The sequence below is a fragment of the Paenibacillus sp. y28 genome (genome assembly GCF_037137075.1).
Classification (GTDB): domain Bacteria; phylum Bacillota; class Bacilli; order Paenibacillales; family NBRC-103111; genus JBBBNV01.
Genome location: NZ_JBBBNV010000004.1, coordinates 61085 through 176427 on the forward strand (window position 1 = coordinate 61085; position 115343 = coordinate 176427).

A 115343-nucleotide genomic window follows, 5' to 3' on the forward strand; every position below is an offset into this window, starting at 1 on the left:
CAGCTTCATCCCGGGCTTCGAGGATCAAGTTGTGGGCATGAGCATTGCTGAAGAAAAAGAAATTCAAGTCACGTTCCCGGAAGATTACCAAGCCGAGAACCTCAAAGGCAAAGAAGTAACCTTCAAAGTAAAAGTAAACAGCATCAAAGCCAAAAACCTGCCTGAGCTTGACGATGAGTTTGCTAAAGACGCAAGCGAATTCGATACGCTCGACGAATTCAAGCAAGATATCACAAGCAAGCTGAAAAATCGCAAAGAGCAGGAAGCTAAAGGCGCAAAAGAAGCTGCTGTCGTTGACAAAGCCGTTGCTAACGCAAAGGTTGACGTCCCGCAAGCGATGATTGAAACCGAAATCGGCTACATGGTGCGCGACTTCTCCAACCGTCTGAGAATGCAAGGTATGACGCTGGAAATGTACTACCAATTCACCGGCCAATCCGAAGCGCAGCTTCGTGATCAAATGAAAGGCGACGCTGAAGTTCGCGTTCGCAACAACCTGGTTCTGGAAGCAATCGCCAAAGCTGAAGGCATTACAGCCTCCGATGAGGATCTTACTGCTGAGCTGGAGAAGCTGGCTGCCCAATACCAACGTTCTGCTGAAGAGCTGCGCTCCATTTTTACAGCAAACGGAAACATTGAAGACCTCCGCCAAGAGCTGACTGTCCGTAAAACAGTTGACTACCTGGTTGAGCAAAGCAAAGTAGTCAGCGCTGCTTAAGGCTGCGTTTATTTGCCCCTGTCGCCGTCCTGAATCATTCAGGGCGGCGAAGCTTTTATCACAGGCGCAGGGAGCAGTTCAAAATAATTGAAATACATAACGCTTTCTCAGGAACAATTTTGTTCATTTCGGGGAAAATAGTCATGCAGGCTGTCCCGGCTGAACATCGTTTTTAGCATCCGCACATACAATGGGTATAAAAATGACATCCGGATGTAAACATGTTAAAATACAAGATGAAGTGCTCTGTAACTTTTTGATGGAAATGAGGGTGGACGGATGAATCTGATTCCTATGGTAGTCGAACAGGAAAGTCGAGGCGAACGCTCCTATGACATATACTCGCGGCTGCTCAAAGACCGTATTATCTTTTTGGGCAGTGCCATCGACGACGATGTAGCAAACCTGGTCATTGCGCAGCTTCTTTTTCTAGCCGCACAGGACCCTGAGAAAGACATTCACCTCTATATCAACTCCCCGGGTGGCTCTGTAACGGCGGGCATGGGAATTTACGACACGATGCAGTTCATCAAGCCTGATGTGTCCACCATATGTGTAGGGCTTGCCGCCAGCATGGGCTCCTTGCTCCTGACGGCCGGCGCCAAGGGGAAGCGGTTTGCATTGCCGAACAGCGAGGTCATGATTCACCAGCCGCTTGGCGGTGTGCGCGGTCAGGCGACGGATATCAAAATCCACGCCGACTGGATTATTAAAACAAAGAAAAAGCTCAATGATATTTATGTGGACCGCACCGGTCAACCGTACGAGAAAATCGAACGCGATACGGATCGCGACTACTTCATGAGTGCCGAAGAGGCCAAAGAATACGGATTAATCGATCAGGTCATCACTCGAATTGACCAAAAGTAAGGAGTGATCCAATGTTCAAGTTCAACGATGAAAAAGGGCAATTGAAATGCTCTTTCTGCGGTAAATCCCAGGAGCAGGTCCGTAAGCTTGTGGCCGGTCCAGGCGTATATATTTGTGACGAATGCATCGAGCTGTGTACCGAGATTGTAGAAGAGGAGCTCGGACATGAGGAAGAGCTTGATCTTAAGGATGTACCGAAGCCGAAGGATATCCGAGGCATTCTTGACCAATATGTCATCGGACAAGAACAAGCGAAGAAATCGCTTGCGGTAGCTGTCTACAATCATTACAAACGTATTAACTCTCAAACGAAGCTGGAAGACGTGGAGCTCCAAAAGAGCAACATCATCCTGGTCGGACCTACGGGAAGCGGGAAGACGCTGCTGGCCCAGACGCTGGCCAAAATCCTCAACGTGCCGTTCGCCATCGCAGATGCGACTTCTTTGACAGAGGCCGGTTATGTAGGCGAAGACGTCGAGAACATTCTGCTGAAGCTGATTCAAGCGGCGGATTATGATGTGGAGAAAGCGGAGCGCGGTATTATCTATATCGACGAAATCGATAAAGTCGCCCGCAAATCCGAGAATCCTTCCATCACTCGCGATGTGTCGGGTGAAGGCGTGCAGCAGGCGCTGCTCAAAATCTTGGAAGGCACGGTAGCATCTGTTCCACCACAAGGCGGGCGCAAGCATCCGCACCAGGAATTCATTCAAATCGACACCACGAACATTTTGTTTATTTGCGGCGGGGCATTTGACGGCCTGGAGCAGATTATTAAACGCCGTATCGGTAAAAAAGTCATCGGCTTCAGCGCGGATGGCATGAAGGCGGATTTGAAGCCGGGCGAATATTTGTCCATGGTGCTTCCGGAGGATTTGCTGAAATTCGGTTTGATTCCGGAGTTTGTCGGACGTCTGCCGGTCATCTCATCCCTGGAGCCGCTGGATGAAGCGGCGCTGGTGCGTATCTTGACTGAGCCCAAAAACGCGCTCGTCAAGCAGTACCAAAAAATGCTCGAGATGGATAACGTGAAGCTGGAGTTCGATGCCGAGGCGCTGGAAGCCATCGCCAAGGAAGCGATTAAACGCAACACGGGAGCACGCGGCCTGCGCGCGATTATTGAGGGGATTATGCTTGAGATTATGTACGAAGCCCCTTCGCGTGATGATGTGCAAACCTGCCTCATTACGAAGGAAGTCGTTCAAGATAAGGTCGTTCCGGAGCTAAAGGCGAAGGAAGGCAAGTCAAGCAAGAAAAAAGAAGAGAGCGCCTGATTTCAGGCGGTTCATGAAATAAAACAAAACCCAGACAGCCTCCGTTCGTGTTGTTCCATTCCGGACCTCCTTTCGGAGGATGTTTTGGGTTCATGGGAGAGACAAGCATGTTCCATAGAACGGAGACGAGACCGGTACGCGTAGGGGACGTCACCATCGGTGGCAGCAATGAAGTTATCATGCAAAGTATGTGTACAACCAAGACAGCCGATGTGAAGGCGACTGTAGCGGAGATTCTTCGTTTAGAGGAAGCCGGCTGTCAAATTGTCCGCGTGACGGTAAACAACAAAGAAGCGGCGGAAGCGATTAAGGAGATTAAGAAGCAAATCCATATCCCGCTCGTAGCCGATATTCATTTTGACTACCGTTTGGCGCTGGCAGCTATTGAGAACGGTATTGACAAGGTACGCATTAATCCGGGCAACATCGGCCGCCGTGAGCGGGTCGAAGCGGTTGTCAAGGCCTGCAAGGAACGCGGCATTCCAATCCGGATTGGTGTCAATGCCGGATCTCTGGAGAATCATCTGCTGGAGAAATACGGCTATCCGACCCCGGAGGCCATGGTGGAAAGCGCGCTGTTCCATATCGGGGTGCTGGAGGAGCTGGATTTCCATGACATTATTGTCTCGCTGAAAGCCTCCGACGTTCCGATGGCGATAGCAGCGTATACGAAGGCGGCGGAGAAGTTTAACTACCCGCTTCACCTTGGAATCACAGAGGCCGGGACATTGTTTACTGGCGCAGTCAAAAGCGCTGCAGGCATGGGCGCCCTGCTGTCCATGGGTCTTGGTTCGACGATGCGTATTTCGCTTAGCGCTGACCCGGTAGAAGAAATTAAGGTGGCCCGCGAGCTGCTCAAAACCTTCGGTTTGATCACGAACGCGGCGACGCTTGTATCCTGCCCGACCTGCGGCCGTCTGGATATTGACTTGTTCTCGGTGGCCAATGAGGTTGAGGAGTACATCTCCAAGCTGAAGGTGCCGATTAAGGTTTCCGTTCTCGGCTGCGCGGTGAATGGACCAGGTGAAGCACGCGAGGCAGATATCGGCATTGCCGGTGCGCGAGGCGAAGGCTTGCTGTTCCGCTATGGCGAAATGATTCGTAAAGTGCCCGAAGCGGATCTGCTGAACGAACTGAAAAAAGAAATTGATGCAATTGTAGTGGAATACGACCGGACAGGAGTAATTCCGGGGCGTAAGCACTAAACAGCAGGCAGCTTCTCCAGCGCGCAAGTGTGGATGAAGCTGCTGTTTCTATATGAAGGCAGGGGAGGATACTAACAATGAAATACAGAGCACTAGGCACAACCGGCATGAATGTGAGCGAGATCAGCTTCGGCACATGGGCGATCGGTGGATCCTGGGGACAGGTGAATGATGAGGAATCGCTTGCGGGTTTGGCGCGGGCCATAGAGGCTGGAGTCAATTTTTTTGACACCGCCGATGTATACGGCAGCGGGCATAGCGAAGAGCTGCTTGCCAGAGCGACGAAGGGATGCGAGGACGACATCCACATTGCCACGAAGTTTTGCCGCCAAGGGGATATTCATGATCCTGCGACCTATAGCGAAGCTGCGGTCAGAGCTTATTGTGAAGCAAGCCTCAAGCGTCTGAAGCGGGAACGGATTGATTTGTATCAAATTCATTGTCCTCCGCTTGCCATTTTGGAGGCTGGTCATGTTTTCGAGGTGCTGGATAAGCTGCAGGCCGAGGGTAAAATAAGGAGCTACGGCGTCAGTGTGGAAACTGTAGAGGAAGGGCTTGTATGCCTGCGTAACCCGAACGTGAAGGCGCTGCAGGTTATTTTTAATCTTCTTCGTCAAAAGCCCTTGGATGAGCTGCTTCCTGCCGCGCACGCCCAAGGAGCAGGCATCCTTGTACGCTTGCCGCTTGCCAGTGGGCTGCTTACCGGCAAATTCAAGGAAACCGATACCTTTGCGGCCAGCGATCACCGCAATTATAACCGTAACGGAGACAGCTTTAATGTGGGGGAAACCTTTGGCGGCCTTCCTTTTGAGAAGGGCGTACAGCTCAGCAGGGAGCTGGCCTGGATTGCCGAGGGGCGGGGCAGCATGGCGCGTGCGGCACTGCGCTGGATTTTGGATCAGGAGCAAATTACATGTGTTATTCCGGGCTTTAAAAACACGGCTCAAATCGAAGACAATCTGAGTGCGATGAACGTGCCGAGCTTTACGGCGGCGGAGCAGGACCGGCTGCGCTTGTTTTACAAGCAGCAGGTGCATGATTATATTCGTGGCGGTTATTAAAGACCGACCGCCGTCATGCAGCGAAACACCGCGCGCTGGGAGCTGCGCGCGTGCGATCTCACGGCTGCTGCCAATGGGGCGAGCGCTGCTTCGTTCGCAGCGTGCGCTTATGAAAGCATGGATAAAAACCGAAGCATTTGGAAACAGCAGGCTGTTTCCGAATGCTTCGGTTTTTTTATGCCCAGCATGTCATTTTCGGGGATATTTCGGTGAAATAGACGGATACTACTTCCAGTGCGATGTTTACATGCAGACGAAGGAGAGTGTTGTAGATGCGGACACGCAGGCTGCTGCTGTGCGCTGTGTTGCTGGCATTTTTGTGGAGTGGAAGCGGTTTGGTGGCTCAGCCGGTGCAGGCTGTGCAAGCCCCGGAGGAGAATCAGGAGCAGCAATCGCTTCCTGCCAAGCGGCTGGCGATTGTAATTGATGATTTCGGCAACGATATGCAGGGTACCAAGGAGATGATGGAGCTGCCCGTGCCGCTGACAGTAGCGGTTATGCCTTTTCTTCCTACAAGCCGCCGGGATGCGGAGTGGGCGCACCGGGTCGGCCATGAGGTGATTGTACATTTGCCGATGGAGCCGATGAAGGGCAAACGCAGCTGGCTTGGGCCGCAGGCCATTACAACGGATTTAAGCGATGACGAAATTCGCCGCCGTGTGCTTGGAGCCATTGAAGAAGTGCCTTATGCGGTAGGGATGAACAACCACATGGGCTCCAAGGCTACAGCCGACCCGAGAGTGATGCGCCTTGTTCTGGAAGTGTGCAAGGAAAAGGGGCTTTTTTATTTGGACAGCCGAACAACGGAAAAAAGTGTCGTCGCCTCCGTTTCCCGCGAGCTTGGGGTCCCGTATATTGAAAACGAGCTGTTTTTCGATTCCCAGTATACGACGGCCCATGTGCAAAAGCAGATGCGCAAGCTGAAGCAGTTTATTACCGATCACGATCGCGCTGTCATCATCGGTCACGTCGGACCGCCCGGAAAAATTACGTCCGCGGCCATCCTGCAGGAAGCCGAAGCGTTAAGCAAGCTGGCCAAGCTCGGACATGTATCGGAGCTCATCAAGACCGCGGCGAGTCAAAAAGAAGCAAATACCCGTTAATTCCGTCGGCCAGGACCTCGGCTAGAGCGTCCTGGCCGTGGGCTGTCGTCAGGAAGTTCCGGTCTCTGGCATTGCTAATAAATCCAAGCTCAACAATAACGGCCGGAATCCGGGTCCGGTTTAACAAATAATAAGGCTTGCCATATTGCACGGTCTCGTTCGTTTTATACAGCGTGTTCAAGCGCTGCTGTAGCAGAAGCGAAAGCATGTAGCTGGGCTGCGTATACTGATACAGTACGACCGGCCCGTTCGCGCTTTTTCGCTTCGACCAGTTGACATGAAGGCTGACCAGCATCCGGGGCTGAAGCGAGTCCGCCGCCAGCTTCCGCTGGGCTAAATCCCGGTTGTGGCGCGAAGCCTTGGCCCAGTGATTCTCCTCGCTCAAGGCGTAATCTCCGGTTCTGTTCAGCACGGGGTTCCAGCCTTGGGCGCGGAGATGGGCATACAGCTTTTGTGCGACTGCCAGATTGATGTCCTTCTCCAGAATGTCACTGAAGGTGCATCCGCCGTCCACACCTCCGTGACCGGCGTCGATCAGCACATCGGCGGTTGGATACAGAAGTCCGGCAGGCGCGGCGGAGGCCGTGTTTACCGGTGCTGCTGCGATGAACAGCAGCGCGAATAGTCCCAAATACATCAGCAGACGAGCCCTAACGAATGGTTTCAATACAGGTCAACTCCTGTGGCGCTTATTGGCGGTTGCCGCCTCCCTATTCAACACACTGTATAGAATGAACCAAAACCCGCCCGTTCATCACGCTTTGGGCTTCCACTACCTGCCTGAATGAATCCGCCTTGAAAAGTTGGGATGAACGGGTTAATGCCGGAAGGAAAGGGGAATAATGGCATGTATGATTGATTCGAGGAGGAGTGTAGGATGAGCCTGAATGTGGTACTGATGATCATCCAGGTGTTTTTTGCTGTAGTAATCGGCCTTTACTTTTTGAATTTGCTGCGCAACCAGCAGACGAACCGGACGGCGGTGGACCGGGAATCGAAGAAGGAGATGGATAAGCTCCGGAAGCTTCGTTCCATTTCGCTGACCAAGCCGTTATCCGAACGGACACGGCCTTCAACCATGCAGGATATCGTCGGCCAGAAGGAAGGGCTCAAAGCGCTGAAGGCCGCACTTTGCGGACCTAATCCGCAGCATGTGCTTATTTATGGCCCGCCCGGAGTCGGCAAGACCGCAGCGGCCCGCGTAGTTTTGGAGGAGGCCAAGCGCAACCCCGCTTCCCCGTTTAAGGGAGATGCCAAATTTACCGAGATTGATGCGACAACGGCCCGTTTTGACGAGCGGGGAATTGCCGATCCTTTAATTGGATCTGTGCATGATCCGATTTATCAAGGGGCGGGAGCGATGGGGGTAGCAGGTATTCCTCAGCCCAAACCCGGCGCTGTCACCAAGGCGCATGGGGGAATGCTGTTTATTGACGAAATCGGTGAATTGCATCCGGTCCAAATGAATAAATTATTGAAGGTGCTGGAGGACCGCAAGGTGTTTTTGGAGAGCGCCTACTATAATTCCGAGGATGGCAATATTCCCGGCTACATCCACGATATTTTTCAAAACGGGCTTCCGGCCGACTTCCGTCTTGTAGGTGCGACGACACGCACGCCGCAGGAAATTCCGCCTGCAATCCGATCCCGGTGCATGGAAATCTTTTTCCGTCCGCTGCTTCCGGGCGAGATTGGCCAAATTGCAGAAAATGCAGTGTACAAAATCGGCTTCCGCCCGAACCGGGCCGCGATTGATGTCGTAAAGAAATATGCGACGAATGGGCGGGAAGCGGTAAACATCATTCAGCTTTCGGCCGGGCTTGCCATCTCCGAGCATCGTGAAGAGCTGACCGCCGCCGATGTCGAATGGGTCGTCAATAGCAGTCAACTGGCTCCAAGACCGGAGAAGAAGATTCCGTCCGCGCCGCAAATCGGGCTGGTAAACGGACTGGCTGTCTATGGGCCGAACATGGGAACCTTGCTGGAAATCGAGGTGACTGCGACAAGGTCAGCTCCTGGAGAAGGAAAATACACCATAACAGGTGTAGTTGATGAAGAGGAGCTGGGGGGCGGGTCCAAAACCCTGCGCCGCAAAAGTATGGCCCGGGGCTCCATCGAAAATGTATTTACTGTTTTACGCCGGCTGCATATGGACCCTCAAAACTATGATTTGCACATCAACTTTCCCGGGGGGATTCCGATTGATGGTCCGTCGGCCGGTATTTCCATGGCGACCGCCATTACTTCCGCCATGCGAGGCATTCCGGTGGACAACAAAATCGCTATGACCGGTGAAATCAGCATTCATGGCAAGGTAAAGCCGGTCGGAGGCGTTGTTGCGAAGGTTGAGGCGGCTCTGCAGGCCGGAGCGACTCGTGTTATTATCCCGCGTGAGAATTGGCAGGAGATATTCAGCGGCATTCACGGAGTGGATGTCATCCCGGTTGATTCCGTAGAGGAAGCGCTATATCATGCTTTAGGCATTGAGCCTACGCAGCAGGATGTAAGCTCGGGTGTGAGCCCTGAGCTGCAGCTGCCTGCGACAGCCTCCGCCGTACCGCTTCAGATGGCCAAGCCGGAATAGATTCCGCGGGCGGCGGAGGGGTCCATTGGTTTTTATGGTCAACATTTGATACAATGGAAACACCGCAAGAAGAGTCGTTGGAGGTGCTGGACATGGGACCAAACAGAAATAGGGCACGGAAACTGCCTCTGCTGCCGCTTCGCGGGCTGCTTGTCTATCCGAGTATGGTACTCCATCTGGATGTCGGCCGGGAGAAATCGGTCAAGGCGCTGGAGAGGGCGATGGTGGAGGACAGCTTGATACTCCTCTGCTCCCAATCTGAAATTAATATTGAGGAGCCCACCCGGGAAGACATTTATCGAGTCGGGACCATTTCCAAAATCAGGCAAATGCTGAAGCTGCCGAATGGAACCATCCGTGTTCTCGTGGAAGGCATCACAAGAGCCGAAATCGTGGAATTTGCCGCGAATGACGAATATTATGAGGTCATGGTCAAGGAGCTGCATGAGGAAGAAACAGCGGCCCCCGAAATTCATGCGCTGATGCGCAGTGTGCTTAGCCAGTTCGAGCAGTATATCAATTTGTCCAAAAAAGTAACGCCGGAAACGATGGCTGCCGTCATGGACATTGATCAGCCGGGCAGGCTGGCTGATGTGATCTGCAGCCATCTTCCTTTAAAAATCAAAGATAAGCAGGAAATCCTGGAAACCTTCGGCGTTCGGGAACGTCTGGAGAAGCTTCTGGCCATGCTGAACAATGAGCGCGAGGTGCTGGAGCTGGAACGCAAAATCAGCCAGCGCGTCAAAAAGCAAATGGAGAAAACCCAGAAGGAGTACTATCTCCGCGAGCAGATGAAGGCGATTCAGAAGGAGCTTGGCGACAAGGAAGGCCGCGCCGGTGAGGTTGAGGAGCTGCGATCGCAGCTTGAAGAGGCTCAGATGCCGGACAAAGTGCGGGAAAAGGTCGAAAAGGAGATTGACCGTCTTGAGAAAATGCCGGCGACGTCGGCTGAAGGCGGGGTTATCCGCAATTATATCGACTGGCTGCTTGCGCTGCCGTGGACAAACAAAACCTTCGACGACCTGGATATCCACAATGCCGAAGTCATTCTGAATGAGGATCACTACGGTCTGGAGAAGCCGAAGGAGCGCGTGCTGGAGTACTTGGCGGTTCAGCAGCTCGTTAAGAAGCTAAAAGGGCCTATACTTTGCCTTGTCGGGCCGCCGGGAGTCGGTAAAACATCCATCGCCCGTTCTATTGCCCGCTCGCTTAACCGCAAGTTTATCCGGATTTCTCTGGGCGGGGTGCGGGATGAGGCCGAGATTCGCGGTCACCGCAGAACGTATGTCGGCGCGATGCCCGGACGCGTAATTCAAGGGATGAAGAGCGCCGGGACGAATAATCCGGTCTTTCTCCTTGACGAAATTGACAAAATGGCGATGGATTTCCGGGGAGATCCAGCGGCCGCGCTGCTGGAGGTTCTGGACCCGGAGCAAAACAGCACTTTTAGCGATCATTTTATTGAGCTGCCGTTTGATTTGTCCAATGTCATGTTCGTGACTACAGCCAATGCCGTCCACAATATCCCCCGGCCGCTGCTTGATCGGATGGAAGTGCTTTATATCCCGGGGTATACCGAGATTGAGAAGCTGCAGATTGCTTCCAACTATTTGATCAAGAAGCAGAAGGAAGATCATGGCTTGAAGGAAGAACAGCTGCAGGTGACGGAGGCCGCTCTTCAGCGTGTAATTCGTGAATATACGCGTGAAGCGGGTGTGCGGAATCTGGAGCAGCAGGTTGCTTCCCTCTGCCGGAAGTCGGCGCGTCAAATCGTGACGGAGCCGGGCAATCACATCGTGATTGATGCAGAGCAGGTGCCCGATTATCTCGGGCCAAGCAAATTCCGGTACGGCATGGCGGAGCTGGAGGACCAAATCGGCGCCGTAACGGGTCTGGCGTGGACAGAGGTTGGCGGCGATACGCTCGTTATCGAGGTCACCGTCTTGCCTGGCGCCGGCAAGCTGATGCTGACCGGCAAGCTTGGCGATGTGATGAAGGAATCGGCGCAGGCCGCTTTCAGCTATACACGAAGCCGGGCGGCGCAGCTCAAAATCCCCGAGGACTTCCATGAGAAGAACGATATCCATATCCATATTCCGGAGGGAGCGATTCCGAAGGATGGACCGTCAGCCGGGATTACGATTGCAACAGCGCTGATTTCTTCACTCACCGGGATGCCGGTGTCCAAGGAAGTGGCCATGACCGGAGAAATTACGCTGCGCGGCCGCGTGCTGCCTATCGGCGGCTTGAAGGAGAAATCCTTGGCCGCGCACCGGGCCGGAATCAAGAAGGTGCTGCTGCCGAAGGAGAATGAAAAGGATTTGCAAGATATTCCGGACAGTGTGCGAAACGAAATGACTTTTATTCCGGTCAGCCACATGGATCAGGTACTGGAGCATGCGCTGGTCGGAGAAATCGATTTCCTCACAACACCGATACAAGAAAGTGTGAACGAAGATGAAAGTGGATCAAGCCGAGTTTGTCATTAGTGCGGTCGGCCCGAGCCAATATCCTGAGGATGCCTTGCCGGAGATTGCTCTGGCAGGGCGTTCTAATGTTGGCAAGTCGTCGCTTATTAACCGTATGATTCAGCGCAAGGCGCTGGCGCGGACGAGCTCCAAGCCGGGCAAAACGCAAACCCTGAACTTTTACCGCATTAATTCCTCTTTATATTTTACCGATTTGCCGGGGTATGGCTATGCCAACGTATCTAAGGCGCAGCGCGAGAAGTGGGGTAAATTCATCGAGGAATACTTAATGACGCGCGAGCACCTGAAGCTGGTGCTGCTGCTCGTCGATTTGCGCCATCCCCCGTCCAAAGACGACCAGATGATGTACGACTGGCTGTGCCATTTCGATTTGCCGATTTGTGTTGTCGCTACCAAGGCCGATAAGCTGCCCAAAAACAGCTGGCCAAAGCAGCTCAAGCAGGTTAAGCAGACACTGCTGGTCCGCGCTGACCACCCTGTAGTGCTGTTCTCCTCCGAGCTTGGATTAGGTAAGGACGAGCTGTGGGGACAAATTTTCAAGCATGTGAAGCTGGCTGAAGAAGAAACGGAATAGTTCGCCGCTAGGCGGGGCTGTGTCCTCTTATAAGCCGTTTTTACGCTTTGAGCACGCCGCCGGCAAGTTGAACTGCGGAACCGTTCAGCGGAAGCAGGGGGGCCTGCACGGGGGTTTTAGAATCATGACGATGCTAATACACAGAAGCTTCCACCGCCATTAGAATGGGGTCTGGAAGCTTTTTTGCTATAATCATTTCTTTGAATCACGTGAAGGCTGATTCATTCAATAAAACGTGATGCGATTTCTATGATTTTCTCTTGACGCACTCCAAAACGAGGAGTACCATGAAAGAAATTTGTCTCTTGCTGCAGAGGCTTTGAGGAAAACCGGAGGGATTTATGGTATTAAAATCGCTTATTATCAGTTTGTATTTGCTTGGCGCGTATTGGGCTTCACTTCAATTTCCGGCACTGCACATGATTTTTTTTCCGACGCTCGGCGCGTTCTGCTATTTGTTCCTGACCCGCAAATATGATATGAAGGAAGTGTCGCGCATATCTGTAGGCGCGGTTGTTTCTTCCACATTCGGCAGCATCATGTACATGCTGGACTGGGGGCTGCCTGCTTTTTTTGTGACGTGCTTGATGACGATCTGGATGATTCGGCGTTGGCACTGGAATGCCCCGCCCATTGTGGCAGTGGCGCTTATTCCATTCTTTTCGCATCCCGCCCCGGTCTGGGGCTTCCCGCTTAGCGTATTGCTTGCATTGGCTGGGCTTCACGTGACCATTTGGCTGCTCCAGGCGGCCGATCACCCTCATCTTCCCCAATGGATGAAGCTGCTGGTGCACGGCAAAATTCCGGTTCCGGAGCAATCTTCCGGCGGTGCGAATCTGTAAAGCAGGGGAGAATGCCGAAAAAGTAAGCATCGAGCCCTGCGAATCCCCGAAGTTGCTGCGGGAAAGCGAGGATTTACTGTAATTTCCCGTGGTGTTCGCGGATAAATCCGATTTTTTTGAAATTTTGCTGATTTTCAAGGAAAATAAAACAGGAATGTCAAGGCTTCTTATAGTATAATAAGAGTGGGTGAAAAATAAGAATCGAGGGATTTTTATGGCTCAGCGGTTAGGGACCGAATACGTCAAAACCTGCTTGAACTTATCAGAAGCCGATTTAGGTCGTTTATTCAAGCTGTTCTCCGAAGAGAATGTGCAGCAAAGAGTTAAAGTTTTTGAAAATGGGAGTCAGGAAGTTGTTCTGCACGATGATGCCGGAGAAGAAATTGTGCTGGCCTTCGAGCGCAGGCATGGACGTTATGTATGCGAAGGCGCATGCAGGATGAAGAGCACGAAGCTGGTGAATGCCATGCGTAAAGCGGTAGCCGCTTTTAAAGGGGATGCTGTGGTCAGAAGGCATTATACAGGCTATCATATGGATTACGTCTATGCCGCAGGCAGTGTTGTCCGTATCACAGAGGTCAAGCAGGACGCCATTAAGCTGGTGTACGAGTACAAAGATACGCTTGGCCAACTGGAGCGCCTGTTTAACAAACGGGCTGCCGAACAGGAGATTACACTTGTGCAGCAGGATATTGATTTTTTGCTGGATCAGCGTAATTTGGTTACCGAGCCGGAGCGTATGCAGGAAATCGATGCAGAATTAACCCGGCTGACACACCGCTTGTTTGTGCTGGAAGCTTAACGGATTGTTAAATTTTTATTAAAATACGCGGGTCCTTTGCCGAGGCAAGGGGCTCTTTTTTGCATAAATACAAGCACCATCGGCCTTGAACGCGAATACAGTGAGTAGCGGAGCAACGGCCCGGCTTAGTTTTTGGGCGTGTCCCAAAAAAAACTATTGCAATTCTGCCCGATAGATGTTATTTTTATTTTCGTTGAAAACAATATAGGAACCAGGATTCACTCAGGACATGTGGATGTTGCGAGAGAGCGCGATTCCCTCGAGAAGTGAATGACGTAGGTCCTAGCGGATGAAATCCAACAATTTTATTCCTAGGAAGGGGGGCCGAAAGATGGAATATTCAACTTTCGGAAGACACGTTGCTGTAGATACTTGGGGTGTGAACTTTGAGTTTTTGAACAACGCAGAGTTCTTGCAAGCACATATGGTAGAGGCCGCTGAAGCTTGCGGTGCCACAGTGCTGTCGGTGCAAGCCAAACAATTCGAGCCTCAAGGGGCAACGGTACTTGTAATGCTGTCAGAAAGCCATATCTCGATTCACACGTATCCTGAGAGAGGATTCGCAGCTATTGATTGCTATACCTGCGGGGAGACAGTAGATCCTCAACTGGCGATCGATTACTTGGTTTCTGTATTGAAGCCGGAGAAAACGTATGCCAAAAAACTGATTCGCGGCTTGGGTGAAATGTCGGTTGTTGAACCGGAAATCAAACAGGCGGTATTGGTAAAATAAATAAACAAAACGGCCATGGACATATGTCCATGGCCATTTTGTTTATAATCAGGTCGGATTTATAAGTATATTTGCGTCGAATTATAAGAAAAATAGAAGATAGATAGCTCCCGGAAACAGAGAGACCGTGCTATAATAAAAAACAAACATTTGCACGGGTCGGCAGTGTATGAAGACGAAGCAGGCAAGGGTTGCTTTCATAAATTATACAAATTTACGTCCATGCGGATTTGTCGAACTGTGCTATAATGGACGAGACTAAAGGAAAGGCAGGTGATCCTATATGCATATTCTAGCTGTTGGGCTGAACTACAAGACTGCGCCAGTGGAAATTCGGGAGCAATTCGCGATTGCCGAGAATGAATTGCCGCTCGCACTGCAGCAGCTTAAGAATACTCCAAGCGTGTTGGAATGCGCGATCGTGGGCACCTGTAATCGGACAGAACTGTATGCCGTAGTTGACCGTCTTCCGCTTTGCGGCCAATCGTTACGCAGCTTCATGGAGAAGTGGTTCGGTGTTCCGAAGCAGGAAATGACACCGCATTTATACATTTATGAAGGTGATCAGGCGATTCGCCATTTGTTCCGTGTGGCAAGCGGGCTGGATTCGCTGGTTATCGGGGAGACTCAGATTCTAGGCCAGGTCAAGCATTCGCTTATGCTGGCACAGCAGGAGCGGACGACGGGCACGATTTTTAATACGTTGTTTAAGCAGGCGGTAACGATGGCCAAACGGGCCCATTCGGAAACCTCGATCGGCGAAAATCCGGTTTCCGTCAGCTACGCCGCCGTGGAGCTCGGGAAACGGATTTTCGGTGATTTTGCCCAAAAGACAGTGCTGATTATCGGCGCCGGCAAAATGAGCGAGCTAACGGCAAAGCACCTGTATGCGAACGGAGCTCAGAAGGTTATTGTCGCTAACCGGACGCTGCAGCGGGCCGAAGACCTTGCCGGCAAGTTTGACGGCCGCGCCTGTGGCTGGGAGGAGCTGCCGGCTGCTCTGGCGGAAGCCGACATTGTCATTAGTTCAACAGGCTCACGCCAGCAGGTTTTAACCTGTACCGAGGTCAAGGCTGCTATGCAGAGACGCAAATCGCGTCCGCTCTTCATGATTGACATCGCTGTACCACGCGACCTTGACCCGGCTATTGGTGATTTGCCGAATGTGTTCTTGTATGATATCGACGATTTGCAGATGATTGTGGAAAGCAATCTGAAGGAACGGCGCAAGGAGGCAATCAAAATCGACAAGATGATTGCAACGGAGATGGAGCAGTTTGACGCTTGGTATCGCACACTCGCCGTCACCCCGGTCATCCAGGCGCTGCAAAAGAAGGCGGGCGACATTCATCAGGAAACGATGGAGAGCCTGCTGCGTAAGCTTCCTGACCTGGATGAGCGCGAGATAACTGTTATTCGCAAGCTGACCAAAAGCATGGTAAACCAAATACTGCGTGATCCAATCGTGGGGATAAAGGAAATGGCTGAGAAGCGCAACGGCGCGCAAACCGTGGAAACCGTTACGAAGCTGTTCGCTCTTGAAGACGAGCTTGCCGGGCAGAAGAGGCAGCAGTCGAAGCCGGTAATGTATAATGCAATCGGCGAAGAGAAAGCAAAAGCAGCGGATTTGACATCTGCGGGCGAGCCGCAGCGGGCTGCTTATTCCGGAGCGGGTTTACAGCCGGTAAACGCTCAAGCCTAGGTGATACTATGACCAAAATGTGGCTGTATGACGCCATCATTTATATATATGCCCTGAGCCTGCTGTTTTATTTCTCTGATTACGTTCGGCCGAATCAGAGTGCAAAGCGGATGGGAACAGGGCTGCTTTTTATCGTTTGGCTGCTTCAGACTGTGTTCTTTGCAGTGAGAATCATTAAATTGTCCTATATGCCGGTCTTTACGCTATTCGAAACAGCGTTCTTCTTCTCGTGGCTGCTGGTAACGATTGCGCTTGCCTTGAACTGGTTCATGCGAATCGATTTATTAATGTTTTTTGTGAATGTAATCGGGTTCGGGGTATCCGTGTTCAACCTGTTCAGCAATAGTGACCTTGTGCCTACCCTGGCTCAGTGGGAGACTCGGGATGAGCTGCTGTTTATTCATATTACATTTGCCATTGCAAGCTATGTGGCGTTTTCCGTCTCGGCTGTTTTTTCTGCAATGTATTTGATATTGTTCCGCAGCTTGAAGGAGAAGCAGTGGTCCATGACGACCAAGCGTCTGCCGAGTCTGGAGAAGGTGGAGGGCTACACCTTCCGGGCTGCTGTTACCGGTCTGCCGCTGCTTATTGTCGCTTTGGCATTAGGCATCGTCGAGCTGCTGCTGCGAGAGGACATTTATTTGCTGCTTGATGCCAAAGTGTTTTATTCCATGCTGATTATTGGGGCGTACTCATTCTATTTGATTCAAAGAAAAACTCAAGAAGCGTCCGGGGCTAAGCTTTCCGGCTGGAATTTGGCGGCGTTTGTATTGGTGGCGACGAATATGCTGATTTCGGGCTTGTCGCGATTTCACTAAAAAAAGAAATGGCTTCATCGGCGTGAAGTCCGGGAGCAGGCTGCTTTCCGGCGGTTCGCTTATGAGATATATACGGCTGCATGCAGCCTTTTTTTATGACTAAGAAAGCGCTGCTTCGCATCCAGGCTGAATTCTTGTTCAGCCACACAACGGGAAAGGCCAAGGGTGCGAGGAGGCTCCGGAAGGGTGCGAGTGGGTTGGCGTATTATCCGATTATGATGGAGCTCGGCGGACAGCAGTGCGTCGTAGTCGGCGGCGGGACGGTAGCGGAGCGCAGGACGGCCGGCTTGCTGGAGGCCGGGGCAAGGGTGCGTGTTGTGAGCCCGGCCTTGACGGACACTTTATCTCGTTGGGCGGCTGTAGGCCAAATCGAATATTGGGGCAAGCGCTACGAAACGCAGGATGCTGCGGATGCGGTGCTCATTATTGCGGCTACGGACTGCCCGGAGACCAACCGGCAGGTAGGAGAGGATGCCCGGGTCCGCAGGCAGCTTGTTTGCCGGGCAGACCGGCCTGAAGCCGGGACATTCATCGTTCCGGGCTCTGTGCGCAGAGGAAGGCTCTTGCTGTCCGTCACCACAGGCGGGGCAAGCCCAGGGCTGACGGCGGCGATTCGTGATGAGCTGGCCGGGCACTACGGCGAAGATTATGAGAAGCTGACTGATTTACTGGCTGAGTATCGTATGAAGGTGCGTGAATATGTCAAAGATGCTGGTGAGCGGCAGAAGCTGCTTCGCTGCGCCGCGCCTGCCGATTGGCGGACCATGCTGGAACAGAAGGGCTTGAGGGAATACAGCGCGAAGCTGCAAACGCTCATTAATGGGCTGGAGAAGCACTAGAATGTCAAGCCAAAGAGAAAATTGACCGTGGAACACAGGCTCCGATAACTGACGCGGAGCTTTTCCAAGCGGATTACTTGCGGAGGTACATACATATGCGCACTATTGTTGTAGCGACAAGACAAAGCCAGTTGGCGCTGACACAGACCGGCCATGTAGTTGAGCGGCTGAAACAAATTTGCCGGGAGGCAGGTTGGGACTATACATTTGAGCTGAAAAAAATCGTCACGAAGGGCGATCGCATTTTGGATGTGACCTTATCCAAGGTAGGCGGCAAGGGATTGTTTGTCAAAGAAATCGAGCAGGCCCTTATTGACAGGGAAGCGGATATGGCCGTGCACAGTATGAAGGATATGCCGAGCGAGCGTCATGAAGGACTGATTATTGGCGCTGTACCGGAGCGCGAAGATGCGAGGGATTGTATCATTACCCGGCACGGCGGCGGCGTGGACGGGCTGCCTCAGGGCGCAAGAGTAGGGACAAGCAGCCTGAGGCGAATGGCGCAGCTGAAGCTGCTTCGGCCGGATCTGGATTTGGCGTCTGTTCGCGGAAATATCGATTCCCGAATCCGCAAGCTGGAAGCGGGGGAGTACGATGCGATTTTACTTGCTGCGGCCGGATTACATCGGATGGGCTGGCAGGATCGCATTGATGCCTATTTGTCGCCGGAGCAGTGTTTACCTGCAGTCGGACAAGGCGCGCTGGGGATTGAGTGCCGGGAGAACGACAGCATCATGAGGGAGCTGCTGGAACGCCTCCATCATGCACGGACCGCCTTGACAACGACGGCTGAACGGACATTTCTGGCAAGGCTCAATGGGGGCTGCCAGGTTCCGATCGGGGCACATGCCGTTTTGGAATCCAATGGCGCTGTACGGTTAACCGGACTTGTTGCTGCTCCTGACGGGTCTTCTATGCTTAAGGAAATGGTCACGGGGACAGACCCGGTACAGCTTGGCAACGATTTGGCCGAGGCGTTAATTGCCCGTGGGGCGGATCGACTGCTTGCAGAAGTGGAAATTGGGGGGTAACCAGGGTGGCGGAGAATCAGGAAGCGGAATCAAACAGCAATCTGGCACAAGGGACAGATCACGGCATTCCTAAAGGAAAGGTGTACCTTGTCGGGGCAGGACCGGGCGATCCGAAGCTGATTACGGTGCGGGGCCTTGAAGCGATCCAAAAAGCGGACGTAGTCGTTTATGACCGTCTGGCCAGTCCTCGTCTGCTTCGTCATCTAAAGGCCGGCGCCGAGAAGATTTATGTAGGCAAGCTGCCGGATCGGCATACGCTGCGGCAGGAAGTCATCAATCAGATGCTCGTCGATCTTGCTCTGCAGGGTAAAACGGTTACTCGTCTGAAGGGCGGCGACCCGAGTATATTCGGACGTGTAGGGGAAGAAGCGGAGCTGCTTGCCGACCACGATATCCGGTTCGAGATTATACCCGGAATTACTTCCGCGATCGCAGTGCCGACGTATGCGGGTATCCCTGTAACCCACCGGGACTTCACATCGTCTCTGGCTATTGTTACAGGCCATGAATGCCCTCAGAAGCAGGACAGCAGCATCAATTGGGAGAAGCTGTCGACCGCGACAGGCACCCTTGTTTTTTTAATGGGCGTCAGTAATTTGCAACTGATTTGTAATGTTCTTATGGAGCAGGGGCGCGATCCTGAAACCCCGGTGGCGATTATCAGGTGGGGCACTACCATGGAGCAAAAAACAGTCGTGGGTACGCTGCAAACGATTGTGGAGTTGGCTCAGCATGCGGGTATGCACTCCCCCGCCATTATTATTGTCGGTGAAGTCGTGCGTCTCCGGGACAAGCTTTCCTGGTTTGAGACGAGGCCGTTGTTCGGCAAGCGTGTTCTTGTCACTCGGGCTCGCAGCCAGGCTAGTGAATTGGTGGAGCGGATTGATGATCTCGGCGGGGAGTCCATTGAATTCCCGGTCATTGAAACCCGAGTACCCCAGGACGAAGCGAAGCTCCGGAGCCTGGATGAGGCGCTGCATTCGCTGTCCAGGTTTGATTGGGTTATGTTTACGAGTGTAAACGGTGTGGATTACTTTTTCCGCCGTCTGCGGGAGCTGAACGTCGACATCCGTACGATGCACAAGGCCAAGGTTGCCGCGGTAGGTCCCAAGACGGCAGAGTCGCTTCTGGATCGGGGAATTGTCGCGGAAGTGCTGCCGGCGAAATTTCAGGCGGAAGACTTGCTTGATGCGGTGAAGCCGCAGCTGCAGCCCGGCCAGCAGGTCCTGCTTCCTAGAGCGGATATTGCGCGCAAGATGCTGCCGATCGAGCTTCGCGAGCTGGGGCTGCATGTTACGGAAATCGATGCTTATGAGACCGTCGTCGTTCAGGACTATGCAGCAGAGGCAGTGGAGCTTTTGCAATCAGGCCAAATCGATATCGTTACGTTTACAAGCTCTTCTACTGTAACGAATTTATTGCAGGTGCTTGAGGCAGCGGGTGTGGAAGCGCCTGTCCAGCTGCTTGCCGGTATTCGGACGGTCTGTATCGGTCCGGTAACGGCGCAAACGGCGCGGGATGCCGGTTTACAGGTTCATCAGGTCGCGGCGGAAGCCACCATTGACTCCATGATTCAGGCACTCGTTTCCGAATAGTAAGTAGGCTATAGACGACTTTTGCCCTTTTCCATTTTCTTATATTTTCTACATTGCTGATAGGGAGGAATCATCATGAGTTTTCCAAATATACGTCACCGCCGTCTGCGGACGAGCGCAGCGCTGCGTAACTTAGTCCGGGAAACTACACTCCACGTTCACGATTTGATATACCCCCTTTTTGTAACCGAAGGGACGGGAATTAAAGAGGAAATCTCCTCCATGCCGGGCGTATATCATTTTTCGCTGGACAATATGGCCGCAGAGCTGGAAGAGGCTGCTGCACTGGGCATTCAGGGGATTTTGCTGTTTGGCGTGCCGAGCCATAAGGATGCGGTCGGAACCTCCGCTTTGGAGGAAGACGGAATTGTACAGCGCGCTACCCGGGAGATTAAACGTCTGCATCCGGATATGCTGGTGATCGCGGACACATGCTTATGCCAATTCACGGATCATGGGCATTGCGGCATTATTCATCATAATGAGCACACCGGCTGTACTGAAATTGACAATGATGCCTCGCTGGAGCAGCTGGTCAAAACTGCTGTTTCCCAAGCGAAGGCGGGCGCGGATATTATTGCCCCATCGAATATGATGGACGGCTTTGTCAGCGCTATCCGCGCCGGACTGGATGCAGCAGGGTTTGAGAATGTGCCGATTATGAGCTATTCTGTCAAATACGCTTCATCGTTCTACGGTCCGTTCCGGGAAGCCGCGCATTCCGCTCCGCAGTTCGGCGACCGCAAAACGTACCAAATGGACCCGGCCAATGCCCGTGAGGCGTTGCGCGAGGCCCAATCGGATGTCGAAGAGGGAGCAGACATGCTGATGGTGAAGCCGGCTTTGGCTTATATGGATGTCATTCGTACCCTCCGCGATCAGTTTGATTTGCCGATAGTGGCTTACAATGTAAGCGGGGAGTATTCCCTGGTGAAGGCTGCAGCCGCTAACGGCTGGATTGATGAAAAAGCGGTGGTGCTTGAGATGCTGACGGGCCTGAAGCGTGCCGGCGCTGACATCATTCTTACGTATTTCGCCAAGGATGCGGCGCGCTGGCTGCAAGGGAAATAAACATAGAACAACAACGGGGAACTGCTGGGATTCCGGTAGTCCCCGTTTGGATTTTTTCCGATTGCCCGTTTCCTACAGCTGTCTATACTTGTGTTTGCCGAATAATGGAGGGTGACAATAAATGAATCTAGACAATATTCGTAAGGATGATCGTTCGAAGGCGGCTTTTGCTGAGGCGAAAAAAGTGATTCCCGGCGGTGTGAACAGTCCGGTTCGTGCCTTCAAATCCGTCGGCCTGACACCGATGTTTATCGAAAAAGCCCAAGGGTCCAGACTGTACGATATCGACGGAAATGTATTTATTGATTACATCGGCTCCTGGGGGCCTCTCATTATGGGACATGCCCACCCGGAGGTAGTCGCTGCGATTCAGCGGACGGCGGCGCTAGGCACCAGCTTCGGCGCACCGACAGAACTGGAAACCGAAATGGCTAAGCTCGTCTGTGAGCGGGTCCCGTCGGTTGAAGTGGTTCGTATGGTCAACTCCGGCACGGAGGCGACGATGAGCGCATTGCGCCTGGCACGGGGGTATACCAAACGTTCCAAAATTCTGAAGTTTGAAGGCTGTTACCACGGGCATGCCGATTCCTTGCTTATAAAAGCAGGATCAGGCGTGGCAACCTTAGGATTGCCTGATAGCCCGGGTGTACCTGAAGGCGTGGCGTCCAACACGATTACAGTCCCGTACAACGATTTGGAATCGGTTCAAGTTGCGTTCCAAACGTACGGGGAGGATATTGCAGCTGTAATTGTAGAGCCCATTGCAGGCAACATGGGTGTGGTTCCGCCGCTGCCCGGTTTTCTGCAGGGTCTCCGCGACATCACAACAAAATACGGAAGCCTGCTCATTTTCGATGAAGTCATGACCGGCTTCCGGGTCGGCTATTACTGCGGACAGGGGCTTTTCGGCATTACACCGGATTTGACCTGCCTTGGCAAGGTCATCGGCGGGGGGCTGCCTGTCGGCGCCTATGGCGGCAAACGGGAGATTATGGAACAAATCGCGCCTGCAGGTCCGATTTATCAGGCCGGCACTTTATCGGGCAATCCGCTGGCCATGATTGCCGGATACACCACGCTGAAGCTGTTGACTCCGGAGGTATATGCCGATTTGGAACGCAAGGGAGCACGGCTGGAGGAAGGCTTCCGCAAAAATAGCGCCGAGCTTGGCGTGGCCAGCACGATTAATCGTATCGGTTCCATGGTGTGTCCATTCTTTACGGAGCATGAGGTAATCAACTATGAAACCGCCAAATTGTCTAATTTGCAGCAGTTCAATAACTATTTTGCCGCACTGCTGGATCTTGGCATCAGCGTAGCCCCATCCCAATTTGAGGGCATGTTCATCTCGGCTGTACATAGTGACGATGATATTGAACAAACCATTGCAGCCCATTATGAGGCGTTGAAGCGCTTGTAATCCCGGCAGGTTCGAGAATTAAGCTGCTCGTATTACCAACTAGCTGCGGGCGTGACAAGCTCATAAGGCGACAGCTGTATGCATTCGCTGTGAGCATTTGAGCCATTGCGGAAGCAGCTTGAAGGCTGTCTTCCCAGCAGCTTTAAACTGCGGGGGAGACAGCCCTTTGTGTAAATCTTTGTGTGGTGTGAGTCTTTTCGCAAACATGGCATGATTTCTAAAAAAAGAATCTGGTTCCATCCCCTAAGGGTGAAACCAGATTCTTTGTATTTATTGTGTTTTGGAGGCCGAAGCTCCAGTTGTGGCAGTTGGTGTTGGCGCCGGCGTCGGTGCTGGGCTTGGAGTCACTGTGGGTGCAGGCTTAGAAGTACCTGTGCTGCTCCCTGCTTCCGGTGTCGGCTTGACGGCGCTATCGGTAGTAGCAGGCGAACTGCCTCCATTTTGCGCCTCACCCGCGGTTCCGCCGGGCTTCGAAGCGCCGGTCTGGGTTTCCTTTTCCGAGTTTCCGGCTGAAGCTGCAGGCTCCGGTGCTTTGGCGGGAGCTTCGGTCGAAGTCCCGGTACCATTTCCGCTGCCTGTACTTGCTCCGGTAGCCGGCGTTGTTGTTTTGGACGGGCTGGTTGCTTTGGCATCATCCGTTTTCGGTGAAGAGGAAGCCGCTGGAGCTGGCGTTGCCTTCGGCTTGTTGGCCTGCTGCGCCTTCAACTGGGCTTGTTCCCGTAAGAAGTCCGGATGATCATAAGCGCCGCCAGCATCAATTTTCGTTAATCCTTCCCACACACTTTCCACGACTACAGAGTCCGGATCATCATACACGAGGAATCCGGATGGCAGCCTGCGTTCGCCATAACGGCTGGAGGGCTTTGTAATGAGCTGATTGTTCCACACAAGCTCCGAAGACGCGCCGCCGTCCAGAAGCCCGGCATTAACTGCGCCTTCCTCCATGAGCACATCTTGTACTTCCTTCAGAGTTGCGCCCACGCTGGAGGTTTGCCGGCCGTCGATAACCACAAACAGCACGGTTCCGTCTGCTTTTTGACCGACTGCTGTTCTTGGGGCACGGCCCCAGCCTCCGTCACCGGTCGTAATTTGAGGCTTTCCGTTGGCAATGAGCCGTGGCGCGAGGAAAGAGACAGCTTCCTTCACATGCAGCCCGCGCATTTCGTTCAAGCTGTATTTGCCGACCACCAGCGTGCCTTCATTTGTAAAGCCGACAATATTTTGAGCGGTATCCGCATCAGCGTCCGTATAGAGCGGCTTGAAGTTGGACATGATAATGCCGATAGGGGCAAAACCATTCCCTAGACCATCCGGGTCGATAAAGCCGCCCCCGTTAATGCCGGCAACCGCCCCGGTGCGTTCAGCCATGGAACTGATGCGTTCCCCTTCCCCTTGCTTGTTGGGAACGACAACCCTTACCGATAACGGGTCGTATACATACATCAGCTTTCCTTTCCAGAACGTACCCGAGATGTCCTTGACAGACACAAGCTCATCAAGCGCCCGCGGGGTCCGGTTATGGTGAATCAAGCCAAAGTTTTGTTTTTCTTTCGTTGTATCGTCCGCGCTGCTGTGGATTTGACTAACCATCCAGTCGCGCTTTTCTTTGCCGACCACGATCCAGGCCCAATCCCTGTGCTGCGTCGTAATAACCGTATCCGCCATAAATTCGCGAATGATTTGTCCGGGCGGAGTTAAATATAAGAAGCTGGAGGTCATGAAAATAAGCACCCAGAAAACCATAAGTCCTTTTTTGGGAATACTCCACCCTCTAAACTGCCTCCAGGCGGTTCCCCACCACTGTACTGCTGCGTTCAAGCCAATTTCTCCTCCTCACGAAGAAATCTCATCAAATTTCACAACCTATATCATAGCATATTTTGTTTTGAAATGCTGTGGTATTTTACAACATGCAATCTTTTTAGATACAATGAATCCATAGGGAATCTGGAAGATTACATGAAGCTGGCGGTGAACGGATTGAAGCGTTATTATTTTTTTGATTTTCCTTTTGATTTATGGCTTGTCATCGGTGCGGCCACGATGGCTTATTTGCTAATCATGCTGGTCGTTTATCGTAACACTTCGTTAAAGTCAAAGGGGAAGCGAAATTAAGTGAAGGCATCGGTTAAAGGGGAATGGCTGGAGCTGCTTCATTGGAGAAATTCCAAGGAACCGCTCCCGTCCGGGCTTGAGCCTGCCGCAGAGCTTGCGAAGCGGATGAATTGGCCTGAGAACTATTTGGTAAAATTGCTGCGGCAGGGGGAGCTTCGGTTCAAAGGACCGCGGGCTCTGCTTCATGTGCTTCAGCCTGAGGAGCCGGGCTTTGCGCCGGATTGGACGCTGCCGGAAGTGCTGTATGAGGATGAATGGTGCATGGTTGTTTACAAGCCTGCGGGCATCTCGGTTCATCCTGCTGAACCCGGCCAGGACGGAACGCTTGCCAACCGCGTCGCCGGTTATTTGCTCCATACGGGGCAGCCTCGGGCTGTCCGGCACATTCACCGGTTGGATAAAGAAACGAGCGGTCCGGTCTTGTATGCCAAGCATGCGCTTGCCCATGCGGTTCTGGATGAGGCGATGCGGGAGAAGCGAATCGTCCGCGAGTACGCCGCCTTGGTTCAAGGCACGCCCTCCCCGCGAAAGGGAACAATCCGCGCCGGTATCGCCAAGGACCGCCACGTAAGCGGCAAACGGCGTGTTTCACCCGCAGGGGATGCGGCGGTTACCCATTATGAGGTCGGTCAAACGTTTGACCGTACCAAATCTAGTCTTGTCCGGCTGCGGCTCGAAACGGGGCGGACGCACCAAATTCGGGTCCATCTTAGCTCCATGGGGCACCCGCTTCTCGGCGACAAGCTCTACGGGGGGAGCACGGACTATATCAGGAGACAGGCTTTGCATGGCGAGCGGATTATTTTCGCACACCCCCTGACAGGGGAACAAATCGAAATCGAAGCCCCATTTCCGGCGGAGCTTCAGCAGCTTCTCTTAAAATTATAGTCATGGCGCGGCCTCTCCTCCCATATACATGGTAGAGACATGAACAGGTAACTTGTAGACAACCGGTACAGTCAAACCTGGTTTGAGGGGAGGAGAATGGGTTGACCGACAAGCAATCCGGATTGCGATTTGATATTTATGAACGCGTACACTTGCCGGAAGCGGCAAGCAGCATTGCCGAATTGGAAGAGGTGGAGCTTGTTCCGCATATTCAGGCGTCGGTAGAAGGGGACCAAGCTGTATTACGGGGGTATTTGCTGCTTGCCGGTACATACACAGCAGGAGGGGAGACCAGACCTGATTCCAGGGAGGTGCTGGAGCACACCATCCCCGTGGAAATTACACTTCCGCAAAGCCGTGTGCACAGCTTGGACAACATTTCTGTCAATATTGAGCAGTTTGATGTGGATATTCTCTCCAGCCGCAGCTTGAATGTTACCGGAGTGCTGTCACTGAGCGGCATCTCGGTGGCTCCGGCACGGACGGACCCGTGGCAGGAGGAAATTGTGTTCGTGCATGAGCCCGAACAGGAGCCGCTCCATGGGGCGTACCGCGTAGACCAATTCCCGGATGAAGCGCCGTCTTTCCAAGCTGAGGAAATCATTGAGGAAACGGCCGAACGGGTTGAACCGGTCCCGAAGCCGCAGCCAAAACCCCAGGTTATGCCTGAGCCTGAGCCGGTGAAGCCGCCTGAGATTGCGGTTCCAATCCCGGAATTCAAGCCAGAACCAAAGCCAGAACCAAAGCCAGAACCAAAGCCGGAGCCGATCCTGAAGGCAGAGCCAGAGCATAAACCGGAACACAAACCGGAGATGAAGTCTGCGTTCAAGCCGGAGCATAAGCCTCACGAAAAGCCGGAAGCCGCCGAAGAGAAGCTGAACGTGCAACAATACAATGCTCCTGATATTGTTCAGCCGGTGTCTGAGGAAGCGCCTGTGGAAAAGAAGGAGCCGAAGGTCGAATTTGGCAAAAAAGGCGCAGAGCCTGTCAAAGAGAAGAAATTTGATTTCAAATCGTTATTTCAACGGGCCGGAGGAGCGACCGTACTGGAGGCTCCGAGCAGCGAGGAGGCCGCACATGCGGAGGCAATTGCAGCGGGAAGCCGGGAGTCTGTAGCGTGGAAAAAGCTGTTTCTTGGCTCGCAGCAGGATGTGCAGCAATTTCGCAAGGTGAAGATGTGTATTGTGCAAAAGGAAGAAACGTTGGAAACGATCGCGGAGCGTTATTCGCTTAAAGCGCAGGAAATCCAGCTTTATAACCGTTTGTCCAGTCAGGAAATCAATGAAGGCCAGGTCTTATATATTCCCACATAATGAGCGGCAGCGGCCCCTTTTTCTTCGGTATGAAGAAAAGGGGCCGCTGCCTTTGTGGCAGGATTTGACGGATGCGCTAATGTTCGCTATCATATAGAGAACATGTGAAAAAAGCGTTGAACGGGAAGAGTAGACAGTGAACCCTACAGAGAGTGGAGCCCTTGGGTGGAAGGCCCCGCAGGATGTAACTGGCCGAACGTCGCCCAGGAGCTGTCCGCAGTCTGCGGGCCGGTTGCAGCCGTTATCTGTTTGAGTGTCGTTTATGTCCGAAGCAGGAGCCATAGGCGAAATAAAGGTGGTACCACGGAAGCGATCCTTTCGTCCTTTGCGGCGGAAGGTTTTTTTTGCATTTTTGCTGAAATAGGAGACTGATTTGGGAATGATTCGCAGCGGAGGCTGCGGGTAAAGAGTCCTTGGCGGCAGCACTCTGCGGCGGGACGGCTTTATTTTTGGGGATTATTTTAGGAGGGGTAACGAAAGATGTCAGAACAAGAACAGAAGCAGCCGCAAACGGCAATGCCAACAACGTATGATCCGAAGACGGCCGAGGCGAAATGGTATGAATACTGGCTGAAAAGCAACGTGTTTGAAGCAGGAAAGCGTCCGGATGCCGAGACGTATACCATCGTCATTCCGCCGCCGAATGTAACGGGGATGCTGCACATCGGGCATGCGCTCGATTTTACGCTCCAGGATATTTTGATTCGTACAAAGCGGATGCAGGGCTTTGATGCGCTCTGGCTGCCGGGGTCGGACCACGCCGGAATCGCAACCCAAACCAAGGTGGAGCAAAAGCTGCGCGAGGAAGGCGTTTCCCGCTATGATTTAGGCCGGGAGAAGTTTTTGGATAAGGTTTGGGAATGGAAGGAATTGTATGCCAATACGATTCGCGAGCAATGGGCCAAAATGGGCTTTTCGCTCGACTATTCCCGCGAGCGGTTTACTCTTGATGAAGGGCTTTCCAAGGCTGTGCGCGAAGTATTTGTCCGGCTTTATGAGAAGGGCCTGATTTACCGGGGCAAGTATATTATTAACTGGGACCCTGCCGCACGTACGGCGCTGTCGGATATTGAGGTCGAATACAAGGAAGTTCAGGGCGCGCTCTATCACTTGAATTATCCGCTTAAGGACGGCAGCGGCTTCATTACGGTTGCTACCACCCGTCCGGAGACGATGCTTGGGGATACAGCGGTTGCAGTACATCCGGAGGATGAGCGTTATAAGCATCTGATCGGCAAAATGCTGGTGCTTCCGATTATCGGCCGCGAAATTCCGGTTGTCGGCGACGAGTATGTCGATAAGGAATTCGGCAGCGGTGCGGTGAAGATTACGCCTGCGCATGACCCGAATGACTTCGAGGTCGGCCGCCGCCATGATCTGCCGCAGGTGCTCGTTATGGACGAATCGGGCAAAATGAACGAAAACGCCGGCAAATATCAGGGCCTGGACCGCTTTGACTGCCGCAAGCAGATTGTCAAGGACATGCAGGAGCTGGGTGTGCTTGCCCGCATTGAGGAGCATGTGCATCAGGTAGGACACAGCGAGCGAAGCGGAGCCGTAGTCGAGCCGTATTTGTCCACACAATGGTTCGTAAAAATGAAGCCGCTGGCCGATGCCGCAATTGAAGCGCAAAAATCGGGCAAAGGCGTTCATTTTGTGCCGGACCGTTTCGAGAAAATTTATTTGCACTGGATTGAAAATGTCCGCGATTGGTGTATTTCCCGTCAGCTGTGGTGGGGGCACCGGGTTCCGGCGTGGTACTGCGAATGCGGCGAGCTGATTGTTTCGTGTGAGGAGCCGGCGGCATGCCCGAAATGCGGAGGCACCCACTTGCGCCAGGATGAAGACGTTCTGGATACATGGTTCAGCTCGGGGCTGTGGCCGTTCTCCACGCTCGGCTGGCCGGAAGACAGCGAGGATCTGAAACGCTTCTATCCGACCGATGTGCTCGTGACAGGCTACGATATTATTTACTTCTGGGTGGCCCGGATGATCTTCACCGCGCTGGAATTTACGGATCAAATTCCGTTCAAGGACGTGCTCATCCACGGTCTGGTCCGCGATTCGGAAGGCCGCAAGATGTCCAAGTCGCTCGGCAACGGTGTTGACCCGCTGGAAGTGATTGAGAAGTATGGCGCCGATGCAATGCGGTACATGATTTCTACCAGCAGCACCCCTGGACAGGATTTGCGCTTCCGCTGGGAGCGGGTTGAGCAGGCGCGTAATTTTGCCAACAAGATTTGGAACGCTTCGCGCTTTGCGCTGATGAATATGGAAGGCTTCACTGCGGCTGACATCGACCTCAGCGGCGATCTGTCCGCGGCAGACCGCTGGATTCTGCACCGTCTGAACGAGACGGTCCGTGATGTGACGCGCTTGATTGATACGTATGAATTTGGGGAAACCGGGCGTCTCTTGTACAATTTTATTTGGGATGACCTGTGTGACTGGTACATTGAGCTGGCGAAGCTGCCGCTTTACGCCGGCGATGCTGCGGCCAAGAAGACGACGCAATCGGTGCTTGCCTATGTGCTGGATAACACCATGCGCTTGATTCATCCGTTCATGCCGTTTATCAGTGAGGAAATTTGGCAGCACCTGCCGCATCAGGGCGACACAATCGTGCTGGCGGCATGGCCTGCAGCCGAGGCTCGTTTCGAGGCGCCTGACGCGGTGCGCGAAATGTCGCTTCTGATGGACACGATTCGTTCCGTGCGCAATATCCGGGCAGAAGTGAATGTGCCGATGAGCAAAAAAATCGAGCTGTTGATTAAAGCCGACAGCGCGGAGACACTGGCTGCACTCCAGCGCAGTGAAGTGGCGCTGACCCGGATGTGCGGAACGTCGAAGCTTGAAATCGGGACCGGTATTGCCGCGCCTGACAAGGCGATGTCCGCGGTTGTCAGCGGAGCAGAGCTGTTCTTCCCGCTGGCAGGGCTTATCGATATCTCGCAGGAGATCGCGCGCCTGGAAAAAGAGCTGGCCACACTGAATGCCGAGGTGGAGCGGGTCGAGAAGAAGCTGGCGAATGCCGGTTTTGTCGCTAAAGCGCCGGCCAAGGTCATTGAGGAAGAAAAGGCCAAAATGCAGGATTATGCTGAAAAACGCGACAAGGTACTCGCGCGGATTAGCGAATTGAAGGGGTAAACGTCAATGCCGCCTTCGGGCGGTATAAGCGGAAGGAAGCGAAGAAGCAGATGAATGGGACACAACATACGCCCGCAGCGGCGTTTCAGGAATACCAGGAGGCGGTAGACTGGATTACCGGCCTGATGAATATGGGCATTAAGCCCGGATTGAAACGGATGCAGGCGCTTAGTGAGAGGTTCGGCAATCCCGAGCGGAGAATGAAGTTCATCCATGTGGCCGGAACGAACGGAAAAGGCTCGACCTGCGCTTATTTGAGCCGGGTGCTGAAGCAAGCCGGGTATGATGTGGGTTCGTTCAATTCCCCGTATATTGAGCGGTTTACCGACCGCATCCGTTATAACGGGGAGGACATTCCCGACAGCGAGGTGCTGCGGCTCTCGAACCTGCTCCATCCGGTCTGCGGGGAAATCGCTCAGACCGAATTGGGCGCCCCGACGATGTTCGAGGTATGCACGATGATGGCCCTGCTTTATTTTGGCAAGGTTACCTATCCGGATTATGTTGTTTGGGAGACGGGTCTTGGCGGGGAGTTCGATTCGACCAATATCGTAGTTCCGGTCGTGTCCGTCATTACCAATATCGGCCATGATCACATGGATGTTCTGGGCGGGACCCTGTCCGATGTAGCCCGGGCTAAAGCCGGAATCATCAAAAATGGCGTCCCGGTCGTTACAGCAGCGCGCGATCCGGAAGGGCTGGAGGTTATTCTTCAAACAGCTGAGGCCTGCAAAAGCACGGTTTATTTGCTCGGCCGGGATTTCCGGTACGAGCAAACAGCCGGCGAGCAGGATCATCAGGTGCTGAATTTTACCGGACCGTTCCGTACGATCCCGGATGTTGCGATCTCGCTTAACGGGCCTCACCAATTGGAGAATGCTTCGCTTGCGCTGATGACGCTGGAAGTGCTTCGTCAATATTACGCGCTGCTGTGCGAGGATGAGGAGCTGCTTGCTGCGATGAAGGAAACCTCTTGGGCCGGGAGGCTTGAGATGGTATCGCGGGAGCCCCGGATTTTGATTGACGGCGCCCACAACCCGGAGGGGGCGGAGGTGCTGGCTGCGGCGTTGAAATCGACGTACCGCTACAAAAGGCTCCATTTTATGATGGGAATGCTGTCTACGAAGAATCACGAAGGGTACTTAAGGCATATACTACCTTTAGTGGATTCTCTTCTCATTACAGAGCCGGTTTGGCGGAAAAAACAGGATGCCGCGGAGCTTGCCAAGCAGGTGGAAACGCTATTGGCCGAGCTGCCGGACAAAAAGGTTGAGGTGCGGGTAGAGCCGGATTGGCATAAAGCGCTGCAAATTTTGCAGGATCTGGCACAGGACCCGGACGATTTGGCCGTTGTTTCCGGCACGTTGTATCTTGTTTCCGATGTGCGGTCCCGGCTGCTCTTTGGAACGGACTCAGAAAAAGGATGGTGAACCGGACTTGAGTACAGCTGAACATGTTCATTTCATCGGCATCGGCGGTTACGGCATGAGCGCAATCGCCAAGGTCATGCTGGAAATGGGATATCATGTGACCGGATCGGACTTGGCCGAGCAGGAGCTTACACGTAAGCTGGTGGCAAAGGGTGCGCAGGTCTTTATTGGGCATGAGGCCAATCACGTAAAGGGAGCCGATTTGGTTGTCTATTCCACGGCGCTGTCAAAGGATAATGTGGAAATCGCGGAGGCGGCGAAGCTGAATATTCCGATTCTGCACCGCTCGCAGATGCTTGCACGTCTGATGAATGCCCGCAAGGGCATCGCGGTGGCAGGCGCACACGGCAAAACGACGACGTCCTCCATGATTTCGCTCGTGATGAGTGAATGCGGCTTGGATCCGACCTTTATTATCGGCGGAGAAATTATGAACGTGGGCAGCAATGCGAAGGCTGGACAAGGGGAGTATGTTGTGGCCGAGGCGGATGAAAGCGACGGCTCGTTTCTGCAGTATGGCCCGCAGCTTGCCATTGTGACCAACATTGAAGCGGATCACCTGGAGAACTACGACGGTGATTTTAATAAATTGAAGCAAGCCTATGCCCAGTTCTTGGATCAGGTGAAGGACGGCGGCAAGGCGATTGTTTGCAGTGACGATCCGTACCTGCAGGAGATGATACCAGGGCTGCGGCATAGTGTCGTTACGTACGGCCTGAATGAAACTGCCGATTTTTCCGCGCGTAATGTGCGTCCCGGCGACCGCCGTATTTCGTTTGAAGTGGTCCGGCATGGAGTTTTGCTTGGGGAGATGGAGCTGTCCGTTCCGGGGCTGCACAATGTCTGCAACGCGTTGGCTACCCTGATCACGTGTATGGAGGCAGGTCTCAGCTTTGAGCAGGTGTCGGAAGCGATCAAGGATTTCCGCGGAGCCAAACGGCGCTTTCAGGTGCTGGGAGAGGTCAATGATATATTGGTCATTGATGATTACGCGCATCACCCGACCGAAATTCAAGCGACGATTAGCGCAGCCAAATCGACCGGAAAACGCATTATCGCTGTATTTCAGCCGCAGCGGTATACACGCACGTATTTTTTGCTGGATCAGTTCAGCAGGGCGTTTCCTGAGGCCGATGAGGTCATTATCACGGATATTTATTCACCGGCAGGAGAGCGGCAAATTGAGGGTGTCTCTTCCGCGCGCTTGGTGGAGCTGATTCGATCCAACAGCAATCCGCAGGCGGTACACATTCCGAGCAAGGAAGAAGTGCAGCGGGTATTGCTGGAGAAGGTGCGTCCCGGCGACCTCGTCATCACGATGGGGGCCGGGGATATATGGAAGGCGGCCGAAGGGCTGGCCAGGGCGCTGGAGGAGCGTCAGGCGGGCTGAGTCGCCGCCAGAGATTCAGCATGATTGGATACTTGAATGAATTCAGATTCAGGTTAAAAATACAAAGCAGCAGCGTGCCTTGTTCCTACGGGGTGCGCTGTTGTTTTGTATGTATATAAGAAAAAATGATAATTAGACGGCGAGTAACCTCCAACCTGGGACGGCCCGCGCGCTGGCAGCTGCGCCGGGGGGCTTTTTATTTTGTCAAACGCGTCGCTTTTGCATAGGGGGTTGTCTTTCACCGGTTTATGGAGCGGTGGAGCGGAAATCATGCGTGCCTAGTTTTCCCGGTGCTTGTAAACCGGTCTTGCCCTGCTTTTCAGAGATGAAGCGGGTCCCGAAATAAGAAACAAGCATAAAGAAGCTTGCTCCAGCATAGGGATAAGCTAACAACGTTTCGGACAAGGGAGAGAAGAACAGTGAACAAAGCCCGTATTACGTACCGTTTTGACCGCAGCGGAACCCGGCTGGACTCCACGCCAGCTCCAAGAGACGTGTTGCCGCCCCAAGAGCTTGCGGGTCCGTTGACGCCTATGCTTCATGAAGAGGAAGAGCATGTCGGGCGTTCGCCCCAAAGCCGAAGTGATCGTGATGTGATTGAGCTTCGTCCGGTAGTTACGGATGTCCAAGAAATAAATCCGTATGTGAATGACTATGAGGCCTGGTCCAGCCCGTTTGATGCGGAAACGCAGCGGCTGGAGCAATTAATCCGCTCAACTGAACTGCGGGAGAATCGGGGGGCTCGGGAAGAAGATGGGGGCAGACACAGGGAAGAACGTGAGCCGGTCTGGCTGCCGGACAGCCGGGAGCCGTGGCAGCGCATGCCCGGCAGCCGTGAGCAGGGGGGGCGAATCGGTGCCGATTCGGAGCCTGCTGGCCGTGAGCGTCCGGAATTCGATTATGAATACGGCTTCTATGAGCGTCCGGCCGCTTCCCGGCAAACGTACAGGGCCCCCTTTTTACCGGTTTCAGAGGGGCCAGGACGGGAACCGTCCCGGGTAACGCCATGGCTTAAAATTATCGCATCGGTCACAGGCGCTGTGGCCACGGGAGCCTTGTTCGGATTTTTCGTGTTATCCATGTTTGCAAGCGAGCCTAATGATGTGCAAAAAACAGCCGAGCAGCTCGTACGAGCTCCGTTTACGGGAAGCACCGGGACAGGAGCATCAGCCGGAGGAGCCGCTGTAAAAACAGAGGGAGAAGCGGTGCCCGCGAGTGCGGCAGCCGCAGCGGGCTCGGCCATAGCGGTCAATTTGGCGGGAAATAGCTATACCGTACTGCAGGGCGGGGTGTTCTCGAATCAGCAGGGGGCGGAAGCGCTGCAGGCCGATTTGCGAAAAAAAGGACTGGCAGCCGTAACGGAGAGCGGGGACAAATATACGGTATACGTTGCCCTGGCGCCGGGCCGCAGCGAGGCGCAAGCCTTGTCGCAGCTAGTGCAGAGCAAGCAGCAGGAGGTTATTCTGAAGCAGCTGGCGATACCGGCCGCCGCCAAAATTCGTTGGAGCGGCAAAGCGCAGGACAGTGCAGCGGTAAGCGGATTTTTTGCGCAGGGGGAAAAGCTGATGCAGCAGCTGAGCGCTCTTACGTCCAAGCATCTGGGGCAGAACGCACCGGGAGCGCCGGATGAAACGGAATTAAAATCGGCGCAGGCCGCTCACCAGACCTGGATCGGGGCGGCGGCGCAGATGGAAGCCGGTATTCCTGCTGATCAAAAGGCTGGGCTGCAGAAGATGACACAAAGTCTGAACTCGGCGGTCAAGGCGTTGGAGGAATACAAGAAAAGCCCGTCCGCAGCGCTGCTCTGGCAGGCGCAAAGCGAACTAATACAGTATGCTGTTTCCGAGAAATCGTTATTGTCGGCCCTGGCCGTTCAATAAACTCATCCCAAAGACCGGTTCGTGCATAATATGCACAAGCCGGTCTTTCCTGTTAAAATGGAATTGTGCTCCCCGCATTACCTTCGTATAATGAGACTGATGCAAATAGATGTCAACGAATGGGGAACAGTGGAGCATGAATAAATCCAAGCTTACCTTTTGCATTTTCATAATTATGGGCCTGTTAGCCGGAACATTGATCGGGCAGCTTCTGGCCCCCGTGAAGGGATTGTCGTTTTTGACACAATCGACAGGAATTACCTGGGAGCCCAGAGCCGATTTGCAAATGATAAAATATGACTTGACCTTGGTCATCCGGCTCAATCTGATGAGTATACTCGGTGTAATCGCCGCCATTTGGCTGCATCGCAGAATGTAGCTCTGAGGGCCAAAGCGGGCATCTCCGGCACGCGCGCGATGTGACGACGCATGACGGCAGCCTGCTGCATACAGGTTAACTTATTGAAGGAGGCAGTATCGATTGTCTACGGAAACAGCAAGAACCCTTATTTTGGCATCCTCTTCACCGCGGCGCCAGGAGTTAATCCGCTCGCTGCCTTTCCCGGTGCATGTACAATCCAGTGATGCCGATGAAACAACGGAGCCGGGAATGACGCCGGAGCAAATCGTAGAGACCTTATCCCTGCGCAAAGCGGCTGCGGTTGCCCGGATTTTGCCGGATGAGCTGCAAAGCGGCATCGTCATTGGCTCGGATACGATTGTTGTGCTGGATGGGAGGGTGCTCGGCAAGCCGGTGGACGAGCAGGACGCCGAGCGAATGCTGAGCGCGCTGCAAGGACGGGAGCATCATGTATACAGCGGCCTGGCCTGCTTGGATGCAGCAGCCTGCAGAGATCTGGCTGTTCCTGTGTTAGAAAATCACGAGGGCTATACTGGTGCCCGCGAAACGGCTTGCGGGGCGTACCGTCTGTTGTCTGGCGCAAGCGGGGCGCTTGCGGTGACTGTCGGCTATACGGTCAGCCGGGTGAAGTTTAAGCCGATGAGCCCGGGGGATATTGCAGGATACATCCAAACCAAAGAACCGATGGACAAAGCCGGGGGTTATGGCGTACAAGGACTCGGCGCCATGTTCGTGGAGCGACTGGAAGGGGATTTCTACAGTGTGATGGGCTTGCCGGTCAGCTTGCTCCATACGATGCTGGCGAAGCTCGGATTACACCCATTTTCAAGCGGGGGCGGAGCCGCGCTGCGCTGAATTGAAATTTTTGAAGGAACCGAGTACAATAAAAATACTATCTGCGCGAAAGCATCGGCAGACCGGATTTTTCACGAATCCGGTCTGCTTTTTTATTGCCCGCAGTGCTATAATAATCAGGAAGAAGGGATCGTTCATGAGTGATAGCCTGCTGTTGCTGCGCGAAGTGCCACAGGAGGAAAGACCCCGGGAAAGAATGCTGCAGTATGGCGCGTCGGCGCTGAGCCATGCGGAGCTGCTGGCCATTTTGCTGCGCACGGGCACTGTCAGCGAGTCGGCCGTGCATCTCGCGCAGCGCGTGCTGAATGAAGTAGGCGGTATTCGCAATCTCGTCGAGGCCCGCACGGAGCAGCTTACAGCTGTACGCGGTATCGGTCAGGCGAAGGCCCTGCAAATTCAAGCGGGTATCGAACTGGGCAGACGCTTGACGCGTACCGGTCTGAACGAGACCGTAACGATTCGTGCCCCGCATGATGTCTGGCAGCTTCTGGCGGAGGAGCTTCGTTATTTTCAGAAGGAGCACTTTGTTTGTCTGTTTTTGAATATGAAGAATCATGTTATTGGCAGGGAAACCTTATCCATCGGCAGCTTGAACGCCTCGATCGTTCATCCCCGCGAAGTATTTCTGGCAGCCATCAAGCGGAGCAGCGCGTCTATAATATGCGTGCATAATCACCCGAGCGGCGATCCGTCGCCGAGTGAGGAGGATGTCTCCGTAACCCGCCGGCTTGCGGAAGCAGGCGAAATTATCGGCATTGAGGTGCTGGATCATATTATCATCGGGGATAAATCGTTCATTAGTTTGAAGGAGCATGGCTATCTGTAATATAATGATTTAGAATGACGCGATCAGGTGAAGGGAGCTACATCAAAATGGTAGGTGGATTTACGAAAGATCTGGGGATTGACCTCGGAACGGCCAATACCCTCGTATATGTAAAAGGGAAAGGCATTGTCGTCAGGGAGCCTTCTGTGGTCGCCCTGCGTACAGATACAAAAACGATTGAAGCCGTCGGAAACGACGCCAAAAAAATGATAGGCCGCACACCGGGCAATATCCGGGCAGTCCGTCCGATGAAGGACGGCGTTATCGCTGATTTCGATACAACCGCGACGATGATCAACTACTTCTTGAAGCAGGCGCAAAAAACACGCGCGCTGTTTCCGCGCCGTCCCAATGTCATGGTCTGTGTGCCGTCCGGCATTACCGCTGTAGAGAAGCGGGCGGTTGAGGACGCGACCAAGCAGGCCGGAGCGAAGGACGCCTTCACGATTGAGGAGCCTTTTGCAGCTGCGATCGGCGCCGATTTGCCAGTGTGGGAGCCGACGGGCAGCATGGTTGTCGATATTGGCGGCGGGACGACAGAAGTGGCCGTCATTTCACTTGGGGGGATTGTAACCAGCCGCTCGATCCGAGTGGCGGGCGATGAGATGGACGAAGCAATCATCCAGTACATTAAGCGAACCTACAACCTGATGATCGGCGAGCGCACTGCGGAGCAGCTCAAAATGGAGATCGGCTCCGCGACGTATTTGGATGTTAACGAGACGATGGAAATTCGGGGCCGCGATCTTGTATCCGGCTTGCCCAAGACACTGAGCGTAACGGCGGAGGAAATTGCGGACGCACTGGCCGATACCGTCAGCGCCATCGTTGATGCAGTCAAGGTAACACTGGAGAAATGCCCGCCGGAGCTGTCGGCGGATATTATGGACCGGGGAATTGTCCTTACCGGAGGCGGAGCATTGCTTCGCAATCTGGATAAGCTGCTATCCAGCGAGACCGGCATGCCGGTCATTGTTGCAGATAACCCGCTGGACTGTGTGGCTATCGGTACCGGCAGGGCGCTTGAGAATATTCATTTGTTCAAAACGCGGTCAGGACCGACCAGCCGGACAAAACGTTAAGCAGGCAGCTTCCCAAGCTGCCATTCTTGCCGTTCGAGAAATTCCGGGTGAACCGCTTCTGTTTCGGGAGTCGTAGCACCGGTTTAAGGGCCTGTCCCCGCGTTGAGAAATAACGAGGTGTCTTCGTTGCTAAAGCTGTTTTCCAATAAAAGATTAATACTTCTTCTAGTCGGGATTATGTTTTTCATTGCACTGATGGGTCTCAGCTTTGGGGAACGTTCTAAAATGTCCTGGCCGGAAAATTTTGTCCGCGATTCGATGGCCTGGGTTCAGGGCCTGCTCTACAAGCCCGCCGGAGCTGTTGCGGGCTTCTTTGGAGACATCAAAAATTTATCTGTCATCTATGAGGAAAACAAGGCTCTCCGCCAGACATTGGCGCAGTATGCCCGTGACCGGATGCGTCTGAATGAGCTGGAGGAGCAAAATGAACGGCTCAAAAAAGCGCTTGGCTTTACCGAAAGCCAGCAGCAGGCCAACAATTACAAATGGCATATTGCCGAAGTTGTCGGCATGAGTCCGGACCCGTTTCATAACAATACGGCGGTGATTAATCTGGGCTCCAAAAACGGCATTAAGGAGAATATGCCGGTTATGACCGCTGAAGGGCTGCTCGGCAGGGTAACGCATGTATCTGCTTTTTCCTCCAACGTCCAGCTGATTACCGATATTAACGACAGCAATTCCAAAGGAATTTCTGTTACGATTCATGGAAAGCCGGATTCATACGGCGTCATTGAAAGCTACGACGGGGAATATTTGATTATGAACAAAATCGATCCCAATGACGATCTGCAGCCTGGGGACACGGTGATTACCTCCGGCATGGGCCAGCTTTTTCCAAGCGGTCTGGTCATCGGCACCGTCGCTTCCCGCCGGGAAGGGGACTTTGGCATTACGCATACCGCGCAGATTAAACCGAGTGCTTCTTTTGTCCGCTTGCGGGAAGTTTTCATTGTTGAAGTACCGGAGCTGAGGTGAGCGGATGAAACGACATTTGCTGTGGATTCTGCTCCTGGGGCTGCTGCTGGTGGAAGGCACCGTCCTGAAATGGCTGATCCCGGTGTCCTGGCAGTCCCACATTTATGTCGAGCCCCATTTTGTGCTGGCTGTCGTGATGTTTATCGGGATGTACTTGAACCGGCATGCCGGGCTTGTTTATGGACTTATTTTTGGATTTATGATGGATTTGCTGTATTACGGGCATGCGCTAGGGGTTTTATCGTTTTGTATGGGATTATGCGGCTATGCGGCCGGTCTTATGTCACGGGGACCACAGCAGCTGTTTGGCGTTATTTTTGTAATGACGCTGGGGAATGTAGTTTTTGATACGCTGCAGTATGGGGTATACCGGTTCTTTTTACGCGTAACGACGATTCCTTTTGAATGGACGTTTGTTTACAAAATCGTACCGAGCATGCTGCTTAATTTGACATTTGCCCTGTTAATCTATATCCCGATGCGTAAATGGCTGGAAGGAATGCAGCCTTATATTGCAGAAGAAGACAAATAGTACACAGGGCGGGCGAAGAAGGTGGCGCATGGATGGCAGGTTCCAAGCATCGGGTTTTAATTAAAGGGGTCAAGGACGGATTAATATTTGTCATGGACGATAGCTGTCCATTGGAGGAGCTGATCGGCGAGCTCGATCACAAGCTTGAGAAAACGCATCACAAGCTTTTGTCGGGACCGCCTATGAATGTGAAGGTGCAGCTTGGAAGCCGCGTGCTCACCGACGAAGAGAGGGAGCGTATCAGCGAATCCATCCAAAAGAGCGGCAATTTGCTGATACAATCCATTGAATCGACGTCTGAAGCCGAGCAGGGGGCATTAGCCGGACAGCACATTCAGGTGATGCGCGGTGTCGTCCGTTCCGGACAAGTCGTTGAGCATGAAGGCAATGTGCTGTATCTCGGCGACGTAAATCCTGGGGGAACGATTATTTGTACAGGTGACATCTATGTGATGGGGGCGCTGAGAGGAATGGCGCACGCCGGCTCCAACGGCAATGAGCAGGCGATTATTGCCGCTTCCTATATGCGCCCGACACAGCTGCGTATTGCCGGAATTATCAGTCGTCCGCCGGATGAGTGGGGCATTGAAGAAGCATATATGGAATTTGCCTATCTGGACAACGGCACCATGCAAATTGATAAGATGGCACAGCTTCACCGGTTTAAACACAAAGGATTTGTGGGAGGGTAAACGCATGGGAGAGGCGATAGTAATTACATCCGGCAAGGGCGGTGTCGGCAAGACGACAACGTCAGCCAATCTCGGAACAGCGCTTGCCCTGCAGGGCAAGAAGGTTTGTCTGGTCGACACCGATATCGGCTTGCGTAATCTGGATGTAGTCATGGGACTGGAAAACCGGATTATTTATGATTTGGTCGATGTGGCGGAGGGGCGCTGCAGACTTCAGCAGGCCTTGATCAAGGATAAACGGTTTGATGAGCTGTATATGCTCCCGGCCGCCCAAACGAAGGACAAGCATTCCGTGTCTCCTGAACAGGTCCGTGATATGGTTTTGGAGCTGAAGAAGGAGTTTGATTTTGTAATTATTGACTGTCCTGCTGGGATTGAGCAGGGCTTCAAAAACGCTGTTGCCGGAGCAGACAAGGCCATTGTGGTCACAACGCCGGAAAATGCGGCAGTGCGAGATGCGGACCGGATTATCGGGCTTCTGGAAAATGAAAAAATCGAAAGCCCCAAGCTGATCATTAACCGGATTCGCTTCGGTATGATCAAAAAGGGGGAAATGCTCGATATTGATGAAATTTGCTCTGTGTTGTCCATTGATTTGGTCGGCATTGTTCCGGATGACGAATTTGTCATCAAGTCGGCCAACAGCGGAGAGCCGACTGTGATGAACCCGGATTCCCGGGCTGCTATTGCATACCGTAATATTGCCCGCCGTATATTGGGAGATACCGTGCCGCTGATGCAGCTTGAAGAAAGACCGAACATGTTCGGCAAGGTTAAGAAGTTTTTTGGAATCAGGTGATTCGCATTGTGGGACAAATTAAAAAAAATTGACGTGCCTGTGATTGGCCTGCTGCTCATTTTTATGGCGGTGAGCACAGTCGTCATTTACAGTGCAACGTTTACCGCAGGCCCGAACTATCAGGATTATTACCTGAGAAATTTGTTTTATTACGGTATCGGTTTCGTTGTTCTTGTGGCGGTAATGCTTTTTGATTACCGGGTGCTGCTCAAAATTTCGCCTTATTTGTATGGATTGGGAATTTTGCTGCTGATTGCGGTGTATTTTTTGGGAGAGAAGACGAACGGCGCCCGCAGCTGGTTCTATATTCCGGGCATCAATATGACGTTTCAGCCCGCCGAGCTGATGAAGGTGATGGTAATTATCGCCGTGGCGGCATTTCTCGGCCGGAATAAAGGGGAGAATCTTGCTTTTTTTACCGGGCTCGTTCCGGTCGGGCTCATCGTGCTCGTTCCGTTTACCCTTGTCGTAATTCAACCGGATTTAGGGAACGCAATTATTTTTCTCATTATCCTGGTTGTCATGTATTGGATCGGAAATATCAAATATACGCACGCGTTAATTGGGCTGGCGGCTTCCGTGGCCGGCATCGCCCTGATTTTTTATTTGTTCCAGCAGTTCCATGATCCGATTGAGCAGTTTATGATTGATCATGACAAGAAGCACTGGGTGGAGCGAATCGACACGTACCTGGATCCGAACGCGGAGAATGCCAATAACTGGCAGGTGGGCAACTCCATCCGTGCCATCGGCTCAGGGGGCCTGACCGGGGAGTCTTTTCTGAACGGAGATTCCTTACAAAAGGGCTTTATCCCGTATGCCTATTCGGATTCTATTTTTGTCGTTGTCGGGGAAGAATTCGGGTTTATCGGCTCTTCCCTGCTGCTGATGCTGTACTTTCTGCTTATTTACCGGATGATCCTTATCGCGATGCAAAGCTCGGATAAGCGGGGCTCATACATTATTGTCGGTATCGTGTCGATGCTGGTGTTCCAGATTTTTGAAAACGTAGGTATGATGATGGGGTTAATGCCCCTAACCGGGATTACGCTGCCGTTTATAAGCTACGGGGGAACATCGCTGCTGACGAACATGATATCGATAGGGATCATATTAAGCGTGCGGGCCCACCAGGAAATGCCGAATCCTTACGGAGCGGCGGAATAGCCAAGCAGGAATTTAGCAAAACGTCCTTTTCAGGGCGTTTTTTTGTTGATGAGGCCGTTCCGTACCAATCCAATAGGGAGTGAAGCTGTTTTATTTCATATCCTAATGTGAGCATGGAGCATATCATGATGAGCATACCGTCAGGACGGCCGGCATAATGCGCAAGCGGGGGTCATATGCTGTGGTAATACGAGTACAAGCCCAAATGCAAGGGGGAGCAACCCATGGAAAATCAGCGTCCGCCCGTTCGCTCGCCGGACAGCGGCAGGCTTTTTGACGAGCAAAGCGGTTCCTCCAATAAACCGGTTCGGGGTCGGGAGAGCACGTACCGCCCCGTACTGCCCGTTCACAGCCCGGACAAACGTCTGAACGATCCCGAGTACGCATGGAAGCATCGCGATTCTTTGCGGGTGCTGCAGACGCAGCCGATGCCGTATTTGGATGAGTTTGAGACACCGGGGCAAATGCCGCCCATACCGGCATCACCGCGCGGATGGATCGCCGGTTTGCGCTGGAAGCTGACGCTGGCTGTGCTGGTCTATGTGCTGCTGTGGGGGCTGTTCCGGCTTGATATGCCGGTCCTGCTCCCGGTGCAGCAAGCTGTACGGACGGCATTGACCGAGCCGATGAATAGGGTCCATATGCAGCAGTGGTACCGTGAGCTGTTCGCAGGAACACCGGGACTGCTTCCGGCGCTGGAGCCCAAGCCGATAGATGACGCCCAAAAGGTGAGCACCACGGTGACGACCCGGTTTGCAGCGCCGGTAATCGGGACGGTAATACAACCGTATGAGCTTCCGGGTTCGCCCGGAATGTGGCTGGAAACGGAAGCGGGAGCGGTGGTGAAGGCTGTGGATACGGGCCGTGTCGTAGCGGTTCAATCTTCCCCTGAACAAGGCTGGACGGTGACGATCCAACACGCCAAAGGTTACCGGACAGTGTATGGCGGCATAGCGCAAACCGCGTGGAAAACGAACGATTGGATTAAGATGGGGGAGGCGCTTGGTAAAGTGAAGTCTACTGCGGAGGTGGGCGGACGGTTTTATTTTGCTGTAACCAAGGACCAAAATCCGTTGAATCCGACGGATGTGGTGTCCTTTGATTAATATTTTCGGGACATCCTACCGGCTTCATCCCTTGTTTGTGCTAATGATGGCGGCGTCAATTGTGACCGGCTATGGTATCGAAATGGCAGTGCTGTTCGTAATTGTACTGATTCATGAGCTGGGGCACGTCGTTTGTGCCCGCGGGTTCGGCTGGCGGGTCTCGCGCGTAGAGCTGTATCCTTTTGGCGGGGCGGCTGTCACGGAGGATGCTGGAGGCTCCCCGGCCTGGCAGGAGCTGGCTGTGGCGCTGGCGGGTCCGCTTCAGCATGCCTGGATGGTGCTGTTTGCCCTGCTGATGCATCAGTTCGGGTGGTGGGGGACGGCCTGGAGTGTCTATTTTATCCAGGCGAATGTGATGATCGGGCTTTTTAATCTGCTGCCGGTTCATCCTCTGGATGGCGGGCGTGTGCTGCAGGCGCTGCTCAGCTATGTGCTGCCCTATCATTCGGTCATGGTTATTGTTTCACGCACGAGCCTGGTGCTGAGTATCGGCCTGGCCATTTGTTCATTGGCGGTGCCTTTGTGGAACGGTGTGCAGCTTAATTTGCTGCTTATCGGGGCATTTCTGGTGTATTCCAACTGGGTAGCGCAGCGGAACATCATGTATGAATTTATTCGTTTCCTGGTAAAACGAGACGAGCGGATGGCTGTATTAATTCGCGGCGGAGCCCATGCTCACCCGCTTATAGTGACCCGGGAGCGGCTTATTCGGAGTGTGCTGCGTATGTATATGCGCGATCGGCTGCATCTTATTTATGTGCTGGACGAGCGGGGGCGGATTGAGGCCGTGCTGCCGGAACAGCGCGTAACCCGCGGATTTTTTACAAAAAACAGTGCGGAGTGTGCAGTCTCGGATCTTTTCATGTAAAATGAAAGGACGAGCGGAGCCGGAGGTGCAAGCAGCCATGAAACGAATTATCATTGAGCAAAAACGGGATAAACTTATGTTCGCTATGCTGGAAGAGTCGCTTCTAACGGAATTTTATATGGAACAGCCTCAAAAAAAGCAATTGGTTGGGAATATATATAAAGCAAAGGTCATGAACGTGCTGCCGGGAATGCAGGCGGCGTTCGTTTCCATCGGCCATGAAAAAAATGCGTTTCTGTACATTGACGATGTGCTGCCGGCCCATCTGGAGAAAGTGCCCAAAATCAAGCCGTCTATCCGTGATTTGCTGCGGGAAGGACAGGAGATTGTCGTACAGGTGGCCAAAGATCCGATGGAAAGCAAGGGCGCACGGGTCACGACCCATTATTCGCTGCCTGGCCGCTGGCTGGTTTATATGCCGAATGCGGATTATGTGGCGGTATCCAAAAAAATTGTGTCCGATTCGGAGCAGGAGCGGCTGAAGCGGATCGGCGAGCAGATCCGGCAGCCCGGTGAAGGGCTCATCGTGCGGACGGTGGCTGAAGTTGCCAATCTGGAAGCGCTGGAGGAGGACTTGAACGCTCTGCGTGAAGTATGGCAAACCATGCTGCAGCGGGTGCCGGGGAGCAAAGCTCCGCAGCTGCTCCATGCCGAGCAAAGCCTGGCACAGCGGCTGCTGCGGGATACATTGACCGATCAGATTGAAGAGGTATGGCTCAGCAAATCGCTGGACATCGAGCGTTTGCAGCATTATGTCGGCAGCCTGTCTCCACTGCTGGAAAAAAGGTTGAACGTGTTTCCGGAGAACATATCCAAGATGCGGGAGTTTGGCGTTCCTGAAGAGCTGGAGAGAGCTTACCGGAACAAAATCCGGTTATCCAGTGGCGGCTTCCTTCGTGTCGACCGGACAGAAGCGCTGACGGTAATCGATGTGAACACCGGCAAGTATACCGGATCGACCGGGCTCGATGACACGGTGTTCGAGACGAATCTGGAGGCGGCCAGTGCAATTGCCTGGCTTTTGCGATTGCGGGATATCGGCGGGATCGTCATTATCGATTTCATCGATATGGCGAAGGAAGAGCACCGGCAGGCTGTAACAGGACGGCTGCTGGAAGCGGCCAAGTCTGACCGGACACGCCTGCAAATTGTCGGCTGGACCCGGCTGGGGCTGCTTGAAATGACGCGGATGAAGGTCAGAGCGAATTTGGATGCGGTCATGCTGGAGCACTGCTCTGCCTGCGGCAGCCAGTCGGCCAAGGCGCCAGAGCTGTCTTCCTGGTTTGTGTGATTGTTTTTTCGAAAACTAAGGATTGCAAACCTCTCAATTGTGTGCTATTATCGGGAAATGAGACTTCCTGCCTATGCAGGAGGCTTTCACAAGTATGAGCAGCAGCTCATGCTTCAACCGCTCGAACCGGGTTCCCAAGCGCCGATTTCGGCCACCTGTAACAGGCGAGTCTAAGACATGAGGAGGTGCAACACTATGTACGCAATTATCGAGACAGGCGGCAAGCAGTACAAAGTTCAAGCAGGCGATGTTCTTTACATCGAGAAATTGGACGCTGCTGAAGGCGAAGCTGTAACTTTTAACCGCGTTCTGGCTGTGTCCGGCGACAAAGGTTTGGTAACAGGTTCCCCTGTAGTAGAAGGCGCGGTCGTTTCCGCGAAAGTGGAAAAACACGGCAAAGGTCAAAAAGTAACCATTTTCAAATACAAGCCGAAGAAAAACGAACGCCGCAGACAAGGTCATCGTCAACCTTACACCAAAGTAATCATCGAGAAAATCCAAGGCTAAGAGGATTTTGCAATGATACGGGTGGAAGTAAGACGAGCTGCAGCGGATCGGAGCATCGTATCCTTTCGTGTGGAAGGTCATGCCGATTTCGCAGTTGCAGGGAAGGACATTGTATGTGCCGGCGTGTCGGCTGTTACAGTCGGTACCGTGAATGCCATTGAAGCGCTGCTCGATATAGAGCTTCCGTGCGAGATGGAGAACGGCTTGCTTGATGTGAGCGTGCCGGCGGGTATCGAGGCAAATCGTTATCAACAAACGCAATTGCTTCTGGAGTCGATGGTAGTGATGCTTCAATCGATTCAGGAGTCTTACGGAAAGTATATCCGAATTACCGAAAAAGCATAAAGAAGGAGGTCGACTACCATGTTGAAACTGAATCTTCAGCTGTTCGCATCCAAAAAGGGTGTAGGTTCCACAAAAAACGGACGCGACAGTATGGCGAAACGTCTTGGCGTGAAACGCGCGGACGGTCAATTCGTAACGGGCGGCAGCATTCTTGTTCGCCAACGCGGCACGAAAATCCACCCGGGCAATAACGTTGGCATCGGCACAGACGATACGCTGTTTGCGAAAATTGACGGCATCGTCAAATTCGAGCGTTGGGGCCGCGACCGTAAAAAAGTCAGCGTATACCAACCAGAAGCAGTAGCTCCTGTTGCAGCTGCTTCCGAACTGTAATATTGATGAAGAGCTCAAGCCTCGGCCTCGGCATATGATGCCGGGGCTTTTGTGTTATATCAGAGGTTTTCGCTGGATTTTGCGCCGTTTAGCGCAATTTACATTGTAAACAGACGGAGTTATTCCTGCTCCAAGCATGTTCCAAACAGCTGGGAATCTCACCGCTTCATCATCATTTGTCCTGCACCGTTTTTTTTCTACTGCGGCGGCTTATTCTTAGATCTCCGCACGCGCGCAGCTCCCAGCGCGCGGTGTTTCGCTGCATGAAGGCGGTCGGTCGACCACATCGCCATGTTGACGCAAGGCTTCTAAAGGAGAAGCATGGTTTAAAATGGTGATGTTTTCCAATGAGCATGGTATACTGAAAGAAGCGATGGGAAACGGAGTAGATGATGAACGATGAATAATCTGAAAGCGGCGGACGGGATTGTGATAGCGGTTGTTATCGCCGGCCTGGCCGTATTGATGCTGATGTCTTCACAGGTTTGGGCTGCGGCCGCTATTGCGCTGGCTGTGTGCTTGACGATAGGAGTCCGCTTGATGCAGCTCAAGCGGCAAATGGCGCAAAGGCTGGCGGAGCAGGAGGCGGAGGCTACGGCACAGCTCCTTCGCACGGTCAATCAACAGCGGCATGATATGATGAATGATATTCAGCTATTGTCAGGCTATGTCCAGCTCAAGAAATATGATAAACTGGGACAAGTGTTGGACAACATAAGGCAGAAGGCAATACGGGACAGCGCGGTTTCAAGACTTAATCTTCCGCAATTCGCAGCTTACTTTCATTCCTTTCCGGCCAAATCCAGTACACTCAGCCTTCATGTGGAGATTGATGAGAGACTGGAGATGAGCAAGCTGCCGCTTCAAGCAGAGGTGCTTTCGAAGCTGCTTATCGATGTCATTGAGCTGTACCATGCCCGGCTGACAACATCAGGCGGCGAAGGAACGCTTCAAGTAAGCATTGGGGAAGAGGAGAATGGCTTCCGGTTCCTGCTGTGTATGCATTCGGATGTTAAAGAATGCATGGATGAGCAGGTCCGTGAGCTTGTACTGCGGACCGCGTCGGTACATCAGCCCAAGGTTGAGAGTCGGTGGGATGAAGAACGTGAAGGTGTCGTCATTCGTCTGCCTTTTGCATCATAATGAGGTGAAGAGATGTTTGTAGATAAAGCGAAGATTTTTGTTAAAGGCGGTAATGGGGGCGACGGACTGATTTCGTTCCGCAGAGAAAAGTATGTGCCGGAAGGCGGTCCTGCGGGCGGCGACGGGGGAAAGGGCGGCGACGTCATTTTCCGTGTGGATGAAGGCTTGCGGACGCTCGTTGATTTCCGGTATCAGAAGCACTTTAAGGCTGACCGTGGTGAAAAAGGAAAGGTAAAAAGCCAAATGGGGGCCAATGCCGAGAATATGGTCGTCCGCGTACCGCCAGGGACTGTTGTGGTGGATGAGGCTACCGAAGAAGTGCTGGCTGATTTGACTCGTCACGGACAGGAAGTCGTCATTGCGCGCGGCGGACGGGGCGGACGGGGGAATATGCGGTTTGCCACGGCAAGTGATCCGGCGCCTTACATTTCGGAGAACGGAGAGGAAGGACAGGAGCGCTGGGTCATCCTTGAATTGAAGGTGATGGCGGATGTCGGTCTTGTCGGATTCCCGAGTGTCGGCAAATCCACCTTGCTTTCTGTCGTATCCGCGGCCCGTCCTAAAATAGCGGCTTACCATTTTACAACCTTGACTCCTAATCTCGGTGTAGTGAGTGTAGGTGAGGAACGCAGCTTCGTAATGGCGGATTTGCCGGGATTGATTGAAGGGGCCAGTGAAGGAGTGGGCCTGGGCCTTGATTTTTTGCGGCATATTGAAAGAACACGCATGATACTCCATGTAGTGGATATGGCTGCCACCGATGGCCGCGACCCGTTTGATGATTGGGTTAAAATTAATATGGAGCTGAAATCGTATAGTGAAGAGCTCTCCAAGCGCCCGCAAATTATAGCGGCCAATAAAATGGACATTCCTGGAGCTGAGGAGAACCTGCAGCTGTTCAAGGAGCAATTGGCTCAGGTGGAAGGCGAATTTGAGATTTTCCCGATATCGGCGGCAGCTAACCAGGGTGTCAAAGAATTAATGTACCGGGCTATGGACATCATCGAGTCCTTGCCGGAAGAGCTTGTGGTTGAGGAAGTATCCGAAGATGACGAGCACAAAGTATACCGGATGGAAGAACGAAAGGACGGGAATGAATTCACCATCCGCCGCGAGAACGATACATTCGTAGTGGAAAGTGAAGGGATTGAGCGCTGGCTGAAGCGAATCAATCTGAATTCCTACGATGCAGTGCAGCGTTTTGCCCGAATGATGCGCAAAATGGGCGTGGATCAGGAGCTGCGCAAGCGAGGGGCGCAGGACGGGCAAATGGTCCGTATTGGAGATCTGGAATTCGAGTTTGTGGAAAAAGAATAGTCCCGGCTTGATTGACTGCCACTTACGGGTGTCATGAGATATTGCTGGTATCTGGGGAAATGTGCTTGTTCCGTTGTCGTGAGGAGCAGCTTGACTACGGGAGGGTGCTTGAGGACCGTGCAGTCCAGTTTAAACTGGCTGTACGGTCTTTTTCTATAGACGGCCGCGTCCAGACATTGATCTAGATACATGGAAAATGCGTGTGATGAAAACTAACACAAAAGAGTGTATAATGGAAGGGGTGGGGGATTGATGTTAGATTATACAATTCCGAGTGTGCTATAAGCAGGATCTTGTGTAAATAAGCATCACCTTAATCATGGGCCGCAGGAGATGGTCCGAAGATTTGGATTGGCGTATTACATTGCAGGGGAAAAGCATTGCGGTCCGGGCAAGGGCCGTCACGCAGCCGGAAACCGACTGAAGCTGGGATGGTTCATATCAGCTGTAATCATGGAAACGGACCGCTCCCCCATGTGGCATTTTGTTACGCGCCGGGGCTGCGCACAGGCCAATACAATAGCAGGAAGGAAGCACTTATATTTTACCGGGGGGAGATGAAAATGCAGCATTGGATTAAAGCCGTAGGCACCGGAAAAAAAGGATCGCGGGATTTGACATATGACGAGGCGGTGGCTGCCGCTCATGCGGTAGCCCGCGGAGAGTCTACGGAAATCCAGACGGCTGCTTTTCTTATGGCCTGTCGTATGAAAGGCGAATCAGACGATGAAATGCTGGCCTTCATTGACGTGTTCCGCCAATATTCCTTGCCGTTCAAATCGTATTCCGGCGCAATTAATTGCGCGGGGCCTTATAACGGCAGGAGCTATTTTCCAATCACGATTCCAGTAAGCTTGCTGATGGCTTCGGTAGGGGTCCCGCAGGTGCTGCACGGGAGTGAGGCGCTGCCGCCCAAAACAGGCACCTCCATCAAAAGCCTGCTGGAAGGCATTGGTGTATTTACGGATTTGACAGTGCCCCAGTGGGAGCAAATTTGCTCGGAGCTGCACATCGGATTTATTTGGACAGAAAAAATATGTCCGCCGATGCTCAATATCCGGCATGTCCGGGAGCATATGGGCCTTCGCACACTGATGAATACAGTGGAAAAGGTAATTAATCCGGTCCACGCCAAAAACATGATTATCGGCGTCAATCACCGCACTGCCATGGCGCATCTGGTTCACATTTTGCCTAGAGCGGGCTTTGAAAATGCTTATATTGTGCAGGGAATTGAAGGCTCCGAGGATTTGCCTGTATACAAAAACAGCATGATCCGCAAAGTTACCGCGTATGGGGATGAATCCATGGTCATCGATCCGGCAACCTTCGGTTTCCGGGGAGAGCCGCTGGTCAAGTGCAGTCTGGAAGAACAGCTTGAACTGCTGCGGCGGCTGGTGGCCGGCGACGATTCGGCGGATATGAAGCTGTACCGCGACCATGTTGTGTTTAACGCAGGGCTTCGGCTGTACTGGTTTGATAAAGTCGGCACTTATGAGGAAGGCTTCCAGCTGGCGGAATCCCTGCTGCAGCGGAAGGAAGCAGCCAAGGTGCTCAAGAAATGGATTGAACGAAGCAGAGCCTACAGCAGCGGAGCTGGTTCAGGGCCGGGCGGAGCAGCTCTGTAAGAAGGCCTAAAGGCCTGAAATAAAGGCTAGGGCTGCAGTAAAGCTGCGTGAGCGGGGCATGAGGCTGGGCCGGCCGGTGTGCAGAATGCAGACCGTACCGGCAGCAGCGGGCGGCGCGTATGCCGTCTGCGGCTCCGGACCGCCTTTACAATTCATTGCTTGAAGCTTAAAATAAAGACAGAATCCACTTGTTTTTACTACCAACAAACCGCAGGTCCGCTGCAACGGCTGAGCCTTGCGGTTGTTTTTTTGCGGAGGGATGCACTCATGAATATTGCTTTTTTCCTCGTACCGAAAGCGGAAATCATCTGTTTGTCGCCTGAGAATTCCATGCGCCAGGCATTGGAGAGAATGGAGTACCATCGTTATACAGCAGTACCGCTTGTGAGCGGGGACGGTGTTTATGTCGGTACGATTACCGAAGGGGATTTGCTTTGGAAGCTGAAGAATACCCCGGGACTTGATTTTGAGAACTGTCACCGCGTGCTGCTGGAGGATGTGCCGAGAAGGCTGAACAATCAGCCGGTTAACATTCAATCCAACATGGAGAGCCTCATCTCGCTGGCTGCGGCGCAGAACTTCGTCCCGGTCATTGATGATCAAAATGTGTTCATCGGCATGATTCGGCGGCGCGAAATTATCGAATATTGCCGCGAGCTGATGTTGAAGAAAACCGACGCTGCGGCCGCGGGGAGCGGAAACTAGCCGCCTTGCGGGCATGCTTCTGATTAGCAACCATCTCCGCTTCGTGCGCAGAGCTCGCTGCATGATGGCGGCTGTGGTCAACCGGGCCAGCTCCGGTCAATGGACACCGGGATCCCGAAGCGGCGACCAGAACGCCTGCGGCTTACTGTCTTCGTCGCTGCCTGCTTGGCTGATGGTCCCGATCCAGACATGCTTGGCTTCGCCGTGTGTGAAATAATGCTCCAGCATGGAGCGATATGTAAATGGAATTTCCCTGTCCAACACCTCTGAGAACGGAATCCAATGCAGAGTGCCTTCGTCACAAGCCGGGAGCGTCAAGCGGCTGATGCGGCCGAAGTACATGAACTGCTGACGGATTTCGTTTTCTTTTTGCCGGATGAGAATATAGCGCAGGGTGAGACCGGTTATGCGGGAAGAGGGGATACCGGTTTCTTCCGCAATTTCGCGAAGCACCGCTTCACGGGGCGAGGCCATTTCGCCCGGCTCCATATGCCCGCCGACTGCGGCCCAAACGCCAGGGGACAAGCTCCGGGAGGGGGAGCGCTTCATCATGAGAAGCTCTTGATCGGTCATTAACACTGCGGCGGCAATCAGACGTAACTTCAAGTGAATTTCCTCCAGTTCGTTCAGCATGCTACAATGGCATATGTGGTATAAGCAATGCCGCAGCCCTGACCAGGCTGCAGGAGTATTTTTCCCTTACTGCACCTGTAAAGCATAACGGAGTTTGACCGGAACAGTAAAGGCTGTAAGCCTATTTTTCCTCAGCTTGAATACGAAATGAAACTGCCTATTGCCCCGCAGAGGGTAGTACAGTATAATGTCCACTATAGGGAAACATTAGTCTTTGCAGGAAGGACGAATAGCTGTGGATAATAAAACGCAGCGGTACTATCTCGTTCGTGAGGATATTTTGCCGGAGGCTGTACTGAAGACGATTCAGGCCAAGGAGTTGCTTGCCCGGGGAGAGGTTCACACGATTCACGAGGCTGTGGAGAAGGTTGAGCTGAGCCGCAGCGCGTTCTATAAGTACAAGGATGGTATTTTTCCGCTGACCAAATTAAGTACGGAGCGGATTGTTACGGTTTCCATGGACCTGGAGCACCGGTCCGGCATGCTGTCTAACGTGCTGAGTATGATTGCTTCCATGGAAGGCAATGTGTTGACGATTCACCAGACGATTCCGCTGCAGGGCATGGCCAACGTGGTCATTTCTGTAGATACATCCCGGATGGGCGATCAGATAACGGCCATGATCGATACGCTGCGGCGCTCTGACGGGGTGAGAAGGGCTTCCGTAATTGGAGAAGGTTAAACAGAGCGTGATGCATAATGAGAAGGAGAGATACAGATGAAACCAATTAAAGTAGGCTTGTTTGGACTCGGTACAGTAGGAACCGGCGTGGTTCGTATTGTTGAGGCACACCAGGAGGATTTGCAAAAGCAGGTCGGTTCCCCGATTGAAATCGCCAAAATTCTTGTTAGCGACAAGCACAAGGCACGCCGCTTTACTGTAGATGCCGACAAATTGACTGAAGATCCGGCGGAGATTATCAACGATCCTGAGATTGATGTAATTGTGGAGGTCATGGGCGGCATTGATTTGGCGAAGAAGACGATTTTGTCCGCGCTCGAAAAGGGCAAGCATGTCGTGACCGCCAATAAAGATTTGATGGCCCTGCACGGCTCCGAGCTGCTTGCTGTTGCGGCGAAGCATAACTGCGATGTGCTGTATGAAGCCAGCGTTGCCGGCGGCATTCCGATCATCCGCACCTTGATTGAGGGCTTCACCTCGGACCGGATTACCAAAATTATGGGGATCGTTAATGGCACGACTAACTATATCTTGACTAAAATGAGCCAGGAAGGCGCAGCTTACGAGGATGTGCTTAAGGAAGCGCAGGAGCTCGGCTACGCTGAAGCTGACCCGACCTCGGATGTGGAAGGCTTGGATGCGGCGCGCAAGATGGCGATTTTATCCACGCTTGGCTTCCGGGCGGACGTGGCGCTTGAGGATGTCACTGTCAAAGGCATCAGCGGCGTCAGCAAGGAAGATATCTTGTACGCCAAGCGTCTCGGCTATGAAATGAAGCTGCTGGGCATCGCGGAGCGTCAGGACGATCTGATCAGCGTGAGCGTGCAGCCGACGATGGTCAAAACCTCTCACCCGCTTTCTACTGTGAATGGCGTGTTCAATGCCGTTTATGTGTACGGGGAAGCCGTTGGCGAGACAATGTTCTACGGGCCCGGCGCTGGCGAGCTGCCGACGGCAACCTCCGTTGTCGCCGATTTGGTCGCTGTCGTGCGCAACCTGAAGCTTGGCGTCAACGGTCAGCGTATGTTTGTGCCTTACAAAGAGAAGAAATTGAAGACCGACGAGCAGATTGCCTCCAAATATTTTATTCTCCTGCATGTGGAAGATAAAGCGGGAGTGCTCGCCAAAATTACGCAAGTTTTTGCCGAGCATGAAGTGAGCCTGGCTTCTGTCATCCAGCAGCCGAATGAGGCAAACCCGGATGCGGAAATTGTCATTGTTACACACGATGCAAGCAAAGCAAGTATGAACACGGTGCTGCGCCATTTTGAAGGGATGGATGTCATCCGCAATATCAAAAGCGTATACCGCGTTGAAGGCTAAGGCGGGTGAACCAGCATGACAGCAAAACGAGTTTGCGTCCGTGTTCCGGCCAGTACGGCGAATCTTGGCCCTGGCTTTGATTCCCTCGGAATGGCTCTGAACCTGTACGCTTGGGTCGAAATGAGCTTCGCCGAGCAGACGGTGTTTCATCTGCACGGGGACCAAATGCAGGGCGTGCCAACAGACAAGTCGAACCTGATTTATGAAGTGGCACAGCGGGTGTTTGAACGAGCGGGCGTATCCCATCCCGAGCTTGAGATTACGATGTACAGTGATGTTCCCCTGACAAGGGGGCTTGGCAGCAGCGCGTCGGCTATCGTCGGGGCGCTGGTCGCTGCGAATAAGCTTATCGGCAGTCCTTTAAGCGACGATACGCTGTTTCAAATGGCTACTGAACTGGAGCATCATCCGGACAATGTTGGAGCCGCCCTGTTTGGCGGCTTTGTCGTGGCGTTCTGGGACGGCAAGCGTGCGGAGCACATCCGTATCGAGCCTTTATCGGATCTGGAGGCGCTGGTCGCTATCCCGGAGTTCAAGCTTGCTACAGAGAAGGCGCGCGGGGTGCTCCCGAAGGAAATTACGATGAAGGATGCCGTATTTAATGTTGGCCATTCTTCGCTGCTCGTGGCGGCGCTCTGCACCGGCCGCTATGACCTTATCCGCGTGGCTATGAAGGATGCGCTGCATCAGCCGTACCGGGCATCATTAATCCCTGGAATGGAAAAAATATTAAATGAGGCGGATCGCCATGGAGCTTTGGGCGTAGCTCTAAGCGGAGCGGGACCGACCCTGCTCACTCTTGTGGACCGTCAGAGCACGCGAAAGAAAGAGCTGGAGGCCTTCCTCGTGGATACCCTGCGGGCGGAGGGCATTCGAGCCGCAACGCTATGGCTGAAGCCGGATGCCGATGGCGCCGTCATGATAGAGCCGCGGCGGCCAGGCCAGTCCTTCATGGACTACATTAAAGGAGAAGTAAGGGCATGAAACCGTTACGTGTAGCATTGCTGGGGCCGGAAGGAACTGTTTCTCAGGAATCCGCCAAAACGTTCCTTGCCGGACTTCCGGTCGAATTCAAAATTTACCGTCTGATCTCCGAGGCTTATCAGTCCACTATGAACGGAGAGACCGACTACAGCATTATTCCGATCGAGAACACGATTGAAGGCTCCGTGAATTTGCATGTGGACGTGCTCGTCGGAGACGGTGATTTGCCGATTCAAGCGGAATGGACGTACCCGTCGATTCAAAATCTCATCGGATTCCGCACCCCGGAGGAGGCGAACGGAGCTCCCGTGGATTACAGCCGGATTCGGAAGGTCGCCTCTATTCCGGTAGCGATTGCCCAGTGCGGCGAGTTCCTGCGGGCTCACCTGCCGGATGTGGATTATGAGCATACGACCTCAACAGCCGGAGGAGTCCGTCTGGTGAAGGAAAGCGGAGACCCGGGTCTTGCCGCGATCGGAACTAAGACTGCAGCGGACATGTACGGTTTGGATTTGCTCGCGGAAAATGTAACGGATCACAATAACAATTTTACCCGGTTTACCTTGGTGGGCCGTGAACCGTTTACAGCCAAGCAAGGCGGCTTGCCTAAAACGACAATGATTGTGACGCTGCCGGAGGATTATCCGGGCGCGCTGCATCAAGTGCTGTCTGCTTTCGCTTGGCGGCGTATTAATTTGTCCAAAATTGAATCGCGCCCCACAAAGAAGAAGCTGGGCAATTATTATTTCTATATCGATGTCGAGGCTTCACTGGATTCGGTGCTGCTTCCAGCCGCCATCAGCGAGATAGAAGCAATCGGCTGTCAGGTGCGTATACTTGGGTCCTATTTAACGTATCCTTACCAGAGGTAAATCTGGAGGTGCATAGAACGGTGACACAGACACAGTGGATTTATTTAAATGGGGAATTTGTGAGCAAAGACGAGGCCAAGGTATCCGTCTATGATCATGGCTTTTTGTATGGCGACGGAATTTTTGAAGGAATCCGTGTCTACAACCATAACATTTTCAAGTGCAAAGAGCATTTGAACCGGTTGTATGATTCGGCCAAATCCATCATGCTGGACATTCCTTTATCTAAGGAGGAGATGCAGCAGGCTTTGGTGGAAACCGTCAAGCGCAATCAGCTGCCCCATGGATATATCCGGCTTGTCGTGTCACGGGGCTATGGGAATTTGGGGCTGGACCCGCGCCGCTGCGGGCAGGCAAATGTGGTTATCATCATGGAGCAGCTGGCGATTTATCCGGAGGAGGCTTATAGCAGCGGATTGAAGACTGTGTCTGTATCGACACGGCGCAATATTCCGGACGCTCTGAATCCCAAAATCAAATCCCTCAATTATTTGAATAACATTTTGGTCAAAATCCAGGCTAATCTGGCCGGAGTCGGAGAGGCCATGATGCTAAATGCACAAGGATATGTGGCGGAAGGCTCTTCGGACAATATTTTTATCGTCAAGAACGGAGTCGTTCTTACGCCTCCCTGCTACATAGGAGCACTGGAAGGCATTACGCGTGCCGCCATTATCGATATTTGCCGGACTATTGGCTGCGCGGTAAAAGAAGAGCCATTCACGCTGCATGATGTATATGTGGCGGATGAAGTGTTTTTTACGGGGACGGCCGCGGAAGTCATTGCCGTACGGGAGGTGGATGCCCGTATCATCGGCAGCGGCAAAGCGGGTCCTGTTACGACACGGCTGTTGAAGGAGTTTCGCAGTATTGTGGAGGTAGACGGGGTAAAGGTACAATGAAGCGGCTGGGCGCCAATTCAATATGCATGGCGATCAAATAACTGATACGGCACCGATATGGGAGCTTTCGGGCGGCCCGTCAAGGCGCGGTGTATTATTTTGAGAAAAATGTGTATTGACTTCAACTGTAATTTTTAATATTCTAGATACAGTGAGGTGATCGCTTGTGAACAGTGAATTTGTCATTGCAGTTCACAGTCTTGTATTGCTGGCCCACGTGCCGGGCAACATGATGACCAGCGAGCAAATATCCTCCAGTATTTCGGTGCACCCGGTGCGTGTGCGTAAAGTGCTCAGTCTGCTGCGTAAAAAGGGCTATATCGTATCCAAGGAAGGCATTGGCGGCGGATTCATACTAGCCTGTGAACCACAGCAGGTTTGTCTCGATGAATTATATTGGCTGACTTCCTCCGGATCTATTAAGCCCAAGTGGCCGTCCTGTAATAAGGATTGTGTTATCGGCGCTCATATCGAGGAGACGATGGACTGTATTATTGGAGAAGGCGAACGGCAGTTGACCGGATACTTTAATACGTTTACGATTGCCGACATATTGGAGCGGACGAAGCGGAAGGCTGCGGATGAAACGAGGGGAGAACTGAGGCAGCAGTGATACTGTTGCACCGGTGTCCTGAGTGGCATTCATTTCCAAGCTCGATTTGGAGTAAAGGAGAAATAAGACGGCCAATTTACTTCCATGCTGAGCTGTAATAGAAACCAGAAACATTCCAAAATTATGAACGATTAGGAGGATTTCTTATGACAGTTTCTACATCCAATAAGCCGGCTGCAATTCTTAACATGGAGGCACGCCACTCCGTAAAACAATATCAACCCGGTGTAGCTATTCCAGAGCAGGAGCTGGAGCAGCTGCTTCAAGCGGCACAAACCGCCCCTTCTTCCTGGAACCTGCAGCAATGGAAATTGCTCGTTATTGATGATCAGGCACAAAAAGAAAAATTGCTGCCGATTGCATATAATCAGAAGCAAATCGTAGAAAGCAGCGTTGTAATTGCTATTCTGGGCGACCTGGAAGGGAACCTGAACGCGGAGCCTGTATTCGGTCCATTGGCTGAAAAAGGGCAAATTACCCAAGAAATCAAGGAAAGTCTGATTGGACAAATTAACGGGGCTTATAAGTCTCCTCAAGTAGCCCGGGATGAGGCTGTTTTGAACAGCTCCCTCTTGTCGATGCAATTGATGCTGGCTGCAAAAGCGCTCGGATACGACACCTGCCCGATGGGCGGCTTCAATAAAGCCCAATTCGCCGAGGCGTTTCATGTTCCTGCTCGTTATATTCCAGTGATGCTGATTACTGTCGGTAAAGCTGCGAAAGAAGCTTATGCCTCTTCGCGTCTGCCGCTGGATGAGGTTGTTGTCCGCAACAGCTTCTAATCTTGTTGTTCATATTACATGTTCTTCGTGAGAGTTTTGATAACACCGGCGGCCAGCAGGCCGTCGTTTTTTTGTGCCTTCAATACAGCTCCAGTCATTCGGGATGACAATTTGTATATAGGAGCCGCCAGACTTCGCTGTGACCGTCTTCCCGGCGCGATGGTATCCCAAGCAGTCCGCGGGCCGCAGTGGTTTTATGAATCGGGGTCAATCGGCAATTTATTGGTCTTCCTTCTCATGGGCTCGGACAGGTTATGCGAATTTCTGAGGTCAAATGCCTACTGGGCGCATAGACTGTATTGTTATACCTTTGAGGGAGGTACGCCAAGTGAAAATTCATATGGTCAAAAAGGGAGACACCCTGTATGGTTTGGCCAAAAAGTACAATGTGCCGCTGGATGCGATTATTGCGGCGAATCCTCAGCTGGAGGATCCGAACCAAATTGATGTCGGCATGAAAATTAAAATTCCGTCGTCATCGATGCCGGTAGAGCCAATTGGAGAAATCGCACACAAGCACATTGTCGCCCAGGGAGATACGCTTTGGAAGCTGTCTAAAGCCTGGGGAGTGCCGCTGGTCAAGCTGATCGAATTTAATCCGCATTTGAAAAGCCCGGATGTGCTTATGGTTGGGGATGTGGTGTATATTCCCAAGGACGGCGGCGTGCACATTCAACCGGTAGCATCCGGACTGGCTATGTCATCCGTGCCGCCCAAAGCGGATACGTCGGTGCAGCCCGTTTCGCCAGGGGTTGGAACGTCTCCGCTGCCGGAGCTGGAAATGCCGGAGATGCCATGGGTCCCGCAGGCGGAGATTATGCCAGCCGAGGAGCCTGCGTTCGAGAAACCGGCAGCCGAAGCTCCAGCTGAAGCTGCGGCTCCACAGGAAGAGGCCGTGACAGAAGTCCCCGAGACGCCGGTGACGGCCTCTGCGGCCGAGGAAGCGCCGCAGGTTATTGCTGAAACGCCTCAGCCTGAGGTTAAGGTTCCGTTTTGTCAGGTGGAGGTGCAGACTGTATACGTTCATGCGCAGCCTGTTATGGAGAACGACTGGAATAAGACTGCAGAGGCTCATACGAAGCCTGCCGCTCACGCACAGCCTGTCGAGTCCTATGGGCACATGCAGGCTTATCCGCCGGTTATATCTCCCTATGGAATCTATGAGTATCCTGGCGCACATAACCAGTCCTATGGAAAAACCCAATATCCTTCGTTTGTCGAACATACTTATGCGAATGCACAGCAGTATCCGTCCTTCACGGAGCCGTATGCGAACGCGCAGCATCATCCGTCCTTCACGGAGCCGTATGCGAACGCGCAGCATCATCCGTCCTTCACGGAGCCGTATGCGAACGCGCAGCATCATCCGTCCTTCACGGAGCCGTATGCGAACGCGCAGCATCATCCGTCCTTCACGGAGCCGTATGCGAATGCACAGCAGTATCCGTCCTTCACAGAGCCGTATGCAAATGCACAGCAGTATCCGTCCTTCACGGAGCCGTATGCAAATGCACAGCAGTATCCGTCCTTCACAGAGCCGTATGCAAATGCACAGCAGTATCCGTCCTTCACGGAGCCGTATGCAAATGCACAGCAGTATCCGTCCTTCACAGAGCCGTATGCAAATGCACAGCAGTATCCGTCCTTCACGGAGCCGTATGCAAACGCACAGCAGTATCCTGTTTCTACAGAGCCGCAAGGAAAAGGGCATCAGGCTGTAGAGCCATATGCTAATAATCAGTCTTATCCGGTGTCGCCAGCGTCAGCTTCAAAAGGAGGCCATGAATCCCAGCAGGAACCCGCATCCGCTTGGCCGTCGGCATCGCATTCTCAAGCTTCTCCATATACCTCAAGCCAGCCATATCCGATTTATGATCAATTACCGGAATCCATGACAATGACTCCGTACATGAACCCCGTGATGAACCCTATGATGAACCCTATGATGAACCCTATGATGAACCCTATGATGAACCCCATGTCCTACGGCTATCCGAATCAGGCGGCTATGGTGAGCCCGTATTCCGTACCTTCCAGCCCTTGCGGCTGCGGTCCCGTTCAAACTTCTGCGGTCCCGTATGCAAACGGCTGGCCAATGCCGCAGCAGACATCTCCTGCTTCTACAAATCCGGCAGATTGCGGCTGTGGAAAAAGCAAATCTCGTGAAGAAGAGAATGCCGAGTTGGCGAACACGCCCGGGAATGCTGCGGAGGAGGAGGGAGACTGGACCCACGCCGATGCCGACTCCAAGGAGGCTGTGTCTGTCAAAAGAAAGAAGAAAAAAAACCGTACCCGCAGCAGTGATGCCAAAGCTTACATTACTGTAAATGCCGAGGAAGTCCCGAAGGCGCGCAAGCGTCACAAGAAGACGGAAAGCCAGCCTTGGACAAATTTGTAAGTTTTGTGTATATCCCCTTCTAGAACAGGAAAAGATAGAGAAAAAGAGATAGAAGGGGATAGGCATGAACATGACGGGCCTTCTGAAGCAGCTCAAAAAAAAGCTGCGCATGAAACGCCGCTGGCTGTCGCTGGGGGTTTGGCTGTTCGTTGTTATTTCAATTAGCGCAGCCGGGTGGCTGCTTACACGGGAGGCTGCGCCAACCGATCCGCTTAGCAGAACGGTCTCCAGCAGTATCCAAGAGACAGCGGAACCCGGTCATCAGCAATCGATGCTGGATCGAATTAAGTCCGTCGGCAAGGAAGTAGAGGTTTTTATGCAGACCAATTTTGTTTGCGGGCAGGATATTGAACCATTGGGAGCCAAAGCCTATGCGGAAATTGAGGCGCTGCATCAGGAGCATCCGGATTGGGCGATCAGTCTGAATGGGCAGGGGCAGGTTTACTTCGTGGCTCATGTGGATGACTTGTCGCAGCACTGCAAGGAGCATGCTTATTTTGGTTTGGACAAAGGCGGCAATTTATCGTTGTTCGACGGACTTCCTGGTGAGGAGAATGTGCTGCGGACCTTCTTTCAGCTTAACATCACTCATATGGAAAGCAGCCTGCCTCATCAGACGGTCAAGGAGCTGCGAGACGGCATACGGGTAACGGATATGTCAGAGTATAACAGCATCTTGTCTACCTTTAGTGATTTTGCGGTAGAAGAAACAGAAAAGGCGATGAAGCCGGCGATGTGATTGATGATGACATGAATATGGATTGAAGCAGAAGGGCTGAAAAGCTCTTCTTTTTTTACGTAAAGCAGGGCCGGGGCATTCGCACTGCGCGTAAAGTGGCGTTGCATCGCGGTAAATAACCACCTGTATTTTTTAAAATTGACGGCTCTCAAAAGCTGTATTTGGACAAGCCGATGGGAATTTGACCGATGGTTCGTTCATGATTGTGGATACGCAAAACAATTTGTTAAGAATATTGTTATTTTTATGTTATGATATATATCATTATGAGTTAATGAACAGCGCCGCCCAAGCGGAAGGGGGACAGAGCAAAGATGAAAATCAGGCTGGGGTACATTGGTGTGGAAGATACGATGATTATGGTGCTGGGGGTAATTCGTAAATTCCCCCAGTTTCACTGTATGCCGTTTTTGTATTCCAGCTTTGAAGAAATTCCCAGTCTGCTGAGGGAACAGACCCCGAAGGTGGATATGTGGCTCTTTTCAGGGCCGCTGCCTTATGAGGTTGCAAAGCGGCAATGCGATCCTGGGCTTCCGATGTATTACATCCCGTTTTCAGGGACGAGCTTGTATCGTGCATTATGTCATATTTTATATCAACAAAATATAGATGTCAGTAAAATAAGCTTTGATGTGGTGGATGAGCGTGAGCTGAAAAGGCTGTTTAGCGAGCTGGGGATTGCTGACCGGACTGTGCTTTGCCGGTCTTATGACGGCTCTCACCAGGAATTGGTCGATTTTCATTACAGGCTGTGGACGCAGGGGGCCAGCTCTATGGCGGTAACCTGTGTCTGGTCTGTACAGCGGCGGCTGGAAGAGCTTGGTGTTCCGGTGTATCGGGTCGTGCCGACGGAATTTTCGGTGGAATCCGTGTTGAATACGGCGCTGAGGGAACAGGAAACGCTGCTCTTTATGGACACGCAGGTTGCGGTTCAATTTATTGAAACAGCCCCTTATTCCGGCGTGCCGCACAGCACTCACTCTTCCGATGAGCTGTATCATATGGAAATGGCGGTCAACCAGCAGCTGCTTAAGTATTCGAAAAAGGTGCAGGGCTCACTGAAAATGATAAGTCCCGGGCGTTACGTTGTATTTACGACCCGCGGCGCTGTCCGGGATGTTACCGGAAACTTCTCGGCTGTTCCCGATCTGCAGGAAATTCATGCGCTGAAAGGGCAGGTAAGCGGGATTGGCATCGGCCGAACGACCTATGAGGCAGAATTGCTCGCGGGCAAGGCCCTGCTGCATTCCAAAGACTATGGACAAGGAACCTGGATGGTCTATTTCGAAGATAAGACGGTCACCGGACCGCTGGGGAAGCCGGAGCAAATTTCATTTGCATATGCTTCTGACTCGCTTAAGGACATAAGTTCACGGACCTCCTTGAGTGCCGCTACATTGGGAAAGCTTGATTCAGTCTTGAAGAAGCTCAGGACCGATCAGATTAATGCCCATGAGTTAGCCCGACATATGCAGATTATGCCCCGGAGTGCGCGAAGAATACTGATCCAGCTGGAAACGGGAGGCTTTGCGCAAGTTGTTGGGGAGGAAAATCCGCACCCTCGGGGCAGGCCGAGAAAAACGTATCAAATTATGCTCCGACAATAATGAAAGATTACCTGTCTTTTTTATGTTAATAAACTTGACAATAAAGTGTGTGTTGTTTTAAAATACGGACATAGCCGAAAATAAACCGTAAATAAGTTGACATGAGAAAGGCTTGGATGGGGTTTTTGTGGGGGTGATGTTAGGTTGCTTGTACTGCTGCTAAAGCACTTTGAGTTTGACGATGTATCCGCGCTTCAGATGTGGACGGATGTTAGAGGATGTGACATGAAGGTTCATTACGTCCCGGAGGAGCCGCACCTTCCACCGTTAAACAGCTTTGATGTACTGGTCATTCTTGGAGGGCCGATGAGCGTATATCAGGAAAACGAATTCGGATGGCTCATTGAAGAGAAGCAGTTGGTTCAAAAGGCGATGCAGGCCGGGAAAAAAGTGCTCGGCATTTGCTTCGGGGCTCAGATGCTGGCAGAGCTGCTAGGCGGCCGGGTATACCGGAATGAATGGAAGGAAATCGGTTGGCATGAGGTAGTCCGGACCGGTTACCCGCATCCGTTTCTAAAGGGCTTGCCCGAACGCTTTTATTCCTACCAGTGGCATGGAGATTGCTTCGATTTGCCTGAAGGGGCAGTGCATCTGGCCTCATCGGAGGCTTGCCGCAATCAGGCCTTCGCCTATGGCGAACATGTTCTGGCGCTCCAGTTCCATCTGGAGACGTCGCCCGAATGCATTGCAGAGATGCTGCGGCGATGGGGCGGCGAATTGACAGAAGGGCCTTTTGTTCAAGAGGCGGAGCACATTCGCGGGCAAATCAGCCGCAGCGGGGATTCGATGCAGTATTTACACGGTATTCTTAATCAATTTATACCTTATAGCAGAGCTGAAAGCGAGGTTTTGTAACATGGAACTGGGATCAAATGCAATTTGGACCATGCTGGGGGCAATTTTAGTTTTGTTTATGCAATGCGGATTTATTATGCTGGAGGCCGGCTCGACCCGGATGAAAAACGCGGGTCACATTGCCGGTAAAACGATTTTTACAGTCGGTATCGTATCCATTGTATTCTGGGCTGTAGGGTATGCTTTTATTTTCGGCTCGCAAGGCAACTCGTTTATCGGCTGGGGCGAGTATTTCGGCTTCAATACGATGGCTATTGCGGAGGGCGGCAATATTGCCCCGACGGTATTCTTTATTTTTCAATTGGCGTTTGCTGCAATTTCCATGTCCGTAGCATGGGGCGGGTTTGCTGAGAGAGCGAAGCTGTCGGTATATCTCATCTTCGCTGTTTTGTTCTCCGCGATTGTTTATCCGGTTATCGCTCACTGGATTTGGGGCGGCGGCTGGCTTGCAGAGCACGGCAAACAAGACTTTGCCGGTTCGACGGTCGTTCACTTGACAGGTGCGATGGCTGCTCTTGCGGCTACCATTTTGCTGAAACCGCGTCTTGGCAAATATAACAAAAACGGCAAGCCTAATGAGCTTCCGGGTCATAACCAAGTATTCACAACACTCGGCGTCATGATTTTGTGGGTAGGCTGGTTCGGCTTTAACGCAGGCAGCACCATTGCCGCAGATGACGGTCTGTTCTTCGGATTTATTGCAATTAATACACAGCTTGGTGCGGCAGGCGGTGCGGTAGCCGCTTTGCTGGTCACATGGATGATGTCCGGGAAATCGGATGTTTCCGCAATGCTGAACGGAGCTTTGGCAGGTCTCGTAGCAATTACGGCTTCTTGCGCCTTTGTTGAATCGTGGGCGGCTATCGTGATTGGTCTGGTTGCAGGTGTTGTTGTTGTTGCAAGCATGCGCTTTTTTGAAAGCAGACGTATCGATGACCCGATTTACGCGCTTTCCGCACATGGTACAGCAGGGGTTTGGGGAACATTGTCCAATGGCTTCTTTGCAACGCCAGAGCTGGCTGAAAAGGTTGGCGTAGGTAAAGCAGGCTTGTTCTACGGCGGCGGCTTCGAGCAGCTCGGTATTCAAGCGCTTGGTATCGTAGCTTGCGGCGCATTTGCTTTTGTCGTATCTTACATCATCATCTATGTATTAAAAGTAACTATCGGCATTCGGGTAACCGAAGAGCAAGAGCTGGTTGGTCTGGACCTGAGTGAGCACGGCACCTACGGGTATCCGGAGCAAATGAAGGCGCTGGCTGCAGATGCTGCCAAGGGAGCGCGCAGCGCTGTCTAACCCTATTATATGTAAGGCGAGAGATGCTTAAGGGCATTGCCGAGCCGGATTCCAAGAGAGTCCGGCTGCGGCAATGCCTTTTTTTTGCCGAGTCCAGCATACCGGTTAGCGCCGTCATGTTAAAGAGGCTGCCGGCACCCGTCCTATTCTTTCAATCCCTTCTTCACTCCGAGATTTGCGCGTGCTCGAAGATCGGTTGAACGCTCTAAAGGTGTGAAATAGTTGCAGATTCCTTCATAAAAGGTTACGCGGCTGGCCCACTATCTGCTATAATAGGAATGGAATACATATGTTCGCTTTTTTGGATGGGAGAGGTTCCTTTGCGTATTCTCGGCATTGACCCCGGCATTGCTATTGTCGGGTTTGGCATTGTTGATAAACAGGGCAGCCGGCTCGTACCGGTGCAGTACGGCAGTATTCAGACGCCCGCCCATACGGAGCCTTCCCTGCGGCTGAAGCAGGTTTATGATGCTGCCGTGGAGCTGATGGAGAGGTATAAGCCGGAGGCCATGGCGATAGAAAAGCTGTTTTTTAACCGGAATGTAACGACGGCCTTTACCGTTGCGGAAGCGCGGGGGGTTATGCTGCTGGCCGCTGTCCAGCAGGGGCTAAGTATTGCGGAATATACGCCACTGCAGGTGAAGTCGGCTATTGTCGGCTATGGCCAGGCGGAGAAGCGGCAGGTGCAGGAGATGGTCCGGATGTTTCTCGGGCTGCAGGCTGCTCCGAAGCCGGATGATGTTGCCGATGCGCTGGCCATCGCGATCTGCCATGCCCATTCTTCCGCTTTGCATCAGAAATTGAAAGAGGTACATAAACGATGATTGATTTTTTACGGGGAACAGTCGCTCATGTAGAGGCTGACTATGTGGTGCTGGATGTGCAGGGAGTCGGATACCGGGTATTTTGCCCGAATCCGTACGCCATTCAGGCCAAACAGGCGGATACTGTCACGGTATACATTCACCATCACGTGCGTGAGGATGCCATATTATTGTTCGGCTTTGCCAGCCGGGAGGAACAAACGCTGTTCCGCCGGCTGATGGACGTATCCGGGATAGGCCCGAAGGTGGGGCTGGGCATTTTGTCCGGCGGATCGCCTGAAGCGGTGGTGGCCGCCATCCAGCAGGAGGATATCGGTTTTCTGACCAAGCTGCCCGGGATTGGGAAAAAAACGGCGCAGCGCATGATTCTTGATTTGAAGGACAAGCTTGCAGGCCTGCCTGCTGCACTGTCATCCGGCGGCGGGCTGTTCGACGCTCCGATGCTTCCGCTTGCCATGCCCGGCTCCGGCGGCGGCACTGCCTGGCGTGAGGCCAAAGAGGCGCTGGCGGCGCTCGGCTATAAGGAAGTGGAGCTGGACGGCGCCTGGCAGGCCATCAAAGAGAAGACAAGCAGCGACGATTCGGTGGATGTGCTGATGAAAAAGGCGCTCCAAGCGCTGTTTAAAGGCTGACAAGGAGGGCGCTTATTATGGAAGACAGACTTATATCCGCCCATTTGATGATGGAGGATCAGGCCGTCGAGCTCAGTTTGCGGCCCCGTTACTTGTCGGAGTACATCGGTCAGGCACAGGTGAAGGAAAACCTGAAGATTTATATCGAAGCGGCCAAGATGCGCAAGGAAGCGCTGGATCACGTGCTGCTGTACGGGCCGCCCGGCCTCGGCAAAACGACGTTGTCGAATATTATTGCCAACGAGCTCGGGGTGAACGTAAGGACCACAAGCGGTCCGGCGATTGAACGTCCTGGCGATTTGGCGGCGATATTGACGAATCTGCAGCAGGGCGACGTGCTGTTTATTGATGAGATTCATCGTCTCCACAGAACGGTGGAGGAAGTGCTTTATCCGGCGATGGAGGATTTTGCGCTGGATATTATGATCGGCAAAGGCCCCAGCGCCCGATCGGTGCGCCTGGATTTGCCTTCGTTCACTCTAATCGGCGCCACCACGCGGGCCGGCCTGCTGTCTGCTCCGCTGCGTGACCGTTTCGGTGTAGTGAGCCGTCTTGAATATTATAATGTGGACGAGCTTTCCTTTATTGTCAGCCGTGCTGCTGATATTTTGCAGGTGCCCATCAATGGCGAGGCGGCAGAGGAGATCGGGAAACGCTCGCGGGGAACGCCGCGGATCGCGAACCGACTGCTCAAGCGGGTCCGCGATTATGCCCAGGTCCGGGGTGATGGGGTTATTACGCATGAGCTGTCCCAGCATGCGCTCAGCCTGATTCAGATTGACGATTTAGGCCTGGACCACATTGATCACAAAATGCTGAAGGCCATTATTCATACGTTCAAGGGCGGCCCGGTCGGTCTGGACACCATTGCGGCCACGATCGGCGAGGAAAGTCAAACCATAGAGGATGTGTATGAGCCGTATTTGCTCCAAATCGGCTTTTTGCAGCGCACGCCGCGCGGGCGCATGGCGACAGCGCAGGCGTATATGCACCTGGGCTTGAATCCGCCTGAACGGTAGGTGCTATTTAACCATGAAGGCACGGCTGCCGGATGGATTGAATGTCCAGGCGCCGGCGGCTGTGCGATCGAAAGGAGCAGTGCAGGCTTTGGTTGCAGAGCAAGTCATTCTACAGAAGAAACGCAGATTTTCCCGGCTGGCGAAGGTTTGTCTGATGCTGGTGCTGGCGGCGGCCGGTGCGGTCCCGCTGCTTCCCCAGGAAGGCTACGCAAGCGTTCCTGCCTTGGATACAATTCGGGTCGCCCTCTATATGGACAATGGAAAAACGATCCGGCAAACCGTGCCCACGGTGACCTTGTCCTCCGAAGGCGGGCTGCAAATAGGTGTGCGCCAGCCTTCAGGGCCGATATTATGGGCGGCGCCAGCCTCTCGTGAGATACGTGTCAGCCTGGATCAGTACCGGGTGCTGCTGCAGCAGACGGCTGATTTTAACCTGGCGTCGTCCCTAGCCAAGCAGCTTCAGGCTGCGGACGGGAGCGCCTATATTACGGTCATCCAGCGTCAAGGCAAGCCCTTGTATCGGGTCAGCCTCGGGCAGTTCGGCACGAAGGAGAGCGCGGAGGCGGCCAAATCGAAGGTGCTTTCCGGTACAAACGCTTCGCTTGTTGATGCCAAGCTGGCGTCTGTGCTTGGGCCTAACTATTGGAGCGCCGGCTCTTACGGCTCCGAGGCGGAAGCACAGAAGCAAGCGGACCAATTGCAGCAGAGCGGCATTGCCGCCTACGTAGCGATGCAGCAGACGGCGGCGGGAACACCTTCTTATGAGGTGTGGATCGGAGAGGCGGCCGACGGCGGCCAGCTTGGCGATGTGAAGCTGAAGGTGGCTGCAGCCGGGCAGAAGCTCAGCCTGCAGGCGGTTGATATGAGCCTGCCGTATTTCGTTGTCCGCAGCGATGCGACACGAGCTTCGAGCGCGGCATCTGCCGTCCCGCATTATTATATGAACGCAAGCGGGCAGAAAACCTGGGTGCAGCCCAAGGATGCCTCAATCCAAATCACGGAGAAATCGGAACGCAAATACAGAGGCAGTCTGGAGCTGGCGGCTGTAAACAGCAAATTGGCGGTCATTAATGAACTGCCGTTTGAGCATTATTTATATTCTGTCGTCGGCTCGGAGCTTGGTGAAGGCTGGCCGATTGAGTCGCTAAAGGCACAGGCTGTCGCGGCCCGTACGTTCGCCCTGAAGCTGGGGATGAAATACGAGGTCGCCCACATTTCGGACACGACAGTTGATCAAGCTTACAAAGGGCTGGGTTCGGAATCTCCCTCGGTGCTGTCTGCCGTGCAGGCTACCAGCGGTGAAGTGCTGATGAATAAAGACGGACTCATTACACCCGTCTACTCTTCGAATTCCGGCGGAATGACAGGGGATCCGAAGGAAGTCTGGGGCAATGCGGTCGATTACTTGAAGCCTGTGGAAAGTGCTGCCGATGAAGCGGCGCAGCAGGGTAAACGGCTGTGGCATCGCGCATTGTTTACAGACGGCACGACCGGTTACATCCACTCTGATTATGCGACAGCAACAGGAGAAGTGAATGGAGGCGGCTGGCCTTTATATGAAGTAAAGGGGAAAGACGTCAATGTGCGTACAGCTCCGCAAACGACTTCCCCGGCGGTTGTGATCAAGAAGGTGAACAGCGGTGACCGGTTCGTCTCGCTGGGTCAGTCAACGGAATTGACGGCCTACAGCTGGATGAGAGGGCCTTATTCTCCGGAAGAATTAAAGAAGCTGTTAAGCTTGCCCAAGGGATCGCCGGAAATTGATGGAGCCATCCGTTCTTTGGAGGTTACGGAGCGGGGACCGTCGGGGCGGGTAACTGCATTTGCCGTGAATGGACAGACGGTGCAGCTTGCCAATGCGGACAGCAGTCGCGGGGTCTTCGGCGGACTGCCCAGCGCGAAGTTTGAAATCGAGGAAACAGGCAGGTATACTATACTGGGTGCTGATGGAGCGGTACGCGAAATGTCTGCGGGCAGCGGAAGCATATATGTTCTGGATGCCGGAGGCAAGGCGCAGCCGCTTGGCGGAGACAGTCTCGCGATTGGCTCAGGGCAGCAGGCCCGGGACATTACTTCCACCGCGCAGTACGTCATCAAAGGAGAGGGCTACGGCCACGGCCTTGGCATGTCGCAATGGGGCGCGCGAGGACTAGCTGATGCCGGTTATGATTATAAGCAAATTCTGGAATACTATTATTATGGTGTATCGATTAAGAAGGACGGAGCCTGATCATGAACGTCAATGAGTTTGATTTTGAACTGCCCGAGCATTTGATTGCTCAGACTCCTCTGAAGGAACGAAGCAAATCCCGGCTGCTTACTCTGGATAAGAATACCGGCGAGACGGGGCATCGGACCTTTGAGGAGTTGAAGGAATTCCTCCAGCCGGGGGATTTGCTGGTGCTGAATAATACGAAGGTGCTCCCTGCCCGCTTGTTCGGGGTTAAAGCAGATACGGGCGCCAAAGTGGAAGTGCTGCTGCTTAAAGATAACGGGGAGGACCGCTGGGATGCTCTGGTCAAGCCCGGAAAACGGATTAAAACCGGGACCCGGATCGTTTTTTATGCACCCGGTGAAGAGACTCCGATTTTGTCGGCTGTTATTGAGGCTGAAGGGGAGATGGGACAGCGCTCCATCCGATTTAGATATGAGGGCGTATTTCTTGAGCTGCTGGATCGTGTAGGACAGATGCCGCTTCCGCCCTATATCCGGGAAACGCTGGATGACAAGGACAGATACCAGACCGTATATGCTCAGCATCAGGGCTCGGCAGCGGCTCCGACAGCGGGCCTTCATTTTACACAGCCGTTCCTGCGGCAGCTGGAGGAAAGCGGAATACGCATCGCCTATGTCACCCTGCATGTCGGACTCGGTACATTCCGTCCGGTATCGGCCGATACTGTAGAAGAGCATCGTATGCATTCGGAATATTACGTGCTTCCGGAAGAAACGGCAGCACTGATCCGGGAGACAAAGCAGCAGGGCGGGCGTATTATAGCAGTCGGCACAACCTCGGCCCGCACGCTGGAGACGGCCGCGCGGAACGCAGAGGATATCGGGTGTCTTGAAGGATCAAGCGGCTGGACGGACATTTTTATTTATCCGGGCGTGGAGCTGCGGCTTGTGGATGCGCTGCTGACGAATTTTCATCTCCCGAAATCGACGCTGCTCATGCTCATTAGCGCTATCGCAGGGCGGGAGCGAATTCTTGCCGCATACCGGGAAGCTGTGGAGCGGGAGTACCGCTTTTTCAGCTTTGGAGATGCTATGTTTATTTATTAAGGTTTAATTATTTCCTTGTACGGATGTACAGCACAGAAAGGGATTTTATGGCGATACGTTACGAGCATATTAAAACATGCAAGCAAACCGGGGCGCGGCTTGGCCTCGTGCATACCCCGCACGGTGTCATTGAGACCCCGGCGTTCATGCCTGTAGGCACGCAGGCGACGGTCAAAACGATGAGTCCGGAAGAACTGAAAACGATGGATGCTCAAATTATATTGAGTAATACGTACCATCTGTATTTGCGTCCGGGACACGAGCTTGTTAAAGAAGCGGGCGGGCTGCACCAGTTTATGAACTGGGACCGGCCGATTCTGACCGATAGCGGCGGGTTTCAAGTGTTCAGCCTCAGTGAGATGCGCAAGATTAGAGAAGAGGGCGTTGAATTCCGCTCCCATCTGAACGGGGACAAGCTGTTTATTTCTCCTGAAAAGGCAATGGAGATTCAAAATGCGTTAGGCGCCGACATCATGATGGCCTTTGATGAGTGTCCGCCGTATCCGGCCGAATATGACTACGTAAAGCAGTCTCTGGAACGGACTACCCGCTGGGCCGAAAGATGCCTTCAATCCCACGCCCGTAAACAGGATCAGGCATTGTTTGCGATCGTTCAGGGCGGCATGTTCGGCGATTTGCGGAAGGAGAGCGCGGCTCAGTTGACTTCCATGGATTTCCCGGGGTATGCTATTGGTGGACTAAGTGTTGGCGAGCCAAAACACCTGATGTATGACATGCTGGAGGAAACGGTACCGCTTCTGCCAGAGCACAAGCCCCGTTACTTGATGGGCGTCGGTTCTCCGGATGCGCTGCTCGATGGAGCTATCCGAGGCATCGATATGTTTGACTGCGTGCTTCCGACCCGAATCGCCCGCAATGGTACGGTCATGACCCGCCAAGGGAGACTGGTTGTGAAGAACGCCCAGTACGCCCGGGATTTCCGGCCGATGGATGAGCGCTGCGGCTGCTATACCTGCAAGAACTACACCCGCGCCTATATTCGCCATTTGCTGAAAGCGGAGGAGACCTTCGGGCTGCGGCTGACGACAATACATAACTTGCAGTTTTTGCTCGATTTGATGCGGGATGTGCGGCAAGCGATACGTGAAGACCGGCTGATGGACTTCCGTAATCAATTTTTTGCGGAATATGGCTTGTTCGACAATGACAAAGGGTTCTAAACATTCTAAAGCAGTTTGAGGAGGATGGGTCAGTATGTGGCAATTGGCGGCAGAAGCACCGGCGGCCGGAGGTCTTGGAGCAATCGGCACGTTCTTGCCGATCATTTTGATGTTTGCGGTCTTATATTTCCTGATGATTCGTCCGCAGCAGAAACGATCAAAAGAACGTAACACAATGCTTGGAGCGCTTAAGAAGAACGATAAAGTTGTAACGATTGGCGGCCTGCACGGCACAATCGTAGAGATTACGGACGACATCGTGGTACTCAAGGTTAATGATGCAACGAAGCTGACGTTTGACCGTTCTTCCATTAGCTCGGTTACAAGCAGCGCGGCTGTAGTTGAGAGCGATAAATAAATCGCAACCATAATACAAAGCTCCGGGAAAGCCAGCATGGGCAGGCCCGGAGCTTTTTTCATGAATGCAAGAGGGATGTACATCAGAATTGTACCTGCGGATAATTATACTGTGAAATGTGTATCGGCTTTTTACCGGTTCCGGTTCAGATTGACGCCGAACATGCCGCCCAGCGCCCCGCTGCACGTACAAACAGCCAGCAGAACGAGCGTCCGGCTGCTGAGAGAACCGTCAAATCCAAGGAAGCCAATGAGAATAATGAGCACCGTGTACATCATTCCGAGCAAAGCTCCCTGATACCAGCCGCGCTTTCCGTGCCGTCTGGCTGCCACAAATCCCCCGATAGCCGAAGAAAGCCCGTGGATGACAAAAACGACATCGCCAAGGGTCTCCTCCTGCATTTTGGCATAAGCAAGCATCAGGGAGGTGATCACAGCGGAGACACACATCCACAGCATGGCATACCACAGTGCTGCAAGCAGTGGATGTCCTATTTTGACCTTCGGTACTTTGGTCATCGGATTCATCGAAAGCGTACCCCCTCGATAATGAACTTTCTCTTATCTCATTGTATGGCCAGGCTCTCGGAAATAGTACCGGACTGGACTAGATTTGACGTGGTTTAGTATAATAGCGATGTTGCCAAAACATGGAGAGGACGTGCGTGGAGTGGATCAGGCAGTCGGACAAGCCGCGACCTGGCAGGTGGTCACAGCGGTTGTCCTATTTTTGTTGACTTATGGAATGATTGTTACGGAAAAAATAAACCGTACTGTCCTTGCTCTTGCAGGAGCAGTGATGATGGTCATTCTTGGGATTGTCGATTTGGATGCCGCTATCGGCCGTCATATTGAATGGAAAACTATTTTTTTGCTCATCGGAATGATGATGCTTGTCGGCATAACGAACAAAACCGGGGTGTTTCAGTATGCCGCGGTGAAGGCCGCCCAGCTGGCGAAAGGCGATCCCGGCCGGATTTTTGTCCTGCTGTGCGCATTGACGGCAACGGCCTCCGCGTTTTTGGATAATGTGACGACGGTGCTGCTTGTTGTGCCCGTTACATTTTCGATTACGCGAATTTTGAAGGTGAATCCGCTGCCTTATCTGATTGGAGAGATTATCTCTTCCAATGCCGGCGGGACAGCGACCCTGATTGGCGATCCGCCTAATATTATGATTGGCTCGGCGAATCCCGAGCTGACCTTCAATGATTTTCTGATCCATCTGGCCCCGGTTGTCATTGTCATCATGATCGTAACGGTCTGGATTATGAAGCGGGTCTATGCCCCGTCGTTCCGTGTTTCCGCGGAGCATAAGGCGGAGCTGATGAAGCTATCCGCGGAAACGTTTATTAAGGACCGCAAGCTGATGAACAAAGCGCTTGTCGTTCTCGGCTTGACGATCGCAGGCTTCCTGCTGCATTCGGCGCTTCATATGGAGCCCGCAGTGGTCGCTTTGTCCGGGGCTTCGTTGTTGATGCTTATCGGAGTGAAGGAAGAGCAGATTGATGAGGTCTTCTACAGTGTGGAATGGATGACGATTTTTTTCTTTGTGGGACTCTTTGTTCTGGTCGGGGGCCTGGTGGATGTAGGGGCCATTCAATTTTTGGCGGGCCGCATGCTGGAGCTTACCGCAGGAGACATGACGTTTACCAGCATGCTCATTTTGTGGGTATCCGGAATTGCGTCGGCAACCATCGACAATATTCCGTTCGTGGCTACCATGATTCCGCTTATTCAGGATTTGGGAGTACAGATGGAGATCACGGATGCGCAGCAGCTGGAGCCGCTTTGGTGGTCGCTTGCGCTGGGTGCATGTCTGGGCGGGAACGGGACCCTGATTGGCGCCTCTGCGAACGTGATTGTAGCCGGTCTTGCCATGAAGGAAGGGAAGGGGCTGTCCTATATGGAATATTTAAAGCTTGGCGCTCCGTTAACTCTTCTGGCGCTAGTGATTTCAACGATTTACGTTTATTTTATTATTTTATAAAGCTGTTTACCAACATTTCATTAACCGGGATGCTGCATGTGCCGGGGACAGTCAGGCCAGAATACCCTGTGATGCCAAGCTTACGCTAAAGGAGGCTGTATCATGGAGTATCTGGCCATTTTTTTGCGTACGCTGCTCATATACATTGTGATTTTTTTGACAATGCGGCTTATGGGCAAGCGCGAAATCGGCAAGCTGTCGGTATTCGACCTTGTGATTTCATTTATGATCGCCGAGATCGGGGTTATTGTTATTGAGGACTGGGATCGGCCGTTTATGGACGGGGTGATTCCTATTGTCGTCCTGATGTTGATTCAGGTGGCCCTGTCATACCTCACGCTCAAAAGCCAGAAAATCCGCAATTGGTTTGACGGCAAGCCCAGCTTTTTCATCCGGGAAGGCAAGCTGGACCGGAAGGAAATGAGAAAACAGCGTTATAACCTGGACGACCTGATGGTGCAGCTTCGTGAAAATAAGGTGCCGAATGTAGCCGATGTGGAATTCGCGATTCTTGAGGCCTCCGGCAAATTGTCTGTCGTCGAAAAAAGCAAGGAAGCCAAGGAGAGCGGCAAGCAGATCCGCTTTGAAGGGCTGCCGCTTCCCTTAATCATGGACGGCAAGGTGCAGGATGATAATCTGCTTAAGCTGGGCCAGACCCGGTTTTGGTTGAAGCATGAGCTTCAGCAGCAGGGAGGCCCTTCCGATTTCAAGGATGTGTTTTTTTGCAGTATCGATCACCGCGGCAAGCTGTACATTTCTCCAAAGCTCGATTGATATGCTGTGTGCCGATGAGGACGGACCGGCTGAACTCAGAACCAGCGGGAGAGCAGCCGGCCGATCCAAGGGACGCGTACCAGATCGCTTTTATCGATTTGCCCCGTCCCGAACATACATAGGATATAAAGAATCACGCCGGCAGTCATTGAGCCGATGAATTTTAGTAACAGCAGGTCCGACCAGGGCCGGTACATAATGAGATGACAAACGACGGCCATCAGGCCCATGGCGCCCAACACTTTCAGGAAGTCGCCGGCAGCCATCTTGAATCGTAAAAGCCGCACAGTGCTCACCCAATGCAGGATAGTGACAAGCATAATGTTTGCGCTGATGGCGATGACTGCTCCCATGATGCCCCATTGCGGCTTCGTGACCAGCTGATATATCAGAAATAGCTTCACGGCTGAGCCGATAAATGTATTCAGCAGTGCTGTTCCCGGCCGATCCAGCGCCTGAAGGGTTGCATTCAGCGGCGCCTGAAAGTACATAAACAGTGCTGCCGGCGCCATAAGCTGGAGCATGGGCGCGATCTCCAAATTGTGGTACAAGTAGTAACAAAGCGGTTCCGCCAGCACGAACATGATGACGGCAAAAGGCGCGCCGGTGACGAGAGCCAGCCGGAGAGATTGATGGAGACGCTTGTGAATGGTAATCATATCTCCGCTCGCGGAAGCCTCGGAAAGCGAAGGGATCAGTGATACGGATAAGGAGAAGGTCAGGGCGCTTGGCAGCAGCAGAACCGGAATCACCATGCCGGACAGCATGCCGTACTGGGCAGTGGCGACTGTACTGGCTACACCTGCCACCGCCAGGCTTTGTACAATCATCACCAGCTCAAGCGAATACGATACGGAGCCGACCAGCTTGCTTGCGGTGACAGGAATTGCGATTTTCAGCATCCGCCGGAGTATGGAGGCTTCACCGCTTACGGGAGAGGAGGGAATGCGGGCTGGAGCCGGCTGCTCCGGTGCGGATCTTCCTTTATTGGCCGCGTGCCAGAGCAGGACCAGCATGCCGCATATTTCCCCGCACAAAACGCCAAGCATGGCGCCGGCAGCCGCCTTGTCCAGACCGTACGGAAGCAGCATGTAAGCGAAGCCGAGCATGGCCGCAATACGTACAATGGTTTCTGCGATTTGTGAAGCGGCGGTAGGAATCATATTGTGCTTGCCCTGGAAAAAGCCGCGATATATGGAAGAGATGCCGACAATGATAATCATCGGCGTCATGCACATAAAGGTCCAGTACACCCTGCTGTCGGTCAGCAGTCTGGTTGTGATCCAAGGCGCGGCGATGATGCAAAAAGCCGTAAAGATAAGACTCAGCATCATCGTCAGAAGAAGTGCGGTGCGCATAATGTTGCGGATATGCTTGTCGTCGCCCCGGGCTTCGGCTTCGGCAACCAGCTTGGCAATCGCCAGCGGTACGCCGCCCGTTATAACGGTGAGCACCATAATCATAAACGGATAGCTCATTTGGTAGAGGCCCACCGCCTCCGCGCCAATCATACGCGGCAGCGCAATGCGGGGCACAAACCCGAGTATACGGTTGATGATGCCTGCCGCGAGCAAAATCATCGTACCGTGAATAAACGATTGCTTGACCGAATAGCGGTGGGGATTTTTATGTTTCACAGCGAACCGACTCCCTTGTCCACAGGCATTTATTACATGACTATGCGGACAAACTCGCCGCTCATGCACACATTTTTTTGGGGTGCGAACGTATGTTGCGCAGGAATCGGAGCGGCAATAGAGAATTGGTTAGCGTGGAGGTGTAGACACATGGACGATCAAGAGGAGAATTTGCCCGTGGCTGCGCAGTCCGAGCAGAAGGAACAGCCTTCTCCGTTATCGGAGGAGGAGATGAGCGAGGCGGTGGAACGGCTTTGCGTCAGCAAGGCGGAAGAGTTTCGGTTGATCGGCTATGAGCACGTAACCGGCCAGGAGGTTTGGGAATGCGTCAGTGACAAGTACCGCAAGCACGGGACTCCGCCGACCCATCGGATCGTCAACGACATTCTTTCGCTGAAGGCCACGCAGTTTATGAATTGGATGACAATGAGCATCTACCGGAATAATAACTAAAAAAACGACAACGGCTGAAATCCAGCCGTCTTTTTTTTGCTATCTTCGCCCGGTGGAAAGTCGGACGCAAAATTTGTGCAAATTGACTCGTATTTTGCGGCTGAGTATAATGGGAATATTGAGTATCGAAGGGAGACAGGCTCTGAATGGATGGGAAACGTGTTACACTATTTGCCCTGATTGTGGTTGTTATCTTAGCCGCAATTGGACTAACCACCCCACAGCTGGTTAAAAACGTACGGCTGGGCCTTGATTTAAGGGGAGGGTTTGAAATCCTGTATGTGGCGGAACCGATTGAAGCGGGCAAGCCTGTAACAAGAGATTCACTGCGGGAAACTGCAAAAAGCCTGGAGAAGCGCGCGAACTCTTCCGGCGCGGAAGAGCCGGAGGTTACACCGGAGGGTGAAGATCGTATCCGGGCTCGTATTGCGGGTGTAACGGACCCGGACAAGGTTCGTGAAATTTTGAAAAAACCGGCCGAGCTGACATTCCGTGGCCCGGATGGGACAAAGGAAATGGTTGGGAGCGATTTCAAAGAAGGCGCGGCGCAGGTCAGCTTTGACCCGCAAACGAATACGCCTGTCATTAACATTGAAGTAAATGACAAGGAAAAGCTGCGCGATGTGTCCCAGCGTCTGCTCAACCAGCCGCTTGCCATTTATTTGGATGAGCAGCAGCTATCCGCGCCTGTGGTGCGGGCGGTGCTGAGCGATGGCAAAGCAACCATTTCGGGCAATTACTCCTATGCCGAGGCCAATGAGCTTGCAGCAACAATCAATCTGGGCGCCCTGCCGCTTAAGCTGACAGAGAAATATACCCAGTCCGTCGGCGCGACGCTTGGCTTGAAGTCACTGGAGGAGACTGTAAAAGCGGGCATTATCGGGTCGATCCTGATATTGCTGTTTATGATTGTCGTATATCGTGTGCCGGGAGTTATTGCTTCTATTACGCTAATTACGTTCTCATGGATGCTGCTTGGCGTGTTCAACCTGATGAATGTGACTCTCACCTTGCCAGGTATCGCAGCCTTCGTGCTCGGGATCGGGATGGCTGTCGACGCTAACATTATTACGTATGAGCGCATCAAGGATGAGCTGCGGAGCGGCAAATCGATCACATCCTCACTTAAAGCAGGCTCTAAAAACTCGTTCCGTACCATTTTGGACGCCAACCTGACGACCATCCTGGTGTGCGCGGTGTTGTATTTCTATGGCACAGGATCAATTCAAGGGTTCGCGCTTACGCTGCTTTTCAGTATTTTGATCAGCTTCATTACGAACGTATTCTTGGCCCGCCTGCTGCTTGACCTGCTTATCCGCGGTCGCATTGTGACAAAGCCGGGTTATTTTGGAGTCAAGGAGGCCGAAATTCGTGCATTATAAATGGCAGTTTGATGTGGTCAAATACCGGAAATACGCGTTTAGCTTTTCCATTGCAATTACGATTCTCGGTATTTTGTTTTTGATGATTTTCGGCTTGAACTACGGCGTTGACTTCAAGGCGGGAACCTCGCTGGACATTACAGCGGCCCAGTCCATTGATAAAGCGAAGGCGGAGCAGATTTTCCACGATGCCGGTTATGAAGCGACCGTTACGCTTGGCGGTGACAACAACACGCGTGCCACGACACGTCTGGACCGGGTGTTGAATACCGATGAAATTAATACAATTATCAACCAGTTCAAGCAGGCTTACGGGGACAACATCGTTCATGAGGAAAACACGGTGGACCCGGGCATTGCCCGCGAGCTGGGCTTGAAGGCGATTTACGCTGTAGCGCTGTCCAGCATCGGGATTATCATTTATGTCAGTATCCGTTTTGAGTGGCGGTTTGCGATTTCGGCGGTTATTGCTTTGCTGCATGATGCTTTTATCGTGATCAGCTTGTTCTCGATTCTGAGGCTGGAGGTCAACCTTACGTTTATCGCGGCTATCCTGACCATTATCGGTTACTCACTTAACGATACGATCGTCACATTTGACCGGATTCGGGAAAACATGAGGTTCTCCAAAACGAAAACGTTTGAAGATTTATCGAAGCTTGTCAACGACAGTATTTGGCAGACAATGACTCGTTCCATCAATACGGTGTTTACGGTGTTTATTGCCACCATTTTGCTGCTTATTATGGGCAGTGAATCGATTAAGCTGTTCTCGCTGGCAATGACCTTCGGTCTCATCAGCGGGGTTTACTCCTCCACATTTATCGCAGCCCAGCTCTGGCTGTTGCTCAAACGCAATAGCTTGAAAAGAGCGTCCGCAGCTCCGGTCAAAAATTAAGACACGGTCAAGGCCTGCAGACGGTGCTTCTGGCGCCAAGTTAGATAAAGGGGTGTCCGCATGACAGAAAAACGTTTTGAGCAGGCTCAATTGGCGGCATGGACGGGAATTATCGGCAACCTGCTCTTGGCTTTGATGAAAGGCGTTGTCGGAATGATGGCAGGGAGCAAGGCGCTTATTGCGGACGCGGCCAATTCGGCCTCCGATGTTGTAGGCTCCATCGCGGTGCTGATTGGAATTCGCGCGGCGAAGCTTCCTCCGGACCGGGATCATCCATACGGTCACGGCAAAGCGGAATCGATTGCCGCCATAATTGTCTCTGTGCTGCTCATGCTGGTTGGATTGGAAATAGGCATTGCATCCATCAAAACAATTTACAACGGGGTTGATTCGGCTCCGAAATGGTACGCACTAATTGCAATCGGGATTTCTGTGGTTGTTAAGGAATTACTGTTTCAATACAACTTCAGGATGGGCAAAAAGCTTTCGAGCCAGGCACTCATCGCCAACGCATGGGATCACCGCTCGGATGTGTATTCGTCTCTGGCGGCGCTGGTCGGTATCGGCGGCGCGGTGGCGGGACAATATCTCAATATCCCTCAGCTGTATTTGCTTGACCCTGTAGCCGGAGTTATCGTGGCATTAATTGTACTTCGTATGGGCTATAAGCTTGTACGGGATTCCATTCATTCTACGATGGATCACGTGCTGCATGATGAGGATTCGGAAGAGCTGATTAAAGCGGTTCAGGATGTAAAGGGCGTCATTACCGTGGATTCGCTGCGGGCCAGAGAGCACGGCCATTATGTCATTGTAGATGCTAAAATTAGTGTTAACCCGCATATTTCCGTCATGGAAGGCCATGATATCGCCAGATCCGTAAAGTATCAGCTTATGCAGCAGTTTAGCCATGTATCGGATGTTTTCATTCATGTCAATCCGTATGACCCGGGTTTTCCTTACAAAAGCGGACCGGCTCCGCAGGCATCGGATTCGCCGGTTCTGCATTAATTTTTTAATTGTATTTTGCCATCCTGGTTATGGTGTAAATGAGGAGGCAGCCCCGTGCTTTTTTCCAAAGCCCGTTGGGACCTGCCTGCTGCGGATGAGAAGCTGGCCGCACAGCTGGCGGAGCAGCACAAGCTGGAGCCGCTGCTTGCCAAGCTTCTTGCCGTACGCGGCATTACTGACGATGAACAAATTCAAAATTTATTTAGCAGCGGACAGGGTCATTTTTATGATCCTTTTCTGCTTCATGGCATGAAAGAAGCCGTGGAGCGGATTCAGACCGCCTTGGAGCGAGGCGAAAAGATTCGCGTCTACGGCGACTATGACGCCGACGGCGTGAGCAGCACATCACTGATGCTGATGCTGCTGGAGCAGCTTGACGCCCACTATGACTATTATATTCCGCACCGGGTTTCCGAGGGCTACGGTCTGAATACAGCGGCCCTTGAGCTGGCGAAGCAGCAAGGCGTTTCGCTTATCATTACGGTGGATACGGGAATCAGTGCGGTGGAACAGATTGCGTTTGCCGCGCAAATCGGACTTGATGTTATTGTGACGGATCACCATGAGCCGCCTGAGCTGCTGCCGGATGCGCTCGCCATTATTAACCCGAAGCAGCCGCTGTGCGAATATCCCTTCAAGCAGCTGGCGGGTGTGGGTGTGGCGTTTAAGCTGGCGGAGGCCTTGCTCGGACGTTTGCCGGAGGAGCTGGCGGAGTTTGCCGCGATTGGAACAGTTGCCGACTTGATGCCGCTAGTGGATGAGAACCGTTCGATTGTCAAGCTCGGCTTGCGCCGGATGCAGGAGACCGAATACCCTGGCATTGAGGCGTTGTTCGAAGTGGCGGGCATTGACTGCGGGGAGGCGAATTCCACACATGTCGGATTTGCGCTGGCGCCGCGTATTAATGCCGCGGGCCGTCTGGAGCATGCCCGTGAAGCGGTTCAATTGCTTACAACCCCGGATCGGGATGAAGCCGGCAGGCTGGCGATAAGTCTGGATCAATTGAACAAGGAGCGGCAGCGAATTGTCGAGGAAACCACGGTTGAAGCACTGAAGCAGCTGGAAGGGGATCAGAGCCACCGGGTTCTCGTTCTTGCGGGAGAGCAGTGGAACGTGGGTGTTATCGGCATTGTCGCCTCCAAGGTTCTTGAGCGCTATTACCGCCCTACGCTCATTTTCAGCATTCACCCCGAGACAGGCATGGCCAAAGGCTCGGCCCGTTCCATTGCCGGATTTGATATGTATAAAGCGCTGACGGCCTGCAGCGATCTGCTGGATCATTTCGGCGGGCACCAGGCTGCAGCCGGGATGACCTTGCACAAGGATCAGTTGCCGCAGCTGCAGGAGCGTCTGGACCTGCTGGCTGCCGAGTGGATGAACGAGGAGGACTTCATGCCGGTTATTCAAGCGGACGCCGAATGCTTGCTGAGCGAGGTGAATGTCCATTCCATCACGCAGGCTGACGGGCTGGCTCCTTACGGCATGGGGAATCCTTCCCCGCGCTTCGTCTTTACCGGGCTGAACATTAGCGAGTCTCGTCTGCTTGGAAAAGAAAAGCAGCATCTGAAGCTTGTGCTTGCCGAAGAGGATCAGGAGGGAATGGGCGGCATTGAGGCGCTTGCTTTTGGACGCGGAAGCTTGTCGGATGTCATTTCTCCTACGGCTCGTATTGATGTGCTGGGGGAGCTTTCTATTAATGAGTGGAACGGGAAACGGAAGCCGCAAATTCTGATTCAGGACCTGCGTGTTACAGAGGTGCAGGTGTTTGATTGGCGTGGGGCGGCTAACGGCCCTGCGCGAGTAACGGCGGCCGTAGAGCATTTAAGGTCGCTTCCCCAATTCGGCGCATATCCGCTGCATATCGCGGCGTTTGGGGCGGAGCGGATGCAAGCACTGGCTTCCGCAGGGCAGCATGAAGCTGCGGCCGAGGTGGCTGCTGCTGCGGAGCAATCATCGGCGTACGATTTTTCTCAGGCAACGGATATTGCTGTTTTTTCTTTGCCGTCCGCGCTTGCCGAGTTGGAACAGATGCTGGCTTCAGCTTCCCGGGTCCAGCGTATTTATGTGCTGTGCCGTGCGGAGGATTCCGCTAACAGCCGATTTCCGTCCGCTTTGCCGGGCCGGGACAGCTTCAAAGCGGTATACGCTCTTTTACGTCAAGTCGAACAGTGGAAGCAGGAGGACCCGCGCATCATTGACGGCTGTGCCAAAAGATGCAAAATTTCGCCCGCGGCCGTCAGGTTTATCATCGATGTCTTCACGGAGCTTGGCTTTATTCAACAAGAAAAACTGCACAGCCGTGTTGTCAGCACAGGACAAGCGCCGAAACGGGATTTGGCCGAGGCTTTGCTGTACCAGCAGCTCGAGCTGCGGCTGGAAGCCGAACGCACATTAATTTATACGACCGGCCAAGAACTGGCCGACTGGTTCAAAGCGCGCCTGCGCCGTTCCTAAGGAAACGGATCGCTGCTATTATTTTAGGAGGTTTTTTTACGATGGATTTTAAAGAGCATATTCGGGTTATTCTGGATTACCCGCAGCCGGGCATCCGGTTTAAAGACATTACAACACTGCTGAACAACGGTCCGGTGTACAAGGCGGCTATCGAACAAATCGCCGAGCTGGTTAAGGATTTGCAAATCGATGTCATTGCAGGCCCGGAGGCGAGAGGCTTCGTTATCGGCGCGCCGCTGGCGTACCATCTCGGGATCGGCTTTGTGCCAATCCGCAAAAGCGGCAAGCTGCCGGGAGAAACCATTGAGGTTGATTACGATTTGGAATACGGCAAGGACAAGCTGGCGATTCACAAGGACGCCATCCTGCCCGGCCAGCGCGTGTTAATTGCAGACGACCTGCTCGCTACCGGCGGCACGATCGGCTCCTGCCAGCGTCTGGTGAAGCAGCTCGGCGGCGAGGTCGCCGGAGCGGCGTTTCTGATTGAACTGACGTATTTGGACGGCCGGGCGAAGCTGGACGGCGTACCCGTGAAGACGCTCATTCAATATTAATTTGTTCCAACGCATCTGATTTACGACAGCCCGCTTGCGAAAAAGCCCGATCTTTCGCGAAAGCGGGCTGTCCTTGTTGACGAAAGCGCTTTGGCAAAGGCATAATAGTAGAAATGAGTATCTCTTCAGGAAATTGGGGCTGCTGTCAGAAGCCCGACTGAGGATGGTGGAGGAAAGGTAAAGAAGCCATGGGTATAGAGCAGCTATTGGAAAAGGCAGCAGCATATTTGAGAGAGCAGGATTTGCATAAAATCAAAGAAGCCTATGAATTTGCCGATCAAGCTCACCATGGACAGGTGCGCAAATCCGGTGAACCATATATTTTACACCCGCTGGCAGTGGCTGATATTTTGGTCAACATGCAGATGGATGTAACGTCGGTTATCGCTGCTTTGCTTCATGATGTTGTGGAGGATACAACGGTGTCGCTTGAAACGGTGCATGCGCGGTTCGGACCGACCTGTGCGATGCTCGTGGACGGACTCACGAAGCTGGAGAAAATTAAATTCAAGTCCAAGGAAGAACAGCAGAACGAGAACTACCGCAAAATGTTTGTAGCGATGGCCCAGGACATTCGGGTAATCCTGATTAAGCTGGCGGATCGGCTGCACAACATGCGGACGCTCAAGTTTCAATCGGAAGAGGCGCAGCGCCGGATAGCGGACGAAACGCTCGAAATTTTTTGCCCGATCGCGCACCGCCTCGGGATTTCAACGATCAAATGGGAGATGGAGGACATCGCCCTTCGGTATTTGAACCCGCAGCAGTATTACCGGATTGTGAACCTGATGCAGAAAAAGCGGACGGAGCGGGAGCAGTTTATTCAAGAGGTGGTCGGCACGATTCGCAGGAAGCTGGAGGAGATGGGCATAGAGGGCGATATTTCGGGGCGTCCGAAGCACATTTACAGCATTTACAAAAAAATGGCCAGCCGCAACAAGCAATTTAATGAGATTTACGATTTGCTGGCGATTCGCGTCATTGTAGACAATATCAAGGACTGCTACGCTTCGCTCGGCATTATCCATACGCTTTGGAAGCCGATGCCGGGCCGGTTCAAGGACTATATCGCCATGCCGAAGCCGAATATGTATCAATCCCTGCATACGACCGTCATCGGGCCGAGCGGAGAGCCGCTGGAGGTACAGATCCGCACCTGGGAGATGCACCGGACCTCGGAGTTCGGGATCGCCGCTCACTGGGCCTACAAGGAAGGCAGTTCTGTGCCGAACGGCAACTTTGGGGAGAAAATTACGCTGTTCCGCGAAATTTTGGAGCTTCAGCAGGAAACAAACGATGCGGCCGAGTTCATGGAATCGCTGAAAATGGACTTCTTCTCTGATCTCGTCTTTGTTTTTACGCCAAAGGGCGAGGTGTTTGAGCTGCCGGCCGGCTCCGTTCCGCTGGATTTTGCATACCGCGTCCACACTGAGATTGGCAACCGCACGATCGGGGCCAAGGTAAACAGCCGGATAGTGCCGCTGGATCATAAGCTCAAAACCGGGGACATTGTTGAAATATTGACTTCTAAGCATTCCTATGGTCCTAGTCAGGATTGGCTCAAAATCGCGCAATCCTCTCATGCCCGCACCAAAATCCGCCAATGGTTCAAAAAAGAACGGCGAGATGAGAACGTCCAAAAGGGCCGTGATCTGATTGAGCGGGAGCTGAAGCGTCTTGCTTATGATGTGCCGGGCCTGATGAGTGACGATAAGATGCTGGAAGCTGCGAAGAAGTACAATTTCAACGACATAGAGGACATGCTGTCGGCGGTCGGCTTCGGCGGAATCACTGCGGCGCAAATTTGCACCAAATTAACAGAGAAGCTGCGGAAGGAATCGGAAGAAGCGGCGGCGAATGCACTGGAGCTGACGAATGAGGTCAAAGAGGTCAAGGTGCCTTCCAGTGAACGGAAAAGCCGCCCGACTCATGGCGTGCGCGTCAAAGGGGTGGACAATGTGCTTGTCCGCTTCGCCCGATGCTGCAATCCGGTGCCGGGCGATGACATCGTCGGCTATATTACCCGGGGACGCGGCGTATCGGTTCACCGGCTGAGCTGTACCAATATTCCGGCGGCCGACGGGGAAGAGCGGATGATTGAGGTGGAGTGGGAATCCGCGGTGGAAGCGAGCTACCATGTGGAGATTGAGATTACGGGCCATGATCGGCGTGGGCTGCTCAATGAGGTGCTTCAAGCAGTATCGGAGAGCAAAACGACCATTTCGGCGGTTTCCGGCCGTTCCGACAAAAACAAAATGGTGCTCATCCATATGACCATCTTGATACGCAACCTGGAGCATCTGCAGTCTGTGGTGGAGAAAATTAAACGCGTGAAGGACATCTATTCGGTTCAGCGTATTATGCAAACCTAATCCGGGCTTTCGTCCGCATGCTTTTTGCGCCAAACGCGCGGGAAGAAGCGGCGAACGAAACGATGGAAGCTGCAGCGGCTGAGGCTGAACGGGATGGGAACAGGCCATCCAGGCTGCGGTGCTTTTTTGCGATTGACCTGTAAGGAGGACCAGCAATACGGTGAGAGTTATTGTACAACGCTGCAAGGAAGCGCGCGTGACCGTAAACGGTGAAGTAATCGGCCAAATCGGACAAGGGCTTATGCTGCTGGTTGGTGTGACCCATGAGGATACGGAAGCGGATGCGAAGTATTTGGCGGATAAAATCGCGGGGCTGCGCATTTTCGAGGACGAGGACGGTAAAATGAACCAGTCCGTGGCGGAAACCGGCGGTGAAATATTGTCGGTTTCCCAGTTTACGCTGTATGGCGATTGCCGTAAGGGGCGCCGTCCGAACTTTATGGCTGCAGCCCGGCCGGAGCTGGCTCAGCCGCTCTACGAGCGGTTTAACGAGCTGCTGCGGGAGCACGGGCTGCATGTGGAAACAGGCTCCTTCGGCGCCATGATGGACGTGAGCCTTGTCAATTGGGGCCCTGTCACCTTACTTGTAGACAGCAACTAAAATGAAGCAGCGCCGGGCATGGAAGCAGATACTGTGCCGAGGCGGCTGCTTCTTCTTTGTGTGAGCATGAGCTTCCTGCCGCCAGCGCGCGGACGGATATTTTTTCCCCTGGCGGGTATCCTAGTAAAAAGGTTCTTTGGGAACAAATTCAGGATCGGACTAGGAGAAGATACCCTGCATGAGACAATCCGTAAGGGAACAACAGCTGCAGCAGACCGTTCACCGGTTTATGCACACCGGCCCGCAAGAGGCACTGCAAAGCGGAAGAGAAGAAAATACGCCCGGAACAGCGCCGGCAATGTCGAGTCAAAACCGGTTTTGTCAACAAAGCCGGAATTATGGTAAACTGACCTAGATTGGCTTACGGATTTTCCGCAAAGCCCGTTTGGGGAGGGTAAAAGAAATTGAACATCGTGCTGTACAAACACGGCTTTGACGATTATCAGACCGAAATCACCCATCTTCTGAAGCTGTTTTTTGAACAGGTGCATTATGTGCCGGAAGACGAAGCAGTGGAGGGGGATTTTATTTTAACTTTGCGCGTAAAAGCGGAAGCGGCCAAGCCCGGAGCGGAGCAGGAGGCCTTGGTGGAAACGGGGTTTTACGCGTTTGGCAGCGAACCGGAATCCGGCTGGGCGCACGCGGTAACCCGGCTGCTGCCGGCCCCGTCGGAGGGCTCAGACGAACGCAGGCGGCTGTTAAAACGCGTACTGCTATCAGCAATGCTGCAAACATTGCAGGAGGCGACCGGCCTGGAGCAGCCGTGGGGCACCCTGACAGGGGTTCGTCCGACCAAGCTGATGCACAATATGCTGTTGAAGCAGGGCCGGGAACGGAGCATGCAGGTGCTGCGGGACGACTACCTGCTGAAGGAGGACAAGGTGCGGCTGCTGACGGACGTTGCCGAGCGGCAGCTGCGCGTTATCCCGGATTTATTCCGGCTGGACCGGGAAGTAAGCATTTATATCGGCATTCCGTTCTGCCCGACCAAGTGTGCTTATTGCACGTTCCCGGCTTACGACATCCGCGGCAATAACGGGTCGGTAGAGGCCTTTTTGGAAGGGCTTCATTATGAAATTCGGGCTATGGGCGAGTGGATGCGGAGCAACGGGATGGGCATTACGACCATTTATTGGGGCGGAGGGACCCCCACGAGCATCACCGCAGAGCAGATGGATGCGCTGTTTGTGACCATGCACGAGTATTTCCCGGCGATGGATCGGGTCCGGGAGCTGACCGTGGAGGCCGGACGCCCGGATACGATCACCGAGGACAAAATCCGCGTCATGCAGAAATGGAACGTAGACCGCATCAGCATTAATCCCCAGAGCTTCACACAGCAAACGCTGGATGCGATTGGACGGCACCATACCGTGGAAGAGACGATCGAGAAGTTCAAGCTGGCCCGGAGTATGGGCTTGAACAATATCAACATGGACCTCATCATCGGTTTGCCGAATGAAGGCATGAAGGAATTTGAGCATACCCTGGCTGAAACGGAAAAACTGCTGCCCGAGTCCCTGACGGTACACACCTTGTCCTTCAAGCGCGCCTCGAAAATGACCAAAAACCGGGATAGCTATGAAGTCGCGGAGCGGGACGAGGTGCAGGAGATGATGGATACGGCGATCCGGTGGACGGAAGCGCACGGATACGTGCCTTACTATCTGTACCGGCAAAAAAACATTCTCGGCAATCTTGAAAATGTCGGCTACTCTTTTGAGGGACAAGAAAGCTTGTACAATATCCTCATGATGGAGGAGCGCCAGACGATTATCGGGCTGGGCTGCGGAGCGGTCAGCAAAATTTTGTTCCCGCTGGGAGACAAGCCGGACGGGGAACCGCAGCGGCTGGAGCGTTTTCCGAATCCGAAAGAGCCGGGTGTATATAACCAAGCCTATAAGGAGTACATTGACAAAAAAATAAAGCTGCTGGATGAAGCGTACGCAGTTGAAACCATATTGTGATTTATTTCGTATAATCAATAGTTAAGGTGATTATGTAGATTATGGGAGAGAAAAGGGGAAACATGGCTAAGAAGAAAACGCTTGTCCAATTACTCGTTGTTCTTGTTGTCGCTTTAGCGGCCGGCGCTGGGGGATGGTGGCTCAGAGGCTACAGCAGCGGCCTGAAAATCGGCTTGACCAAGCCCCCGCAGCAGACGCAGCAGCAGGTGCTGACACCAGTTGAAACCACTGCAAATGTAAAAGAAGCTTACGACGTCATCGTCGTCGGAACGGACCCGGAAGGGGTGGCGGCAGCCGTATCCGCTGCACGCAACGGAATGTCCACGCTGCTCATCGACAGTCATGACCGAAGCATTCTTGGCGGCCTGATGACGGTCGGCTGGCTGAACAGCCTGGATCATAACTATGACCGGGAGAAAAAATCACTGCTGCCGGGGCAAAAAGAAGAATTGCTGAATAAAGGGATTTTCTCTGAATGGTATGACAAGGTGGAAGGCGACTCGTTTGACATCACGACTGCCGCCAATGCTTTCTACAGTCTGGTCCATCAAGAGAAAAATATCGATCTCGTGCTGAAAGCGAAGCAGATCGATCCCGTGGTTACGGCAGCAGGCGGCAGCCAGGCGAGCCGCATTGAAGGCATTAATGTCGTGACCGCTGACGGCAAAACAATGAAAATTTCCGCCAAAACCGTCATTGATGCGACACAGGATGGCGACATTGCCGCAGCCAGCGGTGTGCCGTACACGTTCGGGCGCGAGGATCTGGGCGACAAGAAATCGCGGATGGCGGTAACACTAGTGTTCCGTCTCAAGAATGTAACCCCGGAGGTTTGGCAGCAGGTCATCAAGCGGATGAATGATGACGGCGACCCGGGAACAGGAGCCAACCAGTTTAGCGCATGGGGCTACGGGGAGATGCAGAAGTATCCTGCGGTGGATAAAGAACGTGTCAAGATGCGCGGTCTGAACATTGGACGCCAGAATGATAACACCATGCTGATAAATGCGTTGCAAATATTCGGTATTGACGGAACGGATGCCGCCTCCAGGCAGAGTGCCTTTGAAATCGGCAAAAAAGAGCTTCCGCATGTAATCGATTACATGAAAAAGCTGTATCCTGAATTTGCGGGTCTGGAGCTGGATGATACCGCTCCCGAGCTGTATGTGCGCGAAACGCGGCATATTCAGGGCGAATACCGCTTGACGATGATTGACCTGCTGGAAAACCGCGATCAGTGGGACCGCATCGGCTTCGGCTCCTACCCGGTTGATATTCAGCGTATCAGCCCTGCCGATAACGGCGCGGTTGTGATGCAGCCGACCAAATACGCGGTGCCGCTGCGCAGCATTGTGCCGCTTAAGGTCGATGGCCTGCTTGTCGTGGGCAAGGCTGCAAGCTTTGATACGCTCCCGCATGGCAGCGCACGGGTAATTCCGGTCGGTATGGCTGCCGGACAAGCTGCCGGCGCCGCTGCGAAGCTTGTGCAGGAAAAGAACATGACGTTCCGCGAGCTGACCGCATCCAAGGCGGATGTGGAGCTTCTGCAGAAGCGTTTGAATGAACAAGGCATGGTGCTTGAGCCGTATACGGTCAAGCCGCAGCCGTATATGCAGCATAAAGCGTATGAAGGCTTGAAGGCTGTCGTCTCCATGGGCCTGGTTATCGGCGGATATAACAATGACTTCCAGTACGAAGAGCCTTCCAATGTGAAGCGGATGGAAAATCTGCTGAACGGCACCCGCAAGGTTCATGCGGCAACAGGCAAGCTGCCGGGTGATCCGGCTGAAGCCGGCAAAGCATTGAATCTGAGCGAGGATGCGAAAAAGACGCCGCCGCTGACGCTGGAGCAGGCAGCATTTATGATAACGACAACACTTGGCTGGAATACACCTGCCGGGCAGGCTGTCAGCGAGCTGGAGCAAAAAGGATTTTTGACCAACGCCACCGTGGACGGAATTGCAGATAAACAAAAGCTGTTGAACAGCGATACGTACATGCTGCTTAAGGATTTAACGGATGCGGTCAAAGGGCAGTCCAAGTAAAAAGCCGCGGGTGCGGGAGGTGTGCAGTTATTCAATCCTGCATTTGTAATACAACTGTAATGCACCCATCACGTCGGCTTAATGTCGGGGAGATATAATAAATTCGACCCCCTTTTTAAATATAAACTCCTTGAGGGCCTGCGCATTTCGTGCAGGCTTTTTTTCTTCAATTTCACAATTAGCTGCCCGGCCGCGGCCATGCATCCTGATTTATTGACATATCTTAAAAAATTAAAAATAACTCAGTTATGCGTTGAACCTGAACGTCAAAAGACGGAAAGGAAGCCTTTCTTGCCAGTCTTTCTTTTTGACCTATGAGATATTATATAACCCGGGCTCATGGCAATTCCTGCTATGAACAGGTATGATATACATAATGAAAACATTGGAAATTTGAGGGGGAATTATGAGTAAATTTATTCTGTTTTCACTGTTATGGTGGCTGACGGGGAATCCGTTTATTGCAATTGTCGTCTTGCTGGTTATTATATATGTGCTGGATCGGCGCTTTGTCGGGCTGACCCCTAGTATCGTCAAGCCGCTGCGGCGGGCACGCAAAATCAGACAGCTGCGGGAGGAGCTTGCTCTCAGTCCGCATCATACGTCCAACAAGCTGGAGCTGGCCAGACTGCTGATGGAGAAGAAACGGTTTGACGAAGCCGCCGGGCTGCTGGAGCAGGTGCTGCAGGTGATGGAGGACTCGGCCGATGTGCGCAGCGAGCTGGGCATATGCGAGCTTCGAAAAGGGCGTTTGGAGCAAGGAGAGGCTCTTATTGCGGAGGCCCTGGAGCTGAACCCGCGGGTGAAATACGGGGAACCCTATTTGGAGCTGGGTGAAGCGCTTGGGGGTGTCCAGCCAGAAAAAGCGATTCGCTATTTGCAAATGTTTGGCCAGGTGAATTCGTCCTCCTGCGAGGCTTATTACAAGCTGGGCAGGCTGTACAAGAAGCTGGGCCGCAATCAGGAGGCGTCCGGCGCGTTTCGCGAGGCTATCCAGCTGTACCGGGGACTGCCGAAGTACAAGCGCCGTCACGAGCGCAAATGGGCGCTGCTGGCCCGTCTGCAGGGGTGATTTGTCCGGGTGGCGCGCCGCTGCCTATAGCCGGCTGAACTCGAGCTTGACAAAACAAGGGAAAAACTTATAAAATCGTATTTAATGCGACAGGATATATGGATTTTATGATGGGACCAAGTACTTCATCCCCCCGTACCCAGAGAGAGCGGTCTATGGCTGCAAGCCGCTTTGCGAAGAATGAAGGAAAGACTTCCCGGAGAACAAAAGGTGAAATGCGGTGCGGAAGCAGGCTTATCCAACGGCCTGAATACGACGCGGCGCAAACTAGCTTTCTTGCGTAGACGGGCGTTAACCGTAGAGTGCGAATCGTGTTATTCCGATCCTCCGGCAGCTTGCCGAAGATGGTGATGCTGGCCTAGGCGTCATGGAAGGAATACGTACAGCGGTTCGAATGTGGGTGGTACCACGGGTGATTCAGTTGAACTCAATCCCTCGTCCCTGGCAGCAATACGTCAGGGGCGGGGGATTTTTTGCTATATCCTCAACATCCGCTAATAGTCAGGAGGACATTCGATGAGCTTTCAAAAGCCAAAGGGTACGCAGGACCTGCTCCCGGGCACAGTGGAGAAGTGGCAGGCGCTGGAAGACAAGGCGCGTGACATATGCCGGCGGTTTAACTATAAAGAAATCCGCACTCCGATTTTTGAGCATACCGAGCTGTTTCAGCGCGGTGTCGGCGATACGACGGACATCGTCGAGAAGGAGATGTACACCTTTACGGACAAAGGCAACCGCAGCATCAGCCTGAGGCCCGAGGGTACAGCGGGCGCTGTGCGTGCGTATGTGGAGAATAAGCTGTACGGAGATCCCGATATGGCCAAGCTGTTCTATATCGGTCCGATGTTCCGCTACGAGCAGCCCCAGGCGGGACGCTACCGCCAGTTTCACCAGTTCGGGATCGAAGCTATCGGCTCCGAGGACCCGGGAATTGATGCGGAAGTCATTGCCATGGGCTACTTGTTCTACAAGGAGCTTGGCTTGAAAAACGTGCGCGTCGAGATTAACTCGGTCGGCACTCCGGCATGCCGTCAAGCATACCGCGAGGCGCTGCAGGCGTTTTTTGCTCCGGTCAAGGACAAATTAAGTAAAGAAAGCCAGTCCCGCTTTGACCGTAACCCGATGCGGATACTGGACAGCAAGCAGGACCAAGCGTACTGTGAGGGAGCTCCATCAATTCTGGATTTTCTGGATGAGGAGTGCCGGACGCACTTTGCCAAGGTGCAGCAGCATCTGACTGCCATGGGCATCGAGTTTGTGGTCAATCCGCGGATGGTGCGCGGTCTGGATTACTATACCCACACCGCATTCGAGTACAAGGCGGAAGGGATCGGCAGCATTGATACGATTAGCGGAGGCGGACGCTACAACGGCCTCGTTTCCCAAATCGGCGGCGAGGACAAGCCCGGTGTCGGGTTCGGCATCGGACTGGAGCGCGTGCTGCTCATTCTGGATACGCAGCAGGTGGAGCTTCCGGCTGCGAAGCCGCTTGATGTATTTCTGGTTTCGCTCGGGGAGCAGGCTGATGATGAGCTGACGCGTCTGCTGTTTGAGCTCCGTTCAGAAGGGCTGCTGGCGGAGAAGGATTATCAAGGGCGCAAAATCAAAGGCCAGATGAAGGCCGCGGATCGCCTGCAGGCCCGTTACGTAGCCATTCTCGGCGACGATGAGCTGGCCCGCGGCGAGATTCAGCTGAAGGATATGGCGGGGCGAGAGCAAACGAACATACCGCTTGCCGATGTAACAGCCATACTGAAGGACAAACTAAACTAAACCAAGCCAACTAGGGGGAAATTTACCATGTTATTGAAAACACATCATTGCGGGGCACTCGGTTTATCGAATGTCGGAGAAACCGTTATTTTGAACGGCTGGGTTCAGCGCCGCCGCGATTTTGGCGGATTGCTGTTTATCGATCTTCGCGACCGCAGCGGTCTTATCCAGATCGTATTCAACCCGGATTTCAGCGGAGAGGCACTGGCAATCGCGGATCGTGCCCGTAATGAGTATGTGCTCTCTGTTAAGGGAACCGTTGTTGAACGGGACGACGAAACGAAGAACGCCAATTTGGCTACCGGCGAAATTGAAGTGCGCGTAACGGAAATTGAAGTACTGAACGCAGCCAAAAACCCGCCGTTCTTCATTGAGGACGGCATTGAAATCGATGAATCGCTGCGCCTGAAATACCGTTATCTGGATCTGCGCCGTCCGGAAATGCAGCGTACGTTGATGCTGCGTTCCAAAGCAGCCAAAGTATTCCGTGATTTCCTGGACGGGGAAGGCTTCATCGATGTGGAAACCCCGATTTTGACCAAAAGCTCGCCAGAAGGCGCACGCGACTATCTGGTGCCAAGCCGTGTGCACCCGGGCGAATTTTTTGCCCTGCCGCAATCGCCGCAAATTTACAAGCAGCTGTTGATGGTCAGCGGCCTGGAGCGCTATTATCAAATCGCGCGCTGCTTCCGGGATGAGGACCTTCGGGCAGACCGTCAGCCGGAGTTTACCCAGGTGGACATCGAGACCTCGTTCCTCTCGCAGGAGCAGCTGCTGGAAATGCTGGAGCGCCTGGTTATACGCCTGATGCGTGAAACCCGAGGCCTCGATATTGCAGCGCCGTTCCAGCGCATTACGTATGCCGATGCGATGAATTTGTACGGCTCCGATAAGCCGGACCTCCGCTTCGGGCTGCAGCTTGTGGATTTGACCGACCTTGTCGCAAACAGCGGTGTGCAGGTATTCGCAACCGTCGCCAAAAAAGGCGGACAAATTAAAGCGATTAACGCCAAAGGCTGCGGCGGCTGGAGCCGGAAAGAAATCGATGACCTGCTGCCGTTCGCACAGCGTTACGGAGCGAAAGGTCTGGCATGGATTCAAGTGAAGGACGGCGAAATGAAAGGGCCGATCGTGAAGTTCTTCAGCGAGGAAGAGCTGGCTGCCCTGAAAGAGCGCATGAACGCCGAAGAAGGCGACCTGCTGCTGTTCTCCGCCGACAGCGCCAAGGTTGTAGCGGACGTACTGGGCAACCTTCGCCTCAAAATCGGCCGTGACCTCGGACTGATTAACGAGCAAGAGTACAAGTTTGCTTGGGTCGTGGACTTCCCGCTCCTGGAGTATGATGAAGAAGCAAAACGCCATGTCGCGCTTCACCATCCGTTCACCCGTCCGAAGGATGAGGACCTGCATTACTTCGACACCGAGCCGGTAAAAATCCGTGCGCAAGCGTACGATTTGGTGCTGAACGGCTACGAGGTCGGCGGCGGGTCGCTGCGGATATTCAAACGGGATGTACAGGAAAAAATGTTCGCGGCGCTCGGCTTCTCCAAAGAGGAAGCTGCCGATAAATTCGGCTTCCTGCTGGAGGCCTTTGAATACGGGACGCCTCCGCACGGCGGCTTCGCCTTTGGCTTTGACCGCTTGGTGATGCTCATTTCCGGCGCAAACAACCTGCGCGAGACGATTGCCTTCCCGAAAACGGCGAGTGCGACCGATTTGCTGATGGATGCGCCGTCCACGGTAGATGCGAAGCAGCTGGAGGACTTGTCTATCCGGACCGCGCTGCGTCAGCCATCCGGGAAGTAATTGTCCCGCAAGAAGGAAAACGAAACGAAAGGGTGACTCACATGCTGCACCAATTTTCCCGCACGGAGCTGGCCATCGGCCCGGAAGGGCTTGATGTTATGCGCGGCAGCACAGTAGCTGTGCTCGGTATTGGCGGGGTCGGTTCGATTGCGGCTGAAGCGCTTGCCCGTACGGGGGTAGGCCGGATTATCCTGATCGACAAGGATGTTGTTGACATTACTAATGTCAACCGGCAGGTGCACGCACTGGTGACGACGGTCGGACAACCGAAGGCGGAGCTGATGCGGGACCGCATTTTACAGATTAATCCCGAGTGCGATGCCATTGCGCTCAAAATGTTTTACACGGAAGAGACCTATGGCAAGCTCTTTGAATATCCGATTGATTATGTGCTGGATGCGTCCGATACCATCTCGTACAAAATTCATCTCATCAAGCAGTGCTTGCGCCGTAAAATCCCGATCATTTCGTCCATGGGCGCCGCGAATAAAATGGATCCGACCCGGTTCCAGGTTGCGGACATTTCCAAAACGTCCGTCGATCCGATGGCCCGTGTCATCCGGCTGAAGCTGCGTAAGGAAGGGATTAAAAAAGGGGTTAAGGTCGTCTTCTCCACGGAGGAGCCGTTAAAGCCGCGGGTGGACGTGACTCAGCGTATCGTTCCCGAGAACGCTCCTGAGATTCGCAAAGCCCAGCAGCCTCCGGCAAGCAACGCGTTTGTGCCTCCGGTGGCCGGCCTCATCATGGTGAGCGTAGCGGTGAGGGAACTACTGAAAAAAGCAGACAAGCAGCGCGGCAGCTAGACGGTTCCGGAGGATGGGCATTGCGCACGGCGCCGTAGCGTCGCAGGTAAAGAAGTCCGCTGCATCAGAACAAGCTCTTTGCTCCGGGAATTTGGCGTGGTACATACGCCGCAGTTCCCGGACAGGGGGCTTTTTCGTATGATCAGGTTATTCGGTGTTTACCAGGTAGCCTGTATGCGGTCAGGCGTTTGAGCATCGCGGGTGGCCTGAGTGGTCAGCATGCGCCGCAATGAAGTACAATGGAAGAATGGGAATAACAGCTGCTTAGTTGAACAAAGCCGGTATTGAAGCAAATTGTTGACAAAGAGGAGAGCGACATGGATTTATTCACCTTTCAGGCCGATCAGCAGCCGGAGAACAAGCTGCTTGCCGATCGTATTCGTCCGGCGGCGCTGGATGAATATATCGGACAAGAGCATATTCTGGGACCGGGGAAGCTGCTTCGTCGGGCTATTGAGGCGGACCGGGTTTCTTCCATTGTACTGTACGGTCCTCCAGGCTGCGGCAAAACAACACTGGCGCATATCATTTCCCGCCATACAGCCGGGGAATTTGTGAAGCTGAACGCCGTTGACGCTTCCGTCAAGGACGTTCGGGACGTTATCGAGCAGGCGGAAAATACGAAGGCGCTGTACGGAAAAAAAACCATTTTGTTTCTGGACGAGGTTCACCGCTTCAACACAGCCCGTCAGGACGCGCTGCTGCCTGCCATTGAGCAGGGGATTCTCATTTTTATCGGGGCCACGACAGAGAACCCGTTTCATCATGTGAACGGAGCGCTCTTGTCGCGATCTACGCTTTTCCAGCTGCAGCCCTTGACTCCGGCACATGCGCTGGATGCGATGCGGCGGGCGCTGAAGGACCGGGAACGCGGACTCGGCTTTCTGGATATTCAGGCCGATGAAGAAGCGCTGCAGCATATATCCCGGATGGCCGGCGGGGACATACGCCGGGCGTTGAATGCGCTGGAGCTTGCGGTGCTTACGACCGCGCCCTCCTCGGACGGTGTCATTCATTTGACGCTGGAGGCGGCGGAAGAATCGATTCGCCGGCCGAGTGTACAGGCCGATCCGTCAGCCCAGTATGATGTGCTGTCCGCCTTCCACAAAAGCGTGCGCGGTTCCAGCGATGCGGCGCTGTACTGGTTTCTGTATGCGGTGGAGAAGCTGGGCATGGACCCGATGACCTTCCTGCGCCGTTTAATCGTAGCCTGCAGCGAGGATATTGGCCTGGCAAATCCGCAGGCGATGGTTCAGGCGGTGACGGCGATGGATGCTTATCACAAAATCGGCTGGCCGGAATCCAAATATGTGATTGCCCAAGCAATTTTGTTTGCGGTCGAAAGCCCCAAATCCAATGCGATGGCCATGGCAATTGACAAGGCCATGCGCCTGATGGATGAGCCCGGCGCAGGTGCGGTGCCCCTGCATCTGCGTGATGCCCATTACAGCGGCGCGAAGCAGCTCGGTCATGTAGGTTATCAGTACCCGCATAATTATCCCGGCCATTATGTGGACCAGCAATATTTCCCGGATGCAATCAAGCATACCGTCATTTATGAAGCGACCGAGCAGGGGATGGAGGACAAAATCCGCCAAAATCAGCAGCGTCGCCGGAAACGGTAGCATCCCGTAAATCCCGAGTCCCGGGCTTGTTGTTGTCCTATCGACAATAGGCCGGACAATAGCCGAAGAAAGGGTACGCTCCTGAAAAGGAGTGGTAGAACTGCAGGTTACAATCGATCGGGATGATTTGGAGACTTTAAAGGACGGGGCGTTAGGCTGGGCGTGTATTGGGCCCGTTTTGCAGCAAATCCGGTGCGGATGGACGATTATATCCGCAGCCATCCCGAACCGTTTGTGAAGATAGCGCAATAACGAATAACAAGGTACTTGCAAAAAAGAAAGCGAACCTGTCAGTTCTCTGCTGACGGGCCCGCTTTCTTTTTGAATCATATAGATCAGGGAACGCCTAGGATTTAGCCGTCTCGTAAGGAGAAGGAAGCACTTTGCTGACGGCATCGATTGTTCCACCGCCCAAACAAACATCCCCGTCATAAAATACGACAGCCTGCCCCGGCGTAACAGCTTTTTGCTGCTGATCGAACAGCACGTCCGCCGTACCGTCCGCGCGGAAGGTGAGGGTGACCCCTTGATCCGGCTGGCGGTAACGGAATTTAGCCGTACAGCGTACGGGCGTCCCGGCCTCCGGTCGTACAGGATGAATCCAGTTGATGCCGGAAGCGGCCAACGCGGTGGAGTATAGGGCCGGGTGCTTGTCCCCTTGGGCCACATACAAAATGTTAGCCTCCAAATCCTTGTCCACCACAAACCACGGCTCCCCTGTGCCGGACCCGCCGATACCCAGTCCTTGACGCTGGCCGAGCGTATAGTACATCAGGCCGTCATGCTTGCCCTTGACTTCCCCGTTCAGGGTGCGGATTTGGCCGCTTTGGGCCGGCAAATAGTTTTGCAGGAACTGCTTGAAGTCGCGTTCTCCGATGAAACAGATGCCCGTGCTGTCCTTTTTCTTCGCCGTAGCCAGTCCGGCTTCTTCGGCAATGCGGCGAACCTCCGGCTTCGGCAGGTGTCCAATCGGGAACATCGCCTTAGCCAGCTGCTTCTGGTTCAGGGCATGCAGGAAGTACGTCTGATCCTTGCCCGAATCCACCCCGCGCAGCAGCTCGAATCGGCCGTCCTGCTCCTTCACCCGGGCATAATGGCCGGTGGCCAAGTAGTCCGCCCCAAGGTCCAGCGCTTTTTGCAGAAATTCCCCGAATTTGATTTCGCGATTGCACATCACGTCGGGATTTGGCGTGCGTCCTTTGCGGTATTCGTCGAGAAAGTACGAGAACACTTTGTCGTAATATTGCTTTTCGAAGTTTACTGTATAAAAAGGAATGCCGATTTGCCCGCAGACGCGCCGGACATCTTCGGCGTCTTCCTCCGCCGTGCAATGCCCGAATTCGTCGGTGTCATCCCAGTTTTTCATAAAAATGCCGATTACATCATATCCCTGCTGCTTGAGCAGGTACGCGGTGACGGACGAATCGACGCCCCCCGACATACCTACCACCACACGAACAGAACGGTTCATGCGGATCGCCACCTTTCTTGCAAGCTTTTGTCATCCCCCGATTGTATCATATATATGGCGGTTTACAAAAATATTTTCATAGAGATGTCAATGTTTTTATACCACTCTGCTAGGGATTATGATAACATAAACGGTAAAGCTCTGCGTCATGTCTTGATATTCCGCCTTTCGGGAATGCTAATTTTGTGCGGAAAGCAGGTTCAAAGCGCGGCTGCTTTACTAAATGAAACTTATTCGCAGCTTAAATGAGGTGTACCTTTGAAAATATCAACTAAAGGCCGTTACGGGCTTACAATCATGATGGAACTTGCAGTACGGTTCGGAGAAGGGCCGACTTCACTCAAAAGCATTGCCGAGAAGCATCAGCTTTCGGAGCATTATTTGGAGCAGCTGGTTGCCCCGCTGCGCAACGCCGGGCTTGTCAAGAGCATCCGCGGGGCGTACGGCGGTTATATTTTGTCCCGCAATCCGGAGGAAATTACTTCCGGCGATGTCATTCGTGTTCTGGAAGGCCCAATCAGTCCGGTAGATTTCACAGAAGAAGACGATCCGGCCAAAAGAGATCTCTGGATTCGTATTAAGAACAGCATCGCCGAGGTTCTTGATTCCACCAACCTTGCAGATTTGATTGCTTTCAAGGACGAAGGCGTGAACGACAACTATATGTTTTATATTTAACCCGGGCCATTCGGCCCGGTACAGTTAAAGAACGGGGAAGCCATGAGTATTTATCTGGATTACGCAGCCAGCACACCGGTGCGGCCTGAGGTTTTGGAAGCAATGCTTCCTTATTTCACGACTGGATTCGGCAATGCCAGCAGTCTGCATGCTTATGGCAGGGAAGCGAAGCTCGCCTTGAGCGCATCGCGCGACGCCATGGCCGCCGCTCTGGGTTGTAAGCCCTCGGAGCTGGTATTTACAAGCGGCGGAACCGAAAGCGACAATCTCGCCTTATTCGGCGCCATTGCCGGTTCTTCTGCAGGCCCGGGCAAAAAGCATATCGTCACGACCCAAATCGAGCACCACGCGGTTCTGCATGCCTGCGGCCAACTGGAGCAGCGGGGCGTGGAGGTTACGTATGTAGCTCCGGACAAGCAGGGCTATGTCGATGTGACGCGTATTGAAGCCGCTTTGCAGCCGCATACGGTCTTAATTAGCGTCATGCTTGCGAATAATGAAGTAGGCACAATTCAGCCTGTACAGGAAATCGGGGAGCTGGCCCGGAAGCGCGGGATCACATTTCATGTTGACGCGGTTCAGGCGCTGGCCACGGAGCAGCTGGATTTGTCGATTCTGCCCGTTGACCTGATGAGCTTCTCTGCGCACAAGATCGGCGGTCCGAAGGGGATCGGTCTGCTCTATGCTTCCGGCAAGCAGCGTATCGCCTCCCAGCTGTTTGGCGGCTCTCAGGAGCGCGGAAGACGCGCCGGAACGGAAAATATTCCGGCTATCGTCGGCTTTGCGCAGGCTCTGACCATGGCGAAGCAGCAGCAGAAGGGGCACCGCGCCCACCTGGAAGAGCTTCGGCATACGATGCTTTCTCTACTTGAAGACAAGCTTCCGTCCTCGGCTTTTATTGTTAACGGACATCCTGTCATGCGAATACCGCATATTTTGAACATAAGCTTCCCCGGCGTCTCGACCGAGACCATGCTCATGAATCTGGACCTGGCGGGCGTTTGTGCCGCAAGCGGCTCCGCCTGCTCCTCGGGCTCTCTGGAGACCTCTCATGTTCTAAGAAGCATGGGTCTTTCGGAGGAGATTGCCGGCTCTGCGATTCGATTCAGCTTCGGCTTCGACACCACTCGTGAAGAAATTGTGACAACTGCACACACAACTGCAACCATTCTTGAAAGATTACGTAGTAGGTTGTAAGTAAGGTTCAGGATTGAACCGTTTTCAGGGTGGTGATCGTAACGAGAGCGATTATCCGTTTTTGTTTGGCCGGATGGATAATCAATAAGGATCGCCTGTTGATATTATTTGGAGGCGAATCCGATTTCGGAAGTGCATAAAGGTAATCCGCTTCGGGGTACGATAAGCCCATTATAGACCAAGCTTTGGTAGGGGGCTGTCGGCTTTGCGGAAAGCGCATGACATCATTGGTTTACCTATTATTGAAATTAGCGGCGGAACACAGCTTGGTATTGTCAAGGACCTCGTCATTGGCGAACGGCTGGCGCTGACGCATATCGTCGTAGAGACGAAGCAGTGGTTTTCCTCACCCAAGGGCATTCCCGAGCCGCATTTATTGTCAGTCGGGCCGCACGCGGTAACTGTGCAGGATGAAGAAGCCATCATGGCATTGGAGCTTCCGGCAGGAAGCAGTATGCTGCTGGACGGAGGCTCGAAGCTGAAGGGGCTTCCCGTGATGACGGTCAACGGACAACGGCTTGGATTTTTGCAGGATGTTTATTTTGAGGAAATAATGGGTAAACCAATAACAGGTTATGAACTATCGGATGGTTTCATTTCAGACTTAACGGAAGGGCGGAAATGGCTGCCGGCGCCTGGGCAGATTACGGTCGGAACCGACGCCATTATAGTGCCTTTACATAGCGAGCAGCATCTGAAGGAAATCGATATGAGTATAAAACCAATATAAATCGGAAATAGGGTGAAATCATGTTAAAATGTCCGAATTGCGGCTCCAAGGATATTGGTAAAATCGGCTCGCATCAGTACTATTGCTGGAGCTGCTTCATCGAGCTCGCTGTGAATGGCGACAAGATGTCGGTGTATCAGGTGGAAGAAGACGGTACACTGAGCTCACTCGATGATTTGTTCTTTGAAGAGGAAGTGCCTCAAGTACACGCCAACTAACGGGGACGAGGGATGAATGTATCGAACAGATACGAACCCTTGCACCGAATTGCAGCTTGTACATCGCATCCGCTTTGCTTGCCGGATTCCCCGGCGGCAGAGCGGATGTTTTTGTGTTATGGCGATTAATGGGAAGAGGGAGTACACATACTAAGCTCATCAAAATACCGTCACCGGAGGTGGACCTGTGAACCGGTTCTGGTCAAACCGATGGACAACAACCGGGCTGGCGGCACTGCTTGTGCTGGTTGTGTTATATTTGCTCCTGTTGATTAAGCCGATCCTGCTGGGCGTTTTTGCTTTTCTCAAGGCGGTGTTGGCTCCATTCCTCATCGCCATAGCCATCTCCTATGTGCTCAATCCGATTGTCGCCTCGCTCAACAAGCGCAAGGTGCCCCGGACGATGGCGGTTCTGCTCATTTACACCGTTTTTATTACATGCGTGATTGTGTTCCTGATGAATATCATTCCGATGATGATGCGCCAGATGCAGGAAATCAACGAGCATATGCCGCAGCTGACGATGCGGGCCCAGAGCCTGTATGACGGACTTCACGGCAATCGGCTTATGCCTGACGGCGTGCGCAGCGGCGTCAATCAGGCTATTACGGAGCTGGAAAACGGCATCGCATCGGCGGTATCCGGATTTGTCGACAATATCGGGGTAACGATCAACTACGTGATGGTCGCCTTTATCGTGCCGTTCCTGGCGTTTTACATTTTGAAGGATGTAGACGGTATTCAAAAGGGGCTGCTGGCCGTCATTCCCAAAGCTCACCGGCAGACGGCCGTGAAGCTGTTTCTGGATATTGACACGGCGCTCGGCAATTATGTTCGCGGCCAGTTCCTCGTTTGTCTGGTCATCGGCGTCTTGGCTTATATCGGATACTGGATGATCGGTATGCCGTACGCGCTGCTGTTGGCCAGTATTGTAGCGGTATTCAACATTATCCCGTATTTGGGACCTTTTTTCGGCGCTGCGCCAGCCCTGGTTATGGCATCCACCGTATCGTTGAAAATGATGCTGCTCGTCGCGGTAGTCAACGTCGTCTGCCAAATTCTTGAGGGCAATGTCATCTCTCCCCAAATCGTCGGGCGTACGCTTCATATGCACCCGCTTTTCATTATTTTTGCTTTGCTTGTCGGCGGCGAAGTGGCGGGGGTTACGGGGCTAATTCTCGCTGTTCCGTTTTTTGCCGTAGGCAAGGTGATACTCCAGCATGTGTTTCTGTACTATATACAACGGCCGAAGTGAAACCTTGGGCCGTTTTTGTCGTATTAAAGAACGAAAAGAAAATAATGGATGAAATCCAAAACAAGGAAGGGCGGATGCCATGGCTGAACTGTACTGGGGATGTCTTCTTGGCGGTTTGCTGTTTACGCTCGTTACTGTGCTTTTTGGAGACCTGATCGGTAATTGGTTGGACGGATGGTTTGACTTCATGTCCCTGGAAGGGCATGGTGCGCTGCAGCCGATTGTAATCATCGGCGGGATTACAGCATTTGGCGGGGCCGGGGTGCTGCTCGGCAAGTATACCAGTCTGGGCGGAGCGGCCACAGCTCTCTTTTCTTTAGGATTTGCTTTCCTGCTGTCCATCGGTGTGTATTTTCTTTATGTGAAGCCGATGGAACGAAGTGAGAATTCAACGGGCTATTCCATCGGCGAGCTTGCAGGCAAAATCGGCGAGGTGTCCATTCCGATTCCGCCGCGAGGCTATGGGGAAGTGCTTGTTCGGGTTGGCGGGGCCGGAGTGACCGGGCAGCTTGCAGCCAGCTTCGACGGCAGCCTGATTGAAGCCGGGCAGCGGGTCGTTGTGGTAGAGATACGAGACGGAACCTTATTCGTATCGCCGCTTGAAACGGTGTAATCGCAACCATTGTAAGTAACCCATGTAAAAATGAAAGATTGAGAGGAGAATTTCATGAATTTTTCGGACGCTATGCTTGTTCCTGTTATCGTCATTGGAGTTATCGTTATTCTGGGGCTTGCCTTCTGGGCGAGATACAAAACCGTCAGTCCGGATGAAGCTATGATTGTGACCGGTTCATTTCTCGGCAGCAGAAACGTATTGTCCGATGAGACCGGACGCAGCGTCAAAATCGTACGCGGCGGCGGGGCCTTCATTCTTCCGATTTTCCAAAAAGCAGAATTCCTGTCTCTTCTCTCGCATAAGCTGGATGTCTCCACGCCGGAGGTATACTCGGAGCAGGGAGTTCCGGTCATGGCGGACGGAGTTGCTATTATCAAAATCGGCGGTTCCGTCGAGGATGTAGCCACTGCCGCCGAGCAGTTCATGGGCAAGCCGACCGAAGGGCTGAAGATGGAGGCCCAGGAAGTTCTGGAGGGTCATCTGCGGGCGATTCTCGGAACGATGACCGTGGAGGAAATCTACAAAAACCGGGACAAATTCGCCCAGGAAGTACAAAACGTCGCAACCAGAGACTTGAAAAAAATGGGACTTCAAATCGTCTCGTTCACCATCAAGGATTTGCGGGATAAGAACGGGTATTTGGAAGCGCTGGGCCGCCCGCGCATCGCTGCGGTGAAGCGGGATGCGGAGATTGCACAGGCCGAAGCCGTACGGGATGCGCGTGTACAGAAGGCCAAGGCGGACCAGGAGGCGCAGAAGGCTGAGCTGCTGCGGGATACGAACATTGCCGAAGCGACCAAGGAGAAGGAGCTGAAGGTGTCCTCCTTTAAAAAAGAGCAGGATCTTGCCCGCGCGGAAGCCGATCAGTCCTACGCGATTCAGGAAGCGCGCTCCAAGCAAAGCGTAGTTGAAGAGCAGATGAAGGTCGAGCTCGTCCGCAAGGAGCGGGAGATTGACCTGGAAACGAAGGAAATCCAGAAGCGTGAACGCCAGTATGACGCGGAGATTAAGAAAAAAGCGGAAGCGGACCGCTATGCGGTGGAACAGGCGGCAGAGGCGGAAAAAGCGCGCAAAATGAAGGAAGCGGATGCGACGCAGTACCGGATTGAAGCGGAAGCCAGAGCGAATGCCGAGCAGCAGCGGCTGGCGGGTCTGGCGGAGGCTGATGCGGAGCGTGCCAAAGGGACAGCGGAGGCGGAGGTTATCCGGCTGCGCGGTTTGGCCGAAGCGGAAGCGAAGCAGAAGCTGGCGGAAGCCTTCGAACGGTTTGGCGAGGCCGCTGTTCTCGATATTATTGTGAAGATGCTGCCTGAGCTGGCCGGCAAAATCGCTGAGCCGCTGAAAGGAATCGACAAGCTCACGGTCGTTGATACCGGGAACGGCGAAGGAGCTGCCCGGGTCAGCAACTATGTCACCTCGCTCATGGCTACAGCGCCTGAAATGCTGAAGAGCGTATCGGGAATCGATGTAGAGCAATTAATTAAAGGGTTCACTCAGCGCAGCTCGCAGCCTTTAATTACGGATAACGGCGAGGGGCGGAGGGAACGTGCGGCGAAGCTGTCTGCGAGCAGCCTGCCCAAAGGACCTGAAGCAGACAGCGAGTAAATGATAGCTGGCGCGGGCGGGACGCCTGAACGGATATGCCGGTCTAAGCGGCCCGTTCGAAGAAAGTCCGCCGTATGATACAGATATAGGGGCCTCCAATGCGAATAAAGCCATTCGCCATTGGAGGTTTTGTGCATTGCGCGACTTCTTCCTCTAGGGGCAGCCGCCGGGTTGTAAATGGCTGACGGTTAAGCTGGTTTACTATGAAATGCCTTGCGTGCCGGAAGCGGCGCAGTCCCTGCCAGCGTTGACATTGTCGCGCCGGAGGCTTATAATTTTCATGGATAAACGAACCATAACGACAATACGTTGATGGAAACCAGTATGCCGTTTTTATGCATATACCAGAGAGAAGGCTCCGGCAGGAAGCAAGCGCTTTTTGCATGGCTGGGAGAGTCTTTATATCGCAGGCCGGCAGAAGCAAATTTCAGAGTGCGGATGAACTCCGCCGGCATTTGGACCCGTTATCGTCCAATACAAGGCGATTGCCGCCGCAGTAGCTTGCGTAAGCTCTGCAGGGGTGCAATAACCAGGGTGGTACCGCGAGACAGCTCGTCCCTGATTTATAGGGGCGTTTTATTTTTTTATGGAGACCTTGAAGGAGGAAGATGGCGAGATGAAAGCAAGTGTTGTACGCCAGAAATGGCTTGATTTTTTTGCGAGCAAGGGGCACCATATTGAGCCCAGCGCTTCGCTAGTGCCTCATAATGACCCGTCCCTGCTGTGGATTAATGCCGGTATGGCGCCGCTGAAGGCATACTTTGACGGCCGGGTAAAGCCGGAAAATCCGCGGATCGCCAACTCGCAGAAATGCATCCGTACCAATGACATTGAGAACGTGGGCAAAACCCGCCGCCACCATACCTTTTTCGAAATGCTCGGCAACTTCTCGATTGGGGATTATTTCAAGGAAGAGGCCATTACCTGGGCGTGGGAATTCCTGACCGACCCGAAATGGATTGGCTTTGATCCGGAGCGCCTGTCGGTGACCGTATACCCGGAGGATACCGAAGCTTTTGATTTCTGGAATAAGAAGATCGGCTTGCCGGCGGAGCGCATCTACAAGCTGCAGGATAACTTCTGGGACATCGGGGAAGGGCCGTGCGGACCTTGTACGGAAATTTTTTACGACCGCGGTGAAAAATATGGCGATCTCTCCGATCCGGAATGCACGCCGGGCGGCGAGAACGAGCGGTTCCTAGAGGTATGGAACCTGGTGTTCTCCCAATTCAATCATAATAAGGACGGCAGCTACACGCCGCTTCCGAACAAAAATATTGATACCGGTGCCGGGCTGGAGCGTCTGAGCTCCATTTTGCAGGATGTGGATTCGAACTTTGATACGGATCTGTTCATGCCGATCATCGAGGCGGCTTGCAAAATCGCAGGTGTGAAATATAAAGCTAAGCCGGAATATGACGTGGCGCTGAAGGTCATTGCCGACCATATCCGGACGGTAGCCTTCTCGGTCGGCGACGGTGTGCAGCCTTCGAACGAGGGACGGGGCTACGTAATCCGCCGCCTGCTGCGCCGTGCTGTCCGCTACGGGAAGACAATCGGCATCGATAAGCCGTTCCTGTACCAGCTTACCGCCGTTGTGGGCGAGGTCATGGGCGTATACTATCCGGAGGTTGTGGAGAAACGGGAATTCATCGAAAAGGTTATCCGTATCGAAGAAGAACGGTTCCACGAGACGCTGTCGGACGGGCTTGCCCTTTTGTCGGCGCTCATTGAGGAAACCCGGAAAACGGGACAATCCGTTATTAACGGCTCGGACGCATTCAAGCTGTACGACACCTACGGCTTCCCGTTTGACCTGACGGAGGATTTCGCTTCGGAGCAGGGGATGACGGTTGACCGGGCCGGCTTTGACACGGCTATGGAAGAGCAGCGTGAGCGCGGCCGGAGCGGCCGGAGCAATGAAGGCAGCATGAAGGTCCAAGGCGGACCGCTGAGCGATTTGACGGTTAAAAGCGAGTTTGTTGGATATACTGAATTGGTAACAACTGCTAATGTGGCTGCGATTGTGCTTCATAATGAGCGGGTGGACCTTGTTGGCGAAGGGCAGACCTGCCAGGTTATTCTGGACCGCACCCCGTTCTATGCGGAAAGCGGCGGTCAAACGAGCGATAAAGGCGTTATCGTGGGCGGCAGCGTCAAGCTTGAAGTGGAGGAAGTCGGCAAAGCGCCGAACGGCCAGCATGTGCACACAGTCCGAATCGCCAGCGGTACGCTCCGCCAAGGAGAAGCGGTGACGGCGCAGGTGGATGCTTCTTCCCGGGAGAGCATTATTAAGAACCACACTGCAACCCACCTGATGCATAAAGCATTGAAGGAAGTTCTGGGCGAGCATGCTAATCAGGCGGGATCGCTTGTCGAGGCCGATCGTCTGCGTTTTGACTTCTCTCATTTTGGCAGTGTAACATCGGAGGAGCTGGCGGATATTGAGCGCCGGGTCAATGAGCAGATCTGGAAAGGAACACCGGTTGTCATCCAGCAAATGGCCATTGCTGAAGCGAAGGCGATGGGGGCTATGGCGCTTTTCGGTGAAAAATACGGCGATATTGTCCGGGTTGTTCAGGTTGGCGATTACAGCATTGAGCTGTGCGGCGGCTGCCATGTGTCGAACACAGCTGAAATCGGGCTGTTCAAAATCGTGAGCGAAAGCGGGATCGGCTCCGGGGTGCGCCGGATCGAAGCGGTTAGCGGACGCGGCGCATATGAATATATGGAAGGGCAGCTGCAGCTGCTGAAGGATGCGGCGGCGCTGCTGAAATCGAATATTCAAGACGTGCCGAAGCGCATCGAGGGCTTAAACGGGCAAATCCGCGAGCTTTCACGCGAGAATGAATCGCTGCGCGGCAAGCTGAGCCGCATTGAAGCCGGATCGCTGGATCAACAAATCCAGACAGTGGAGGGTGTTCAGCTTCTCGCAGTACAAGTAAGCGCGGCGGATATGGATTCGCTTCGCAGCATTGTTGACGAGGTGAAGGGGAAAATCTCCTCCGGCGTCATTTTGCTGGGCGCAGCAGCGGAAGATAAGGTGAACCTGGTTGCTGCGGTTACGCCGGATTTGGTTGCAAAAGGCTATCACGCGGGCAAGCTGATTAAGGAAGCCGCATCGCGGTGCGGCGGCGGCGGCGGCGGACGCCCCGATATGGCTCAGGCCGGGGGCAAGGACCCATCGAAGCTTGCGGAAGCACTGGCGTATGCGTCGGAATGGGTCAAGCAGCAAGCATAATTTTTAGCGAAAAAAAGGAATTTATGGCCAGACGGAGAATACTAACAATGATAAGTACTTATCTTCACTGGGTCAGGGGGTGCTGGCAATGAGCAGCATGGACAAAACGATGAAGTTCGATGTCAAAGCCGAGGAAGCGCAGATATCGCCGCAGGAGGTTCTTCTTGCAGTCTATGATGCGCTGCAGGAGAAAGGGTACAATCCGATTAACCAGATTGTCGGCTACCTGATTTCCGGCGATCCGGCTTATATCCCGCGCCATAACAACGCGCGCAGTCTTATCCGCAAGCGGGAGCGGGATGAATTGATTGAGGAATTGGTTCGCAGCTATCTGAATCAGCATAGATAACGATCCTGCATGTGTGACGACGAGCAGTAACAGCATACGTATTTATTTCAACGCAGCATACGGCCGGTGGATGTCCATCGGCCTTGCTGCCACCTTAGGGAGCAGGCATGAGAATACTGGGGATCGATTATGGGGACAGACGGTTAGGGCTAGCCCTTAGTGACGAGCTGGGGTGGACGGCCCAAGGGCTTGAGGTGCTGCAGCGGCAAACTGCCGAGCGGGACACCGCCCGTCTGGCTGAAATCATTTCAGGCTATGGAGTGGAGCAGATTGTTGTCGGCTTGCCCAAAAACATGAATGGCACGACGGGGCCGCGCGGTGACATGTGTATCGATTTTGCGAACATGCTGAAGGAAACGTTCAACTTGCCGGTTCATCTTTGGGATGAAAGGTTGACAACAGTCGCTGCAGAACGTACGCTGATTGAAGCCGATGTCAGCCGCAAGAAACGTAAGCAGGTTGTGGACAAAATGGCCGCTGTATTCATTTTGCAAGGGTTTCTTGATTTTAATTCCAAAAGGTGAGGTGGACCATCATGGCCCAAGACGACAAACAGTTTGAAGAACCGGAAATTATTTATATTCCTGATGATGACGGTAACGAAGAAGAGTTCGAAGTCATCATGAAGTTTGAAGTGGATGGCTCGGATAAGAAGTATATGATGGTTGTCCCTGTCGGTGCGGAACAAAATGAGGATGAAGAAACCGAAGAGGTATACGCCTTCCGTTATGAAGAAGATGGCGACGATTTGCAGCTGTTCCCGATTGAGGATGAGGCGGAATGGGATATTGTTGAGGAGACGTTCAACACCCTTCTTGCCGAAATGGAGAAAGAGGATTAATGAACGACGGGCTTTTTGACTATACATTGGAAGATGTTCGCGAGGTACAAGTGCTTCGCGAACGCTTTGGGCAAGAGGTCGTGCTTGTTGATGATGAGGGCGAGTCGGTCGTTTTTCGGATTCTGACCGAATTCAGCTTAGGCAAGGTCATGTATGCGGCATTGCAGACAGATGAACTGGAGCGCAGAAACGAATTCGGGCTGTACCGCATCGGAATGAACCGCGGCGGGGAGCCGGAGCTTGAAACGATCGAGGATGACGACGAGTGGGAAAATGTTTCCGAGCTTGTTGATGAAATGCTGTTTTCGTAGGACGAGGGCGTTCGTACGTCCTCTTTTTGCTGTTTTGCCGACAAATTGATAGCGGGTTCATCCTGTATCATGGTGAATCCTCTGCTAAACGCGGCGGGCTCTTTTTTCAGGCGGATCAAGCCGTGTTCAGGGAACAGATAGCTGGAAAGGACTGGAATCAGTTTGTGGTCATAGATCAACAGGAGGCACAGAGGCCGAGATCCCGGAGGGGCTTGCTTTCAGCTGTGCTCATTTTGCTGCTTATCGGCATAGGTCTTGCTTGTGCAGCGGTTTGGTATGCCGCCGGCGCGCTGCGGCCGATGCCTGCCGGGGAAGGCACAGAGGTGACGATTGCACCGGGGACGAGTCCCCGGCAAATTGCAGCTCAGCTGAAGCAGGCCCATATCATCAAGAATGATTTTATTTTCATAGCTTACCTGAAATATAAGCAGGAGGGAAGCCGGTTCCAGGCCGGAACGTATTCCTTCGCCCCCGGGGAAACGATAGACGGCTTGATTGATCGATTAAACCGCGGCGATGTAGTGAAGGAGGAAATGGTCCGCTTTACGATTCCCGAAGGGTGGACCGTGGACCAGATTGCGGCCAAGCTGAGTGAACAGGGTCTCGCCGAGAAGGAAACGTTTCTTGCACTCGCAGCCGACCCGGCCCGATTGGACAGTAAAGCGGCGGCGGCGATTCCGGCAGACAGCCAAATCAAGCGAAGGCTTGAAGGGTACTTGTTCCCGGAAACCTATGAATTGAAAAAGGGAAGCACGGAGCAGGAGTTTCTGGAACGGATGCTTCAGGAGACGGACCTGCGGCTAGCTTCACTTCCGGCCGGCTGGGAGGACAAGCTGCAGGCGGCCGGCTACTCTGTTCATCAAATGCTGACGATTGCCTCGCTTGTGGAACGGGAGGTTGTCGTTGATGAGGAACGGCCTGTCGTGGCGGGTGTCATTTGGAACCGGCTTGCTCAGAAAATGCCGCTGCAAATAGATGCTACCGTTCAGTACGCGCTTGGCGAGCAGAAGGAACGGCTGCTTTATGCCGACTTGGAAGTGGCAAGCCCGTATAACACGTATAAAATTACCGGTTTGCCGCCAGGACCAATCGCAAGTCCGAGCCTCAAATCGATTGAGGCGGCGATATTTCCGGCGGAGACGCGTTATTTATTTTATGTGACGAAGAAGGACGGCACGAAAGGCCATCTTTTTGCAGAAACCTACGAACAGCATCAAGCCAACATAGCGGAAAGCAACAGAATGAATAAACAGAGCAATCCGTAGGACATTCGTAAGGAGGGAATGGTATGGCAAGCAAAACAGAGCTGCTCATTCCGGCTGGCAGTCTGGATGAGGTTAAACGATATGTAGAGGCTGGAGCAGACAGTGTCATGGTTGGGGAAGGACGGTTCGGGCTCCGGCTGCCCGGCAGCATGAGCCCCGCGCATATCGCGGAGGCGGCGGCTTATATGCACGGGCGCGGAGGCAAGCTGTACGTATCGGTAAACACCATTTTTGAAAATGACGATTTAGATGCACTGCCCGGCTACGTTAAAGCGATGCAGGAGGCGGGGGTGGATGCGCTGGTTTTTGGCGATCCGGCCGTGCTGATTGCCATGAAGCAGGCCGGAGTGGAGCTGCCGCTGCATTGGAACACGGAAATGACGTCAACCAACTATGTGACCGCCAATTATTGGGGCAAAAAAGGGGCCACTCGGGCGTTTTTGGCCCGGGAGCTGAATATGGAGCAGGTGATCGAAATGAAAGGCGCAGTGCACATGGAAATTCAGGTTCAGGTGCATGGAATGACAAACATTTATCATTCCCGGCGCAATTTGGTGCACAACTATTTGCGTCACCAAAACGAATTTATCGACGGAACGGAGCTCGCCTCGCTTGGCGCTGATCGCGGCTTCCGGCTAATGGAAGCGGAGCGGCCCGATTTACGGTTCCCTGTGTTTGAAGACGAAAGCGGCACCCACATCATGAGTGCCGACGATATTTGTATGCTTGAGAATATTCACGAGCTGATGGAAGCCGGTGTAGATTGCTTTAAAATTGAAGGGCTGCTTAAATCGCCCGAATATAACGAAACGGTGCTGAGAAGCTACCGGCAGGCTATCGATTCTTATTGGAGCAATCCGGCCGGCTATGAATTCCAAGAAGAATGGCTTGAGGCCATTCAAGAGGTGCAGGAGCCGGAGCGGGAGCTTTCGTACGGATTTTTCTATAAAGAACAGGTGTATTAAGAGAGCAAGGAGGGGAACAGACGATGCAAGACATCCAGGAAACAACAGGCAGCAGAGCCGCTGCAGCGTCGAATCAGGAAGGAAAGGCACGGCGGGAGCTGAAGCGTCCTGAGCTGCTTGCGCCGGCGGGCAACTTGGAGAAGCTGAAGTTTGCTGTCCATTATGGCGCAGATGCGGTCTATATCGGCGGGCAAAAGTACGGGCTGCGCTCCAACGCGGACAACTTCTCGCTGGAGGAAATGCGGGAGGGGGTAGAGTTTGCCTCCCGTTATGGAGCCAAGGTGTTTGTTGCAACCAATATTTATGCCCACAATGAAGATTTACCCGGACTGGAGCAGTACTTGCGGGATTTGGAAAGCGTCGGCATTTTTGCTATCATTGTGGCCGACCCGGCGATTATTGAAACAGCCCGGCGTGTAGCTCCGAAAATGGAAGTGCATCTGAGCACGCAGCAGTCGACCATGAACTGGCAGGCGGTGCAGTTCTGGAAGGAAGAAGGCATTGAGCGTGTCGTGCTCGCACGGGAAGCAAGCATGGAGGATATCCGTGAAATTAAGCGCCGTGTCGAGGTGGATATCGAAGTATTTATCCATGGCGCCATGTGCAGCTCGTATTCCGGCCGCTGTGTGCTGTCCAACCACTTTACCGATCGCGATTCCAATCGAGGCGGCTGTTCGCAGTCCTGCCGCTGGAAGTATGATTTGTTTGAATCCGGGCCGCCGGAGCTGGAGGAGCTCGTCTCCGAGGAGGAAGCGGCAGAGGATTCGACGGTGAACAATTTCCGTATCGGCCTCAAGGAGCTGCCGGTGTTCAAGCCCGATGATGATCAATTCTCCATGGGCTCCAAAGACCTGTGTATGATTGAGCATGTTCCGGATTTGATTGAAGCAGGCGTGGAAAGCTTCAAGGTGGAAGGACGGATGAAGAGCCTCCATTATGTGGCGACGGTCATTAACAGCTACCGGCAAGCCATTGATGCATATTTAGCCGACCCGGACGGTTATGTTCTTCAGCCGCAGTGGGTGGAGGAAATCAATAAAGCGGCCAATCGCCCGGTCAATACCGGATTTTTCTACGATGCGCCGGATCATGAGGATCATATTTACGGACCGGAGCCTAAAATGGCCGACTATGATTTTTGCGGGGTTGTGCTGGATTATGATGCAGAGCAAGGAATGGCTACGATCGAGCAGCGAAACCACTTTAAGGAAGGCCAGGAGGTTGAGTTTTTCGGGCCGAACGGTACGTTTTTCAAGCAAACGGTGCGGGGACTGACAGATGCCGAGGGGCAGCCTTTGGATGCGGCTCGCCATCCGCTGCAGGTTCTGCGTCTCCCGGTTAGCAGCCCGGTGCGGCCTATGGACTTGATGCGCAAGCAAGCAGGACGAAAGTCTTAATAAAATCCCCCTCTTTTTCTTCGAAAAAGGGGGGATTTTATTTAAGAAAAAAGGGATCTTCATCTTCATGTCGAATATGACGATATTAGAGAAATAGACCCAACTTATTACAAAAGCAGACATCCAGGAGAACTAACTAATCGAAGGCGGTGGGGATTCGATGAAAACTAATTTTTCGCCTGAAAAAGGCAAGTTTATTCGAACAGTAAAGAGAACGTTTACAAAAGTGATGAAGGGAGCCAAGGTCCCCGGCAGATTAGGGACTAAAGACATCCTCTCTGATTTCAAGGTTACGAATCCGGCGAAGTCCGTAGGTATGAAGCTGTTCTTGACGTTCTTTATCAGCATACTCGTCTTTGTTCTGGTCGTAGGAGAAACCTCCTATCTCATTTCCAAAGGAATTATTCAGGATAAGGTAGCGATTGCTTCCGAGCAAACCGTTACACAGGCTTCGGAGAAGCTTGATTTGATGCTGAATATTTATGAGGATTTGACGATGCAAATGGTTGTTGACCAAAGCATGCAAAGCCTGATGGATCAATATTATAGCTCTCCGAAAGGAAGCTATGATCAGCTCAAGGTAACGCAGGATATCGGGAACAAGCTGAACACGCTGGCCTTAACGAACAAAACGATTGCCTCCATCTCTCTGCTGGACCGAAACGGCGAACGGGTGTTCACCAGCGGCGGTACATTAGATAAATCGTCCTACTCGGACGAGGAATGGTTCAAGCAAACCTTAGCGGCTGCCGGCAAAGCGGTATGGCTGGGGACGAAGAAGAAGGGGACATCGGGAAAACTGTCCTACCCGGCATTTTCAATTTCACGGGTCATTAAAAATGCTTCCTCCAACACCATAACATCCATATTTCTGGTGGAGATTAAGCTGGAGACGCTTAGTGATCAAGTACAGGCGATTATGGGTGGGGCTGGAAAGGTATACATAGTCGATCAGAGTAATAAGGTGATGCAGGCAAACGATCTTGAACTGCTTGAGCAGGATAGCCCGATTGATATGTCCAAAGTGGAAGCCTCCAAAGGCCGTCTGGAGGATATCATGCTCAACGGAGAGAAGACACTGGCGGTATACAGCACGCTGGAGAAGAATGGCTGGAAAGTGGTGGGCGCGCTGCCTGTCGCTGAATTGACGAAGCAGACAGATACCATTTTTATGGTGACGATCATCATGTCGGCTTGTGCCGCAATTGTGGCCGTCATTATCGGTTTGTTCGTCATGAGAATGATGCGTCCGCTGGTTCATTTGCGCAATTTGATGAAGGAAGGCGAAGAAGGGAATTTGACGGTTCGCACAAACTTCCAGTCGAATAATGAGATCGGGCAATTGGGGCAAAGCTTCAACCAGATGATGGAGAAAATTACCCAGCTGGTCAATCAGACAACCGTTTCGGCCCAAGAGGTGCTGTCCACGGCAGAGCAGCTGTCGGATTCCTCGAAAAAAACGGCTACCTCCGCCCGCGAGATTGCGCTTGCTACGGAAGAGATTGCAAACGGGGCATCCAGCTTGGCGGTCGAAGCTGAGCGCGGCAATGAAATTACGTATACAATCAGCGAGCAAATG

At 53.1% G+C, this 115343-nt stretch carries 103 protein-coding genes, 1 pseudogene and 2 other annotated features (2 of these 106 running past the window's edge); of the genes and pseudogenes, 98 read left to right on the forward strand and 6 right to left on the reverse strand.

Annotated features, from left to right (window positions below; translation table 11 throughout):
• From tig to WBG83_RS05870, 6 genes are all read left to right on the forward strand, one after another.
• Positions 1–718: the 3' portion of a trigger factor gene (tig, locus tag WBG83_RS05845; protein ID WP_336743492.1), read on the forward strand. Its footprint begins 581 nt before the window's first position; the window shows 718 of its 1299 coding nt (coding positions 582–1299); the start codon falls outside the window, past its left edge; the stop codon is at positions 716–718.
• Positions 719–997: 279 nt separating this feature from the next.
• Positions 998–1588: an ATP-dependent Clp endopeptidase proteolytic subunit ClpP gene (gene clpP, locus WBG83_RS05850; protein ID WP_336743494.1), complete on the forward strand. Its 591-nt coding sequence runs from the start codon at positions 998–1000 to the stop codon at positions 1586–1588.
• A gap of 11 nt (positions 1589–1599) precedes the next feature.
• Complete coding sequence (clpX, locus tag WBG83_RS05855; protein ID WP_336743496.1) at positions 1600–2862, forward strand: ATP-dependent protease ATP-binding subunit ClpX; 1263 nt, start codon at positions 1600–1602, stop codon at positions 2860–2862.
• Between the two features lie 107 nt (positions 2863–2969).
• Positions 2970–4067, forward strand: coding sequence for a flavodoxin-dependent (E)-4-hydroxy-3-methylbut-2-enyl-diphosphate synthase (gene ispG, locus WBG83_RS05860; protein ID WP_336743497.1), 1098 nt, complete (start codon positions 2970–2972; stop codon positions 4065–4067).
• Between the two features lie 77 nt (positions 4068–4144).
• Positions 4145–5128, forward strand: a complete 984-nt coding sequence (locus WBG83_RS05865; protein ID WP_336743499.1) for an aldo/keto reductase — start codon at positions 4145–4147, stop codon at positions 5126–5128.
• 272 nt (positions 5129–5400) lie between these two features.
• Positions 5401–6231 carry a divergent polysaccharide deacetylase family protein gene (locus WBG83_RS05870; protein ID WP_336743501.1) on the forward strand — a complete coding sequence of 277 codons (831 nt, stop codon included), beginning with the start codon at positions 5401–5403 and terminating at the stop codon, positions 6229–6231.
• Here WBG83_RS05870 and WBG83_RS05875 read toward each other — a convergent pair.
• The gene (locus WBG83_RS05875) at positions 6191–6898 is read right to left on the reverse strand and encodes an N-acetylmuramoyl-L-alanine amidase family protein (RefSeq protein ID WP_336743503.1); all 708 of its coding nucleotides are present in this window, start codon (positions 6896–6898) and stop codon (positions 6191–6193) included. The genes WBG83_RS05870 and WBG83_RS05875 overlap by 41 nt on opposite strands.
• A gap of 210 nt (positions 6899–7108) precedes the next feature.
• Here WBG83_RS05875 and lonB point away from each other — a divergent pair, with 210 nt between their 5' ends.
• The 13 genes from lonB to hemL all read left to right on the forward strand — a co-directional run bounded on the left by lonB (position 7109) and on the right by hemL (position 22731).
• Positions 7109–8815, forward strand: coding sequence for an ATP-dependent protease LonB (gene lonB / locus WBG83_RS05880; RefSeq protein ID WP_336743505.1), 1707 nt, complete (start codon positions 7109–7111; stop codon positions 8813–8815).
• A gap of 92 nt (positions 8816–8907) precedes the next feature.
• Positions 8908–11304: an endopeptidase La gene (gene lon / locus WBG83_RS05885; RefSeq protein ID WP_336743507.1), complete on the forward strand. Its 2397-nt coding sequence runs from the start codon at positions 8908–8910 to the stop codon at positions 11302–11304.
• Positions 11273–11878: a ribosome biogenesis GTP-binding protein YihA/YsxC gene (gene yihA, locus WBG83_RS05890; RefSeq protein WP_336743509.1), complete on the forward strand. Its 606-nt coding sequence runs from the start codon at positions 11273–11275 to the stop codon at positions 11876–11878. Before lon ends, yihA begins: the two co-directional genes overlap by 32 nt.
• Positions 11879–12219: 341 nt before the next feature.
• Positions 12220–12720 carry a hypothetical protein gene (locus WBG83_RS05895; protein ID WP_336743512.1) on the forward strand — a complete coding sequence of 167 codons (501 nt, stop codon included), beginning with the start codon at positions 12220–12222 and terminating at the stop codon, positions 12718–12720.
• 214 nt (positions 12721–12934) lie between these two features.
• Positions 12935–13522 carry a non-ribosomal peptide synthetase module gene (locus WBG83_RS05900; RefSeq protein ID WP_336743514.1) on the forward strand — a complete coding sequence of 196 codons (588 nt, stop codon included), beginning with the start codon at positions 12935–12937 and terminating at the stop codon, positions 13520–13522.
• 331 nt (positions 13523–13853) lie between these two features.
• Positions 13854–14255, forward strand: coding sequence for an adenosylmethionine decarboxylase (gene speD, locus WBG83_RS05905; RefSeq protein WP_336743516.1), 402 nt, complete (start codon positions 13854–13856; stop codon positions 14253–14255).
• Positions 14256–14538: 283 nt separating this feature from the next.
• Positions 14539–15957, forward strand: coding sequence for a glutamyl-tRNA reductase (gene hemA, locus WBG83_RS05910; protein ID WP_336743518.1), 1419 nt, complete (start codon positions 14539–14541; stop codon positions 15955–15957).
• A gap of 8 nt (positions 15958–15965) precedes the next feature.
• The gene (gene ccsA, locus WBG83_RS05915) at positions 15966–16775 is read left to right on the forward strand and encodes a cytochrome c biogenesis protein CcsA (protein WP_336743521.1); all 810 of its coding nucleotides are present in this window, start codon (positions 15966–15968) and stop codon (positions 16773–16775) included.
• 197 nt (positions 16776–16972) lie between these two features.
• Positions 16973–17614 (forward strand): precorrin-2 dehydrogenase/sirohydrochlorin ferrochelatase family protein, encoded by a 642-nt coding sequence (locus WBG83_RS05920; protein WP_336743522.1) that lies wholly within the window; start codon positions 16973–16975, stop codon positions 17612–17614.
• Positions 17615–17709: 95 nt separating this feature from the next.
• Complete coding sequence (gene hemC / locus WBG83_RS05925; RefSeq protein WP_336743524.1) at positions 17710–18645, forward strand: hydroxymethylbilane synthase; 936 nt, start codon at positions 17710–17712, stop codon at positions 18643–18645.
• Between the two features lie 65 nt (positions 18646–18710).
• Positions 18711–20240: a uroporphyrinogen-III C-methyltransferase gene (cobA, locus tag WBG83_RS05930; RefSeq protein ID WP_336743696.1), complete on the forward strand. Its 1530-nt coding sequence runs from the start codon at positions 18711–18713 to the stop codon at positions 20238–20240.
• Positions 20241–20315: 75 nt separating this feature from the next.
• On the forward strand, positions 20316–21311 hold the full coding sequence (gene hemB, locus WBG83_RS05935) for a porphobilinogen synthase (RefSeq protein ID WP_336743526.1): 996 nt from the start codon (positions 20316–20318) through the stop codon (positions 21309–21311).
• A gap of 121 nt (positions 21312–21432) precedes the next feature.
• Positions 21433–22731, forward strand: a complete 1299-nt coding sequence (gene hemL / locus WBG83_RS05940) for a glutamate-1-semialdehyde 2,1-aminomutase (protein WP_336743528.1) — start codon at positions 21433–21435, stop codon at positions 22729–22731.
• 270 nt (positions 22732–23001) lie between these two features.
• Here the strand turns inward: hemL and WBG83_RS05945 are convergent, their stop codons facing one another.
• Positions 23002–24549, reverse strand: a complete 1548-nt coding sequence (locus WBG83_RS05945; protein WP_336743530.1) for a phosphodiester glycosidase family protein — start codon at positions 24547–24549, stop codon at positions 23002–23004.
• 141 nt (positions 24550–24690) lie between these two features.
• On the opposite strand from WBG83_RS05945, the gene WBG83_RS05950 reads away from it, so the two are divergent.
• The 26 genes from WBG83_RS05950 to WBG83_RS06075 all read left to right on the forward strand — a co-directional run bounded on the left by WBG83_RS05950 (position 24691) and on the right by WBG83_RS06075 (position 51429).
• Positions 24691–24846, forward strand: a complete 156-nt coding sequence (locus WBG83_RS05950) for a hypothetical protein (protein ID WP_336743532.1) — start codon at positions 24691–24693, stop codon at positions 24844–24846.
• A complete protein-coding gene (locus WBG83_RS05955; protein WP_336743534.1) occupies positions 24847–25734 on the forward strand; it encodes an RluA family pseudouridine synthase in 888 nt (295 codons plus the stop codon).
• 101 nt (positions 25735–25835) lie between these two features.
• Positions 25836–27047, forward strand: coding sequence for a LysM peptidoglycan-binding domain-containing protein (locus tag WBG83_RS05960; protein ID WP_336743536.1), 1212 nt, complete (start codon positions 25836–25838; stop codon positions 27045–27047).
• Positions 27048–27154: 107 nt separating this feature from the next.
• Positions 27155–27376: a binding site (T-box leader), on the forward strand.
• A gap of 151 nt (positions 27377–27527) precedes the next feature.
• Complete coding sequence (locus tag WBG83_RS05965) at positions 27528–30194, forward strand: valine--tRNA ligase (RefSeq protein ID WP_336743538.1); 2667 nt, start codon at positions 27528–27530, stop codon at positions 30192–30194.
• A gap of 50 nt (positions 30195–30244) precedes the next feature.
• On the forward strand, positions 30245–31624 hold the full coding sequence (locus WBG83_RS05970; RefSeq protein WP_336743540.1) for a bifunctional folylpolyglutamate synthase/dihydrofolate synthase: 1380 nt from the start codon (positions 30245–30247) through the stop codon (positions 31622–31624).
• Between the two features lie 7 nt (positions 31625–31631).
• The gene (gene murC / locus WBG83_RS05975) at positions 31632–33014 is read left to right on the forward strand and encodes a UDP-N-acetylmuramate--L-alanine ligase (protein WP_336743542.1); all 1383 of its coding nucleotides are present in this window, start codon (positions 31632–31634) and stop codon (positions 33012–33014) included.
• Positions 33015–33433: 419 nt separating this feature from the next.
• A complete protein-coding gene (locus WBG83_RS05980; RefSeq protein ID WP_336743544.1) occupies positions 33434–34894 on the forward strand; it encodes an SPOR domain-containing protein in 1461 nt (486 codons plus the stop codon).
• Between the two features lie 136 nt (positions 34895–35030).
• On the forward strand, positions 35031–35273 hold the full coding sequence (locus WBG83_RS05985; RefSeq protein ID WP_336743547.1) for a DUF4321 domain-containing protein: 243 nt from the start codon (positions 35031–35033) through the stop codon (positions 35271–35273).
• 102 nt (positions 35274–35375) lie between these two features.
• A complete protein-coding gene (locus WBG83_RS05990; RefSeq protein ID WP_336743548.1) occupies positions 35376–36110 on the forward strand; it encodes a Maf family protein in 735 nt (244 codons plus the stop codon).
• A 136-nt stretch (positions 36111–36246) separates the two neighbouring features.
• The gene (gene radC, locus WBG83_RS05995; RefSeq protein WP_336743550.1) at positions 36247–36936 is read left to right on the forward strand and encodes a RadC family protein; all 690 of its coding nucleotides are present in this window, start codon (positions 36247–36249) and stop codon (positions 36934–36936) included.
• Positions 36937–36983: 47 nt separating this feature from the next.
• A complete protein-coding gene (locus tag WBG83_RS06000; protein ID WP_336743552.1) occupies positions 36984–38018 on the forward strand; it encodes a rod shape-determining protein in 1035 nt (344 codons plus the stop codon).
• Between the two features lie 117 nt (positions 38019–38135).
• Positions 38136–38996 carry a rod shape-determining protein MreC gene (gene mreC, locus WBG83_RS06005; protein ID WP_336743554.1) on the forward strand — a complete coding sequence of 287 codons (861 nt, stop codon included), beginning with the start codon at positions 38136–38138 and terminating at the stop codon, positions 38994–38996.
• A gap of 4 nt (positions 38997–39000) precedes the next feature.
• On the forward strand, positions 39001–39528 hold the full coding sequence (gene mreD / locus WBG83_RS06010; protein ID WP_336743556.1) for a rod shape-determining protein MreD: 528 nt from the start codon (positions 39001–39003) through the stop codon (positions 39526–39528).
• A gap of 32 nt (positions 39529–39560) precedes the next feature.
• Positions 39561–40220: a septum site-determining protein MinC gene (minC, locus tag WBG83_RS06015; RefSeq protein WP_336743558.1), complete on the forward strand. Its 660-nt coding sequence runs from the start codon at positions 39561–39563 to the stop codon at positions 40218–40220.
• Between the two features lie 4 nt (positions 40221–40224).
• A complete protein-coding gene (minD, locus tag WBG83_RS06020; protein WP_336743560.1) occupies positions 40225–41019 on the forward strand; it encodes a septum site-determining protein MinD in 795 nt (264 codons plus the stop codon).
• Positions 41020–41025: 6 nt separating this feature from the next.
• Positions 41026–42186 carry an FtsW/RodA/SpoVE family cell cycle protein gene (locus WBG83_RS06025; protein ID WP_336743562.1) on the forward strand — a complete coding sequence of 387 codons (1161 nt, stop codon included), beginning with the start codon at positions 41026–41028 and terminating at the stop codon, positions 42184–42186.
• Positions 42187–42410: 224 nt separating this feature from the next.
• Positions 42411–43292, forward strand: a complete 882-nt coding sequence (locus tag WBG83_RS06030) for a M23 family metallopeptidase (RefSeq protein ID WP_336743565.1) — start codon at positions 42411–42413, stop codon at positions 43290–43292.
• Complete coding sequence (locus tag WBG83_RS06035) at positions 43285–44160, forward strand: M50 family metallopeptidase (RefSeq protein WP_336743566.1); 876 nt, start codon at positions 43285–43287, stop codon at positions 44158–44160. The genes WBG83_RS06030 and WBG83_RS06035 overlap by 8 nt, the downstream gene beginning before the upstream one ends.
• Positions 44161–44197: 37 nt before the next feature.
• Positions 44198–45451, forward strand: a complete 1254-nt coding sequence (locus tag WBG83_RS06040; RefSeq protein WP_336743568.1) for an Rne/Rng family ribonuclease — start codon at positions 44198–44200, stop codon at positions 45449–45451.
• A gap of 105 nt (positions 45452–45556) precedes the next feature.
• Positions 45557–45633: a sequence feature (ribosomal protein L21 leader region), on the forward strand.
• Between the two features lie 13 nt (positions 45634–45646).
• Positions 45647–45958, forward strand: coding sequence for a 50S ribosomal protein L21 (gene rplU, locus WBG83_RS06045; protein ID WP_336743569.1), 312 nt, complete (start codon positions 45647–45649; stop codon positions 45956–45958).
• A gap of 12 nt (positions 45959–45970) precedes the next feature.
• Positions 45971–46303 (forward strand): ribosomal-processing cysteine protease Prp, encoded by a 333-nt coding sequence (locus WBG83_RS06050; protein ID WP_336743570.1) that lies wholly within the window; start codon positions 45971–45973, stop codon positions 46301–46303.
• A gap of 18 nt (positions 46304–46321) precedes the next feature.
• Complete coding sequence (gene rpmA, locus WBG83_RS06055; RefSeq protein ID WP_336743572.1) at positions 46322–46636, forward strand: 50S ribosomal protein L27; 315 nt, start codon at positions 46322–46324, stop codon at positions 46634–46636.
• A gap of 399 nt (positions 46637–47035) precedes the next feature.
• Complete coding sequence (locus WBG83_RS06060) at positions 47036–47779, forward strand: Spo0B domain-containing protein (protein ID WP_336743575.1); 744 nt, start codon at positions 47036–47038, stop codon at positions 47777–47779.
• A gap of 12 nt (positions 47780–47791) precedes the next feature.
• Positions 47792–49096, forward strand: a complete 1305-nt coding sequence (gene obgE / locus WBG83_RS06065; protein WP_336743577.1) for a GTPase ObgE — start codon at positions 47792–47794, stop codon at positions 49094–49096.
• A 563-nt stretch (positions 49097–49659) separates the two neighbouring features.
• A complete protein-coding gene (locus WBG83_RS06070; protein WP_336743579.1) occupies positions 49660–50724 on the forward strand; it encodes an anthranilate phosphoribosyltransferase in 1065 nt (354 codons plus the stop codon).
• Positions 50725–50991: 267 nt separating this feature from the next.
• Positions 50992–51429, forward strand: coding sequence for a CBS domain-containing protein (locus WBG83_RS06075; protein ID WP_336743580.1), 438 nt, complete (start codon positions 50992–50994; stop codon positions 51427–51429).
• Positions 51430–51525: 96 nt separating this feature from the next.
• Here WBG83_RS06075 and WBG83_RS06080 read toward each other — a convergent pair whose 3' ends face one another.
• The gene (locus WBG83_RS06080) at positions 51526–52035 is read right to left on the reverse strand and encodes an NUDIX domain-containing protein (protein ID WP_336743582.1); all 510 of its coding nucleotides are present in this window, start codon (positions 52033–52035) and stop codon (positions 51526–51528) included.
• 262 nt (positions 52036–52297) lie between these two features.
• Between WBG83_RS06080 and WBG83_RS06085 the strand changes: the two genes are divergently transcribed.
• From WBG83_RS06085 to yajC, 19 genes are all read left to right on the forward strand, one after another.
• Entirely contained in the window at positions 52298–52744 is a 447-nt protein-coding gene (locus WBG83_RS06085; RefSeq protein WP_336743584.1) for an ACT domain-containing protein, read from the forward strand.
• 36 nt (positions 52745–52780) lie between these two features.
• Positions 52781–54067 (forward strand): homoserine dehydrogenase, encoded by a 1287-nt coding sequence (locus WBG83_RS06090; protein ID WP_336743586.1) that lies wholly within the window; start codon positions 52781–52783, stop codon positions 54065–54067.
• Positions 54068–54082: 15 nt separating this feature from the next.
• Positions 54083–55051: a homoserine kinase gene (gene thrB / locus WBG83_RS06095; RefSeq protein ID WP_336743587.1), complete on the forward strand. Its 969-nt coding sequence runs from the start codon at positions 54083–54085 to the stop codon at positions 55049–55051.
• Entirely contained in the window at positions 55048–55923 is an 876-nt protein-coding gene (gene pheA / locus WBG83_RS06100) for a prephenate dehydratase (protein WP_336743588.1), read from the forward strand. Before thrB ends, pheA begins: the two co-directional genes overlap by 4 nt.
• Positions 55924–55943: 20 nt before the next feature.
• Positions 55944–56825 carry a branched-chain-amino-acid transaminase gene (gene ilvE / locus WBG83_RS06105; protein WP_336743590.1) on the forward strand — a complete coding sequence of 294 codons (882 nt, stop codon included), beginning with the start codon at positions 55944–55946 and terminating at the stop codon, positions 56823–56825.
• Positions 56826–56991: 166 nt separating this feature from the next.
• Positions 56992–57438, forward strand: coding sequence for an RrF2 family transcriptional regulator (locus tag WBG83_RS06110; RefSeq protein ID WP_336743592.1), 447 nt, complete (start codon positions 56992–56994; stop codon positions 57436–57438).
• A 146-nt stretch (positions 57439–57584) separates the two neighbouring features.
• Complete coding sequence (locus tag WBG83_RS06115; protein ID WP_336743594.1) at positions 57585–58220, forward strand: nitroreductase family protein; 636 nt, start codon at positions 57585–57587, stop codon at positions 58218–58220.
• A gap of 328 nt (positions 58221–58548) precedes the next feature.
• Positions 58549–60618 (forward strand): LysM peptidoglycan-binding domain-containing protein, encoded by a 2070-nt coding sequence (locus tag WBG83_RS06120; RefSeq protein WP_336743597.1) that lies wholly within the window; start codon positions 58549–58551, stop codon positions 60616–60618.
• Positions 60619–60682: 64 nt separating this feature from the next.
• Entirely contained in the window at positions 60683–61357 is a 675-nt protein-coding gene (locus tag WBG83_RS06125) for a BofC C-terminal domain-containing protein (protein WP_336743599.1), read from the forward strand.
• 314 nt (positions 61358–61671) lie between these two features.
• Entirely contained in the window at positions 61672–62964 is a 1293-nt protein-coding gene (locus WBG83_RS06130; protein ID WP_336743601.1) for an ArsR family transcriptional regulator, read from the forward strand.
• A gap of 225 nt (positions 62965–63189) precedes the next feature.
• Entirely contained in the window at positions 63190–63819 is a 630-nt protein-coding gene (locus tag WBG83_RS06135) for a type 1 glutamine amidotransferase (protein WP_336743603.1), read from the forward strand.
• A gap of 1 nt (position 63820) precedes the next feature.
• Positions 63821–65113 (forward strand): ammonium transporter, encoded by a 1293-nt coding sequence (locus WBG83_RS06140; RefSeq protein WP_336743605.1) that lies wholly within the window; start codon positions 63821–63823, stop codon positions 65111–65113.
• Positions 65114–65433: 320 nt separating this feature from the next.
• Entirely contained in the window at positions 65434–65937 is a 504-nt protein-coding gene (gene ruvC / locus WBG83_RS06145) for a crossover junction endodeoxyribonuclease RuvC (RefSeq protein ID WP_336743607.1), read from the forward strand.
• A complete protein-coding gene (ruvA, locus tag WBG83_RS06150; protein ID WP_336743609.1) occupies positions 65934–66569 on the forward strand; it encodes a Holliday junction branch migration protein RuvA in 636 nt (211 codons plus the stop codon). The genes ruvC and ruvA overlap by 4 nt, the downstream gene beginning before the upstream one ends.
• 17 nt (positions 66570–66586) lie before the next feature.
• A complete protein-coding gene (gene ruvB / locus WBG83_RS06155; protein WP_336743611.1) occupies positions 66587–67588 on the forward strand; it encodes a Holliday junction branch migration DNA helicase RuvB in 1002 nt (333 codons plus the stop codon).
• A gap of 13 nt (positions 67589–67601) precedes the next feature.
• Positions 67602–69818 carry a SpoIID/LytB domain-containing protein gene (locus tag WBG83_RS06160; protein WP_336743613.1) on the forward strand — a complete coding sequence of 739 codons (2217 nt, stop codon included), beginning with the start codon at positions 67602–67604 and terminating at the stop codon, positions 69816–69818.
• A 2-nt stretch (positions 69819–69820) separates the two neighbouring features.
• On the forward strand, positions 69821–70870 hold the full coding sequence (gene queA / locus WBG83_RS06165; RefSeq protein ID WP_336743615.1) for a tRNA preQ1(34) S-adenosylmethionine ribosyltransferase-isomerase QueA: 1050 nt from the start codon (positions 69821–69823) through the stop codon (positions 70868–70870).
• Between the two features lie 47 nt (positions 70871–70917).
• Positions 70918–72051, forward strand: a complete 1134-nt coding sequence (gene tgt, locus WBG83_RS06170) for a tRNA guanosine(34) transglycosylase Tgt (protein ID WP_336743617.1) — start codon at positions 70918–70920, stop codon at positions 72049–72051.
• 34 nt (positions 72052–72085) lie between these two features.
• The gene (gene yajC / locus WBG83_RS06175; protein WP_336743619.1) at positions 72086–72409 is read left to right on the forward strand and encodes a preprotein translocase subunit YajC; all 324 of its coding nucleotides are present in this window, start codon (positions 72086–72088) and stop codon (positions 72407–72409) included.
• Positions 72410–72540: 131 nt separating this feature from the next.
• Here yajC and WBG83_RS06180 read toward each other — a convergent pair whose 3' ends face one another.
• A complete protein-coding gene (locus WBG83_RS06180) occupies positions 72541–72936 on the reverse strand; it encodes a TIGR04086 family membrane protein (RefSeq protein WP_336743621.1) in 396 nt (131 codons plus the stop codon).
• Between the two features lie 142 nt (positions 72937–73078).
• Here WBG83_RS06180 and WBG83_RS06185 point away from each other — a divergent pair, with 142 nt between their 5' ends.
• Positions 73079–74398, forward strand: a complete 1320-nt coding sequence (locus WBG83_RS06185) for an ArsB/NhaD family transporter (RefSeq protein ID WP_336743623.1) — start codon at positions 73079–73081, stop codon at positions 74396–74398.
• Between the two features lie 102 nt (positions 74399–74500).
• Positions 74501–75172: a DUF421 domain-containing protein gene (locus WBG83_RS06190; protein WP_336743624.1), complete on the forward strand. Its 672-nt coding sequence runs from the start codon at positions 74501–74503 to the stop codon at positions 75170–75172.
• A 35-nt stretch (positions 75173–75207) separates the two neighbouring features.
• On the opposite strand, the gene spoVB is transcribed toward WBG83_RS06190, so the two are convergent.
• Positions 75208–76809: a stage V sporulation protein B gene (spoVB, locus tag WBG83_RS06195; RefSeq protein WP_336743626.1), complete on the reverse strand. Its 1602-nt coding sequence runs from the start codon at positions 76807–76809 to the stop codon at positions 75208–75210.
• 150 nt (positions 76810–76959) lie between these two features.
• Here spoVB and WBG83_RS06200 point away from each other — a divergent pair, with 150 nt between their 5' ends.
• From WBG83_RS06200 to WBG83_RS06275, 16 genes are all read left to right on the forward strand, one after another.
• Entirely contained in the window at positions 76960–77262 is a 303-nt protein-coding gene (locus tag WBG83_RS06200) for a post-transcriptional regulator (protein WP_336743627.1), read from the forward strand.
• A gap of 146 nt (positions 77263–77408) precedes the next feature.
• Positions 77409–78644, forward strand: a complete 1236-nt coding sequence (gene secD / locus WBG83_RS06205) for a protein translocase subunit SecD (protein WP_336743628.1) — start codon at positions 77409–77411, stop codon at positions 78642–78644.
• Positions 78634–79542 carry a protein translocase subunit SecF gene (secF, locus tag WBG83_RS06210; protein WP_336743629.1) on the forward strand — a complete coding sequence of 303 codons (909 nt, stop codon included), beginning with the start codon at positions 78634–78636 and terminating at the stop codon, positions 79540–79542. Before secD ends, secF begins: the two co-directional genes overlap by 11 nt.
• A 60-nt stretch (positions 79543–79602) precedes the next feature.
• Positions 79603–80553: a cation diffusion facilitator family transporter gene (locus WBG83_RS06215; RefSeq protein ID WP_336743630.1), complete on the forward strand. Its 951-nt coding sequence runs from the start codon at positions 79603–79605 to the stop codon at positions 80551–80553.
• A 54-nt stretch (positions 80554–80607) separates the two neighbouring features.
• On the forward strand, positions 80608–83007 hold the full coding sequence (gene recJ / locus WBG83_RS06220) for a single-stranded-DNA-specific exonuclease RecJ (protein WP_336743632.1): 2400 nt from the start codon (positions 80608–80610) through the stop codon (positions 83005–83007).
• A gap of 41 nt (positions 83008–83048) precedes the next feature.
• On the forward strand, positions 83049–83561 hold the full coding sequence (locus WBG83_RS06225; protein ID WP_336743633.1) for an adenine phosphoribosyltransferase: 513 nt from the start codon (positions 83049–83051) through the stop codon (positions 83559–83561).
• A gap of 188 nt (positions 83562–83749) precedes the next feature.
• Positions 83750–85933 (forward strand): RelA/SpoT family protein, encoded by a 2184-nt coding sequence (locus WBG83_RS06230; RefSeq protein ID WP_336743635.1) that lies wholly within the window; start codon positions 83750–83752, stop codon positions 85931–85933.
• A gap of 160 nt (positions 85934–86093) precedes the next feature.
• Complete coding sequence (gene dtd, locus WBG83_RS06235) at positions 86094–86534, forward strand: D-aminoacyl-tRNA deacylase (RefSeq protein ID WP_336743637.1); 441 nt, start codon at positions 86094–86096, stop codon at positions 86532–86534.
• 178 nt (positions 86535–86712) lie between these two features.
• Complete coding sequence (locus WBG83_RS06240; protein ID WP_336743639.1) at positions 86713–86889, forward strand: hypothetical protein; 177 nt, start codon at positions 86713–86715, stop codon at positions 86887–86889.
• Between the two features lie 49 nt (positions 86890–86938).
• Positions 86939–88501 (forward strand): coproporphyrinogen III oxidase, encoded by a 1563-nt coding sequence (locus WBG83_RS06245; protein WP_336743641.1) that lies wholly within the window; start codon positions 86939–86941, stop codon positions 88499–88501.
• A gap of 62 nt (positions 88502–88563) precedes the next feature.
• Positions 88564–90546: an FAD-dependent oxidoreductase gene (locus tag WBG83_RS06250; protein WP_336743643.1), complete on the forward strand. Its 1983-nt coding sequence runs from the start codon at positions 88564–88566 to the stop codon at positions 90544–90546.
• 406 nt (positions 90547–90952) lie between these two features.
• On the forward strand, positions 90953–91618 hold the full coding sequence (locus tag WBG83_RS06255) for a tetratricopeptide repeat protein (protein ID WP_336743645.1): 666 nt from the start codon (positions 90953–90955) through the stop codon (positions 91616–91618).
• A gap of 516 nt (positions 91619–92134) precedes the next feature.
• Entirely contained in the window at positions 92135–93391 is a 1257-nt protein-coding gene (gene hisS, locus WBG83_RS06260; RefSeq protein ID WP_336743647.1) for a histidine--tRNA ligase, read from the forward strand.
• A gap of 27 nt (positions 93392–93418) precedes the next feature.
• The gene (gene aspS, locus WBG83_RS06265) at positions 93419–95197 is read left to right on the forward strand and encodes an aspartate--tRNA ligase (RefSeq protein WP_336743648.1); all 1779 of its coding nucleotides are present in this window, start codon (positions 93419–93421) and stop codon (positions 95195–95197) included.
• 41 nt (positions 95198–95238) lie between these two features.
• Positions 95239–96000 (forward strand): tRNA threonylcarbamoyladenosine dehydratase, encoded by a 762-nt coding sequence (locus WBG83_RS06270; protein WP_336743650.1) that lies wholly within the window; start codon positions 95239–95241, stop codon positions 95998–96000.
• 317 nt (positions 96001–96317) lie between these two features.
• Positions 96318–97625 carry a replication-associated recombination protein A gene (locus WBG83_RS06275; RefSeq protein ID WP_336743651.1) on the forward strand — a complete coding sequence of 436 codons (1308 nt, stop codon included), beginning with the start codon at positions 96318–96320 and terminating at the stop codon, positions 97623–97625.
• A 346-nt stretch (positions 97626–97971) separates the two neighbouring features.
• Here the strand turns inward: WBG83_RS06275 and mnmA are convergent.
• Positions 97972–99111, reverse strand: a pseudogene (gene mnmA / locus WBG83_RS06280) (tRNA 2-thiouridine(34) synthase MnmA); the annotation flags it as partial.
• 243 nt (positions 99112–99354) lie between these two features.
• Between mnmA and cymR the strand changes: the two are divergent.
• The 16 genes from cymR to WBG83_RS06360 form a co-directional block, all read left to right on the forward strand.
• Positions 99355–99774 carry a cysteine metabolism transcriptional regulator CymR gene (cymR, locus tag WBG83_RS06285; RefSeq protein WP_336743652.1) on the forward strand — a complete coding sequence of 140 codons (420 nt, stop codon included), beginning with the start codon at positions 99355–99357 and terminating at the stop codon, positions 99772–99774.
• A gap of 42 nt (positions 99775–99816) precedes the next feature.
• Positions 99817–100971, forward strand: coding sequence for a cysteine desulfurase family protein (locus tag WBG83_RS06290; RefSeq protein ID WP_336743654.1), 1155 nt, complete (start codon positions 99817–99819; stop codon positions 100969–100971).
• Positions 100972–101176: 205 nt separating this feature from the next.
• A complete protein-coding gene (locus WBG83_RS06295) occupies positions 101177–101701 on the forward strand; it encodes a PRC-barrel domain-containing protein (protein ID WP_336743655.1) in 525 nt (174 codons plus the stop codon).
• Between the two features lie 20 nt (positions 101702–101721).
• Positions 101722–101919 (forward strand): hypothetical protein, encoded by a 198-nt coding sequence (locus tag WBG83_RS06300; protein WP_336743656.1) that lies wholly within the window; start codon positions 101722–101724, stop codon positions 101917–101919.
• 187 nt (positions 101920–102106) lie between these two features.
• Positions 102107–103174 (forward strand): AI-2E family transporter, encoded by a 1068-nt coding sequence (locus WBG83_RS06305; protein WP_336743657.1) that lies wholly within the window; start codon positions 102107–102109, stop codon positions 103172–103174.
• A 79-nt stretch (positions 103175–103253) separates the two neighbouring features.
• Positions 103254–103787 (forward strand): NfeD family protein, encoded by a 534-nt coding sequence (locus WBG83_RS06310; protein ID WP_336743659.1) that lies wholly within the window; start codon positions 103254–103256, stop codon positions 103785–103787.
• A 54-nt stretch (positions 103788–103841) separates the two neighbouring features.
• Positions 103842–105395, forward strand: coding sequence for a flotillin family protein (locus WBG83_RS06315; protein ID WP_336743661.1), 1554 nt, complete (start codon positions 103842–103844; stop codon positions 105393–105395).
• 616 nt (positions 105396–106011) lie between these two features.
• Positions 106012–108636: an alanine--tRNA ligase gene (alaS, locus tag WBG83_RS06320; protein ID WP_336743663.1), complete on the forward strand. Its 2625-nt coding sequence runs from the start codon at positions 106012–106014 to the stop codon at positions 108634–108636.
• Between the two features lie 88 nt (positions 108637–108724).
• Positions 108725–108985 (forward strand): IreB family regulatory phosphoprotein, encoded by a 261-nt coding sequence (locus tag WBG83_RS06325; protein ID WP_336743664.1) that lies wholly within the window; start codon positions 108725–108727, stop codon positions 108983–108985.
• 107 nt (positions 108986–109092) lie between these two features.
• Positions 109093–109509 (forward strand): Holliday junction resolvase RuvX, encoded by a 417-nt coding sequence (gene ruvX, locus WBG83_RS06330; protein WP_336743665.1) that lies wholly within the window; start codon positions 109093–109095, stop codon positions 109507–109509.
• Positions 109510–109520: 11 nt separating this feature from the next.
• Positions 109521–109826 (forward strand): DUF1292 domain-containing protein, encoded by a 306-nt coding sequence (locus tag WBG83_RS06335; protein ID WP_336743666.1) that lies wholly within the window; start codon positions 109521–109523, stop codon positions 109824–109826.
• Positions 109826–110137 carry a DUF1292 domain-containing protein gene (locus tag WBG83_RS06340; protein WP_336743668.1) on the forward strand — a complete coding sequence of 104 codons (312 nt, stop codon included), beginning with the start codon at positions 109826–109828 and terminating at the stop codon, positions 110135–110137. Before WBG83_RS06335 ends, WBG83_RS06340 begins: the two co-directional genes overlap by 1 nt.
• Before the next feature lie 224 nt (positions 110138–110361).
• Positions 110362–111402 carry an endolytic transglycosylase MltG gene (mltG, locus tag WBG83_RS06345; protein WP_336743669.1) on the forward strand — a complete coding sequence of 347 codons (1041 nt, stop codon included), beginning with the start codon at positions 110362–110364 and terminating at the stop codon, positions 111400–111402.
• 23 nt (positions 111403–111425) lie between these two features.
• Entirely contained in the window at positions 111426–112367 is a 942-nt protein-coding gene (locus WBG83_RS06350) for a peptidase U32 family protein (RefSeq protein ID WP_336743671.1), read from the forward strand.
• 23 nt (positions 112368–112390) lie between these two features.
• A complete protein-coding gene (locus WBG83_RS06355) occupies positions 112391–113764 on the forward strand; it encodes a peptidase U32 family protein (RefSeq protein WP_336743672.1) in 1374 nt (457 codons plus the stop codon).
• A 160-nt stretch (positions 113765–113924) separates the two neighbouring features.
• On the forward strand, positions 113925–115343 hold the 5' portion of the coding sequence (locus tag WBG83_RS06360) for a methyl-accepting chemotaxis protein (RefSeq protein ID WP_336743673.1). It continues 735 nt past the right edge of the window; 1419 of the gene's 2154 nt are visible here — the first part of the coding sequence; it begins with the start codon at positions 113925–113927; the stop codon falls past the right edge of the window.

What these genes read in the sequence shown, in the direction of transcription:
- lonB (WP_336743505.1), top strand. Translation starts at nt 7,109, where the DNA reads ATGAGCCTGAATGTGGTACTGATGATCATCCAGGTGTTTTTTGCTGTA.
- WBG83_RS06270 (WP_336743650.1), top strand. Translation starts at nt 95,239, where the DNA reads ATGCTGCACCAATTTTCCCGCACGGAGCTGGCCATCGGCCCGGAAGGG.
- WBG83_RS05965 (WP_336743538.1), top strand. Translation starts at nt 27,528, where the DNA reads ATGTCAGAACAAGAACAGAAGCAGCCGCAAACGGCAATGCCAACAACG.
- speD (WP_336743516.1), top strand. Translation starts at nt 13,854, where the DNA reads ATGGAATATTCAACTTTCGGAAGACACGTTGCTGTAGATACTTGGGGT.
- alaS (WP_336743663.1), top strand. Translation starts at nt 106,012, where the DNA reads ATGAAAGCAAGTGTTGTACGCCAGAAATGGCTTGATTTTTTTGCGAGC.
- WBG83_RS05870 (WP_336743501.1), top strand. Translation starts at nt 5,401, where the DNA reads ATGCGGACACGCAGGCTGCTGCTGTGCGCTGTGTTGCTGGCATTTTTG.
- hemA (WP_336743518.1), top strand. Translation starts at nt 14,539, where the DNA reads ATGCATATTCTAGCTGTTGGGCTGAACTACAAGACTGCGCCAGTGGAA.
- ccsA (WP_336743521.1), top strand. Translation starts at nt 15,966, where the DNA reads ATGACCAAAATGTGGCTGTATGACGCCATCATTTATATATATGCCCTG.
- WBG83_RS05865 (WP_336743499.1), top strand. Translation starts at nt 4,145, where the DNA reads ATGAAATACAGAGCACTAGGCACAACCGGCATGAATGTGAGCGAGATC.
- WBG83_RS06350 (WP_336743671.1), top strand. Translation starts at nt 111,426, where the DNA reads ATGGCAAGCAAAACAGAGCTGCTCATTCCGGCTGGCAGTCTGGATGAG.
- WBG83_RS06140 (WP_336743605.1), top strand. Translation starts at nt 63,821, where the DNA reads ATGGAACTGGGATCAAATGCAATTTGGACCATGCTGGGGGCAATTTTA.
- WBG83_RS05900 (WP_336743514.1), top strand. Translation starts at nt 12,935, where the DNA reads ATGGCTCAGCGGTTAGGGACCGAATACGTCAAAACCTGCTTGAACTTA.
- WBG83_RS05970 (WP_336743540.1), top strand. Translation starts at nt 30,245, where the DNA reads ATGAATGGGACACAACATACGCCCGCAGCGGCGTTTCAGGAATACCAG.
- aspS (WP_336743648.1), top strand. Translation starts at nt 93,419, where the DNA reads ATGTTATTGAAAACACATCATTGCGGGGCACTCGGTTTATCGAATGTC.
- WBG83_RS06300 (WP_336743656.1), top strand. Translation starts at nt 101,722, where the DNA reads ATGTTAAAATGTCCGAATTGCGGCTCCAAGGATATTGGTAAAATCGGC.
- obgE (WP_336743577.1), top strand. Translation starts at nt 47,792, where the DNA reads ATGTTTGTAGATAAAGCGAAGATTTTTGTTAAAGGCGGTAATGGGGGC.
- ruvA (WP_336743609.1), top strand. Translation starts at nt 65,934, where the DNA reads ATGATTGATTTTTTACGGGGAACAGTCGCTCATGTAGAGGCTGACTAT.
- WBG83_RS06050 (WP_336743570.1), top strand. Translation starts at nt 45,971, where the DNA reads ATGATACGGGTGGAAGTAAGACGAGCTGCAGCGGATCGGAGCATCGTA.
- WBG83_RS06250 (WP_336743643.1), top strand. Translation starts at nt 88,564, where the DNA reads ATGGCTAAGAAGAAAACGCTTGTCCAATTACTCGTTGTTCTTGTTGTC.
- WBG83_RS06060 (WP_336743575.1), top strand. Translation starts at nt 47,036, where the DNA reads ATGAATAATCTGAAAGCGGCGGACGGGATTGTGATAGCGGTTGTTATC.
- tgt (WP_336743617.1), top strand. Translation starts at nt 70,918, where the DNA reads ATGGCGATACGTTACGAGCATATTAAAACATGCAAGCAAACCGGGGCG.
- WBG83_RS06310 (WP_336743659.1), top strand. Translation starts at nt 103,254, where the DNA reads ATGGCTGAACTGTACTGGGGATGTCTTCTTGGCGGTTTGCTGTTTACG.
- WBG83_RS06070 (WP_336743579.1), top strand. Translation starts at nt 49,660, where the DNA reads ATGCAGCATTGGATTAAAGCCGTAGGCACCGGAAAAAAAGGATCGCGG.
- yajC (WP_336743619.1), top strand. Translation starts at nt 72,086, where the DNA reads ATGTGGCAATTGGCGGCAGAAGCACCGGCGGCCGGAGGTCTTGGAGCA.
- WBG83_RS06275 (WP_336743651.1), top strand. Translation starts at nt 96,318, where the DNA reads ATGGATTTATTCACCTTTCAGGCCGATCAGCAGCCGGAGAACAAGCTG.
- hemL (WP_336743528.1), top strand. Translation starts at nt 21,433, where the DNA reads ATGAATCTAGACAATATTCGTAAGGATGATCGTTCGAAGGCGGCTTTT.
- WBG83_RS06030 (WP_336743565.1), top strand. Translation starts at nt 42,411, where the DNA reads ATGGAAAATCAGCGTCCGCCCGTTCGCTCGCCGGACAGCGGCAGGCTT.
- WBG83_RS06130 (WP_336743601.1), top strand. Translation starts at nt 61,672, where the DNA reads ATGAAAATCAGGCTGGGGTACATTGGTGTGGAAGATACGATGATTATG.
- clpX (WP_336743496.1), top strand. Translation starts at nt 1,600, where the DNA reads ATGTTCAAGTTCAACGATGAAAAAGGGCAATTGAAATGCTCTTTCTGC.
- WBG83_RS06240 (WP_336743639.1), top strand. Translation starts at nt 86,713, where the DNA reads ATGAGACAATCCGTAAGGGAACAACAGCTGCAGCAGACCGTTCACCGG.
- WBG83_RS06290 (WP_336743654.1), top strand. Translation starts at nt 99,817, where the DNA reads ATGAGTATTTATCTGGATTACGCAGCCAGCACACCGGTGCGGCCTGAG.
- WBG83_RS06040 (WP_336743568.1), top strand. Translation starts at nt 44,198, where the DNA reads ATGAAACGAATTATCATTGAGCAAAAACGGGATAAACTTATGTTCGCT.
- WBG83_RS05985 (WP_336743547.1), top strand. Translation starts at nt 35,031, where the DNA reads ATGAATAAATCCAAGCTTACCTTTTGCATTTTCATAATTATGGGCCTG.
- clpP (WP_336743494.1), top strand. Translation starts at nt 998, where the DNA reads ATGAATCTGATTCCTATGGTAGTCGAACAGGAAAGTCGAGGCGAACGC.
- lon (WP_336743507.1), top strand. Translation starts at nt 8,908, where the DNA reads ATGGGACCAAACAGAAATAGGGCACGGAAACTGCCTCTGCTGCCGCTT.
- WBG83_RS06135 (WP_336743603.1), top strand. Translation starts at nt 63,190, where the DNA reads ATGAAGGTTCATTACGTCCCGGAGGAGCCGCACCTTCCACCGTTAAAC.
- WBG83_RS06190 (WP_336743624.1), top strand. Translation starts at nt 74,501, where the DNA reads ATGGAGTATCTGGCCATTTTTTTGCGTACGCTGCTCATATACATTGTG.
- yihA (WP_336743509.1), top strand. Translation starts at nt 11,273, where the DNA reads ATGAAAGTGGATCAAGCCGAGTTTGTCATTAGTGCGGTCGGCCCGAGC.
- WBG83_RS06075 (WP_336743580.1), top strand. Translation starts at nt 50,992, where the DNA reads ATGAATATTGCTTTTTTCCTCGTACCGAAAGCGGAAATCATCTGTTTG.
- hemB (WP_336743526.1), top strand. Translation starts at nt 20,316, where the DNA reads ATGAGTTTTCCAAATATACGTCACCGCCGTCTGCGGACGAGCGCAGCG.
- hemC (WP_336743524.1), top strand. Translation starts at nt 17,710, where the DNA reads ATGCGCACTATTGTTGTAGCGACAAGACAAAGCCAGTTGGCGCTGACA.
- minD (WP_336743560.1), top strand. Translation starts at nt 40,225, where the DNA reads ATGGGAGAGGCGATAGTAATTACATCCGGCAAGGGCGGTGTCGGCAAG.
- WBG83_RS06090 (WP_336743586.1), top strand. Translation starts at nt 52,781, where the DNA reads ATGAAACCAATTAAAGTAGGCTTGTTTGGACTCGGTACAGTAGGAACC.
- thrB (WP_336743587.1), top strand. Translation starts at nt 54,083, where the DNA reads ATGACAGCAAAACGAGTTTGCGTCCGTGTTCCGGCCAGTACGGCGAAT.
- WBG83_RS06255 (WP_336743645.1), top strand. Translation starts at nt 90,953, where the DNA reads ATGAGTAAATTTATTCTGTTTTCACTGTTATGGTGGCTGACGGGGAAT.
- hisS (WP_336743647.1), top strand. Translation starts at nt 92,135, where the DNA reads ATGAGCTTTCAAAAGCCAAAGGGTACGCAGGACCTGCTCCCGGGCACA.
- WBG83_RS05950 (WP_336743532.1), top strand. Translation starts at nt 24,691, where the DNA reads ATGAAGCTGGCGGTGAACGGATTGAAGCGTTATTATTTTTTTGATTTT.
- WBG83_RS06315 (WP_336743661.1), top strand. Translation starts at nt 103,842, where the DNA reads ATGAATTTTTCGGACGCTATGCTTGTTCCTGTTATCGTCATTGGAGTT.
- rplU (WP_336743569.1), top strand. Translation starts at nt 45,647, where the DNA reads ATGTACGCAATTATCGAGACAGGCGGCAAGCAGTACAAAGTTCAAGCA.
- secD (WP_336743628.1), top strand. Translation starts at nt 77,409, where the DNA reads ATGGATGGGAAACGTGTTACACTATTTGCCCTGATTGTGGTTGTTATC.
- WBG83_RS06125 (WP_336743599.1), top strand. Translation starts at nt 60,683, where the DNA reads ATGAACATGACGGGCCTTCTGAAGCAGCTCAAAAAAAAGCTGCGCATG.
- ruvB (WP_336743611.1), top strand. Translation starts at nt 66,587, where the DNA reads ATGGAAGACAGACTTATATCCGCCCATTTGATGATGGAGGATCAGGCC.
- WBG83_RS06225 (WP_336743633.1), top strand. Translation starts at nt 83,049, where the DNA reads ATGGATTTTAAAGAGCATATTCGGGTTATTCTGGATTACCCGCAGCCG.
- WBG83_RS06355 (WP_336743672.1), top strand. Translation starts at nt 112,391, where the DNA reads ATGCAAGACATCCAGGAAACAACAGGCAGCAGAGCCGCTGCAGCGTCG.
- ruvX (WP_336743665.1), top strand. Translation starts at nt 109,093, where the DNA reads ATGAGAATACTGGGGATCGATTATGGGGACAGACGGTTAGGGCTAGCC.
- WBG83_RS06160 (WP_336743613.1), top strand. Translation starts at nt 67,602, where the DNA reads ATGAAGGCACGGCTGCCGGATGGATTGAATGTCCAGGCGCCGGCGGCT.
- WBG83_RS06230 (WP_336743635.1), top strand. Translation starts at nt 83,750, where the DNA reads ATGGGTATAGAGCAGCTATTGGAAAAGGCAGCAGCATATTTGAGAGAG.
- WBG83_RS05895 (WP_336743512.1), top strand. Translation starts at nt 12,220, where the DNA reads ATGGTATTAAAATCGCTTATTATCAGTTTGTATTTGCTTGGCGCGTAT.
- ispG (WP_336743497.1), top strand. Translation starts at nt 2,970, where the DNA reads ATGTTCCATAGAACGGAGACGAGACCGGTACGCGTAGGGGACGTCACC.
- WBG83_RS06180 (WP_336743621.1), bottom strand. Translation starts at nt 72,936, where the DNA reads ATGAATCCGATGACCAAAGTACCGAAGGTCAAAATAGGACATCCACTG.
- queA (WP_336743615.1), top strand. Translation starts at nt 69,821, where the DNA reads ATGAACGTCAATGAGTTTGATTTTGAACTGCCCGAGCATTTGATTGCT.
- minC (WP_336743558.1), top strand. Translation starts at nt 39,561, where the DNA reads ATGGCAGGTTCCAAGCATCGGGTTTTAATTAAAGGGGTCAAGGACGGA.
- rpmA (WP_336743572.1), top strand. Translation starts at nt 46,322, where the DNA reads ATGTTGAAACTGAATCTTCAGCTGTTCGCATCCAAAAAGGGTGTAGGT.
- WBG83_RS06325 (WP_336743664.1), top strand. Translation starts at nt 108,725, where the DNA reads ATGAGCAGCATGGACAAAACGATGAAGTTCGATGTCAAAGCCGAGGAA.
- WBG83_RS06340 (WP_336743668.1), top strand. Translation starts at nt 109,826, where the DNA reads ATGAACGACGGGCTTTTTGACTATACATTGGAAGATGTTCGCGAGGTA.
- radC (WP_336743550.1), top strand. Translation starts at nt 36,247, where the DNA reads ATGAGTGATAGCCTGCTGTTGCTGCGCGAAGTGCCACAGGAGGAAAGA.
- mreD (WP_336743556.1), top strand. Translation starts at nt 39,001, where the DNA reads ATGAAACGACATTTGCTGTGGATTCTGCTCCTGGGGCTGCTGCTGGTG.
- pheA (WP_336743588.1), top strand. Translation starts at nt 55,048, where the DNA reads ATGAAACCGTTACGTGTAGCATTGCTGGGGCCGGAAGGAACTGTTTCT.
- WBG83_RS06215 (WP_336743630.1), top strand. Translation starts at nt 79,603, where the DNA reads ATGACAGAAAAACGTTTTGAGCAGGCTCAATTGGCGGCATGGACGGGA.
- WBG83_RS06200 (WP_336743627.1), top strand. Translation starts at nt 76,960, where the DNA reads ATGGACGATCAAGAGGAGAATTTGCCCGTGGCTGCGCAGTCCGAGCAG.
- WBG83_RS06000 (WP_336743552.1), top strand. Translation starts at nt 36,984, where the DNA reads ATGGTAGGTGGATTTACGAAAGATCTGGGGATTGACCTCGGAACGGCC.
- WBG83_RS06115 (WP_336743594.1), top strand. Translation starts at nt 57,585, where the DNA reads ATGACAGTTTCTACATCCAATAAGCCGGCTGCAATTCTTAACATGGAG.
- WBG83_RS06335 (WP_336743666.1), top strand. Translation starts at nt 109,521, where the DNA reads ATGGCCCAAGACGACAAACAGTTTGAAGAACCGGAAATTATTTATATT.